This is a genomic window from Pseudomonas sp. LH1G9, assembly GCF_002949975.1.
Classification (GTDB): Bacteria; Pseudomonadota; Gammaproteobacteria; order Pseudomonadales; family Pseudomonadaceae; genus Aquipseudomonas; species Aquipseudomonas veronii.
In genome coordinates this window covers 6,058,180-6,169,383 of sequence record NZ_CP026880.1, presented here as the reverse complement: position 1 = coordinate 6,169,383, position 111,204 = coordinate 6,058,180, and the positions used below count along the sequence as shown (strand labels likewise).

Sequence of the window (111,204 nt, the reverse complement as noted above, 5' to 3'; positions counted from 1 at the left end):
TCGAAAAGTGCATCCAACGCCTGCTCCAGCCGCGTCACTGCAATCACCTGCAACCCCGGCGGCGCTTCCTTCGGCGCGTTGCCCTTGGGCACGATCGCGCGCTTGAAGCCGTGTTTGGCCGCTTCCTTCAAACGCTCCTGACCGCTGGGCACCGGGCGCACTTCGCCCGACAGGCCGACTTCGCCGAACACCAGCAGGTCGTGGGGCAGCGGCCGGTTGCGCAGGCTGGACATCACCGCCGCCATCAACGCCAGGTCGGACGCGGTCTCCAGCACCTTGACCCCGCCCACCACGTTAAGGAACACGTCCTGGTCATGGGTCGGGATGCCGCCGTGCCGGTGGAGTACCGCGAGCAGCATCGCCAGGCGGTTCTGGTCCAGGCCCAGGGTCACTCGACGCGGGTTGGCCAAATGGCTGTCGTCCACCAGCGCCTGGACTTCCACCAGCATCGGGCGGGTGCCTTCCCACGTTGCCATCACCACACTACCGGGGACTTCTTCCTGGGCACGGGTCAGAAAAATCGCCGAGGGGTTAGAGACTTCTTTCAGCCCGCGGTCGGTCATGGCGAATACGCCCAGCTCGTTCACCGCGCCGAAGCGGTTCTTCACGGCGCGCAGCAAACGCAAACGGCCATCGGACTCGCCTTCGAAATACAGCACGGTGTCGACCATGTGCTCCAACACCCGTGGCCCGGCCAGCGCGCCTTCCTTGGTCACGTGACCGACCAGGAAAATCGCCGTGCCGCTCTGCTTGGCATAGCGCACCAGCAGCGCCGCGCTCTCACGCACCTGGGACACGCCGCCCGGGGCCGATTGCAGTTGTTCGGTGAAAATCGTCTGGATCGAGTCGATCACCATGACCTTGGGCTTTTCGATCCGCGCAGTGGCGATGATGCTTTCGATGCAGGTTTCGGTCATCACCCGCAGTTGGTCCTGGGGCAAGCCCAGGCGGCGTGCGCGCATGGCCACTTGTTGCTGGGATTCTTCGCCGGTGACGTACAACGCCGGCATGCGGCTGGCGATGCTGCACAGGGTTTGCAACAGGATGGTCGACTTGCCGATACCGGGGTCGCCGCCGATCAGCACCACCGAACCGTCCACCAGGCCACCGCCCAGCACGCGGTCGAGCTCACCGGACGCGGTGGAGAAACGCGGGACTTCCTCGACGCTGACTTCGGCCAGGGTCTTGATCTGCGCCTGTTGCCCGGTCCAGCCGGCACGGCCGCTGGGGGCCGCGGCGCCGCCGCTTTCGATCATGGTTTCGGTGAGGGTGTTCCACGCCCCGCACTCGGTACACTGGCCGGCCCACTTGGGAAAGGTCGCGCCGCACTCGGTGCAGCCGTACATGCGCTTGGCCTTTGCCATTTGAGAACCTCCAACCGAAAAACCGCGATGATAGCTCAGCGCGGCGCCGGGGTCCGGATTTCACCGCCGGCCAATCGTGAAGCACTGTTGCCGATCGGGTCTTCGGCATTCAGGTCGGCGCCTTTGGCCTTCAATTCGTCGAGCAGTTCGAGACGCTTGAACAGCCCGGCGTACATGGCGGCGGTCTGCCCGGCGCCGTTGCGCTGGTCGGGGTTGCAGTCGGTGGCCAGCAGGCGCTGGGCAATCTTCAGCTCGCCCTTGAAAATCGCGCCCATCAACGCGGTGTTGCCGCGCTTGTCCTGCACACAGGCATCGGCGCCGGCGGCGAGCAGACGCTCAACGTAGGCGCTTTCGCCGTGGTAGGCGGCGAGGATCAGTGCGGTGTAGCCCTTGTCGTCCTGGGTATTGAGGGGGAAGCCGGCGTCGATGAAGGTATCGAGCATGGGCAGGTCGCCGCGACGTGCGGCATCGAAATAGTAGCCTTGCAATTGCGCCTTGAGCGCCGCTGCGTCATTGGGCGCAGGCTGCCCGGCAACCCCGCTCAGCGACCAGCAGGCCAGCAGCGCGCCGATGAAGGTACGCATTGATTCAACTCCTCTACAAAACCCTTGTAGGAGCGAGCTTGCTCGCGAAAAACGTCAACGATGACGCGTGCATCCTGGATGTACGCGTTGCCTGGCAGATCTTCGCGAGCAAGCTCGCTCCTACAGGGGGGGTGGGGTTAGTCGGTGAGTTTTTGTGCCAGCGCTTTCACGCGGGCCAGGTCACCTTTGGCGACCTTGGTCACGCCGGCGCCGTATTCCGGGTCGGCTTTATAGAGGAAGGACAGGATGATGTGCTTGCTCTCGTCGTCGGTGGTGGCCAGGGAGCCGCCGAAGTTGTCGATCAAGTCCTGACGTTCTTTCTTGCTGTAGGAGCGATACAGATCACCGGCCTGCTTGAAGTTCTGCTCACGCTGGATCTTCGCCTGCTGGGTACTGCCCGCCAGCGGCGACTGGCTGTAGCGTGCGTTTTGCGGCTCTTCCCGTGGCAGCAGGCGGCTTGGCTGGTAGTTCACGCCGGTGCTGGTCTTGCCGGAATTCATCGCGCCGTCCTGGTTGCCGTTGTTGACGGTGACCCGTGGCGCGTTGATCGGCAGTTGCAGGGCGTTGGCGCCCAGGCGGTACATCTGCGTGTCGGCATAGGAGAACACCCGGCCTTGCAGCAGGCGGTCTTCCGACGGCTCGATGCCCGGCACCAGATTGGCCGGGGCCATGGCCACTTGCTCGGTTTCCTGGAAGACATTGGCCGGGTTGCGGTTCAACACCATCTGCCCGACTTTGCGCTCGGGTATGCCGGGCCAGATCTTGGTGGCATCCAGCGGATCGAAATCGAACTTGGCCAGTTCCTCAGGTTTGAGCACCTGCACGTACAAGTCCCACTTGGGGAAGTCGCCCTTGTTGATATGGGCGACCAAGTCATTCGTCATATGGCTGTAGTCACGGCCCTGCACCTCAGTGACTTGCTTGGGATCAAGATTCTTGATGCCTTGCAGGCTCTTCCAGTGGAACTTGACGTAATGCACTTCGCCCTTGGCGTTGATCAACTTGTAGGCATGTACGCCGTTGCCGTCCATTTCGCGGTAACTGGCCGGCGTGCCGGAGTCGGAGTACAGCTCGGTCAGGGTGCGGGTGGCTTCGGGAACATGGGAGAAGAAGTCGAAACGACGCGAGTCATCATCCAGGTTAGTGCGCGGATCGGGTTTGAAGGCGTGGACCATGTCCGGGAACTTGATGGCGTCTCGGATAAAGAACGTCGGGAAGTTGTTGCCGACCAAGTCCCAGTTGCCGTCGGCGGTGTAAAACTTGGTGGCGAAGCCGCGAGGGTCGCGCAGGGTTTCCGGGGAGTGATTGCCGTGTACCACCGCCGAGAACCGCACGAATACCGGGGTTGCCTCACCGGCGGCGAAAACTTTGGCCTTGGTCAGGTCGCTGAGGTTATCGGTGACGGTAAACGTGCCGTGAGCGCCGGTGCCACGGGCATGTACCACGCGCTCGGGGATGCGTTCGCGGTCGAAGCGTTGCAGCTTCTGAATCAGTTGCACATCTTGCAGCAGCACCGGGCCGTTGGCGCCCGCGGTTTGCGAGTTCTGGTTGTCGCCGACGGCGGCACCATTGTCGCGGGTCAAGTTGGCAGCTTGCACAGACAGGGAAAGCAGGCTGACGGTTGCCAGCACCAGCGCATGTCGCGCCAGAACGGGCGCGCGGCTCATTGGGTTGTTCATCGAGGTTTCCTCTGGTTTTTTTAATGCACATTCAGTTGTGCTTGCCAGAGGCTAGTGACCCGCGAGTCAGAAGATAAATAGAAAAACCCCAACGGGTCGATTGAGAAAATAATCTGGTAACTCACTGAAATCGCGGGTATTTCGCGCGCGATTGATGGCACTTTGCAAACTATTTGCGATTTAATGTGTCGATAAAAACCGACAGTGTTAACAGTTGTGTCAGGCAAGCCCGCTACGACTGACTTACACTGACTTCCACCCTTCTCATCTGTAACAAGGAATAACCTATGGGCGTGATCAGTGAGTTCAAGGCCTTCGCGGTCAAAGGTAATGTGGTCGACATGGCCGTCGGGATTATCATCGGCGCCGCCTTCGGCAAAATTGTTTCCTCGTTTGTAGGCGACGTGGTGATGCCACCGATCGGTCTGTTGATCGGCGGTGTGGACTTCGCTGATCTGGCGGTGACGCTCAAGGCTGCGCAGGGCGATGTCCCGGCGGTCGTGCTGGCCTACGGCAAGTTCATCCAGAGCGTGATCGACTTCCTGATCGTCGCGTTTGCGATCTTCATGGGGGTGAAGGCCATCAACCGCCTGAAACGCGAAGAAGCCGTGGCCCCCAGCCTGCCGCCGACGCCGAGCAAGGAAGAAGTGTTGCTGGGTGAGATCCGCGATCTGCTCAAGGCACAGAACGACAAACCGCTATAAGCCGTATCGGTTTGAACGAAGGCGCCTCCAGGGGCGCCTTTTTTGTTACCAGTAGTTCTCCACCGCCACCTGGCCGGGGCGCCGGGACAGGCTCAATTGCATATCGCGTTGTTTGAGCAACTGACGGGTGTCGTCGATCATCTGCGGGTTGCCGCAAATCATCACGCGCGAATGCTCTGGGGTCAGCGCGACGCCGGCTGCGCGCTCCAGCTCGCCATTCGCGATCAGGGTGGTAATGCGCCCGTGCAGGGCGCCGGGGTGCTGCTCGCGGGTGACCAGCGGCAGATAGGTCAGCTTGTGGGCGTACTCGGCCAGGTACTCACGCTGCGCCAGCCCCTGGATCAGCGACTGATAGGCCAGCTCCCTGGCTTCCCGGGCGCTGTACACGAGGATGATGCGCTCGAATTTTTCCCAGACCTCGAAGTCCTGCAGGATCGACAGGAACGGCGCCACTCCGGTGCCAGTGCCCAGCAACCATAAGTCACGACCGTCGACAAACCGGTTCAGGGTCAGGAAGCCTGTGGCCTGACGCTCGACCATCAACGTATCGCCGACGCGCAGACGGCTCAGCTCGCTGGTGAACTCGCCACCAGGCACCACGATCGAGAAAAAATCCAGGTACTCATCAAACGGCGACGACACCACGGAGTACGCGCGCCATACCGTGCTGCCATCGGCCTTGGTCACCCCCAGGCGCACGAACTGGCCGGCGGTGAACCGAAAGCCCGGGTCACGGGTGGTGCGCAGGGTGAAGAGGCTGGGGGTCAGCGATTGCACGTCGAGCAGGGTCTGGCGGGTAAATTTCTCAGCACTGGCCGTCATGGGGAGCTCCGTTCTACAGGTGCCCTAGTGTCCCCCAAAGTCACGTGCGGAAACACCCGCAGTCGGTAGTGGCATTGTGAATAGAGCAAAAAAAACCACAAGTTGATGGCTATTTAATTGCACTACTAAACATTTGGCTATTAGTCCAAGACACATCACAACATCGCCCCATAGTGCGATTGTCAGTGACGCATAACAGACGCTAAAACCCACTAAAAAAGGGCAAAACTTCGCAAAAAGTTGCGGACGGAAGTTGCACACCTGCTTAAAGAGTCTTAGAACACGACGAACAAGAACGAAAACTTCCGCTACAAGTGTAGTCCGTGTCCTACACTAATTTGCGTGCAACATTGGGGGCCAGGACGTACCCAAGTCACAAAGAACTCCATGGAGAGCTTCCGATGGTCAACTGGCGCAATACACGACTCCCTAAACTGGAAGGCGAGGACAAGATCACCAGTGTATTTGAAATGGTAATCAACAAAACCTACGAGCTTGGCTTCCAATTCTGTTCCTTCACGATGAGTTCACAGCGACCCACACACCCATGCAAACCGATTTGCCTCAACAACTACCCAAATGAATGGAACTCCCTGTACGACCAGGCCCACTTTTTCGACGTAGACCCGGTTGTCACCCACTGCAAACGTTGCGTATTACCGATCGTCTGGGAGGAAAAAGTGTTCGGCGCCGCGCCGAATTTGTGGGAACTGGCCCGGTCCTCTGGCGTGCATCTGGGGTGGACCCAGGCGGTCCACGATTTCCAGGGCGTGCTCAGCATGCTGACCCTGGGACGCAGCAAGGGCGAGGTCAGCCCGGAAGAGCTGTACGAAAAGGCCGGCCAGGTATTGTGGCTCTGTCATGCGATGCATGCGGTGGTCGCACAGAAATATGCCGACAAGCCCAACGCGCCTTCGGCCTGCAAATTGACACCACGGGAGACAGAAATCCTCAAATGGTCAGCCCTGGGCAAAACGGCTGCCGATATCGCCGCCATACTGTGCCTGTCGGAACGCACCATTGGTTTTCATCTCAAAAGCATCTTCACCAAAATGGGCGTCAATAACAAAATCGCTGCGGTGCTCTGTGCCTCGAAAGCAGGCTTGTTTTAACCCGCTTTGAAACACCGCATGTAATCACTCCAAAAAAAAAGTAACATTTACGGCCAACTCTGAGTGTTGACGCAGCCCCTCGGTGCCGCCTCGTAGTTCACTCAGACGGTTCCGCCGGCCGCCACAGCGCCTGCCGAACACCCATCGATTACCCAGAGCCTCCCCCGCCATGCCCCTGCTCGAAAGCCCGTTCGCCCAGCTCGATCTGATCCGCCAACCCGAGCAGCACAATGATCCGCTGCAGGCCTTCGACGCCGCCGACGAGTATCTGCTCAGCTACCTGGCCGAACAGCAACCGAACGCCGCAACTCGCGTGCTGGTGCTTAACGATAGCTTTGGCGCATTGGCCGCCAGCCTTGAGGGCCATGTGCAGGTGACATCCAGCGGCGACTCGTTTCTCGCCGCCCAAGGCCTGGAAAAAAACCTGCTGCGCAACGGCAAGGCGTTCGATGCGGTGTCGTTCATCCCCGCCAGCCAAGTGCCTGTCGGGCCATTCGACCGGGTGCTGATCCGCGTGCCGAAAACCCTGGCGCTGCTCGAAGAACAGTTGATCCGCCTGCAGGGCCAACTGGCGCCGGGCGCTGAAGTTATCGCCGCAGCGATGGTCAAGCATCTGCCACGGGCCGCCGGTGAATTGCTGGAGCAGTACATCGGGCCGATGCACGCGTCCCTCGCGCTCAAAAAGGCGCGGCTGTTGATCGCCACCGTTGGGGAGCGCCCGGCCGCCGTCTCGCCCTACCCCACCCGTTACGCCTTGGACACTCCAGCCATCGCCCTGCTCAACCACGCCAACGTGTTCTGCCGCGAAAGCCTGGACATCGGCACCCGCGCCTTCCTGCCACACTTGCCCACGGGCCTTGGCAGTGCGCGAGTCGCCGACCTGGGTTGCGGCAATGGCGTACTGGCGATTGCCAGCGCCCTGCAGAACCCGGACGCGCATTACACCTTGGTGGACGAGTCCTACATGGCCGTGCAATCGGCCGCCGAGAACTGGCAAGCGGCCCTGGGTGATCGCGAGGTCATCGTCCGCGCCGACGATGGCCTGGCCGGGCAGGCACCGCAATCGTTGGATGTGGTGCTGTGCAATCCACCGTTCCACCAGCAACAGGTGGTCGGCGACTTCCTCGCCTGGCGCATGTTCCAGCAGGCGCGCGAAGCGTTGGTGGTCGGCGGCGCCCTTTATATAGTCGGCAACCGTCACCTGGGTTATCACAGCAAGTTGGCGCGGCTGTTCCGGGGCGTCGAGCAAGTGGCCGCCACGCCCAAATTCGTCATTCTCAAAGCGCGCAAATAAAAAAAGACCCCGCCCCTCCAAAGAGGGGCAGGGTCAAAAACCGTGCCGCAAGGCAACGGGATGGGATGTCAGTGCGTGGTCAGGCCGGCCGCGCTCATGAACAGGCGCATCAGGCTGGCCACGATGAACAGGGCCAGCACGCTGCCGCTCCAGATCATCGCCAACCAACCAAGGCGCCGCCACAGCGGTTGCTTCTCAGCCTGTTCAATCTCGTGCAACGAAGGTTTGCCGGACATGAAACGACCCTCCTAGTGATAACCGTCTTCATGGGTGACCTTGCCGCGGAACACGTAGTAGCTCCAGAAGGTGTAGCCCAGGATGAACGGGATGATGAACAACGTGCCCACCAGCATGAAGCCCTGGCTTTGCGGCGGCGCGGCAGCGTCCCAGATCGATACCGACGGCGGGATGATGTTCGGCCACAGGCTGATCCCCAGGCCGCTGTAGCCGAGGAAGATCAGCACCAGCGTCAGCAGGAACGGCGTGTAGTGCGCGTTGCGCGCCACGGCGCGGATCAGCCCGTACATGGTCACCAGCACCAGGATCGGCACCGGCAGGAACCAGAACAGGTTCGGCAGAGTGAACCAGCGCGAGGCGATTTCCGGGTGCGACAGCGGTGTCCAGATACTCACGATACCGATCACCGCCAGCACCACGAAGGCCAATGGCCGCGCCAGGTCGTGCATCTGCTCCTGCAACTTGCCTTCGGTCTTCATGATCAGCCAGGTGCAACCGAGCAACGCGTAGGCCACGATCAGCGCCACGCCGCAGAACATCGTGAACGGCGTCGCCCAATCCAGTGAGCCACCGGCAAACTGGCGATCGACCACCGGGATGCCGTCGATGAACGCACCCAACGCGACGCCCTGGAAGAACGTGGCCGCCAGCGACCCGCCGATGAACGCCTTGTCCCACAGGTGACGCTTGTGGTCCTTGGCCTTGAAGCGGAACTCAAAGGCCACGCCGCGAAAGATCAGCCCGATGAGCATCAGCATCAGCGGCAGGTACAACGCCGACAGCACCACCGAATAGGCCAGCGGGAACGCACCGAACAATGCCGCGCCGCCCAGTACCAGCCAGGTTTCGTTACCGTCCCAGACCGGGGCGACGGTGTTCATCATCACGTCACGGTCGGTCTTGCCGGGGATGAACGGAAAGAGGATGCCGATGCCCAGGTCGAAACCATCCATGACCACGTACATCATGATGCCGAAGATGATGATCACGGCCCAGATCAGCGGAAGATCAATACCCATCTCAATGCCCCTTATGCTGGAGGTCGACGTGATCGTCATCGCTGCCGTCATCGGCCGCCGACAACGGCCGCGCCGGTGTGCGTTTCTGGCCTGGGCCACCGTGGGTTGGCTCGATGCCGTCGTGGGCCACCGGGCCTTTGCGCACCAGGCGCATCATGTAGCCCAAACCGGCGCCGAACAGCGCGAAGTACACCACCACGAACAGCACCAGGGTGATGCTCATCTGCGCCAGGCTATGCCCGGAGGACGCATCCGCAGTCCGCATCAGCCCGTAGACCACCCACGGCTGGCGGCCGATCTCGGTGGTGAACCAACCGGCGAGAATCGCGATCAAGCCGGATGGGCCCATCCACAACGCCAGGTACAGGAACGGCCGGGACGTATACATCTTGCCGCCCCGACGCAGCCAAAGGCTGAACAGGCCGGTAAAGATCATCAGGAAACCCAGGCCGACCATGACCCGGAACGACCAGAACACGATGGTCGAGTTGGGGCGGTCCTCAGGCGGGAACTCCTTGAGCGCCGGTACCTGTTTGTCCAGGGAGTGGGTCAGGATCAGGCTGCCGAGGTAGGGAATTTCCACCGCGTACTTGGTTTTTTCCGCCTTCATGTCGGGCCAGCCGAACAGGATCAGCGGCGTCGGCTCGTTGCCGATGTTTTCCCAGTGGCCTTCGATCGCGGCGATTTTCGCCGGCTGGTGCTGCAGGGTGTTGAGGCCGTGGAAGTCACCGATCACTGCCTGGATCGGCGCGACGATCAGCGCCATCCACATGGCCATCGACAGCATCTTGCGGATCGCCGGGTTGTCCTTGCCGCGCAGCAAATGCCAGGCCGCCGAAGAACCGACGAAGAACGCCGTCGCCACAAACGCCGCCGTGGCCATGTGCATCAGGCGGTAGGGGAACGAGGGGTTGAAGATCACGGCCAGCCAGTCTGTGGGGATCACGCGGCCGTCGATGATTTCAAAGCCCTGGGGAGTCTGCATCCAGCTGTTGGAAGCGAGAATCCAGAAGGTCGAAATCAGCGTGCCGACGGCCACCATCACGGTCGCGAAGAAGTGCAGCTTGCGCCCCACCTTGTTCCAGCCGAACAGCATCACGCCGAGGAAACCGGCCTCGAGGAAGAAGGCCGTGAGTACTTCATACGTCAGCAGCGGCCCGGTGACGGAGCCGGCGAAGTCCGAGAAGCGGCTCCAGTTAGTGCCGAACTGGTACGCCATGACCAAGCCGGAGACCACGCCCATGCCGAAGTTGACGGCAAAGACCTTCGACCAGAAATGGTAGAGGTCACGGTAGGTATCGTTATGGGTCTTGAGCCACAAGCCTTCCAGCACCGCAAGGTAACTCGCAAGGCCGATGGTGATCGCCGGGAACAGGATGTGGAACGAGATAGTAAACGCGAACTGAATTCGGGCGAGATCTAGCGCCTCCAAACCGAACATAAGTCTTCCTCTGTCAGGTAATACCGAATGCTGGCTGGAGGCCGCATCCACTGCCCCCACGGATATGGAGTGTGGCGAATTTCAATTCGTTTCTTTTTTTACCAACCACGTAGGGAGTCAGGCCTTGCGGCCGCCAGAACAAATCCTGAAATAGCTTTGATCTGGATCAATCACAGTCAAAAGAGTAGTCCCATTTTGGTAATTGGCTTGTGTGGTCTTTTGCCGCGTGACAGCTTGCCTCAGCGCAGTTTCTGCAACTGTTTGTTACAGCTTGATGCTAATCTCGGGTTTCCCTACCGCGCTGGCCCGAACTCCCGATGCCCAATGAACCCGCGTTGCTGTTGCGTCACCACCGCCCTTTCATCGCGTTCTGGCTGGCGCGGATCTTCACCGCCAGCGGCTTCCAAATGCTCACCGTGGCCATCGGCTGGAACCTCTATCAACTGACCGGCAACGTGCTGGACCTTGGCCTGGTCGGACTGGTGGAATTCGTTCCCCGCGTGCTGTTCATGCTGCACACCGGGCATGTGGCCGACCGCTATGATCGGCGCAAGGTGGCGGCCATCTGTCAGACCGTGCAGGCGCTGATTGCCGTGTCCCTGGCCATTGGCGGCCTGACCGGCAATGTGACCCGCGAGATGATCTTTATCCTCGCCTTCCTGCTCGGCGCCGCGCGCTCCTTTGAAATGCCCACCACCCAAGCGCTGCTCCCGAGCATCGTGCCCAGCACGCTGTTCCCGCGCGCCGTGGCCTCGTCGCAATCGGCCCAGCAACTGGCAACCATCGTCGCCCCGGCCCTCGGCGGTTTGCTCTATGCGTTCGGCAGCGTGTGGGTGTATGGCCCGACCGTGGTGCTGTACCTCATTGCCTGCACGCTGACCCTCAACCTGCCCGCGCGCCAGACGCCGCTGAACAAGGCCAAGGCCACGATGGACTCGCTGCTGGCCGGGATTCGCTTTATCCGCAGCAGGCCGGACATCCTCGGAGCGATTTCCCTCGACCTGTTCGCCGTGCTGCTCGGCGGTGCCACCGCGTTGCTGCCGGTGTTCGCCAAGGACATCCTGCTGACCGGCGCCTGGGGCCTGGGCCTGCTGCGTTCGGCGCCGGCGGTGGGCGCGCTGTTGATGTCGTTGTGGCTGGCGCGCTTCTCGGTCGACCGACACGTGGGCCGTGTGATGTTTACCGCCGTCGGGGTGTTCGGGGTGGCGACCATCGCTTTCGGCCTGTCCACCTCGTTCTGGTTTTCCCTGGCGGTGCTGGTGGTGCTGGGCGCGGCCGACATGATCAGCATGGTGATCCGCGCATCCTTCGTGCAATTGGAAACCCCGGACGACATGCGCGGGCGGGTCAGTGCGGTCAACGGCCTGTTTATCGGCGCGTCGAATCAACTGGGCGAGTTCGAATCCGGGATCACCGCCCACTGGTTCGGCACCGTGCCCGCCGTGGTCATGGGCGGGATCGGCACGTTGGTGGTGACCGGGACGTGGATCAAACTGTTCCCGACCCTGGCTCACCGCGACCGCATGCATGTGCCGCTGGACGAAGCCAAGGGCTGAACCTCACCACCAGCCGCTGCGGATATCCGTGACGTTCAGGGCCATTGATCAGCGGATATTGAGCTGGGTATTCAAGGTATTTCGCGGCGCGTTGATCGACGTGTTGCTGTATTCGAACCAGCCTTGGGCTTCGACGTTCAGGTCGAACACATAGATGTAGCCCATCAACATGCCCGCGCCATTGCAGGCCTGGCTGACGTTGCCGACCTGGCACACCGCAGTGCGTTGCCCGTTGAGTACCGCGCCATTGAAGCGCCCCATCGGGTTGTTGCCCAGGCCAACCTCCATCACCGACACCTGGGTAGGCCCACGGTGCGTACACATCTGTGTGCTCTGGGAGCGCTCCGGAATCGTTTCCACACACCCGGCCGACTCGACCTTGAACACCCGCACCTCGCTCAAGGCCGGTGCAGTCGCGCCCCACGCCGGTGCCGCACCTAACCACGCGCTGATACAAGCGATCAGAGCTAGACTCCACCGGTTGGCTTTTTTCATGCTGTCGATGACCCTGAATTAAACATCGGCGCAGTATGCCTCAAGGCCATGATTCACAGCCATGCGCCACAAAGCCAAGCCCGTGCGCCACACGGCCTCGGCTGCTGGTATGATGCGCCGCTTTTTCCGATCCTCTCTGAAACCACAGGCGCTTGGCGCAATTTGTGCTTTGACTTAGAGGTCAACAAATAACGACGCAACATAGCGTCACAGGGAGCAGGCATGCTGGAAAAGCTGTTTCAACTCAAAGCACACAACACGAACGTGCGAACCGAGATCCTCGCGGGCATCACGACATTCCTGGCCATGGCCTACATTTTGTTCGTGAACCCGAGCATCCTCGGCGAAACCGGCATGGACAAGGGCGCAGTGTTCGTCGCCACCTGCCTGGCAGCAGCCATCGGTTCGACCGTGATGGGCTTGATCGCCAACTACCCGATCGCGCTGGCGCCGGGCATGGGCCTCAATGCCTTCTTTACCTACACCGTGGTCCTGCACATGGGCCATACCTGGCAAGTGGCGCTGGGGGCGGTGTTCATTTCGGCGGTGCTGTTCTTCATGCTGTCGATCTTCCGCATCCGTGAATGGATCATCAACAGCATCCCCCTGCCCCTGCGCTCGGCGATTGCTGCCGGTATCGGCCTGTTCCTGGCGCTGATCGCCCTGCACAACGCCGGGATCGTGGTGAGCAACTCGGCCACCATGGTCGGCCTGGGCGACCTGAAACAACCGGCACCGATCCTCGCCGCCCTCGGTTTCGCGCTGATCGTCGCGCTGGAAGCCCTGGCGGTACGCGGCGCGGTGCTGATCGGCATCCTGGCGGTGACCATTGTCTCCATTCTGCTCGGCGTGACCCCGTTCGGCGGCGTGACCTCGATGCCACCGTCCCTGGCCCCGACCTTCCTGCAGCTGGATATCAAGGGCGCGCTGGACATCGGCCTGGTCAGCGTGATCTTCGCGTTCCTGTTCGTCGACCTGTTCGACAACTCCGGTACCCTGATCGGCGTGGCCAAGCGCGCCGGGTTGATGGACAAGGATGGCCACATGCCAAAAATGGGCCGTGCGCTGATCGCCGACAGCACCGCCGCCATGGCCGGTTCGCTGCTGGGCACCTCGACCACCACCAGCTACATCGAATCCGCCGCGGGCGTGAGTGCCGGTGGCCGCACCGGTTTGACCGCGGTCGTGGTCGCGATCCTGTTCCTGCTGGCGCTGTTCTTCTCGCCACTGGCCTCCAGCGTACCGGCCTTCGCCACTGCACCGGCGTTGCTGTTCGTGGCCGTGCTGATGACCTCGGGCCTGGCGGAAATCGACTGGGATGACATCACTGTTGCAGCGCCGGTGGTGATCACCGCCCTGGCGATGCCCTTCACTTACTCCATCGCCAACGGCATCGCCTTCGGTTTCATCGCCTGGACCGCCATCAAGCTGCTTTCGGGCCGCTACCGTGAGCTGAACCCGGCGCTGGTGATTCTGTCGATTCTGTTTGTGATCAAGCTGGGCTGGTTCAACGCATGACTTTTGACGCCGCAAGCTACACCGTTCAACTGCAAGACAAGGTCACGCGCTTGCGTGACCTGCTGGCACCGTTCGACGCGCCACAGCCTCAGGTCTTCGACTCGCCCCTGCAGAACTTCCGCCTGCGCGCGGAGTTCCGCCTGTGGCGCGAAGCGGGGGAACGCCACTACGCAATGTTCTCCCAGGACGACAAGCGCACGCCGATCCTGATCGACGAGTTCCCCATCGCCAGCCAGCGCATCAACCAGTTGATGCCGCAGCTCAAGGCCGCCTGGCAAGCCAGCGCCGCCCTGAGCCACAAGCTGTTCCAGGTGGAGTTCCTGACCACCCTGGCCGGCGACGCGATGATCACCCTGTGCTATCACCGCCCGCTGGACGAGCACTGGCACACCGCCGCGAACCAACTGGCCGCCGACTTGAACGTGAGCATCATCGGCCGCTCCAAGGGCAAACGCGATGTGATCGGCCATGACTACGTGGTGGAAAAACTCGACGTCGGTGGCCGCACGTTCAGCTATCGCCAACCCGAAGGCGCCTTCACCCAGCCCAACGGCACGGTGAACCAGAAGATGCTCAACTGGGCATACGACGCACTCGGCGATCGCCCGGACGATCTGCTGGAGCTGTACTGCGGCAACGGCAACTTCACCCTGCCGCTGGCCACCCGCGTGCGCAACGTGCTCGCCACCGAAATCAGCAAGACCTCGGTGAACGCAGCCTTGAGCAACCTCGATGAAAACGCAGTGGATAACGTCACCCTGGTGCGCCTCTCCGCCGAAGAACTCACCGAAGCGCTGAACGACGTGCGCCCGTTCCGACGCCTGCACGGCATCGACCTGAAAAGCTACGAATTCGGCAGCGTCTTCGTCGACCCGCCGCGCGCCGGCATGGACCCGGACACCTGCGAACTGACCCGGCGCTTCGACAACATCCTCTACATCTCCTGCAACCCGGAAACCCTGGCGGCGAACATTGCGCAACTGCATGACACGCACCGGATTACCCAATGCGCGATGTTCGACCAGTTCCCATGGACGCACCATATGGAGTCCGGGGTGCTGTTGACCCGTCGATAACCTCCCTTACGGCTCCTTGCGCGGCCGACCGCCCTTCTTGCCATTGGCTCGGGCGGCGGCGGATTTGGCCGCGCTGCTTTTACGGCCGTTGTGCGACGCCACCAGGCTCACGGCCAGATCCATCAAGGGCTGGCTGGTCGCAATCAGGCCGGTGATGGAAACATGCAGGTCGCGGGCTTCACAGCACAGCGCCTTGCCGCCAAAGCCGACCTCCAATTGCTCGAAGTCCTGCGCGGAAAACCCTTCGAACTCCGGAAGACCGGCCACCGGCAACATGATGCGACTGCCATCGCTGAAGCCGATGGAGATGCAGTCATCCTCGTAACGCACCGAGCAGGCATTGGCGTACACACGCTTCAGTTTGCGCCCCCGCACTATGGCCTTATCGATATCGGCCTCAGTGATCGGTACATCGGGCAAAGTTTTGGCTTTTACGATTTTCATAGATCAATCTCCACACAATCTGGCGCCCTGACCAGATTCAAAAGGGTTCGCTGCCCCGCCACATCGTGTCGGGCGTTTGCAATCACATAGACGCCACGCCGAATGATCAACCCCGGCACCACCTCGTCGGCGTCCCAATCCCAGGAGTGGTTCTCCAGGCAAACCGTTTGCAGTTTTTCCCACCAGACCCTTCGTACACGAGCCAGGATGTGTCGCTGCATCAACGTCTGGCGAATGCCCTCCAGAATCCCGCGGGGTGGCCGCCGCCGTTCGGGGTCTACATCCCAAAGCTCCACTCGCCCATCCAGAAAGCTGAAACGAAAACGCGCATCCCATTGCTTTCCCCTGACATGCACGTGAGGCGGGCAATGCTCATCCCTGAGAAACACCGCAATCACATGTCCTTTGTAAGTGCCTACTTTCATCGTAACCCATCCGTTAGGTTATTTTCCGCTGGGTAACACTTTTCCATGCATCACCCGACAACCGGCTCCTTGATCAGGGCGTTTTTCACAGCGTAGTAACAGCGGGCAAACCGTCGAATACGGTCTTGTAACGACTCATGGCAGCACCTGGAAATGCCCGGTCTCACTGATTAACGGTTCGATAATCGAACACATCTACCGCCATCGATTGACCAAATTAACCATTCAGTACATTTTATCCGCACAACGAACAATAACTGTGGAGATCCCCTTATGCCGCCCATCGTGCTGGTGCTAAACGGCCCCAACCTCAACCTGCTCGGCACCCGTGAGCCCGCCACCTATGGCCATGAAACCCTGGCCGACATCGCCGCGCTGTGTGGCCGCAGTGCCGAGCAACTGGGGCTGACCATCGAATTTCGCCAAACCAACCACGAAGGCGAATTGCTCGACTGGATTCACGGCGCCCGCGCCCGTTGCAACGGTATCGTGATCAACCCGGCGGCCTGGACCCACACCTCGGTGGCGATTCGCGATGCGCTGCTGGCCAGTGAAGTGCCGGTGATCGAGGTGCATTTATCCAACGTGCATGCGCGCGAGGCGTTTCGTCATCACTCGTTCGTGTCGCCCATCGCCAAGGCGGTACTCGCCGGGTTTGGCAGCCACGGCTATCACCTGGCCCTGGAACATTTCAGCCGCACGGTGAAAGGATGAGCCCGATGAAACCGCGCGTCCTCGCCGGCCTGATCGGCGCCGGCATCCAGGCCTCCCGCACGCCCGCCCTGCATGAACAGGAAGGTGACGCCCAAGGCCTGCGCTACCTGTATCGCCTGATCGACCTGGAACCGCTGCAGCTGGACATCAATGCCCTGCCCGACCTGCTGCAGGCCGCCGAGCAGATGAACTTCACCGGGTTGAACATTACCTACCCGTGCAAGCAGGCGATCCTGCCTTTACTCGATGAATTGTCCGACGAGGCCCGGGGCATTGGGGCGGTCAACACCGTGGTGTTCAAAGCGGGCAAACGCATCGGCCATAACACCGACTGCCTGGGGTTCGCCGAAGGTTTCCGGCGCAACTTGCAGGATGTCGTTCGGCGACGCGTGGTCCAGATGGGCGCCGGCGGCGCAGGCGCGGCGGTGGCCCATGCGCTGCTGGCGGAAGGAGTTGAGCACTTGAGCATTTTCGACGTAGACGCCAGCCGCGCCCAGGACCTGGCGGATAACCTCGCACACTGTTTCGGCCCGGGACGGGCCCAGGTCGGCACCCATCTGGAAAACGCCATGGCCGAGGCCGACGGGTTAGTGAACACCACGCCGATGGGCATGGCCAAACTGCCCGGCACGCCCGTGCCGCCGGCCTTGCTGCACGCGCAATTGTGGGTCGCGGAAATCGTGTATTTCCCACTGGAAACCGAACTGCTGCGCAACGCCCGCGCCTTGGGTTGCCGCACTCTGGATGGCGGCAACATGGCAGTATTTCAGGCGGTGAAGGCGTTCGAATTGTTCAGTGGCGTAGTGCCGGATGCACACAGGATGTTGGCGCACTTCCAGAGCATGAAGAGCTGACGGCCGAAACCGCATCCAAATGTGGGAGGGAGTTTGCCCCTCCCGCCTTGAATCCGCGCCAACCTCAGGTTTGCAGGTAACGCAGCACCGACTCGCAAATCATCTGTCGATGCCGCTGCTTAACCGCCTCGTCCGACAATTCGATCTGAAAAATCTCACTGAACGTATGGCGGTTGGATACGCGGTAAAAACAGAATGAGTTGATCAGCAGGTGAACGTCCAGCGGCTCCAGCCCCTCGCGGAACAGCCCCATTTCGGCGCCACGGCGCAAGGTCGTGCCCAGCGCGTCCAGGATGTTGCTGTTCATCGCCTTGATTGAATCGGAGCGCTTCACGTACTCGGCATTGTGGATATTTTCGATGCAGACGATACGCACGAAATCCACGTTCCGGTCGTGGTGATCGAAGGTGAACTCCACCAGCCGACTGATCGCTTCGCGCGGCTCCAGGGCCGTGAGGTTCATGCGTGATTCGGTGTTGCGGATATCGCCGTAGAGCTTCTCCAGCACCTCGACGTACAACTGCTCCTTGCTGCCGAAGTAGTAATAGATCATGCGTTTGGAGGTGTGGATACGCTCGGCGATCGCATCCACGCGAGCGCCGGACAGGCCCTGCTGAACAAACTCGACAATGGCTTCTTGCAGTATGTTTTCGCGGGTCTTTTCCGGGTTGTTCTTGCGACTCTTGCGCGGTGCGTCTGACACTGCGGAGAGATCGGGAGTCAAGGTCATGGTGCGCTCACGGCCGTTTTTTATTGTGCAGGCCGCGATTATGGGCCGCGGCGCTCCCCGAAGGAAGCACCGGCCCTGCCGTCACAACCGTGCCTGGCGTACCGCACCACTGCGCGACTTGGCCATCGCCGCCAGACGCACCGCCACATTGGCCGCACCGTAGCCGGCGTAGCCATGCTTGCGCTGGATGATCTCGAAGAAAAACCGCCCTTCGAACGGCTCGGTGTACACATGAAACAACTCACCGCCCTGGGCGTCGCGGTCGTACAGCACGTTGTAGTACGCCAGCTCGCTGAGGAACTCGTCGTCGAAATCGAAGCGCGCCGCCAGGTCGTCGTAGTAGTTGAGCGGGATATCCAGCAGCGGTACACCCGCCTCCTTGGCCCGGCGCACTTCGGCGAAAATATCCGCGCAGTCGAAGGCAATGTGATGCACACCCGAGCCGCGATAGCTCGACAGCGCGTGGGAAATCGCGGTGTTGCGGTTTTCGGAAATATTCAGCGGCAAACGAATCGAGCTGCAACGGCTGCGCAGCGCACGGCTTTTCACCAGGCCATACGGATCAGGCAGCACCACTTCGTCATCGGCCTCGAAATCCAGCAAGCTCTTGTAGAACAGCACCCAGCTGTCGAGGCTGTCGGCAGGCAAGGCCATCGCCATGTGGTCGATGCGCAAAAGCCCACCGCTGGTGGCAGCGCCCGGTTGCAGATTGAAATCGGTGTCGTATACGCCTTCGCTTGGGTCCACCAGGTAAATCAGGCTACCGTCCGGCGCGCGCACCGCCGCCAATTCCAGTTCATTCGGCCCGACCAGGCCACGATACGGCTGGCCCTTGTAGGCCACCGCCCGTTCCAGGGCCTTGGCGCTGTCCTTGACCCGAATCGCGGTGGCGCACAGCGACGGCCCATGCGCCTCGAAAAAGTTGTGGGCGAAGGAGTAGGGCTCGCAGTTGAGGATCAAGTTGATATCGCCCTGACGCAGCAGGCTGACGCTCTTGGAGCGATGCTGGCCGGCCTTGACGAAGCCCAGGCGCTCCAGCCATTGGGTCAGCTTGGCGCCGAGGTCTTCATCCACGGCAAACTCAAGGAACTCGATGCCGTCGTATTCGCTGGCGGGCGGGGTTTCGAAGAGGATATCCAGCGGTACGGCGGGGCGTTCCTGCGCCAGGCGTTGGCGGGTTTTCTCTTCCAGGTAGAGCAACGAGCGCAGGCCGTCCGCCGCGTTGGCTCGGGTTGGCGCGGCGCGGAAGCCGTCGTTGAAGATTTCCAGGGACAGCGGCCCGGTATAGCCGCTCTTGATGATCGGCGCGAGAAAACCCGCCAGGTCGAATTCGCCTTGGCCGGGGAAGCAACGGAAGTGTCGGCTCCACTCCAGCACATCCATGGCCAGGATCGGTGCGTCGGCCATCTGCACAAAGAAGATCTTGTCGCCGGGGATCTCGGCGATGGCGCTCGGGTCGCCCTTGAGCGACAGGGTGTGGAAGCTGTCGAGCAACACCCCGAGGCTCGGGTGATCGACCTGACGCACCAGGTTCCACACCTGCTGCCAGGTGTTCACATGCCGGCCCCAGGCCAGCGCTTCATAGCCAATGCGCAAGCCACGTCGGCCGGCGTGTTCGGCGAGCAGGCTGAGGTCATCGAGTAGAATACGTTCATCGCCCACGCAATCGGCCGAGGCGTTGCTGCACACCAGCACCAGGTCGGTGCCCAGCTCGTGCATCAGGTCGAATTTACGCTCGGCGCGCTCCAGGTTGCGCGCCAGACGGTCGCGGCGGCAGCCTTCAAAGTCGCGGAACGGCTGAAACAAGGTGATGGCCAGGCCCAAGTCAGTGCATATTTGCCTGACTTCCCGCGGGCTGCCGTCGTAATACAACAGGTCGTTCTCGAAGATCTCGACCCCATCAAACCCGGCGGCGGCAATGGCTTCGAGCTTTTCCGGCAGGGTGCCGCTCAAGGAAACAGTGGCGATGGAACGTTGCATGGGGCGACTCCCGGCAATTGTTATTTACAGTAAATTATTCGCCCCCTAGCCTAATGCAGCAATTGAAATGTACGAACCAGTTAGTTTTCAGGGCGATTATCGAACACAATGGCCATTGGCGAATTGACGATTTTTTAGCCACTGCGCACCATCGATTCCGTAACAAAACCCAGAACACACCATAAAAATTTCAAAAACGGGTAAACCCTCATGCCTTCGCAAAACTCCGTCCTGGCTGCGCGCCCGGCCAATCCGCACGCCGGCATCGGCGACAAGATCCGCGGTGCAATGGCCGTCGGTAAAACTCGCTGGGGCATGCTGGCCCTAGTGTTCTTCGCGACCACACTCAACTACATCGACCGCGCCGCCCTCGGCGTGATGCAACCGATCCTGGCCAAAGAAATGAGCTGGACGGCGATGGACTACGCCAACATCAACTTCTGGTTCCAGGTCGGCTACGCGATTGGCTTTGTGCTGCAAGGCCGACTGATCGACCGCGTAGGTGTCAAGCGCGTGTTCTTCTGCGCGGTGCTGCTGTGGAGCGTGGCCACCGGCGCCCATGGCCTGGCCACCTCGGCCGTCGGCTTCATGGTCTGCCGCTTCATCCTCGGGCTGACCGAGGCCGCCAACTACCCGGCCTGCGTCAAGACCACTCGCCTGTGGTTCCCTGCCGGCGAGCGCGCAGTGGCCACCGGCATCTTCAACGCCGGTACCAACGTCGGCGCGATGATGACGCCGATGCTGCTGCCGTTGATCCTGCACGTATGGGGCTGGCAAGCGGCGTTCCTGTGCATGTCGGCACTCGGTGGGATCTGGCTGCTGTTCTGGGGCTTGAAGTACTACAACCCGGAAGAGCATCCGACGGTTAAGCAGTCCGAACTGGACTACATCCAACGGGAAGTCGAACCGGAACAGCCCCGCGTCCCCTTCAGCCGCATCCTGCGCATGCGCGGCACTTGGGCCTTCGCCATCGCCTACTCGCTGACCGCGCCGGTGTTCTGGTTCTACCTGTACTGGCTGCCGCCGTTCTTGAACCAGCAATACAACCTGGGCATCAACGTCACGCAGATGGGTATCCCGCTGATCATCATTTACCTGACCGCCGACTTCGGCAGCGTGGGCGGTGGGATTCTGTCGTCGTTCCTGATCGGCCGCGGGATGAATTCGATCAAGGCGCGGCTGCTGTCGATGCTGCTGTTCGCCTGCTGCATCATCGGGGTGATCATGGCCGCCGGCTCCAGCCAGTTGTGGGTCGCGGTGTTCGCCATCTCCCTGGCGATTGGCGCACACCAGGCCTGGACCGCCAACATCTGGAGCCTGGTGATGGACTACACGCCCAAGCACATGATGAGTACGGTATTCGGCTTCGGCGGCATGTGCGCGGCCATCGGCGGCATGTTCATGACCCAGATTGTCGGCCACATCCTGACCGTGACGAACAACAACTACACCGTGCTGTTCACCCTGATCCCGGCGATGTACTTCATCGCGCTGACCTGGATGTACTTCATGGCACCGCGCAAGATTCCCAGGGTCGACGCCTGATTCAGCGCCGCCGCTGCTGCCAGGCAGCGGCCAACCCGCTCATGCAGATCACCCCGATGCCGACCACCGTGGTCAGGTCGGGGGTATGCGCAAACACCAGCCAGCCCAACACGCCCGCAAACACGATCTGGCAATAGCCGAACGGCGCCAGCAAGGCCGGCGCCGCGAAGCGGAAGGCCTGGGTCAGCAGCAAGTGCGCGGTCATCCCGCAGGTGCCCAACGCCAGCATCAACACGCCGTGCCACAGGGTTGGCACTTGCCAGAAGAACGGCACCATCGCACTCATCACCAAGGTATTGCACAGGCCGGCGAAGAAGTTACTGGTGGTGGGCGTGTCGTATTGGCTGAGGATGCGCGTGAGCAGTTGGTAGAAGCAGAAGAACAATGCCGAGCACAGCGGCAGCAGCACCGCCGGGGTGAACAGTTCACCGCCCGGGTGGATGATCACCAGCACCCCGACAAACCCGCAGATCACCGCCAGCCATTGGCCACGCGTCACGTGTTCACCGAGCAGAGGCACCGACAGCGCCGTCACCAGGATCGGCGCAAGGAAGTTCACTGCGGTGGCTTCCGCCAGCGGGATGTAATGCAGCGCGGCGGTAAAAAACAGGCTGGTACCCAACAGGCACAGGGCCCGCACCACCTGCATCCCCGGCCGTTTGCTGCGCAGCACGCGCAAGCCCGATTGCGGCAGGAAAATCCCGGCCATCAACAAGGTATGCACCAGGTAACGCGCCCACACCACCATCACGATCGGGTAGAACCCGGCCAGGAATTTGGACAAGGCGTCGTGGCTGGAGAACAGAAAAGTCGCCACCACAATCAGCAGAATGCCTTTGAAGGGATGGTTGACGCCGGAAAGTGGGGTGCTGACAGTCATTGAATTCTCTTGCGTGGCGGGCTGAACGCGGTGGTACTCAACCCGTTAATCTAGCAGTCGGGCATGCGTCTGCCCCAAGAGCATAACCAAACACCGTGCGAACAGCGCACTAAATCACTGCAATCGAGTCCAACGCTGCACGTTCGCCCCGGCGTTGCACACTTTTTAACCAAGGCCTTGCCGCTATGAAAAAAACTGTCTTTCTTCTGTCTACCCTTGCCCTGCTCACCGCGTGCAACCAAGAGTCCAAGGCGCCCGCCAAACCCGCGCCGCCTTCCGTGCAAGCGACCCTGGTGCCGCAAACCCCACCCACCGACAGCTGGGTCGGCAAATGGATCGGCGTCGAAGGCTTGCACCTGACCATCGCCAAGGACGACAGCATCGGCCGTGGCCACTACCTTCTTACCATGCAATACGGCCTCGACGCCGACGCCGCCGGCACCTTCAAAGGCGAAGCGGCCGAAGACGGCATCGCCTTCACCCGCCCCGATGGCCCGCAACAGCTGCGCGCCGGTGACGGTGCGGCAACCGGGTTGAAATGGCTGGCGGATAAAAAGAACTGCCTGATCGTCGCCACCGGCGAAGGCTATTGCCGTTAATCACGACCATAATCAATCACGCTTAGCACACAGAGGATTGCCCCATGCTATGGAAAAAAGGCCGACGCAGCGACAACGTGGTGGATGCCCGCGATGACAGTGGCGGTGGTGGTGGCGGCATGCGTTTTGGCGGCGGCAAGGGCCTGAGCCTGACCGCGATTGTGTTGATCGTCGGCATCGGCTGGCTGACCGGCCAGGACCCGCTGCAGATCCTCGGCCAATTGACCGGCCAGTTGGAGCAGGCGCCCTCGGTGAGCACCCCGTCGCGCCAGGCGCCGCCGGCCAATGATGAGCAAACCGACTTTGTCCGTGCGGTGCTCGGCGATACCGAAGACACCTGGGCCCAGGTGTTCCAGGAAAACGGCTTGGCCTACAAGAACCCGAAACTGATTCTGTTCCGTGGCCGGGTCAATTCCGCCTGCGGTGGCGCCACGTCCGCCAGCGGCCCGTTCTATTGCCCGGCGGATCAGCAGGTGTACCTGGACCTGGATTTCTTCCGGGAAATGTCGCAACGCTTCCAGGCCGCCGGCGATTTTGCCCAGGCCTACGTGATCGCCCACGAAGTCGGGCACCACGTGCAGACCTTGCTCGGCATCTCGTCGAAGATCCAGGCTGCACGCCAGCAAGGCCGGCAGATGCAAGGCGACGGCGGCCTGCTGGTGCGTCAGGAGCTACAGGCCGACTGCTTTGCCGGCGTGTGGGCCAACCGCGCGCAAAAACGCCTGAACTGGCTGGAACCCGGCGATATCGAAGAAGCGCTGAATGCGGCCAACGCGATTGGCGATGACCGTTTGCAGCAACAGGGCCAGGGCCGTGTCGTGCCGGACTCGTTTACCCACGGCACCTCGGCGCAGCGCGTGCGTTGGTTCAAGACCGGCTTTGCCCAAGGCCAGATCACTCAATGCGACACCTTCGCGGCCAAGAGTCTTTAAATGCATACGCGATTGCGAATGCTGCTGGGTGTGCTGGTCGCCTGCAGCGCCTCCACCTGGGCCGCCGAGCAGGGGGTCAAGGCGGTCAGCCCCGAGCGCTTTCACCTGCCGGCCGGCGACCTCAGCCTCGGCTTGAGCCAGGACTGGAGTAAACCCCTGCCCAACGTCACCCGTGCGTTGATCATCGTGCATGGTCGCCTGCGCAACGCACAGACCTATCTGCAGAGCGCTGAAGACGCCGCCGAACATGCCGGGGTTGGCGGCACGACGCTGGTGGTCGCGCCGCAGTTTCTCAATGACTCGGACGTGAAACGCCATCACCTGGCCCCGCAAGTGCTGCGCTGGAACGGCAATGACTGGATGGCCGGCGAGCCCTCCACGGGCCCCGGCCAGGTCAGTTCCTACGGCGCCCTGGACCAGATTATCGAGCACCTGGGCAACCGCACCGTGTTCCCGACACTGAAAGAGATTGTGGTGGCCGGCCACTCCGGCGGCGGCCAGGTGGTGCAGCGTTTCGCGCTCACCGGCCATGCTCAACCAAGCCTGCAAAGCGCGGGCATCCGCCTGCGCTATGTGGTGGCCAACCCGTCGTCCTACGCCTACTTCAGCCCGCAGCGCCCGGTGCCGTTCAAGGTCGCCGACTGCCCTGGCTTCAATGACTGGAAGTACGGCATGCAACACCTGCCCGCCTATGCCAAGGGGCAAAGCGCCGAGCAACTGGAACAGGCCTATGTGTCGCGTGACATCACCTACCTGCTGGGCCGGCAAGACACCGACCCGAACCACCCGGCGCTGGATAAAAGCTGCGAAGCCGAGACTCAGGGCGCGTACCGCCTGATTCGCGGGCACAACTATTTCGACTACCTCAAGCAGCGCCACCCGCAACTGACCCAGAAGCTGGTGGAAGTGCCGGGGGTTGGGCATAACGGCGATGGGATCTTCACTTCGCCTGAAGGACAGAAGGCACTGTTCTCTCAGTAATACCTGCAGAAACCGGCTCAACCTGTGGGAGGGGGCTTGCCCCCGATTGCGGTGTAACAGTCAGCAAATTTTTAACTGACAGACTGCTATCGGGGGCAAGCCCCCTCCCACATTTGATCTTTATTGCCCGGGCTGGATCATCCGGCGCAATACCGCACAATCCTCGGCATGCCAGTCTGCCAACTCCGGCCACGGGTTCTCCGGCAGGTTGACCAACACCGTTCTGGTCCCCGCCGCCCGGCCGCAATCCAGGTCAAAGCGGTAATCCCCCACCATCACCATCGCACTGGGCGATACATCCCAGGCCGCCGCCAGTTTCAGCAGGCCGCCTGGGTCGGGCTTGGGCGGCGCATCATCGCGCCCCAGTACATCCTCGACGGCAAAGCAGTCCGCCAGGCCAATCGCTTCCAACGTCACATGCGCCAGCTCCCGCGCGTTGCGGGTCAGGATGCCCAGGCGACAACCCCGCCCGGCCAATTCCCGCACCAGTTCCACCGAGCCTTGCGCCGCGACCGAACCCAGCGCCAGCTCGCGCTCATGCTCCAGCAACCAGGCATGTTTGGCCGCCGCGACATCCGCCGGCAATGCTGCGAGGTGGGTGAGGATGTCATCCTCGGGCGGAATATCCAGCGCTACGCGAATGGCCGCGAAATCATGCACGGCCACCGTGAGGGTGCCGTCCATGTCGAACACCCAATGTTTAATCTGCGCCAGACTCATGCCCAGTCCTTACGGTGGCGGATCAGGCCTTCCTGAGTGACCGAGGCCACCAGTTGCCCAGCGCGGTTGTACACGCTGCCCCGCGAAAAACCACGGGAATTGCCGGCCCACGGGCTGTCCATGGCGTAGAGCAACCAGTCATCGGCGCGCAGGTCGGCGTGGAACCACAGCGCGTGGTCGAGGCTGGCGACCTGCATGTCTTTCTGCCACACGGTCTTGCCATGGGGCAGCAGCGACGTGGTCAGCAAGCCGAAGTCCGAGGCGTAGGCCAGCAGGTACTTATGCAGCGCCGGCGTGTCGGCCAGGGCGCCATCGGCGCGGAACCACACGTACTTGACCGGGTCGGACGGCTGCGGGTTGAACGGGTCTTTTTCGGTCACCGGGCGCACTTCGATCGGCTTGGGGCACAGCAACTTGTCGCGCATGTGCTCGGGGATCAGGTGGACGCGCTGCTTGGTCAGTTCCAGCTCCGACGGCAGGTTTTCCGGGCCGACCACCTCGGGCATGCTGGTCTGGTGCTCGAAGCCGGCTTCGTCGTACTGGAACGACGCGCTGCAGGTAAAAATCGGGTGGCCCTTCTGGATCGCCGTCACGCGGCGTGTGCTGAAGCTGCCGCCATCGCGCACGCGGTCCACCGAATACACCACCGGCAATGCGGCATCGCCGGGGCGCAGAAAATAACCGTGCAAAGAATGCACGTGCCGCTCGGCTTCTACGGTCTGGCTGGCAGCCGACAGCGACTGGCCGAGCACTTGCCCGCCGAACAGTTGGCGAAAACCCAGGTCCTGGCTGCGGCCGCGAAAGAGGTTTTCCTCGATCGGCTCCAGGGTCAGCAAGTCCACCAGATCTTCCAATACTTGGCTCATAGAGCAACTCCTACAATCTATGGGGCATTCCGGGCTGCTTATCCGTGCAGCGTGTCCAACCATTGGGCGCGGGTGATGCGGTACAAAACATGCGGGCGCAGCGGGTCATCGGCCGCGACCTTGGGGTGTTCAAAATCTGCCTGGGGATCGTAATGCATCCCGATGGCTTGCATGACTTTTTGTGATGGCAGATTGGTTTGGGTGGTGAAGGCGACGATTTCGTCCAACTGCAGGCGGTCGAAACCACAACGCAACGCGGTCCATGCCGCCTCGCTGGCATACCCCAGGCCCCAATGCTCACGCGCCAGGCGCCAGCCGATTTCCACCGCAGGGGTGAAGGCGGTTTCAAAGCTGACATTCTGCAACCCGGTCAGGCCGATGAACTCGCCGCTGTCCTTGCGCTGCAAGGCCCACAGGCCGAAGCCGTATTCGGCGAAATGCCCACGAATCCGGCCGATCAACGCGGCGCTTTCCAGGCGGTCCAATCGGGTCGGGAAATAACGCATCACCTGCGGGTCGGCGCACATGTGCGCAAACGCCGGCAGGTCGGCATCGCGCCATTGGCGCAGCACCAGGCGTGCGCTGTGCAATTCCAGTATCGGCTCCATGGGTCCCCCTCCCTTGCCATGTGCGTGAGTGTACCGCGCTGTTAAGATCCGTCGCAGGTTCCCGTCAGAAAATCCCATGCCTTTGCCATTGATCTACCACGATGATTACAGCCCCGAGTTCCCGGCGGACCACCGCTTCCCGATGGACAAGTTCCGCCTGTTGCGTGACCACTTGGTGTCCACCGGGCTGACCCAGGACAGCCAACTACTGCGCCCACCGCTGTGCCCGGCGGACATTCTGGCCCTGGCCCATGAACCTGGGTATATCGAACGCTACATGAGCGGTGAGTTGTCCCGCGAAGACCAACGGCGCCTCGGCCTGCCCTGGAGCGAAGCCCTGGCGCGGCGTACCGTGCGCGCGGTGGGCGGTTCGATCCTGGCGGCGGAGCAGGCGCTGGAGCACGGCCTGGCCTGCCACCTGGCGGGCGGCACCCATCACGCCCACTACGATTACCCGGCGGGCTTTTGCATCTTCAATGACCTGGCCGTGATCAGCCATTACCTGCTGGCCAGCGGCCGGGTCAACCGCGTGCTGATCTTCGACTGCGACGTCCACCAGGGCGACGGCACCGCGCGCATCCTCCACGACACGCCGGACGCGATCACCGTGTCGCTGCACTGCGAAAAGAACTTCCCGGCGCGCAAGGCCCAGAGCGACTGGGACATCCCGCTGCCCATGGGCATGGGCGACGCCGATTACCTCAAGGTGGTGGACGACGCGCTCAACTACCTGCTGCCGCTTTACCAACCGGACCTGGTGCTGTACGACGCAGGCGTCGACGTGCATAAGGACGACGCCCTCGGCTACCTCAAGCTGACGGACGAAGGCGTCGCCGCCCGCGATGAGAGCGTGATGCGCCATTGCCTGGGCCGCGACATTCCGGTGATGGGCGTGATCGGCGGCGGCTACAGCAAAGACCGTGTGGCCTTGGCCCGCCGCCACGGCATCCTGCACCACAGCGCGCAACGGGTGTGGACGTCATCAGGTTGTCATTGAAATATGGGCGTTACCCACAATGCCTGTGGAACGGCCTGTGGATAACTTGAGCGTAAACGTCTGAAAGCCAGTAACCGCATAGCCTGTAGGAAGCTGTACGTTTTTTGATCAGGAACTTGCGCCGTCCTCGGGTAGAATGCTCGGCCTATTCACGCGACCGTAGCCCTGCCCATGTCTCACACCCCTGCTCAACACGTCACCATTATCGGCGGCGGCCCTGCCGGCCTGATGGCCGCTGAAATCCTGAGCCAGGCGGGCCTGCGGGTGGACGTGTACGACGGCATGCCCTCGGTGGGGCGCAAGTTCCTGCTGGCCGGTGTGGGCGGCATGAACATCACCCATTCCGAGGCTTACCCGGCGTTCCTGTCACGCTATGCCGAACGTGCGCCGCAGATGGCGCCGTTGCTGCGTGCGTTTGGTGCGCAAGCACTGTGCGAATGGATTCATGGCCTGGGCATCGACACCTTTGTCGGCACCTCCGGCCGGGTGTTTCCCACAGACATGAAAGCCGCCCCGCTGTTGCGTGCCTGGCTCAAGCGCCTGCGCGACCACGGCGTGGTTATCCACACCCGCCATCGCTGGCTGGGCTGGAGCGCGGACGGCGGTTTACTTATCCACAGCCCGGACGGCGAAAAAACCATCCACAGCGACGCCGTGCTGCTCGCCCTTGGCGGCGGCAGTTGGTCGCGCCTGGGCTCCGACGGCACCTGGCTCAAGCGGCTGGAAGCTAAAGGCGTGCCCTGCGCGCCGTTACAGCCGAGTAATTGTGGCTTCGAGGTGTCGGCCTGGAGCGAACTGATGGTCAGCAAATTCGCTGGCGCACCGTTGAAAAACGTCGCTATCGGCCTGGGAGATGACAAGCCGCGCCTCGGCGAATGCGTGATCACCGCCAGCGGTATCGAGGGCAGCCTGATCTATGCGCTGTCGGCACCGATTCGTGAGGCGATCAATCGCAATGGCGCCGCCACGGTGCACATCGACCTGCTGCCGAGCAAGCCGCTGGACAAGGTCCAGGCCGCCTTGGCCAAGCCGCGTGGGTCGCGCTCGATGAGCAAGCATCTGCACAGTCAGTTGGGGTTGGATGGGGTCAAGGCGGCGTTGTTGCGTGAGCTGGCACCCGCCGAACATTTCAACGACCCGGCGCAATTGGCTGTGGCTATCAAGGCATTGCCCCTGAGCCTGGTGAAAACCCGGCCGATGGATGAAGCGATCAGTACGGCGGGCGGTGTGCCGTTTGAGGCGCTGGATGAGCGGTTGATGCTCAAGCAATTACCGGGGGTGTTTTGTGCGGGGGAGATGCTGGACTGGGAGGCGCCGACCGGCGGGTATTTGCTGACGGGGTGTTTTGCCAGTGGCAGAGCGGCCGGGCGGGGGATGTTGGAGTGGCTTAAGCGTTGAGATCTGCGGTGAATTCAAAGCCGTCATCGGGGGCAAGCCCCCTCCCACATTTTGAATGTATTCACAGATCAAAACTGTGGGAGGGGGCTTGCCCCCGATGACGGCCATCAGCAGCGCCGCAAAATCACTTCTTCTTACGCGGCCCAGTATTGAACACCGGCACCTTGCGCACCGGCTTGATCGACGGCTCGGCAGGCGCGACCTCGCCACTGTCCACCCACTTGCCCAGGTTGCGCTTGCCGCCACCACCGGAAGCCTTGGGCTTCTTCGGCTTTTTCGGTTTCTTCACCACTTGCCCACTGGCATCGGTGTCCGGCACGCGGTGTTCCGGTTCGAAATCCTGTTCCATATGCCGGGTCAAGGTCTGACGCGTGAGCATCTCGATGGCCGACAGCATGTTCACTTCATCGGCGCACACCAGGGAAATCGCCTCGCCGGTGTTGCCCGCGCGGCCGGTGCGGCCGATACGGTGGATGTAGTCCTCAGCCACAATCGGCAGGTCGAAGTTGACCACCAGCGGCAGGTCTTCGATATCCAGGCCACGGGCCGCCACGTCGGTGGCCACCAGGATCTGCACGTCGCTCGACTTGAAGCGGTCCAGCGCACGTTGACGGGTCGCCTGCGGCTTGTCGCCGTGGATGCCGTCAGCATTGATGCCCAGGCCCTGCAGCTTATCCACCAACGCGTCCACGCCGTTACGGGTCTTGGCGAACACCAGCACCTGCTTCCAGCGGCCCTTGCGCATCAGGTGGACAAACAGCTCCGGCTTGCGCTTCTTGTCCACCGGCACCACCCATTGCTTGACGGTATTGGCGGCGACGTTGCGCGGGCTGACTTCGATGCTCAGCGGGTCGTTGAGCATTTGCCCGGCGAGCGTGCGGATTTCATCGGAGAAGGTCGCGGAGAACAGCAGGGTCTGGCGCTTTTTCGGCAGCATGCGGTAAATATTCGCCAGCTCCTCGGAGAAGCCCAGGTCGAGCATGCGGTCGGCTTCGTCGAGCACCAGGGTTTGCAGCTGATTGAGTTTCAGCGCGTTCTGACGAAACAGGTCGATCAGGCGGCCAGGCGTGGCGACCAGCACGTCGACGCCTTTGCGCAGCTTCATCATCTGCGGGTTGATGCTCACGCCGCCGTACACCGCGTAGGTGGTGAGCGGCAGGTGCTGGGCATACTCAGCAACGCTGGCGTGAACCTGCTCGGCCAGCTCGCGGGTCGGGCACAGGATCAGCGCGCGCGCCGAGTTGGCGGCGACTTTCGGCCCTTCCATGGTCAGCAGTTGCAGGAGCGGCACGGCGAAAGCAGCGGTCTTGCCGGTGCCGGTCTGGGCAGCGGCCATCAGGTCGCGGCCGGCCAGCACCGCCGGAATGGCTTGCGCCTGCACCGGCGTCGGGGTCTGGTAGCCGAGCGTCTCAAGGGCGCGCTGCAAGGGTTCGATCAGGCCAAGTGTGGCGAAAGTCATGTGGTTACCGTAGGGGAAATTCAGCGCCTAAGCGGGTAAAAAGGCGTTATGCGCGGCAGTTTACCTTATTTTCGGCCCAGGCTTTCGCCACTGGGGCAGGCTGATCAACAGCACGGCGCTGATGATCACCAACATGGCCAGTGCCTCTTCGATGCCGATGGACTCGCCGACAAACACGATCCCCAACAACACCGCCACCGCCGGGTTCACATAGGCATAGCTGGTCGCGGCAGCCGGACGCACGTGCTTGAGCAGGTACATATACGCGTTGAAGGCGATGATCGAACCGAACACCGTCAGGTAGGCCAGGGCCAGCCAGCCCTCCAGCGGCGGCATGGCTTGCAGGTGCTCACCGGACACTGCGCTGCCGATCAACAGGGCCGCACCGGCCACCAGCATCTCCGCCGCACTGGCCATGGCGCCCTGGGGCAGCGGCAGTTGCCGGCTCCACACCGAACCGAACGCCCACGAGGCGGCGGCAAACAGCAATAAAGCCGCGCCGATCGGGCTCGATTGCAAGGTGCTGCCCATGTTGAGCATGGCAATGCCGATAATGCCCAGGATCACCCCCGCCCACTCCAGACGGGTATTACGCGCGCCCCAGAAATAACCGCACAGCAAGGTGAACAGCGGCACGGTCGCCACGGCTAGCGCAGCGACACCGGACGACACCCCCGCGTGCTCCGCCAACGTGACGCCGCCATTACCGAAAGTGAGCAGCAAAATCCCGATCATCCCGGCAGACTTCCATTGCACCCACGTCGGCGCCGGCACTCCACGCCAGCGCAAAAACGCGTACATCAGCGCCCCCGCCGTACAGAACCGAATCCCCGCCAGCAACAGCGGTGGCCAGTACTCCACACCGATCCGGATCACCAGGTAGGTAGACCCCCAAATCACATACAGCGCAAAAAAGGCGGCGATCAACGGTAAGGGAAAGCGACGTGGGCCAGGCATTGGGCAGCTCTGCGGCAGAAAAAGAGAGGCTTATTCTAAAAAAACAGGTGCATAAACATAAGTTACAAAACCTGTTTAAACCGCCCATACACTTTTCAAAGCATGGTTATGAGGGCTATAAACCATGCTTTCGAAAGCCACCTGACGCTGGAGCCTTTTCATGGACAAATACGACCGCATGCTCCTCAGCGCCCTGCTCGAAGACGGCCGCGCGTCCTACGCGCAACTCGCACGCACGGTCAACCTCTCCGCCCCCGCCGTGGCCGAGCGCGTGGCCAAGCTGGAAGCCAGCGGCGTCATCACCGGCTACCAGGCCAAGGTGGACCTGTCCAAAGTGGGTTTACCGATCCAGTGCGTGATCGAACTGCGCCTGACCAACCATGGCAGCCAGAAGGTGTACGACGCCCTGGCCGAAATCCCCGAACTGACCGAATGCCACCGGGTCACGGGCGATCCGTGCGTGATCATGCAAGCGGCGGTAGGCACCATGCCGGAGCTGGAGAGTTTGATTAATCGGATAGCGAAGTTCGGGTTCAGCAAGACCTCGATCATTTTGTCGAGCGCGATAGCGCGGCGGGTGCCGTTGGGGCAGTTGGAGGGGAATGGGAAAAGTGGTGGCTGATCCAGCGCCATCGGGGGCAAGTCGAATCGTCGCACCGCCCTTCCCACTTTGATGGATGAACACAGTCAAAATGTGGGAGGGGGCTTGCCCCCGATAGCAGTGGATCAGTCAGCTTATGTGTAGCTGACCCACCGCAATCGGGGGCAAGCCCCCTCCCACATTCGTTATGTGTGGTTCAACGAGGTTGCACACACTCCAGCGCCCGATCCACCACTCCCTTCGCCATTTCCACCAAATGCATCACCGCACGCTGCTGCGCGTTCATCGCCTCACCCGGCAAGTGCGCAGTTTTCACCGCGCAATGCAGCAAGTCCGCCGCATGGGCGAGGGCATCTTCTAGGCTCAGGTTGTCATTCAGGATGAAGGTGGGTGCATCCGGGGCGGACGCTTTGAGGTAGTAGTCGATGGCGCGGCGGTTGAGCAGGGCGTCTTCGCTCAAGAAGTCTGGTGGATCGGGGGTGACTTTGACCATGGTGTAATTCCTCTGAAGTAAGAGGCCGTCACCGTTCGCTTGCACGCGAATGAGGGTGGCAGCTGTACGCAGGTGTGCAAGACCGGGGCAAAGGAAACCCGGCAGACCCCGAAGGTCTCCAGCGCACAGCCGCCATAACAGATAAACGCCGACCACTAAAAACCAGGCGTTGAGATGTAGGGCGCTAGTGCACCTTTGCGAACCGGACTTGCACGTCCGATCATCGATGATTCGATGACGAGGCGAGACTAGCTACCTGATCCGAGGGGCGCAAGGCCGTGGAATTCTCTAGGAAACGTCCCGCAAATGAAAGGGATTGGTCTTGCTTGCCACTAAAACATCAGTTCTTTGTGGAGGCTTTTAGCGGTCTTCTGAAACGTCAGTAGGCTAAGCGCTACTGCTTCGTCGGACCTTTCTGGTTTTTCCCGCCAACCACTAATCGCCCTTTGCTGAAACTTACTATCCGCCTGTCATTTACGTACAGGGACTACGGCATGCAGGAAAGCGATCTTCATACAGCAATCATGCGAAGCAAGTTTGAGCTCGAAAGCAAGGGCATCGATTTCGGCTCAACTTCAAGCATGGCGTTTCATATGGGAAACACAATGACAAGCTGCCCGGCAGTCATGGCTTTGCCTAATTCGCCAGGCTGGACCCATGGCGCCAGTTATCAGTTACTCAAGCCCATTCATGCGGAATCCTCGGTGCCGAGCACTACTTTTGACGAACTCTGGAAGTGTACAAAGCAACACTACGGCTTGACGGCTGCAACGGTTCTCACTGGTGCGGCGGGCATACCGATAAGCAAAATTGCCGTGGGCACTTGGGTTCAAGTCGGCTCCAGCAAAACGACGAACCTGGCTAGCCTCATCGGAATGCGCTTCTTCCCTCGTACATTGATCAGGCAGCCAACCGTGGCCAGAATGGCGAAAGCAACATTTGGAACTGTCAGGGTATTTGGCATTATCGGGCGAGGCATTCCCTTCGTGGCTGCGGGGTTGGCTGTCTTTGATCTAATCAGTATTGGTAAGTGTGCCTACGAGGCAAGAAATGGAAAGTAATCTGACCCGAGCCGAGATCAGCGAAAAGGTCATTCAACTGTTCGTCGATATCATCGGCTTCATCGACCGCAGCCAGGTGACGGAACAAACGGATTTCATCCATGACTTCAAGATCATCGATGACGATTTGACTTGCTTTGTCATGCAGATCAAGTGGCAATTCAAACTGCGCGCGACGCAGGCAGATTGGGATCACATCACCACCCTTGAGCAAATTGTCGACTTGATCGTTCAGCGTTCAAATCTGCAGTGCGGCCTCTGACGCCATCGGGGGCAAGTCGAATCGTCGCACCGCCCTTCCCACTTTGATGGATGAACACAGTCAAAATGTGGGAGGGGGCTTGCCCCCGATAGCAGTGGATCAGTCAGCTTATGTGTAGCTGACCCACCGCAATCGGGGGCAAGCCCCCTCCCACATTTTGAACGGCGTTGTTCTATCAGAACCCGCGATGCTTCTTCAAATGCTCATTGATCTTCGCCGCCGGGACTTTCTGCAAGGTACACAGCAGGTCGTGGGACAGCTCGCGCAAGCCATGGGTTCGCCGCAGTTGCTCGGCCAGGTGCGCCGTCAGGTTAGCCGCCATCTCCGCATCGGCCATGGCCCGGTGAGCCTGGCCGGTGTGGGGCAGTTGGGCGTAGCTGTTGAGGGTGCCGAGTTTGTGGTTGGGTGCAGCAGGCATGAGGCGGCGGGCCAATAGCAGGGAGCAGGCGAATTTTTGCAGGCGGGTGCGGCGGATCAGGCCCAGTTCGAAGTCCCAGAACTTCTGGTCGAACGCGGCGTTGTGCGCCAGCAGCGGTGTGGTGCCGACGAACTCGTTGACTTCGTTCATCACCCGCTCGGCCGGCGGCGCGCTGCGCAGCATGGCGTTGCTGATGCCGGTGAGCTGTTCGATAAAGCCCGGCACGCGCACGCCGGCGTTCATCAGGCTCTGGTAGCGGTCCACGATCTGGCCACGTTCGAGGATGACCACCGCGATTTCCGTGGCCCGGCAGTGGCTGCTCGGGGTGATGCCGGTGGTTTCAAAGTCGATGACCGCTATACGTTCCAAACCTGTTCCAACTCCGTCTAAGCATTTATCTATTGAACCGCAGCGCTTATTTGAGCAGCAACGCGCCTTCGATCGGCACGTAGCGGCTGGCGGCGCGTATCAGTGAGTTGGCCGTCAGCCCCGGCACGCCGTAGGCCACGGCTTCGACACCATGCTTGTGGATGATGCGGTCGAGCAGCATGTCGAAATCACCGTCGCCGGAAGCCAACACCACTTCGTCGACGTTAGCGGCGGCGTCCATGATGTCGATGGTGATACCCACGTCCCAGTCGCCCTTGGCCGAGCCGTCGCTGCGCTGGATGTAGGGTTTGAGCTTCACGGTAAAGCCCAGGTTGCGCAGGATCTGCTGGAATTGCTGCTGCTTGCTGTCACCACGGTCGATGGCATAGGCATACGCCTCGACGATCTGCCCGCGCGAGCTGATGTCAGCCCACAAGGCGGCGTAGTTGAAATGGCAGCCATACGCCTGGCGCACGGTGTAGTAGAGGTTTTGTACATCGGCGAACACTGCAATTTTCTTCACCGCACTTCCCCATGACTGCCGCTTGGACCCCGGACGCGAAGGTCCGCAAAGGTTGCCAGTATGCCAGCCACGGGAAAGTTTCCGGGAAAAATCAGCCCGGGGCGGCAAAGCGCCCCGGCCTGGATACGTCAGACGAAGGAATCGTCGTCGTCGAAGGAGGACGAGTTGTCGGAATAATCACTGTCCGCGAAGCTATCGGAATTGTTGCTGCCCCAGTTGTCATTGCCAGCAAACTTCTGGTCATCGTTGCCCCAGTTGCTGTTGTCACTGGCAGGCGCGGGCACTTCACGGATGATTTCTTCCACCACTTGCGGCTGTTGCGAGTTGTGGTTGAACAGGCTGCTGATACCTTCCGCCAGCATCACACCACCGGCCACACCCGCTGCGGTTTTCAGGGCGCCACCGAGAAAGCCACTGCCGATGGGGGCGGCGGCGGGTTGTTGCGGCTGTTGGTAATTCTGCTGTGGGGCAGCGTAGTTTTGTTGCGGCGCAGGCTGTCCGAAAGACGGCCGAGCCGGTTCACGCCAACCGCCGCCGGATGAGGCCGGAGCGCTCTGTGGCGGTTGCGCGTCACGGGAACCACCGCCGAAAATGCTCGACAGAAAGCCACCGCTGCTCGGCGCCGGTTGTGCCGCCTGGGACTTGGCCCGCTGCAACTCGTCCTGCAATTGCTGGATCTGTTGCGCCTGCTGCTTGTTCTGCGCGTCGAGGTTCTTGAGCGCGTGTTCCTGCACCAGGATCGACTGGGTCATGTAGTACCCGGCCGCCGGTTGGCGCGTCATATGCTCCTTGATCCGCGCTTCGGCCTGCGCGTCGCGGGGGGCTGAGTCCGTTTCGGCCTGTTGCAGCCGTGAAAACAGTCCATCGATCAGGGTTTGCTCTTCGCTGTTCATGGCGACCTCGTTAGATTGCCGGTAGAAATCATGGTCCGGCCTGTGATCAGGCTCGGTCCTGCTAGTTATGGGGGTGTTACCAGTTGTTTCAATGGTCTTTACTCAAGGTTTACGTTTGCTTGCTCACGGCACCTATCGGTTAAAGTGTGCCCCTGCTTTTTTTCGGCCTGTGATGACTCTGATGAATCCGTTAGATGTGCTGCGCGACTCCCTCCGTTTCACCCAGCGCAACCTGGGCGCCATCGTCCAGCTGTGCCTGCCGCTGGTGATCCTCGAAGCCCTGCTGCAACAGGTGCTCGACCACACGCTCGGCCCGGATGCCTTCCCCGGCTACAGCGTGGTGGTGGGGTTGCTGGTGTATCCGCTGTACACCGGGGCGCTGATCCTGTTTCTCGACGCCCGCACCCGTGGCGAATCGCCGCGCACCAAGGATGTGTGGGCCATGGCCCTGACGCTGTGGCCGCGCTTCGCCCTGCTGACGGCGATGAGCACCCTGCTGATACTGCTCGGGCTGTCGCTGTATTTCCTGCCGGGCCTGTGGCTGATGGTGGTGCTGGCGTTCGCCGAATACCTGCTGGTGCTGCGCGGCATGCCTGCACTGGCGGCGATGAAGGAAAGTTTGCGCCTGACCCGCGGGCATTTCTGGCGAATCCTGGTGTGCCTGCTGTGCGTAATGACGCCACTGTGGCTGCTCAAAGGCGCCAGCATGGCGGCGTATCCCGAGCCCGCGCCGTTGCTGGGCGTGCTGATCGACAGCGCACACAGCTTCCTGCAGCTGTTTACCAGTGTGGTGCTGTTCCGTTTATTTATGCTGATCGGTGGCGACGCCGACGTGCGGTGATATGCTCCGTGTCACCCCTGACACGCTATAAGCCGAGCCGATGACCCGTTTATTGCGCATCACCTTGCTGGGCCTGCTGATCATCGCGGGCCTGCTGACGGCCCTGATCTACAGCCTGACCTGGCGCCCCGCCGACAAGCAAACCCTGCCCGTGAGCTGCATCGCGCCCCGTGCGCCGACCCTGTTGCCCGGGCAGGCGCTCAAGGTGATGACCTGGAACGTGCAGTACCTGGCCGGCAAGAACTACGTGTTCTGGTACGACACCGCCGACGGCAGCGGCCCGGACGACCGCCCCACCGTCGAAGACATGGCCTTCAGCCTCGACGAAGTGGCCCGGGTGATTCGCGACGAACAGCCCGACATCCTGCTGTTGCAGGAACTCGACGAAGGCGCCAAGCCGTCCCACTACCAGGATCAGGTGGCGCTGCTGCAAGAGCGGCTCGTCGATCTCTACCCCTGCAGCGCCCAGGCCTTCGACTGGAAAGCCGACTTTATCCCCAACCTGCATATTTTCGGCAGCGTCGGCCGCAAGCTGGTGACCCTGAGCCGCTACCAGATCGAACACGCCGAACGCCTGCAACTGCCCGTACCGCCCGCGGATTTCATCAGCCGTCAGTTCCAACCCAAACCGGCGTTGCTGCTGACCTATCTGCCCTTGAGCGACGGCGGCCAACTGGCGGTGCTCAACACTCGCCTGGAAGGCGACGCACCCGGGCGCAGTGCGGTGCAAGCACAAGTCCAGGCCACGGTAAAACTGCTGGATAAGTTCGAAAGCCGCGGTACGCCGTGGTTGATCGGTGGCGATTTCAATTTGCTGCCGCTGGGGCAATTCCTGCGCCTGGATGCCGGTAAACGCGGGCAGTATTCACCGGACAGCGAACTGCATCTGCTGTGGGACAAATACCCGATGATCCCGAGCAACAGCGAATCCACCGGGATTGATCGTGAGCAGTGGCTGACGCACTTTCCGAATGACCCGAGCCTGGACGGGCCGGATCGCACCGTCGATTACCTGTTTTACAGCTCGCGGATCAAGCGTGTAGAAGCCAAGGTGCGCCAGGCGGATACGTTGCGCATTTCCAACCATCTGCCGGTCATCGCCCGCTTCCTGCTGCCCGCCGCGCAATAACCGCCCCTCCCACATTTGAATCGCGGTCACGCTTACTTGCGTGGTTTGATTCGGGCGGTGGCCTCGGCCACCAACGGGTCATCCGGCCAGTAATGCTTGGGATAGCGCCCTTTCAGATCTTTCTTCACCTCGGCGTAGGTACTGCGCCAGAAGTTCGCCAGATCCTGGGTCACCTGCACCGGCCGTCGCGCCGGGGACAGCAGGTGCAACTTGACCACCTGGCGCCCGCCGGCAATGCGCGGTGTATCCGCCAGGCCGAACAATTCCTGCAGGCGCACCGCCAGAATCGGCGGATGCTCGCTGTAGTCCAAGCGCACCGACGAACCCGACGGCACTTTCAAATGGTGCGGTGCCAGTTCGTCCAGGCGTTGGGGCAACGGCCAGGGCAACAGGTTGTGCAGGTAGCTGGAAATATCCAGGTTGGCGAAATGACTGAGGCGCGAGACCTTACCCAGGTAAGGCATCAGCCAGTGCTCCAGGCTGGCGAGCAAGGCGCTGTCGCTGACGTCGGGCCATTCGCTGGTGGTGCCGGTGTCCAGCTGGCGCAGCAACATCACGCGGGCCTGCCATTGGCGCAGTTCCGGCGTCCAGGGCAACAGCTCCAGGCCTTTGCGCCGGACCAGGTTGACCAGCGCCTGGCTGCGGGCGTTTTCGTCGAGGCCGCTGAGGGGTTCGCGGCTGAGCACCAGTTCGCCGACTTTGCGCTGGCGTTCGGCGCGCAGCACGCCTTCGCGCTCGTCCCAATCCAATTGGTCGACGGTGCGTACTTGTTCGGCGAGGACCGTGTCGAACAGCGCCGGATCAAAATCCGCCGCCAGGTAGATGCGTTCTTCGCGCTGGCCCTGGCGGCTGCCCAGGTCGGCAATCACCAGCCAGGCTTGTTTCATCAGGCTATCGGCCTCGGCGAACAAGGCGGCGCGGCCATTGGCCAGGCGGTATTCGGCGCCGCCGGGGCGGCGTTGTTGGGCCACGCGGTCGGGATACGCCAACGCCAGCAGCGCGCCGAGCCAACGCGGGTGTTCGGGGTCGGCCACCGGCTTGGTCGCCTGGCCGCGCAAATAGCCGCGATATTGCCGGGCCAACTGCTTGGCGCGCTGAACACCACCCTGAGTGCCCCGCGCGCGTTCTTCACCGGACAATAACGCCAGGCGACTGTGCAGATCCGCGCCGCCCCCGCGCAGGATGTCGCGCTCGCCCAGCAGCGCGGCGACATCACACGCAGTGGCCGCCAGCCCCAGATCCTGCCCGCGCAGCAGCAGATGGGCGATGCGCGGATGGGCCGGCAGCTCGGCCATCTTCTGGCCGTGGGCGGTCAGTTTGTCGTCATTCAAGGCGCCGAGGCGTTGCAGCAGGTCCTGAGCCTGGGCATACGCGGCAGCGGGCGGCATGTCGAGCCACACCAACTGCGCGGGCGCAACGCCCCAACGCGCCAGTTGCAAGGCCAGCCCGGCGAGGTCGGCGGCGAGAATTTCCGCGCTGCCATAGGCGGCCAGGCCTTCGTGCTGGTCCTCGGACCACAAGCGATAGCACACGCCCGGTTCCAGGCGCCCGGCCCGGCCGGCACGCTGGGTGGCGCTGGCGCGGGAGATGCGCTGGGTGTCGAGGCGGGTCATGCCGCTGCCGGGGTCGAAACGCGGCACACGCGCCAACCCGGCGTCGATCACCACGCGCACGCCATCGATGGTCAGGCTGGTCTCGGCGATGTTGGTGGCCAGCACCACTTTGCGCTTGCCAGCGGGCGCCGGGTCGATGGCGGCACGCTGGGCGTTCAGGTCGAGTTCGCCATGCAGCGGGCAGAGCAGCACATCGCGGCGATCACCGAGCGCGTCCGCCAGTTGCTGGTTGACCCGGCGGATCTCCGCCTGGCCGGGCAGGAACACCAGCACGCTGCCGGTTTCGTCATGCAAAGCGTCGAGGATGGTCTGCACCAGGCGCGGCTCGATGAATTCACCGGCCTGGTACGGCCGCCCCCAGCGCATCTGCACCGGGAACATACGCCCTTCGCTGCGCAGGATCGGCGCGTTGTCCAGCAACGCGGCCAGGCGCTCGCCTTCGAGGGTGGCGGACATCAGCAGGATTTTCAGCGGCTGCTCATCGCGAAACAGGTCGCGGCCATTCAGGCTCAGGGCCAGCGCCAGGTCGGCGTCGAGGCTGCGTTCGTGGAATTCGTCGAAGATCAGCAGGCCCACGCCGTCCAGCGCCGGGTCGTCCTGCAGGCGGCGGGTGAGGATGCCTTCGGTGACCACTTCGATGCGCGTGTTGGGCCCCACTTTACTGTCGAGGCGGATGCGGTAGCCGACGGTTTCACCGACCTTTTCCCCCAGCTCGCTGGCCAGGCGCTCGGCGGCGGCGCGCGCGGCCAGGCGTCGGGGTTCGAGCATCAGGATGGTCTGCCCGGCCAGCCAAGGCTCATTCAACAAGGCCAAGGGTACGCGGGTGGTTTTACCGGCGCCGGGCGGTGCTTCCAGCACGGCTTCATGGCGATTCGCCAAGGCGTCACGTAGGGCGGGTAAAACATCATCGATCGGCAACGAATTCATACTGGCTCCAAAGCAGAGCGGCGAGTATAACGGCGAACTGTCGGATACCGGTGGTGGTCTCCCGTAGGCGCGAGCCTGCTCGCGAAAAATCACAGAGCACCACGCACATTCAGGCAGCACGCGGTATCGTTAACGTCTTTCGCGAGCAAGCTCGCTCCTACAGTGACTGACAGGAGATTTTCCATGCGTATCGCTTCCCGTGTCATCGGCGGTGTCCTCGCCGTCACTCTGCTGAGCCAACTGACGGCCTGCGGTTCGATTTTCTATCCCGATCGCCGCGGCCAGATCGACGGCAAGATCGACCCGACGATTGCCGTGCTCGATGCCGTGGGCCTGCTGTTCTACGTGATCCCTGGCCTGATCGCCTTCGGCGTCGACTTCGCCACCGGCGCGATCTACTTCGAACCGGGCAAGACCGCACAAGTCGCCCCGGAGAAACTGCAGCAAGCCATCGGTGCCGACGGCAAGGTCGACACCGCCAAGCTGCAGACCATCATCCAGCAGGAAACCGGTCGCACGCTGCCGCTGGACGACCCGCGCATGATCCAGTTCAAGGGCAGCGTGCAACAACTGGCGGCCCTCGGCTTACAACCGTCCGCCTAAGGATCTGACCCGCTTATGACCAGCAGTCCCGAACACGCCCGGCTCTTGCGCCTGGCCACGCGCGCCTCGGTGGGCGTGGCCTCTGTGCTGATTGTGACCAAGGCCATCGCCTGGTGGCTCAGCGGCTCGGTGAGCATGCTCGCCGGGTTGACCGATTCGCTACTCGATGGTGTCACCTCGCTGCTCAATCTGCTGGCGGTGCATTACGCCCTGCGCCCGGCCGATGACGATCACCGTTACGGGCATGGCAAGGCCGAGTCGCTGGCCGGGATGGCGCAGGCGCTGTTTATCGCCGGCAGTGCGGTGCTGATTGCGTTGCAGGCATTCGAACGGATCAAGCATCCCGAGCCGGTGGGCGCGCCGTGGCTGAGCATTGGCGTGATTATCTTGTCCCTGGCGCTGACCGTGGCCCTGCTGGTCCTGCAACACCACGTGGTGCGGGAAACCGGCTCAAGCGCCGTGCGCGCCGACTCGCTGCACTACCGCTCGGACCTGCTGCTCAATGGCAGTATCTTGATTGCGCTGATCCTGGCCGGTTTCGGCTTCCATCAGATCGACGCCTGGTTTGGCCTGGGCATCGCGGCCTACATTCTGTGGAGCGCGATCCAGATCGCCCGGGAAAGCTTTGCCGTGCTGATGGACGAAGAACTGCCGCCGGACGTCAGCCAACACATGCTGGAATTGGCGCGTGGTGTACCCGGCGTGCTGGGCGCACACGACTTGCGCACGCGGATTTCCGGCAACCACTGGTTTGTGCAACTGCACCTGGAATTGCCGGGGGAATTGACGTTGTCTGTCGCCCACGGCATCAGCGACCAGGCCGCCGATGCCATTCACAAAGCCTACCCGCGGGCCGAAGTGCTGGTACACGCCGACCCGTTGGATGTGGTGAGTGGCGCCCAGGCCTAGTACTGCACCTGATAGCCGCGACTGCTCAGGCAGTTGCCCTGGGCCTGGCGATAGGCTTGCACCACTGCCGGGGCCGGAGCGTAGGTGACCGCTTGCGGGTCAAAGCCACTTTGCTGCACGGCCCAGCGATAACAGTCGTAACCATCCTGCTGCACCTGCGCCGGTGACTGGCCGTTGGCGGGATAGGCCACCACGTCATAACCGTTACCCTGGGGCGCTGGCTGCGGTGCCGGTACGGCGGTCGGCGGTTCCACCACCACGTACTGCTGGGTACTGTTTTCGTAGGTGTAATAGGCACCCGCCGCGAGGAAAAACAGCGCACCGCCCACCCACACTTCGCGCGCGTAGTCCGGCAAGTAATGCACGCGGATGCCATACGGCGGCGCCACCACTACATAGCGCGGGCCTTGCGGGCGATACCAGTAGCCGCCGGAGAAGAAATAATCCTGGCCACGGTAAGGCACGCGGTAATTACGCTCGGGAAAACGATCCACCACATACCCCGGGCGATACTGCGGGCCGGGGCCCCAGCCGTTGCCGTGCCCATCGGGGCGACCTGGCCAGCGATTATCACCGGGACGCCCATTGTGGTAACCGCCATCGTTGCCTGGACGTGAACCGGGGCCGCCGGCCTCCCAATGTTGATTGCCGTCGTTGCGGCGCGGGATATCGCGGTAGTAACCCTCACGCGGTTCCTGGGTCTGGCGCACCGTATCGGGCCGCCCCTGGATCGGCAGGCTGTTCGACGGTTGTGGCTGCGGTGCCGGGCGACCCGGCTCATTGCCCTGGGGCCGGCCTTGCCCCTGACCGCCGCCGTTCGGGCCGCCGCGATCAAAATGCGGGTTCTCCGGGCGTGGCTGATTGTTCTCAGGCCGAGGCGGCGCGATCTGCGGGCGCGGCTGATTATTCTCGGGCCGCCCGCCACCTTCAGGGCCGCGTTCATGCTGCCCGCCGCCCTGCGGCCGCTCGGGTGAATTATCGCGCTCGTCCGCTGTTACCTGCGCGCTGACGCTGACCACCAACAAACCAACACCTGCCATTCGCCAGATGCGCTTCATGCTCTTCCTCACTGCGGTTTAGGGCTTATCAATGAGACTGGAAAAGCCTCGCCCGGTTCTGGAACAGGTTATCAGTCACGAGAACTATTTTCTTAAGGCAAAAAGAAAGGGGCAGCCCGTCGGCCGCCCCTTGAGAACTTCGTCCTGGCTCAACGCTTATGACGTTGGCTCACCTCACGCCGTCTTGTGGACAGTGTGCAGCCTGGAGGCCGGCTCAACCCTGCTGGGGTGGCGGCCGCAGCGGGCCTGATTGGGCGAGCTGCAGTGGACTATGTCCAGGCGGTGATTCTGTTGGTAATCATAGGCGCAGCGCCCCGGCAGATGATTGCGAAGATTGCGTCAATAAACAGTGCTTGCGCAATTTTTAACCCTTAAGGGATAATTCACCGCAATAGTTACGACAAAGGCCAGCCCCATGAGCAAACTTGACCGATACGACCTGAGTATTTTGGCGGAATTGCAGCGCGACGCGAGGATCTCCAACCAGGAGTTGGCCGAGCGTATCGGGCTGTCGCCGTCGCCCTGCTCGCGCCGGGTCAAGCAATTGGAGGACGACGGCTACATCGCCCGCCAGGTCGCGCTGCTCGACCGCAAGATGCTCGGCCTGAGCCTCACCGCCTACGTGCTGATCGGCATGGACCGCCACACCCCCGAGCGCTTCGAGAACTTCGAAGCCGCCATCCGCACCCTGCCGCAGGTGCTGGAATGCAGCCTGGTGACCGGAATGGATGCCGACTATCAGTTGAAAGTGGTGGTGCCCGACATGGATCACTACCAGAAGCTGCTGCTGGGCCACCTCACTCGGATCGAAGGCGTGACCAGCGTGCGCTCGAGCTTTGTGCTGAACCAGGTATTGAACAGCACCGAGCTGCCGCTGACCCACCTGCGTACTTGAGATCGGTGACGGTCAAAGGTGGGAGGGGGCTTGCTCCCTCCCATATTCAGCCTGTGTTTCAACCGTGAAGTCTGCCTGCGACGCACCGACGCAGGTCAATGCCCAGCCCGAGCACTGCCGTATACTTCCCGCCTGCCCTGTCGGAAGAAACCAATGAACTCGATTGACCCCGCACTATTCGAAGAATGGATGATGACCGGCCTGGTCACGATTCTGATCATTTTCATGGGCTTCATCGTCTGGGACCTGGCGAAGAAATCCAAGGCCGGGCGTTTTGGCTCGTTCATTCTGTTTTTCGTGCTGGGCCTGGGCGTGGCCGCGTTCGTCATCAAGAGCGTGGTGATCGGCCTGATCGAGTCCGGCGCCTTATAAGCGCGCCGGCACGGCCTTCCATTGGCCCTGCTCCAGGCCGTCGATGGACCAATCGCCAATCCGCACGCGCACCAGGCGCAAGGTGGGCAACCCCACCGCCGCGGTCATGCGCCGCACCTGGCGGTTTCGCCCCTCACGAATCACCAACTCCAGCCAGTGGGTCGGCACGCTTTTGCGAAAACGCACCGGCGGGTTGCGTGGCCATAACTCAGGCTCGTCCAGTTGCCGTGCTTCGGCGGGCAAGGTCATGCCGTCGTTGAGCTCCACCCCGTCGCGCAGGCGTTGCAGTTGTTCTTCGGTGGGTTCGCCTTCCACCTGCACCCAGTAGGTTTTCGCCAGCTTGTGCTTGGGGTCGGCAATCCGCGCCTGCAATTGACCGTCGTTGGTCAACAGCAGCAGGCCTTCGCTGTCACGGTCCAGGCGGCCCGCCGGGTAGATGCCGGGGATGTCGATAAAATCCTTGAGGGTCGCCCGCCCGCCTTCGTCGCTGAACTGGGTCAGCACGTCGAACGGTTTATTGAACAGGATCAGCTTCGGCTCGGCCGGTGGCGCCTTGGCGACGCGACGGGTTGCGGAATACGGGGCTTTCACGCCAGGGCGACGCGAATCGGGACGGCTGGGACGGGACATGGCGAAGGAACATCTAACGGTCAGGACCGACAATGCTAGTGGCCTGACCGCTAAATGACCATCCCAACCGCTTAGCGGAACGGCGGCTCGTCGAAGCTGCGCAGTTTGCGCGAATGCAGCGAGTTGAGCTCGGTGCGCAACAGGTCGACCGCCTCGATGCCGATCTTCAAGTGCTGGCTGACCGCCCGCTCATAGAACGCGTTGGCCGAGCCCGGCAGCTTGATCTCACTGTGCAACGGCTTGTCCGAGACACACAGCAACGTGCCGTAAGGCACGCGCAAACGGTAGCCTTGAGCGGCGATGGTGCCGCTCTCCATGTCCACCGCGACGGCGCGGGACAGGTTGATCAGCGGCCGTTCCTGGGCCCAGCGCAGTTCCCAGTTGCGGTCGTCGTAGGTCAGCACGGTGCCGGTGCGCAGGCGCTTTTTCAGCTCTTCGCCTTTTTCGCCGGTGACGTTGGCCGCCGCTTGCTGCAAGGCCATCTGCACTTCGGCCAGGGCCGGGATCGGGATGTTCGGCGGCACTACGCGGTCGAGAATGCCGTCACGGCGCATATAGGCGTGAGCCAGGACATAGTCGCCGATGGTCTGGGATTGGCGCAGGCCGCCGCAGTGGCCGATCATCAGCCAGCAATGCGGACGCAGCACGGCCAGGTGGTCAGTGATGTTCTTGGCGTTGGACGGGCCGACGCCGATGTTCACCAGCGTCACCCCGTGGCCGTCACTGGCCTGCAGGTGGTAGGCCGGCATCTGGTAACGGTGCCAGACCACGCCTGCGGCAATGGCGGACGCTTCGCCGTGGTCCATGCTCTTGTCGATGATCACGTTGCCCGGCAACACCATGCGGATAAAACGCGGGTCGCTGCGCAGTTGCTCCAGGCCATGCACGATGAACTGATCGACATAACGGTGGTAGTTGGTCAGCAGGATCCACGGCTGTACATGGCGCCAATCGCTGCCGGTGTAATGCACCAGGCGGCGCAGGGAAAAGTCCACGCGGGCCGCATCGAACAGGGCCAGGGGCAGCGGGTCGGTGTTTTCCCAGTCGTACAGGCCGTCGGCGATGCCATCGGTGGCGGCCGACAGGTCGGTGCTGGGGAACACCCGCGCCAGGGTCGCGGCGGTCACGCCGGAGCCGGCCAGTTCGTCGCCCTGCTCGACCACATACGGGTAAGGAATATTCTGCTGGCTGACGCCGACTTCCACCGTCACGGTGAAGTCGTGCATCAGCGGCACCAATTGCTCCAGCAGGTATTTACGGAATGCCGACGGATGGGTGACGGTGACGCTGTAAGTCCCCGGCAGTTGGACCTTGGCATACGCCCGGGTGGTTTGTGGGACTTCGCCATGGCATTGGTAAGTCAGGCGCAGCTCCGGGTAGCGAAACATCGCGCGTTGTTCGGCGTCGGGCTCGACGCGGTCCTTGAGGTATTGCTTGAGGGCCTGATTGAGCGCGCCGGTAGCACGCTCATGCAGAGCCGCCAGCCGGTCCACGGCTTCTTCGGCGGTTTGAACGACAACAAAAGCTTCGGTCACGGTAAGCATCCTGTGTGCTGACTTGCAGACCTTTATCTTGCCTGTATCCCTGTCAGACGCAAACTTTGAATTGGCATGCCTACTCAAGAAGAGCTCAGTCCCTGTGGGAGGCTGGCACACCGCGATCGCAGGCAAGCCAGCTCCCACATGTTGACCGCGTGTATTCAAAGGGCCTGTGGCGTGGACCGCGCGACAATCGCCTCAACATCCACACCGCGTGGCAAGGTGCCATACACGCGCCCCGACGACTGGCCCAAACGACTGGCGATAAACCCATCGCTGACCGCCGCGTTCCCGGCCTCCAGCAACAACTTGGCCTGCAACGCTACGGCAATGTCCTCGGTCAGTTGCCGCGCGCGGTACTGGATATCCTGGGTGTCCATGAACGCCGATTTCAGTTGCTCGACATGCCGCGCCAACTGCCTGTCGCCATGCCCGTCGCCCAGCTCGACGAACAGCGCTTCCAGCACGCCCGGTTCTTTGGACAAGGCGCGCAGCACGTCCAGGCACTGCACATTGCCGGAACCTTCCCACGTCGAATTCACCGGCGCCTCACGATACAAGCGCGGCAGGATACTCTCCTCCACATAACCGGCACCGCCCATGCACTCGGCGGCTTCGTTGATCATCGCCGGCGCGCGCTTGCAGATCCAATACTTACCCACCGCCGTCACCAGCCGGGAGAACTTGGCTTCCTGCTCATCGCCCAAATGATCGAGGGCGCGGCCCATGCGCAGGCTCAAGGCCAGCGAGGCCTCGCTTTCCAGCGCCAGGTCGGCCAGCACGTTTTGCATCAGCGGCTGCTCGCTGAGTACGCGACCGCCGACCGAACGATGGGCGCAATGATGGCTGGCCTGGGTCAGCGCCTGGCGCATCAAGGCGCTGGAGCCGACCATGCAATCGAAGCGGGTCATGGCGACCATCTCGATGATGGTCGGCACGCCACGGCCTTCTTCGCCGACCATCCAGGCCAGGGCGCCGCGGAACTCGACTTCGCTGGACGCGTTGGAGCAATTGCCGAGTTTGTTTTTCAGACGCTGGATATAGAACTGGTTGCGCGTGTCGTCCGGACGGTGCCGAGGCAGCAGGAAACAGGTGAGGCCCTTGTCGGTCTGGGCCAGGGTGAGGAACGCATCGCACATCGGCGCCGAGCAGAACCACTTGTGCCCCACCAGCTCATAGGCTTGACCGGGGCCGCCCGCGCCCACGGGGTAAGCACGCGTGGTGTTGGCGCGCACGTCGGTGCCGCCCTGTTTCTCGGTCATCGCCATGCCGATGGTGGCACCGGCCTTGTGGGCGATGCCGACGTTGCGCGGGTCGTAGTCGGTGCTGAGGATTTTCGGCAGCCAGGTCTGCGCCAGATCCGGTTGCAGGCGCAGGGCCGGGACGCAGGCAAAGGTCATGGTCAACGGGCAGCCTGTGCCGGCCTCGGCCTGGCTGTGCAGGTACGTCAGGGCAGCACGGGCCACATGGGCGCCGGATTGTGGATGAGCCCACGGCAGCGACGGCAGGCCATGCTCGACGGCGGTGTGCATCAGCTCATGGTAGGCCGGGTGAAACTCCACCAGGTCGACACGGTGGCCATAGCGGTCATGGCTGCTGAACTGTGGCTTGTTCTGGTTCGCCAGGAACCCGGCCGCCATCAGCGGCCCACCGGCCAACGCGCCATAGGCATCGAAGCGCGGTGCTGCCCAGCCGGCGTCGAAGCGGCGCGACCAGTCTTGCAGCGGCACATCGATGCGGTACAGGTTGATGCCGTCCAGGGAGGGCGGCTGGTTGGTGACGTCGTGGGTTTCGGCGAACTGGTGCAGGTTCATGACGGGCCTCCTGGAAAAAAGGCCACCTGGGGTTGCGGCCCGAATTTCAGTTAAGCACCGTCATCTCGCTTAAAAAAGTGGCATACGCGCCGAATGTCCGGCGCTTTCGCCCTCTGACGGACACAGCAGCCGACGTTCCAGCAGCGCTTGCAGCGCGTCGAAACGTACCGGCTTGACCAGGCGCTCGGTGATGCCGATGCCATGGCAGCGCTCGCGTTCGGACACATTCAACGTGGTGCTCAGGGCGATCACCGGTAACTCGCCGCAGCCGGGCAACGCGCGAATCTGACAGCACAACGAGAAACCGCCTTCCGGTATATCCAGCAACACTGCGTCGAAGGTTTCCCCCTGCAACGCCGCCAACGCCGCCGGCCCGCTGTCGACGGTTTTCACCCGATAACCGAGCTTGAGCAACATGCCGCGCACCACCAACTGGCCGACGCTGTTGTCGTCCACCAGCAGCACCGCACACTGCGCAGGCGTGCGTGCGTGCGCGGGGCTTGCCGGGCGTGGCTCGGGCTGCAGCGGGGTGACCGCCAGTTCCAGCTGAAAACGACTGCCCTTGCGCGGTTCGGAATGATGGGTGAGGCGCCCGCCGAGTAATTCGATCAGTTGCCGGCAGATCGCCAGACCAATCCCCAGGCCGCCGTATTCGCGGGTCGTCGAGCCATCGAGCTGGAAGAAACGCTGGTACAGGGTGGCCTCGTCGAGGAACGCAAAGCCGATGCCCGTGTCGGTGACGATAAAACTCAGGCGCACTGCACCATCGCTCAGGGGCACGCCGACCACCCGCAGACGCACGACGCCTTCGTGGGTGAACTTGAAGGCGTTGTCCAACAGGCAATCCAGGCACTGGCTGAGTTTGTCGGCATCGCCGCGCAGGCGATCGGGCAAGTCGTCGGCGACATCGATGGAAAAGGCCAGGCCTTTGCTCTGGGCGCTGGCGCTGAACTGCTGGCGCAAGGTGTCGAGCACGCCGCGCAGGCTGAACACCTTGGGCTGGGCACTCAGGCGCCCGGCCTGCAACTCGGTGAGGGTGAGGATGCCATTGACCATCCGCATCATGTCCCGCGCCGAGCCGGCGGCGGTTTGCTGGTAGTTCGCCAGGTCGTCGTCCAGAGGCACGGTCTGCATCAATTCCAGGGAGCCGATCACCCCATTCATCGGCGTGCGCAGTTCGTGGGTCAGGGTGGCGAGGAATTCGTCCTTGAGCCGGTTACTGCGGGCCAACTGCTGGTTGAGCACTTCGAGCTTCTGGCTCGCGTCGTAGAGGATCTGCGCCTGTTGCTCGCGCATGGCGTTGATGCGGTCTGCCAGGGCCAGGGACAACAGCGCCACTTCGATCGCCGAGCCGATCTGGCTGGCGTACATGGTGAGGAACACATTCGGCAGGTAACCCAGCACCATCAAGGTGTTGACCACGCCGCCCAGCAGGAACGCCGACCAGGCGATGATGAAATAACGCGCCACCCGCTGGCCGCAGTACCAGGCCTTGATGGCGGCGACGAAGATAGTCACGGTGAACACCAGCGCCAGGCCGGTGGCCAGGCGCAGCGCGAGAGCGTAGCTGGTCATCAGTGAGAGCAGCATCACCACCGCGCCACAGGCCACCAGCGCCAGCAACAGGCGATTGATCCAGCGGCTGTGCTGGGCGGTATGCAGGAAGCTGCGGGCGAACAAGCTGCCGAACAACGCCGCCGAGCCGATCATGAACGGTGTCGCGGCATTCGCCCACCAGGGGTTGTTCGGCCAGAAATACTCCACCGCCGCACCGTTCACCGACAGCTGGTACAGACCGAACGAGGCGATATAGAAGATGTAATAAAGGTAGCTGGTGTCGCGCACGCTGAGGTAGATGAACAGGTTGTACACCAGCATCCCCAGCAACACGCCATAGATCAGGCCCAATACATATAGGCGCAGCGGTTGTTGTTCCAGGTAGGCAGTGCTGGACCACAGCGTCAGCGGCGCCTGGATCGAACCTTCGCTTTGCAGGCGCAGGTAGACGGTCTTGGTTTCGCCCGGCGTGAAGTCGACCTTGAACAAGTAGTTGTTCTGGCGAATCTCGCGGCTGGAGAACGCCAAGGCATCCCCGGTGCGACCGGCCAGGCGATAGTTGCCGGTGCTGTCGGGCAAGTACAGGTCAAGGTGGTCGAGGGGCGGATAGGCCAACTCCAGCAGCCAGGTGCGCTGGGTTTCAGGCGGCTTGGGCTGGTAACGCAGGTTGACCTTGAGCCAGAACACCGAGCGCGAATAGCCGGCGTTGAGGGTGTCTTTGTCGTGGGGCTTGAACTGTGTGGCAGCGGCGGGAGCGCTCACATCGGCGATGGTCAGGGTGTTGGTCGGGTCTTCGAGCACTTGCATGGCCCGGCCCAGCGGCAGGCTTCGAGTGTCTTGGGTGAACTCAATGGCGTCGGCGAGCAGCGGTAGCCCGCACAATAATAAAATCAGCAAATAACGCATAGAGCCCCAGCGTGACCTGTCCGGTCATGTCAAAAAGCCTCCCATTCCTTTTGAGAAGACGTATACCGGCGATACAGTAAGTTGTTTCGAATCACTTTAGCATAGCCGCTAAAGGCCATTAGACACCATTGATATAATTTTTCTAAAGGCTCTAGAACAAGGCTTTCAGCGGACTTCACAACTAAAATCCGATACTAGCAAACAGCCATAATCGCCCATGGTTCCGGGCGAAATTCAGCCATCGCCAGACGGCCACGCCAAAAGCGTTTGGTGGTAAGCTCGCGCACCATGAATATCTACAGCTCTCGCCCCGTTGTCCTCTGTCTCTCCGGCCATGATCCCAGTGGTGGCGCCGGCTTGCAGGCAGATATCGAAGCCCTGCTCGCCCAGGGTTGCCATGCGGCCCCGGCCGTTACCGCGCTGACGGTGCAGAACACCGTCAACGTCAGTGATTTCCGCGTACTCGACCGCGAGTGGGTGCTGGCCCAGGCCAACGCCGTGCTCAGCGATTCGCCAGTGGCGGCGGTCAAGCTGGGCATGCTCGGCTCCACCGCGATGGTCGACACCGTGGTCGAACTGCTGCAGGCGCACCCGCACCTGCCGGTGGTGTGCGACCCCGTGCTGCGCGCCGGTGGCGGCGGCAGCCTGGGCAAGGACGAAGTCGGCTACGCCATGCGCGAGCGGCTGTTGCCGTTGTCGCTGATCGCCACGCCCAACCTGCCTGAAGCACGCATCCTTGCCGAACTGCCTGAGGGCACGGCGGACGAATGCGCGGAAAAGCTGTTGCCGTTTATCAAGCACCTGCTGATTACCGGCGGCCATGGCGATGAGCACCAAGTCCACAACCGCCTGTACAGCCGCGACGGCACGCGCCAGACCTTTACCTGCCAGCGCCTGCCCGGCAGCTATCACGGTTCGGGGTGTACGCTGGCCAGCGCGCTGGCGGGCCGGATCGCCCAGGGTGAAGGCCTGGTCAGCGCCGTGCAATCGGCCCTCAACTACACTTGGCGCACCCTGCGTGACGCCGAACAACTCGGCCAGGGCCAGTTCGTGCCTCGCCGGCTGCCGCTGGATTTCTGCTCGTAACACCAAGAGGCCTGCCCGATGAAACTACGTGGCCTTTATGCCATTACCGACAGCCAATTATTGGCCGGCAAATTCCTCGCCTACGTCGAAGCGGCGCTGGATGGCGGCGTGACCCTGTTGCAGTACCGTGACAAAAGCAGCGACGAGGCCCGGCGCCTGCGTGAAGCGGAAAAACTCCGCGAATTGTGCTCGCGCTACAAGACCCAACTGATCATCAACGATGACGCCGAACTGGCCGCGCGCCTGGGCGTCGGCGTTCACCTGGGCCAGACCGATGGCCCCCTGACCACGGCCCGTGCGTTGCTGGGCTCCAAGGCGATCATCGGCGCCACCTGCCACAGCCAGATCGAACTGGCCGAACAGGCCGCGAAAGAAGGCGCCAGCTACGTCGCCTTCGGCCGCTTCTTCAACTCCAGCACCAAGCCCGGCGCCCCCGCCGCCAGCCTCGAAATGCTGGCCCAGGCCCGCGCGCGCCTGCAGTTGCCGATCTGCGTGATCGGCGGCGTCACCCTGGAGAATGCCGAACCGCTGGTGGCCCACGGGGCCGACTTGCTCGCCGTGGTACACGGCCTGTTTGGTGCCGACAGCACCCAGGAAGTCACCCGTCGCGCCCGCGCTTTCAACGATCTTCTTAAATCTTCAGTTTAGAGAGCCCGATCATGTCCCGTTCCGAAACCCTGTTTGCCGATGCCCAGAAACACATCCCCGGCGGTGTGAACTCCCCCGTGCGTGCATTCAAGAGCGTCGGCGGCACGCCGCTGTTCTTCAAGCATGCCGAAGGCGCCTACGTCACCGACGAAGACGACAAGCGCTATGTGGACTACGTCGGTTCCTGGGGCCCGATGATCCTCGGCCACAGCCACCCGGACGTACTCGACGCCGTGCGCCAGCAGTTGCAACACGGCCTGTCCTACGGCGCCCCGACCTCGATGGAAACCGAGATGGCCGATCTGGTCTGCTCGATCGTGCCGTCGATGGAGATGGTGCGGATGGTCAGCTCCGGCACCGAAGCCACCATGAGCGCGATTCGCCTGGCCCGCGGTTTCACCGGCCGCGACAGCATCATCAAGTTCGAAGGCTGCTACCACGGTCACTCCGACAGCCTGCTGGTCAAGGCCGGGTCCGGCGCGCTGACCCAGGGCGTGCCAAGCTCGGCCGGTGTGCCGGCAGACTTCGCCAAACACACCCTGACCCTGCCGTTCAACAACATCGCCGCCGTCGAGCAGATGCTCAATGAAGTGGGCCAGGAGGTGGCGTGCATCATCGTCGAGCCGGTCGCCGGCAACATGAACTGCGTACCGCCGGCCCCGGGCTTCCTCGAAGGCCTGCGCGCACAGTGCGACAAGCATGGCGTGGTGCTGATTTTCGACGAAGTGATGACCGGCTTCCGCGTAGCCCTCGGTGGCGCCCAGGCGCATTACGGCGTAACGCCGGACCTGAGCACCTTCGGCAAGATCATCGGTGGCGGCATGCCGGTGGGCTGCTTCGGCGGCAAGCGCGAAATCATGCAATACATCGCGCCGCTGGGCCCGGTGTACCAGGCGGGCACCCTGTCCGGTAACCCGCTGGCCATGGCCGCCGGCCTGACCACCCTGCGCCTGATCAGCCGCCCGGGCTTCCATGCCGAGCTGACCGACTACACCTCCCGCCTGCTCGACGGCCTGCAACAGCGCGCCGATGCCGCCGGCATTCCGTTTGTCACCACGCAAGCAGGCGGCATGTTCGGCCTGTATTTCAGCGGCGCCGACGATATCGTCACCTTTGAGGACGTGATGGGCAGCGACGCCGGCCTGTTCAAGCGCTTCTTCCACCTGATGCTGGACGGCGGCGTGTACCTGGCACCGAGCGCCTTTGAAGCCGGCTTCACCTCGATCGCCCATGGCGACGCCGAGTTGAAACTGACCCTGGATGCTGCCGAGCGCGCCTTCGCCGCCCTGAAATAACCGGCACAGCATTCTGACGTCGCCCCCCGGCGGCGTCAGATTTGCTACTTTGCTTACAGACTTTTCCTGGTTTTCTCGAGAAATCACCTGCAATCCGGCAGATAACTTGCCCAACCGGCAGAAAAACGAGTAAAGACTTTGTAAGCAGAGGTCTGCTTATTTCATAATGCGCGCTTATTGGACCCCGAGGGTCCGCGTGCCCCGTCAGAGGTAAGTCGATTCCCATGAAACGCACCGGCCGCACCCTGGTCCTGGGCTGCCTGTTGCTCCTTCAGCCGCTGCTGGCACATGCACAAGCAGGCGGCAACTCGTTGTTAATCCCAGCGATGGGTCGTTGCACCCTCAATACCCAGCCAGACAGCCAGGCCGAAGCCCTGAGCGCGTGCCAGAAACTGGCCGACGGCGGGGATGCGCAGGCGCAATACGAGTTGGGCGAGTACTACCACGACGGCAAGAACCCCGCGCGCGACCTCAACAAAGCGTTGAACTACTTCGAAAAAGCCTCGCTGCAGGGCCACGCCCAGGCGCAATTCCAGCTGGGCACCATGTTCTTCAAAGGCGAAGGGGTGCCGGCCAATAACGTCCAGGCGTATATCGTGCTGAAAATGGCCGCGGTCAACGGCGCCGAAGACGCACTGGACACCGCCGACGAAGTTGCCGAACACATGCAGCGCGATGAACTGGAACTGGCGACCCAGGTGCTGGGCCAGATCTTCCGCAATTATCTGCAGGAACTGCAGAGTGCGGATGGGCGCTCGCCGTTCTCGCCCCTGCCCTGATCGACCGGTGACGAGGGAGCCAGCGCCCTCGCTACAAACGCCCTACTTCTCAGGCATCGGCATCGGAAACGGCATGACATTGCTCGTGCCACGCGCTTCGCTGATCTTCGGCGTGCCCAGGCGCTCGACTTCATCGATACGCACGATCGAATGCATCGGCACAAAACTGCGCACCACGCCTTCGAACTGGGCCTTGAGTTTTTCCTCGCCCGGGTCGACGACCAGCTGTGTGCGCTCGCCAAAGACGAACTCTTCCACTTCCAGGAAGCCCCACAGATCACTTTGATAGATCTGCTTGGCGTACATTTCGAACACCTGGCCCTGGTTGAGGAAAATCACCTTATAGATTGGAGCTTCACGTTTGGTCATGGTGGGCGGGGAACACATCGGGGATATAAAAGAGGGCGCGAACTATAGCATGGCACCCGATGCACAGTGCTAGGAACCGATGGACATGACCCCTATAATGCGCGGTTCTTTACCACCAGTTGACGATTCCCATGGCCAAGAAGCTCTACATTGAAACCCACGGCTGCCAGATGAACGAGTACGACAGCTCGCGCATGGTCGATCTGCTGGGTGAACATCAGGCCCTGGAAGTCACCGCCCGCGCCGAAGATGCCGACGTGATCCTGCTCAATACCTGCTCGATCCGCGAACGGGCACAGGACCGCGTGTATTCGCAGTTGGGCCGCTGGCGTGAATTGAAACTGGCCAACCCGGAGATGGTGATTGCCGTCGGCGGCTGCGTCGCCAGCCAGGAAGGCGCAGCCATCCGCGACCGCGCGCCCTACGTGGACGTGGTCTTCGGCCCGCAAACCTTGCACCGCCTGCCGGAAATGATCGACGCCGCACGCCTCACCAAGCTGCCCCAGGTCGACGTCTCGTTCCCGGAAATCGAAAAATTCGACCATCTGCCCGAGCCGCGCATCGATGGGCCGAGCGCCTACGTGTCGGTGATGGAAGGTTGCAGCAAGTACTGCACCTTCTGCGTGGTGCCCTACACCCGTGGTGAAGAAGTCAGCCGGCCGTTTGACGATGTAATGTCAGAAATCATCCACCTGGCCGAAAACGGCGTGCGTGAAGTGACCCTGCTGGGCCAGAACGTCAACGGCTATCGCGGCCAGACCCACGACGGGCGCCTGGCCGACCTCGCGGAGCTGATCCGGGTTGTCGCCGCGGTGGATGGCATCGAGCGCATTCGCTACACCACCTCGCACCCGCTGGAGTTCTCCGACAGCCTGATCCAGGCCCACGCCGAAGTGCCGGAGCTGGTCAAGCACCTGCACTTGCCGGTGCAATCGGGTTCGGACCGCATCCTGTCGGCGATGAAACGCAACCACACCGCCCTGGAATACAAATCCAAACTGCGCAAATTACGTGCGGCAGTGCCGGGCATCTGCATCAGTTCGGACTTTATCGTCGGTTTCCCCGGCGAGACCGAGAAAGACTTCCAGCAGACCATGAAGCTGATTGAAGACGTCGGTTTCGACTTTTCCTACTCGTTTGTCTACAGCCAGCGCCCCGGCACGCCTGCCGCCGACCTGCTGGACGAGACCCCGGAAGAGCTGAAAAAAGAGCGCCTGAACGCCCTGCAACATCGCCTGAACCAGCAGGGGTTCGAGATCAGTCGACAAATGGTCGGGTCCACCCAGCGCATCCTGGTCACCGACTACTCGAAAAAAGACCCGGGCGAACTGCAAGGGCGCACCGAGAACAACCGCATCGTCAACTTCCGTTGCGACAACCCGACCCTGATCGGCCAGTTCGCCGATGTCCACATCGATGCGGCGCAACCGCACTCGTTGCGCGGCTCTCTGGTGTAATAAATGTGCGAGGGGGCTTGCCCCCGATTGCGGTACATCAGCAGCACATGAGCTGCCTGACACTCCGCTATCGGGGGCAAGCCCCCTCCCACACTGGATCGGGTTGGATAAGTGCTTTCGCACACTGGCGCGTGGCGTTATCCTCTCTTTCACCTCAACAGCCAAAGGGCGGCTAAAAGCGACCTTGAACGCACCCATCGAACCCCATCGTTTTCTCCTCGAGCCGTTTGAGGCTCGCCGTTTCGCCAATCTGTGCGGACAGTTCGACGAGCACCTGCGCCTGATCGAACAACGCCTGAGCATCGAGATCCGCAACCGCGGCAATCAATTCGAGCTGATTGGTGAACCCCAGCACACCACGTCTGCAGAAAACCTGCTCCGCCGCCTCTACCGCGAAACCAAGGGTAGTGAGCTGTCGCCGGAAACGGTCCACCTGTACCTGCAGGAATCGGCCGTGGAAGACCTGGCCAACAACCCGGTGGCCGAAGCCAGCGTGGCCTTGCGCACCAAAAAGGGCATGATTCGCCCACGCGGCTTGAATCAGCAGCGCTACGTCAAAGAAATCCTCGGTAACGATATCAACTTCGGCATCGGCCCCGCCGGTACCGGCAAGACCTACCTGGCCGTGGCCTGTGCCGTCGACGCCCTGGAGCGCGAGCAAGTGCGCCGCATCCTGCTGGTGCGCCCGGCGGTCGAGGCCGGCGAAAAGCTCGGCTTCCTGCCCGGCGACCTGGCCCAGAAGATCGACCCGTACCTGCGCCCGCTCTACGACGCGCTCTACGAGATGCTCGGCTTTGAATACGTGGCCAAGCTCATCGAGCGCCAGGTGATCGAGATCGCCCCGCTCGCCTACATGCGCGGCCGGACGCTGAACAACAGCTTCATCATTCTCGACGAAAGCCAGAACACCACCGTCGAACAGATGAAAATGTTCCTCACCCGCATCGGTTTCGGCTCCACCGCCGTGATCACCGGCGACGTCACCCAGGTCGACCTGCCCAAGGGCACCAAGTCGGGCCTGGCCCAGGTGATCGAGGTGCTCAAAGACGTGCCGGGGATCAGCTTCACGCACTTCATGCCCAAGGACGTCGTCCGCCACCCGCTGGTCCAGCGCATTGTCGAAGCCTACGAGCGCTTCGAGCACCGCGACGACGCCCCGGCCAAGGACACCCGCCGCGATGCTTGAGCTTGACCTGCAACTGGCAACCGACGCGCCCGCCCCCAGTGAAGAGCAGTTCCGTCAATGGTGCGCCCTGGCCCTGCGCCAGCGCACCGCCGACTCGGAGCTGACCATCCGCCTGGTGGACGAACCCGAAGGCCGCGAACTGAATCACACCTGGCGCCAGAAGGATTACGCGACCAACGTGCTGTCCTTCCCCGCCGACGTACCCGACGAACTGCTGGATATCCCGTTGCTGGGCGACCTGGTGATCTGCGTCGAAGTCGTCGAGCGTGAGGCGCAGGAACAAGGCAAGGCCCTTGAAGCCCATTGGGCTCATCTGGTCATCCACGGCTGCTTGCATCTGTTGGGTTACGACCATATAGACGATGACGAAGCCGAAGAAATGGAAGCACTGGAACGATCGTTGCTTGCAGAATTGGGTCACCCCGATCCGTATGCAGATGACGAAAACTGATCAACACTCAACTGAAACATCAAAGGATTTAGAGTAATCGCTATGAGCGAAGACCGATCGAGCAACGGGCAAAAGTCATGGCTGGGTAAACTGACCCAGGCTTTTGCCCACGAGCCGAAAAACCGCCAGGAGCTGCTGGAGCTGCTGCGCGAGGCCCATCAGAACAAGTTGCTGGACAGCGAAGCGCTGGCCATCGTCGAAGGCGCCATCCAGGTGGCTGACCTGCAAGTCCGGGACATCATGGTCCCGCGTTCGCAGATGATCAGCATCAAGGCGCCCCAGACCCCACGGGAATTCCTCCCGGCCGTGATCGACTCGGCGCACTCGCGCTACCCGGTGATCGGCGAAAGCCATGACGACGTCATGGGTGTCCTGTTGGCCAAGGACTTGCTGCCGCTGATCCTCAAGGAGAACGGCGACAGCTTCAACATCAAGGACCTGCTGCGTCCGGCCACCTTCGTCCCCGAATCCAAGCGCCTGAATGTGCTGCTGCGCGAGTTTCGCGCCAACCACAACCACATGGCCATCGTGATTGACGAATACGGCGGCGTCGCTGGCCTGGTGACCATCGAAGACGTGCTGGAACAGATCGTCGGCGATATCGAAGACGAGCACGACGTCGAAGAAGACAGCTACATCAAGCCGCTGCCGAGCGGTGATTTTCTGATCAAGGCGTTGACGCCGATCGAGAACTTCAACGAGTTCTTCGACAGCGAATTCTCCGACGACGAGTTCGACACCGTCGGCGGCCTGGTGATGAGTGCGTTCGGGCACCTGCCCAAGCGTAACGAGACCACCGAGATCGGCGCTTATCGCTTCCGCATCCTGAATGCCGATAGCCGCCGGATTCATCTGATTCGCCTGACACCTATTGCCCGTTAAGGACTGACATGCGCCGTTTCATCGCACCCGGCTGGCCCGGCAACTTGTTGGCCGTGGTGGCTGGCGCCATCACCACCCTGGCGCTGGCGCCATTCGATCTGTGGCCGCTTGCGTTGGTCGCGGCCGGATTGTTCTATATCGGGCTGCGCGAGCTGTCCCCACGCCAGGCCCTCGGCCGTGGCTGGTGTTTCGGTTTCGGCCTGTTTGGCGCCGGCACCAGCTGGATCTACTACAGCATCCACCACTTCGGCGGCGCTTCGGTGTTGCTGGCTGGCTTGCTGATGCTGGCGTTCACCGCCGCCATTGCCTTGTTCTTCGCCCTGCCCGCCTGGTTGTGGGCGCGCTGGCTGCGGCGCAATGAAGCGCCACTGGCCGATGCCCTGACGTTTGCGGCGCTATGGGTCGGCCAGGAAGCGTTCCGGGGCTGGTTCCTGACCGGTTTTCCCTGGTTGTACTCCGGTTACAGCCAACTTGACGGCCCCCTCACCGGCCTCGCGCCGCTGGGTGGGATGTGGCTGATTTCCTTCGCCCTGGCCCTGACCGCCGCCCTGCTGTGCAACCTGCCGCGCCTGCTGGCGACCCAGCGCAACGCCTTCATTGGCGCTGGCCTGTTACTGCTGGTGGCGCCCTGGGCCATCGGCCTGGCCCTCAAGCATCACGCCTGGACTTCACCGTCCGGCGACCCGCTGAGCGTGGCGGCGATCCAGGGTAACGTCGAACAAAGCATGAAGTGGGACCCCGAGCAGCTCAATGCACAACTGGCGCTGTACCGCGACATGAGCTTCAGCTCCAAGCGGGTCGACCTGCTGATATGGCCGGAAACGGCCGTGCCGGTGCTCAAGGAGTCCGTCGAGGGCTACCTCGGGATGATGGGCAAGTTCGCCGCCGAACGGCACACCGCGCTGATTACCGGCGTGCCGATTCGCCAGGAAGTGCATCACCAGAAGCGCTACTACAACGGCATCACCGTCGTGGGCGAAGGTGACGGCACCTACCTCAAGCAGAAGCTGGTGCCCTTCGGCGAGTACGTGCCGCTGCAGGACATGCTGCGCGGCTTGATTGCCTTCTTCGACCTGCCCATGTCGGACTTCGCCCGCGGCCCGTCCGACCAGGCGATGCTACAGGCCAAGGGCTATCAGATTGCGCCGTTCATTTGCTATGAAGTGGTCTACCCGGAATTCGCCGCCAGCCTCTCGGCCCAGAGCGACTTGCTGCTGACCATCAGCAACGACACCTGGTTCGGCACCTCCATCGGCCCCTTGCAGCACCTGCAAATGGCGCAGATGCGTGCGCTGGAAGCCGGCCGCTGGATGATCCGCGCCACCAACAACGGCGTGACCGGGCTGATCAACCCGTATGGGCAGATCACCGCGCAGATCCCGCAGTTCGAGCGCGGCATCCTCTATGGCGAAGTGGTGCCGATGCACAACCTCACGCCGTACCTGCAATGGCGTTCGTGGCCGCTGATCGTGGTGTGCCTGGTGTTGTTTGGCTGGGCGCTGCTGGCCGGCCGAATGTCCAAAACCGTCTAACAGAATCAAACCGAACCCAATGTGGGAGGGGGCTTGCCCCCGATAGCAGTGTGTCAGTCAGTAGATTTGATACTGATACACCGCAATCGGGGGCAAGCCCCCTCCCACATTTTGATTTGCGGTGCTATCGGTAGAACAACCGATACCCCACCTGCCCCACCGCCTCATTGAGCAACTGCCCGCTCTGCCACACCGACTTGAACTCCGGCATCCAACCACCCAGCGGCCGCGCGTTATCCTCGCCGAGGAAGCCGACCGGCGCCGGCACCACGCTGAAACCGGCTTTTTCAAAGCTCCAGACCGCACGCGGCATATGCCAGGCCTGGGTCACCACCACGACGCGCTTGATCCCTTCGGGCAACAGAATCTCGGCACTCATCTGCGCATTTTCCCAGGTGGTGCGGCTGCGCTCTTCCTTCCAGCGCACCGCCACATCGAAGTCGTCCCGCATCGATACCGCCATCAACTCAGCTTCGCTGGGCGGTGTGCCGTAGTGCAAACCGCCGCTGGTCAGCACCGGCAGCCCGGAGGCCTTGGCCAATCGCGCGGCGTAGCGCTGACGCTCCAGCCCGATGCCGGTTGGCTGGTCCGAACCCCAGGCCGGGTCGCCACGCTCGCGCCCCGAACCCAGCACCACAATGGCATCGGCGTGCCGGGCCAGGCTCGACCAGTCCTCCCGGGCCAACGGCGGCGCCGTCTCCAGGGCGCGCGCGCCCCACTCCACCATGATCGGCAGGCTCATCAGCCACATCCCGCCCAGGCCGAGGGCAAAGCAGCAGCCGGCCAGGCGCGGGCGGCTGCGGCGAAACCACCAGGCAAGGGCCAGCAACAGCAAGAGAATGCCGGGCGGCAACAGCAGTTGTTTGATGAAATAACGAATAGGCATCGAGCATCTCCATAGATGCCCGAAGCCTAAGGTGTAACGGGGTTTAGCGACAATCTTTACAAGAACGAAGCAGAGTCAGCGATGATCAGGAAACTAAGGGGCATGTATTACTTGAACCGCACGGACCGATGTTTTTCCGGACCGCGAGCGGCTGACACATCCTTGAGCCACACCACCTTGGCCGACCGCACGGGCTCGTTGGGCGGCGTGCTCGCCACGCCGGTAAAAGCCGAACGTTCGTTCCTTGCCAGGTAAGCCTTGATCAGTTCCAGCTCCGCGTGGCTCAAGCCTCGCAGTTCCAACTCGACGGGCTGCTCATCACGCAATCGACCCGCCGTACTTGCTGCATCCAATGCACGACCCAAACGGTCGATGAGTCCTTGGTACACATCCGGTTTAGATAACATTCGCTGCGATTCCACCATCCCCTCACCTCATTGAAGATAAGACTCACTCCCCAATAAACAGCGTAGCCCCCATGGCTGCGCCTGCCCGGCGCCGCGACAGACGGCCTCGACCGCGCAATCAGGGTTTCCCTCGATAGAGTGGGGTCATGTATGCTACGGCGCTTCCTGTAACTCCACTTCCCGCAGGGTTTGGGCACGGACGCGGCGCTTTATGGTGTCGGCCAGCTCGGACAATGCACCGAAGAGGATTAGGCCACCCCTATTCAGTTCAAAAGTAGCCATGCACGAACAATATCAGCCCCGTGAAATAGAAAATGCCGCCCAAACCTTCTGGGATGAGCAAAAGTCCTTTGAAGTCAGTGAACAGCCGGGCAAGGAGACGTTCTATTGCCTATCGATGTTCCCTTACCCCAGCGGCAAGCTACACATGGGGCACGTGCGTAACTACACCATCGGCGACGTGATTTCCCGTTACCAGCGCATGCAAGGCAAGAATGTCCTGCAACCCATGGGTTGGGACGCCTTCGGCATGCCGGCGGAAAACGCCGCGATGAAGAACAACGTAGCGCCCGCCAAGTGGACCTACGAAAACATCGCCTACATGAAGACCCAGCTGCGCAGCCTGGGCCTGGCGGTGGACTGGTCCCGCGAAGTGACCACCTGCAAGCCGGACTACTATCGCTGGGAACAATGGCTGTTCACCCGCCTGTTCGAAAAAGGCGTGATCTACCGCAAGAACGGTACCGTGAACTGGGACCCGGTCGACCAGACCGTGCTCGCCAACGAGCAAGTGATCGACGGGCGCGGCTGGCGTTCCGGCGCGCTGATCGAAAAGCGCGAAATCCCGATGTACTACTTCAAGATCACCGCCTACGCGGATGAACTCTTGTCGAGCCTCGACGACCTGCCGGGCTGGCCTGAACAGGTCAAGACCATGCAACGCAACTGGATCGGCAAGTCCAAGGGCATGGAAGTGCAGTTCCCGTACAACGTCGATTCGATCGGCGAAGCGGGTACCCTCAAAGTCTTCACCACCCGTCCGGACACCCTGATGGGCGCGACTTACGTCGCCGTGGCCGCGGAACACCCGCTGGCCAGCCAGGCCGCACAGAACAACCCTGAGCTGCAGGCGTTCATCGCCGAATGCAAAGGCGGCAGCGTGGCGGAAGCCGACGTCGCCACCCAGGAGAAAAAAGGCCTGCCGACCGGGCTGTTCGTCGAGCACCCGCTGACCGGCGAAAAATTGCCGGTATGGGTCGCCAACTACGTGCTGATGCACTACGGCGATGGCGCAGTAATGGCTGTGCCGGCCCACGACGAACGCGATTTCGAATTCGCCACCCAGTACAACCTGCCGATCAAATCCGTGGTACGCACCAGCTCGGGCGACACCAACCCGGCCCCGTGGCAAGACGCCTACGGCGAGCACGGTGAACTGATCAACTCCGGCGAGTTCGACGGCCTGGACTTCGCCGGCGCCTTCGACGCCATCGAAGTCGCGCTGATCAAGAAAAACCTCGGTGCCTCGCGCACCCAGTTCCGCCTGCGCGACTGGGGCATCAGCCGCCAGCGTTACTGGGGCTGCCCGATCCCGATCATCCACTGCGAAACCTGCGGTGACGTGCCGGTGCCGGAAGACCAGTTGCCGGTGGTCCTGCCGGAAGACGTGGTGCCGGACGGCGCCGGTTCGCCTTTGGCGCGCATGCCTGAGTTCTACGAGTGCAGCTGCCCGAAATGCGGCCAGCCAGCCAAGCGCGAAACCGACACCATGGACACTTTCGTCGAGTCCTCGTGGTACTACGCCCGTTATGCCTCGCCGCACTACGAGGGTGGCCTGGTCGAGAAATCGGCGGCCGACCACTGGTTGCCGGTGGATCAGTACATCGGCGGTATCGAACACGCCATTCTTCACCTGCTGTACGCGCGCTTCTTCCACAAGCTGATGCGCGACGAAGGCCTGGTCAGCTCCAACGAGCCGTTCAAGAACCTGCTGACCCAGGGCATGGTGATCGCCGAGACGTATTACCGTCGCGAAGCCAATGGCAGCTACACCTGGTTCAACCCGGCGGATGTCGAGCTCGAGCGCGACAGCAAAGCCAAGGTCATCAGCGCCAAGCTGATCGCCGACGGCCTGCCGGTGGAAATCGGTGGCACCGAGAAGATGGCCAAGTCGAAGAACAACGGCGTCGACCCACAGTCGATGATCGACCAGTTCGGCGCCGACACCTGCCGCCTGTTCATGATGTTCGCCTCGCCGCCGGACATGAGCGCCGAATGGTCCGACTCCGGCGTCGAAGGTTCGCACCGTTTCCTCAAGCGCGTCTGGCGCCTGGCCCATGCCCATGTCAGCCAGGGCCTGCCGGGCAAGCTGGATGTGGCCGCCTTGAGCGACGAGCAGAAAGCCATTCGCCGCAGCACCCACCTGGCCATCAAGCAAGCCAGCCAGGATGTGGGCCAGAACCACAAGTTCAACACCGCCATCGCCCAGGTGATGACGCTGATGAACGTGCTGGAAAAAGCCCCGCAAGCCACCGAACAGGAGCGTGCGCTGGTTCACGAAGGCCTCGAGACGGTCACCCTGCTGCTGGCCCCGATCACGCCGCACATCAGCCACGAACTGTGGCACCGCCTGGGCCACAGCGAAGCCGTCATTGACGCCCGCTGGCCGGTGCAGGATGACAGCGCGCTGGTTCAGGACACGCTGCAACTGGTAATTCAGGTCAACGGCAAACTGCGTGGCCAGATCGACATGCCGGCCAGCGCCAGCCGCGAAGACGTCGAAGCGGCCGCGCGCTGCAACGAGAACGTACTGCGCTTTACCGAAGGCCTGACGATCCGCAAAGTGATCGTCGTGCCGGGTAAACTGGTCAATATCGTCGCCAGCTAAATCGGATCGGGCGCAGGGCTTGAGCGCTGCGCCGAACTAAACCTTCAGGGCCTCGATAAGGCCCGCATGGTTTCAAGGGGAGCAATAAAATGATCAAACGCAATTTGCTGGTGATGGGCCTTGCTGTGCTGCTGAGCGCTTGCGGCTTCCAGCTGCGCGGTACCGGCACCAATGAACTGACCATCAAGGAATTGGACGTCAGCGCCCGCAACGCCTACGGCGAAACCGTTGTGCAACTGCGCGACACCCTGAAAAACAGTGGCGTACACGTCTACACCGGCGCGACCTACAAGCTGTTCCTGGCCGACGAGAAAGAAACCCAGCGTAACCTCAGCTACGCCAGCGCCGGCCGTGCGTCCGATATCGAGTTGATCACTTCGTTGACGTTTGAAATGCAGGGCCGCGACCATCTGCCGTTGATGGGTGACAAGATCGAAGTGCAAAAGGTCGTGAGCCACGATGGCAACAACCTGGTGGGCTCGGACTCGGAAATGACCCAGGTGCGCAAAGAAATGCGTCGCGAGCTGGTCCAACGCGTGATGCTGCGCCTGCAACAGCTGACGCCGGAAAAACTGGAACTGCTGCAACAGACCGCCGACAACAAGGCCAAGGCTGACGCCGACGCCCTGAAAGCCGCGCAAGAGTACGAAAACAACACGCCGAAACAATCGCCTGTTGAAGTCCCTGTAGACTAAGCCAGACGGGGCGCCCCAGGCGCCCCGTTCATCGCGCCTATGAAACTCGCCCCCGCCCAACTCGCCAAACACCTGCAAGGTGCTCTCGCGCCTGTCTATATCGTCAGCGGCGATGACCCGTTGCTGTGCCAGGAAGCGGCAGACGCCATTCGCACCGCCGCGCGCCAGCAAGGCTTCGACGAACGCCAGGTGTTCAGCGCCGACGCCAGTTTCGACTGGGGCACGCTGCTGCAAGCCGGCGCGAGCATGTCGCTGTTTGCCGAAAAACGCCTGCTGGAACTGCGCCTGCCGTCGGGCAAGCCCGGCGACAAGGGCGCGGCGGCCTTCATCGAGTACTGTTCGCGGCCTGCCGAAGACACGGTGTTGCTGATCAGCCTGCCCAAGCTCGACGGCAGCGCGCAGAAAACCAAGTGGGGCAAAGCGCTGGTGGAAGGGGCACAGACCCAGTTCATCCAGATCTGGCCGGTGGACAGCAATCAGTTGCCGCAGTGGATTCGTCAGCGCCTGTCCCAATCGGGGCTGTCGGCCACGCAGGACGCCGTGGAACTGATCGCCGCCCGGGTCGAAGGCAACCTGCTTGCCGCCGCCCAAGAGATCGAAAAGCTCAAGCTGATGGCCGAAGACGGGCAGATCACCGTCGAAACCGTGCAAGGCGCGGTGGCTGACAGCGCGCGCTTTGACGTGTTCGGGCTGGTGGACGCCATCCTCAACGGCGAGCCTGCGCACGCCCTGCGCATGCTCGAAGGGTTGCGCGGTGAAGGCGTGGAACCGCCGGTGATTCTCTGGGCGCTGGCTCGCGAGTTGCGGGTACTGGCCAATATTGCGCTGCAATACAGCCAGGGCACGCCGTTGGACAAATGCTTCAGCCAAGCCAGACCGCCGGTCTGGGACAAGCGCAAACCGCTGATGAGCAAAGCCCTGCAGCGGCACTCGGCGCAACGCTGGGCGCAACTGTTGCTCGAAGCCCAGCGCATCGATGCGCAAATCAAGGGCCAGGCAGCGGGTTCGCCGTGGATGAGCCTGAGCCGTTTGTCACTGCTGATGTCTGGCCAGCGCCTGACATTACCTGCCGAATAACCCCCCCTCTTAAAAACACCGCAAAACCAATGCGGGATGGGGCAAGCCCCCTCCCACATGTTGGCTGCATTTGTATTTCAAAAAACTTGTCGGGCTTTACAGCGGCCAGACTTCGGCAGATGATTTGCACCGCTGCATCCCACCTGAAGAGAGTAACGACCATGAGCAAAAAGCCATCTAAGCATGGCCCCAACAAGGCCAAATCCATCATCGCCCAGCCACTGTTCCGCAGCCGTCAGGAACGCGCCGGCAAGGGCAAAGGCAGCTACCGCCGCGAAGCCTTCCAGTCTAATAGCTGGGAGGCTTCTTACTTTCTGGCCGCCTGAAGGCAAGCGCCCCTCCGGCATGATAAGGTCAGCACTTGATTTGTAATCCCTGGACCTGTGCATGCCCTCTAGTCTTTCCCGTCGTTGGCACCTTCGCCAATTGATCGCTGCCTCCAGCCTCATTCTGCTTGTCGCCTGCGCGGAAAAACCTACCGCCGCAGATGCTCAACCCTTGCCGACACTGTCGACCGCACCGGTCGTAGCGCCCGCTGTCGTGGCCCCGCTGGCTGTGGATAACCTGGACATCCAGCCCACCCAGACCTTTGCCGAATGGCAGGCCGGTTTCCGTGCGCAAGCCTTGAAGGCCGGCATTACCCCGGCCGTGTTTGATATCGCCTTCGCCAACGTCACCCCGGACATGGCGGTGATCCGCGCCGACCGCAGCCAACCGGAATTTTCCCGCCCGGTGTGGGAATACCTCGACGGCGCCCTGTCGCCAGTACGCGTGCGTAATGGCCGGGCACTATTGGTCAAGCACGCCGACATCCTGCAAAGCATCGAGCAACGTTATGGCGTCGACCGCCAGGCGCTGGTCTCGGTGTGGGGCATGGAAAGTAACTTCGGTCAGTTCCAGGGCAATAACTCGGTGATCCGTTCCCTCGCGACCCTGGCCTACGAAGGCCGGCGCCCGGCCTTTGCCCAGGCGCAATTGCTCGCGGCGCTGCAGATCATCCAGCACGGCGATATCCAGGCCGACCAGATGCGCGGTTCGTGGGCCGGCGCCATGGGCCAGACCCAGTTCATCCCGACCACCTACAACACCCACGCCGTGGACTTCGACGGCGACGGTCGCCGCGACATCTGGAACAGCCCGGCCGACGCCCTGGCCTCCACCGCGCATTACCTGCAAAGCTCCGGCTGGCAGAAAGGCCAGCCGTGGGGTTTCGAAGTCAAACAACTGCCGGCCAACTTCGATTACACCCTGGCCGACGGTGGCGTGCGCAAGACCGTCGCCGACTGGCTGAAGCTGGGCATCCAGCTGCCACCGGGAGCGAGCATGCCGCCTAACGTCGACCAGCTCTCCGCCGCCCTGCTGCTGCCAGCGGGTTACCGTGGCCCGGCGTTCCTGGTGCTGGATAACTTCCGCGCAATCCTCAAGTACAACAACTCGTCGTCCTACGCACTGGCCGTGGGCCTGCTGTCGGAACGGTTCGGCGGAAGTGGCGTGATTCGTGGCGATTGGCCGAAAGATGAACTACCGCTGAGTCGTTCCCAGCGCATCGACCTGCAGACCGTACTCAGCAGCAATGGCTATGACGCGGGCAACCCGGACGGGATTATCGGCGCCAACACGCGTAAGGCGATCCGTGCGGCGCAACAGTCACTGGGCTGGCCGGCGGATGGTTATCCGACGGTGAAGTTGCTGGAGTCGTTGCAGAACCGTTAGATCGGCTTATGGCGACTACCGCTATCGGGGGCAAGCCCCCTCCCACATTTTGACCGCGTACATCCTTTGAAATGCAGTCAAATGTGGGAGGGAGCTTGCTCCCGATAGCGGTTTAGCAGACGACAGATTCAGCGGTTGAACACCACATCCTGCTCCAACACCACCCGCTGCTCCCCCGCATCCAACCGCACCCGCGCGCCCATCGGCAGCGTCAGGTTCGGATCGCAATGCCCACTGCGCCAGCCAGACAGCACCGGAATGCACAGCGGTTCGAAGGTCTGCTTCAGCAGCCGCTCCAGCCCGGTGCTATCCACCCCCGCCACGTCCCCCACCAACACACCCGCTACCTGGGCCAGCTTGCCGGTCAGGCGCAGATGCGTCAGCAAGCGGTCGATGCGGTAGATCGGCTCGTTGACGTCTTCGATAAACAGGATGATGCCCTCGGCATCGATTTCGTAGGACGTCCCCATCATGGCCGCGATCATCGACAGGTTGCCGCCGAGCAAGCGCCCACAGGCGATACCGGGCTCGATCGTGGTCAATGGGTAGGCCACCGGGTGCGCCAGCACGCTGCCTGCACCCACCTGGCCACGCAGCATGTTGAACAACGACGACTCGGTGGGTGGCTGCTTGTCGCCGAGCAGGTCGGCATTCAGCATCGGGCCGTGGAAGGTCACAAAACCGGCATAGCGGTTGATTGCCAGGTGCAACGCAGTGATATCACTGTAACCCACGAAAGGCTTGGGGTTGGCGCGCAGCAGGTCGAAGTCCAGGCGGTCCAGCAGGCGGGGCGTGCCGTAGCCGCCGCGCAGGCAGAAGATCGCATCGATATCAGGGTTGGCGAAGGCGGCGTGCAGATCGCGCAAGCGCACGTCATCGCTGCCGGCCAGGTAGCCGTCGCGTTCATATACTCCGGGGAAGATGCGTAGCTCATAGCCACGGGCGCGCATCCATTGCCCGGCTTTTTCCACGTCCAGCGCGGCAGGGCCTGCGGGAGCGATCAGGCCGACGGTGGCTTCAGAACGCAATGCAGGTACGGCGGCGGCTAGTCGACTGGTCATCCCTGATTCTCCCTATATGACGCGGAACGAAATGTGGGAGGGGGCTTGCCCCCGATAGCGCTGAATCAGCCAGTACCTGTAGCGACTGACACACTGCCATCGGGGACAAGCCCCCTCCCACATTGGATCTGCGGTGTTGCGCAGATCTGTATTACGAAATCAGGCTAGCCTTGACCAGCTTGGCCTGCTCATCGGCGTGGTACGAGGAACGTACCAGCGGGCCCGACGCGACGTTCTTGAAGCCCATCTTGTAACCTTCCTCGGCGAACCAGGCGAAGGTGTCCGGGTGAACGAAACGCTGTACCGGCAAGTGGCTGCGCGATGGTTGCAGGTATTGGCCGAGGGTCAGCATGTCGATGTCGTGTTCGCGCATGCGCTGCATGACTTCGATCACTTCCTCGTCGGTTTCGCCCAGGCCGAGCATCAGGCCGGATTTGGTCGGGATGTGCGGCATCATCTGCTTGAATTTCTGCAGCAGGGTCAGCGACCACTGGTAGTCCGAACCTGGACGCGCCGCCTTGTACAGGCGTGGCACGGTTTCCAGGTTGTGGTTGAACACATCCGGCGGCTCGGCGGCAGTGATTTCCAGCGCGACGTCCATGCGGCCACGGTAGTCCGGCACCAGGGTTTCGAGCATCACGTCCGGCGACAGCTTGCGGATTTCGCGGATGCAGTCGGCAAAGTGCTGGGCACCGCCGTCACGCAGGTCGTCACGGTCGACGGAGGTGATCACCACGTACTTGAGTTTCAGGTCGGCGATGGCGATGGCCAGGCTTTCCGGCTCGTTGACGTCCAGCGGCTTGGGCCGGCCGTGGCCGACGTCGCAGAACGGGCAACGACGGGTGCAGATGTCACCCATGATCATGAACGTGGCAGTACCGCCGGAGAAGCATTCGCCCAGGTTCGGGCAGGACGCTTCTTCGCACACGCTGTGCAGCTTGTGCTTGCGCAGCAACGCCTTGATACGGTCGACTTCCGGCGAGACCGGGATACGCACGCGAATCCAGTCAGGTTTTTTCGGCAGTTCGGTGGTCGGGATGATCTTGACCGGGATGCGTGCAACCTTCTCGGCGCCGCGCAGCTTGACGCCGGCTTCCACCTTGGCACGCGGGGCCTGGGCCGGACGTTCGGTGACGTCCAGCGTCGGGATCATGGTTTGCACTGCATCAGTAGTCATAATCAGTCGATTCCGCCCGTAAGGGTCGTCTGCTCAGCATAGTCGAGGTGTTTGACGAGCTGCGCACGCAGCCGGGTACTTACCTCGGCAAATTTAATCGGTGTGGCGTGGTCGCTCAACTGGGTCATCGCCAACCCGGCATAACCGCACGGGTTGATGCGCCGGAACGGCGCCAGGTCCATGTCCACGTTCAACGCCAGGCCATGAAACGAACAACCGTGGCGAATGCGCAGCCCCAGGGAAGCGATTTTCGCACCATCCACATACACACCGGGTGCATCGGGCTTGGCCACGGCGCTCACGCCGTAACTGGCCAACAGCTCGATCAGGCAAGCCTCCATACGGTTCACCAGGTCGCGCACGCCAAACCCCAGCTTGCGCACATCCAGCAGCAGATACGCCACCAGTTGACCGGGCCCATGGTAAGTCACTTGACCCCCTCGGTCGACCTGCACCACCGGAATATCACCCGGAAGTAGCAGATGCTCGGCCTTGCCGGCCTGGCCCTGGGTGAACACCGGCGGGTGTTCCACCAGCCAGATCTCATCGGGTGCCGAGGTGCCGCGCTCGTTGGTGAAGCGCTGCATCGCGTGCCAGACGGGCTCGTAGTCCATCCGGCCGAGCTCGCGAAAGCCCAGGACCTGTGGCATCACAGCACCATATGTACGAAGCCAGTGGCCCGCAGTTCGCTGTTGATGTCGTAAAGCTGGTCTTGACCGGTCGCAACGATGTGCAACTGGATCGTGGTGTACTTACCGTTGGTGCTCGAACGTTCATCCACACGGTTGTCGTTGATCGTCGCGTGTTTACGCACGATGTCGAGAATCTTGTCCTTGTTGCCCACACCGGTATCGCTGATCACCTTGACGGGATAATCCGTCACCGGGAATTCGATCTTTGGCGCCTTTACTTCTTTATCGGTCATGGCGTAACGGCCTCGTAAGCGTAAGCCGTGGCGACGGGCAAAGCCCCGCGTCGGATCAACACGGGGCTTTGCAGGTGCACACTTATCAGTTGAACAAGCTGTAGAAGAACAGGCGGATGCTATCCCACACGCGGCGGAAGATACCACCCTCGTCGACGGCGTCCAGGGCGATCAGGTCGGCACTGTGTACCACTTTATCGTCCAGCTTCACTTCGACCTTGCCGATCACGTCGCCCTTGGCGATTGGCGCAACCAGGTGCGGGTTCATGGTCATGCTGGCCGCGAGCTTTTTCAGCTGGCCTTTAGGCATGGTCAGGGTCAGGTCTTCAGCCAGGCCGGCCTTGACTTGCGAGGTCGTGCCTTTCCATACCGGCGCGGTCGCCAGTTCAGCACCCTTCTGATAGAAGGTCTGGGTTTCGAAGAAGCGGAAACCGTAGGTCAGCAGTTTTTGCGTCTCGGCCGCACGGGCCTGCTCGCTGTTGGTGCCGAAGACCACGGCGATCAGGCGCTGGCCATCACGCACGGCGGACGACACCATGCAGTAGCCGGCTTCTTCGGTGTGGCCGGTTTTCAGACCGTCGACGGTCTTGTCGCGCCACAGCAACAGGTTGCGGTTAGGCTGCTTGATGTTGTTCCAGAAGAATTCCTTCTGGGAGTAGATCGCGTAGTGGACCGGGTCGACACGAATGATCGCGCGCGCCAGGATCGCCATGTCGTGAGCCGACGAGTAGTGCTCTGGGTTCGGCAGACCGGTCGGGTTCATGAAGTGGCTGTTGGTCATGCCCAGGTCGGCCACGGTTTTGTTCATCATGTCGGCGAACGCGTCTTCGCTGCCGGCGATGTGCTCGGCCAGGGCGACGCTGGCGTCGTTACCCGACTGGATGATGATGCCGTGCAGCAGGTCGCTGACCGTCACCTGCGAGCCGACCTTGATGAACATCCGCGAACCACCGGTGCGCCAGGCGTTTTCGCTGACGGTCACCGGGTCGTTTTCGCCGATCTGGCCGCGACGGATTTCCAGGGTCGCGATATAGGCTGTCATCAGCTTGGTCAAGCTGGCAGGCGGCAGGCGCTGGTCACCGTTGTTTTCCACCAGCACGTTGCCACTGGCGGCATCCATGAGGACCCAGGCCTTGGCGGCCAGTTGCGGTGAAGCCGGCACCATTTCAACCGCCCAGGCGGCCGGGGTGATGATCAGCGAGATAAGCAGGCACGTGCGTTTGGCTAAGGTGATGATGTTCATCCGTCTCTCGAAATTACGTATGGAAACTTGCCCTCGCGGGCAAAACTTATTCAGACAGCCCGTTACCAGTCTGTCGCGTGTTCGGTTGCCTGCTCACCCCTTGCCCCTGGGTTTTATTGTTCAACGAGCCAACAACCAGGGCCCAGGCCCGCGCACGGACCTGAACCATCAATCCTTTACGGTTTATTCGGCGCTGACCACGCTGGGTTGCCCCAGGTTGGCCAGGCGCACGCTGTTCTGCACTTGCGCGACCTCGCTCGGCGAACCGATCGGGCCCATACGCACACGGTGCAGGGTCTGTTGATTACGCACGATGGAACTGATGAAGACCGGCGCATTGACCATACTGCTCAGCTTGGACCTTAACAGCTCTGCCGCATCCGGGTTGGCGAAAGCGCCCACCTGCAGGTATTGCCCACCGGCAGCCGAAGCACCCGGTGCGGCGCGAGGCACCACGACCGTGTCGGGCGCGTGCTGTTGCGCGGGTGGCGTCCACTGCTCGATCTTGCCGGTCGAGGCTGTGACTTGCGGTTGCGCGGCCTGCGGCTCGTTGAGCATCAACGGTGCCGGTTTGCCACGCTGGGCCCAGTATTGCGCGGGGTCGATCCCTTCGACCTTGACCCGCGCGGTGCCGGTTTCGGCATAACCGAGTTTCTTCGCGGCGGCGTAGGACAAGTCGATGATCCGGTCCGAATAGAACGGCCCGCGATCGTTGACCCGCAGGATCACCGTGCGGTTGTTGTCCAGGTTGGTCACGCGCACATAGCTGGGCAGCGGCAGGGTCTTGTGGGCCGCGCTCATGCCATACAGGTCGTAGACCTCGCCATTGGCGGTGTTCTGGCCATGGAACTTGGTCCCGTACCACGACGCCGTGCCCGACTGCACATAGGTCTTGGAGTCCTGCAGCGGGAAGTAGCTCTTGCCCAGCACGGTATAGGGGTTGGCCTTGTACGGACCGGTGTGCAGGGTCGGCGTGGCATCCGGGATTTTCGACACGTCGACGTCCCACCACGGCGCACCGTCTTTATGCGCGCGGTTGATGTCCAGGCCCGGCTGGGAACGAATAGCGGTGCCGCCGGACTTTTGCGTCGGCGCGCGGCTGGTGGAGCAACTGACAACCAGCAAGGACAACGCGGCAAACGCCACCAGCTTGAGCGGTTTTTTCAACGGCGATGCCCGCATTACTTGTTGCCCCGTGCTTGGACCAGCATGTCAGACAGTTGATGCACAGCCATGGCGTACATCACACTGCGGTTATAACGCGTGATTGCGTAGAAATTCTTCAGGCCCATCCAGTATTCAGGGCCGTTTTCGCCTTCCAGGCGGAAAGCCGTGACCGGCATATCATCGCGCAGCGCATCATGACTTGACCAGCCCAGCGCCCGCAACTCCCCGACCGTCTTGGCCGGCTCGATGCCCTGGGTCAGGCCGTCATCGGCGCGCTCGCCGCTCACGTCGGCACGGCTGACGACCGGTTCGCCGCTCACCCAGCCATGGCGCTTGAAGTAGCTGGCCACGCTGCCGATGGCATCGTCCGGGTTGCTCCAGATATTGATATGGCCGTCGCCGTCAAAATCCACCGCGTAGGCGCGAAAACTGCTCGGCATGAACTGCGGCAAGCCCATCGCACCGGCGTAGGAGCCTTTGAGGGTCAGCGGGTCGACCTGCTCTTCGCGGGCCAGCAGCAGGAATTCACGCAGTTCCTTACGGAAGAATTCAGCGCGGGGCGGGTAATCGAAGCTCAAGGTCGACAAGGCATCGATCACCCGGTAACCGCCAGTGTTGCGCCCGTAGAAGGTTTCAATGCCAATGATCGCGACAATCACCTGGGCAGGCACGCCGTATTCCTGCTCGGCGCGAGCCAGCGCGGCTTCGTGCTGGCGCCAGAAGTCCACGCCCCGGGCCACGCGGGCATCGGTCAGGAACATCGGGCGATAGTCCTTCCACTGCTTCACGCGCTCGGCCGGGCGGGAGATGGCATCCAGGATCGCCTGCTTGCGCTGGGCCTCGCGGAACACGCCCATCAGCTGTTCACCGGCGAAGCCATAGTCACGGGTCATCTCACCGACGAATTCGGCGACCTGAGGTGAGCCATCGTAGTCACCGGCCTGCGCTTCGTGCATGGCGCCCAGCAGCCCGATCAGGCTCATCCAGGACGCATGCCGAGTCGCCCAGCCGCGCAATACTTGCATTGACATCTTCACCTTATTCAAACCTGTGCGATCCATTTGCGATGCGTGTGAATCGACATCAAAACCCCAAACGCTGACAGCAATGTCACCAGCGAAGTTCCGCCGTAGCTAATGAACGGCAACGGCACCCCAACCACCGGCAAGAGGCCACTGACCATACCGATGTTGACGAAAACGTAAACAAAAAAAGTCATGGTCAACGAGCCCGCCAGCAATTTGCCGAACAACGTCTGCGCCTGCGCGGTGATCACCAGGCCACGCCCAATCAACAGTAAATAGATCAGCAGCAACGCGCAAATGCCCACCAGGCCGAACTCTTCGCCCATCACCGCAATAATGAAGTCGGTGTGGCTCTCGGGCAAAAAGTCCAGGTGCGACTGGGTGCCCATCAGCCAGCCCTTGCCAAAGACACCGCCGGAACCGATGGCCGCCTTCGACTGGATGATGTTCCAGCCGGTGCCCAGCGGGTCGCTCTCCGGGTCGAGGAACGTGAGAATCCGCTGCTTCTGGTAGTCATGCATAAAGAAGAACCACATGGCCACCGCCACCGGCACGGCAGCGGCGAGCACGCTGAGAATCCAGCGCCAGCGCAAGCCACCCATGAACAGCACGAACGCACCGCCCGCCAGGATCAGCAGCGATGTACCGAGATCCGGCTGGCGCACGATGAGGATGAACGGCACGCCGATCAGGATCAGGCTGATCCCCACATGCTTGAGTTGCGGCGGCAAGGTGCGCTTGGACAGGTACCAGGCGATGGTCGCCGGCATCAGGATCTTCATGAATTCCGACGGCTGGAAGCGAATCACCCCCGGAATGTTGATCCAGCGGGTCGCGCCCATGGCGTTGTGGCCCATCACGTCCACCACCACCAGCAACAACACTCCAGCGACGTACCCCAGCGGCACCCAACGCGCCATGAAACGCGGCTCCAGCTGGGCAATTACCACCATCGACAACAAGCCCAGGCCGAACGACGACGCTTGCTTGATCAGCAGGTCCCAGTTCTTGCCGCTGGCCGAATACAGCACGAACAGACTGCCGGCCGCCAGGGTCAGCAGCAGGATCAACAACGGGCCATCAATGTGCATGCGCTGCAGCAACGTCGCGCGGCGACGCATCACATCCTCACTGGAGAGGATGCGGTCAAAATTACTCTTCACTGGCCGTAACCTCGGTGCTTGAAGGGGGGCCGCCATATTCGGGCTTGAGCTTGCCGTCGTCGGTCAACAGCCAGGCATCCATCACTTGACGGACCACCGGCGCGGCGACGCCCGAACCGGACTCGCCGTTCTCGACCATCACGGCGACCACGATCTTCGGGTCGTCCGCCGGAGCGAAGCCGACAAACAGGGCGTGGTCGCGGTGGCGCTCCTGGACTTTGGAACGGTCATATTTTTCGCCTTGCTTGATCGCAACCACCTGGGCCGTACCGCTCTTGCCGGCAATGCGATATTGCGCGCCGATCGCCGCCTTGCGCGCCGTGCCCCGGGCGCCGTGCATCACCTGCTGCATGCCGTGGTTGACCTTGGTCCAGTCCGACGGGTCACGCAGCACAATGTCCGGGATCGGGTTTTCATCCACCGGCTTTTCGCCTTCGATGGTGCGGGCCAGGTGCGGACGGTTCCAGACGCCTTTGTTGGCCACCAACGCCGTGGCCTGGGCCAGTTGCAGCGGTGTCGCCTGCATGTAGCCCTGGCCGATGCCAAGAATCAGAGTCTCGCCGGGGAACCACGCCTGGCGGCGGGTGGCACGCTTCCATTCGCGCGACGGCATCAGGCCTGGGGATTCTTCGAACATGTCCAGGGAGACTTTCTGACCCAACCCGAACTTGCCCATGTAGGCCGACAGGCGATCGATCCCCAGCTTGTGGGCCAGGTCGTAAAAATAGGTGTCGTTGGACCGCATGATCGCGGTGTCCAGGTCGACATAGCCGTCACCGGTGCGGTTCCAGTTACGGTATTTGTGATCGTAATTAGGCAGCATGTAGTAGCCGGGGTCGAACACGCGACTCGACGCCGTGACCACGCCCGCATCCAGGCCGGCAATCGCTACCGCCGGCTTGATCGTCGAACCCGGCGGATACAGGCCGCGCAACACCCGGTTGAACAGCGGCCGGTCGATGGAATCGCGCAGCTCGGCGTAGGCCTTGAAGCTGATCCCGGTCACGAACAGGTTGGGGTCGAAACTGGGTTGGCTGACCATGGCCAGGACTTCGCCGGTACTCGGGTCCAGCGCCACCACCGCGCCACGGCGCCCGCCCAGGGCCATCTCGGCCGCTTCCTGCAACTTGATGTCCAGGCTCAGCACAATGTCCTTGCCCGGCACCGGATCGGTACGCTTGAGCACCCGCAACACACGGCCGCGGGCGTTGGTCTCGACCTCTTCGTAACCCACCTGGCCGTGCAGCTCGGGCTCGTAGAAACGCTCGATGCCGGTCTTGCCGATATGGTGGGTGCCGCTGTAATTGACCGGATCGAGGCTTTTCAGCTCTTTCTCGTTGATCCGCCCCATATAACCGACGGAGTGCGCGAAGTGCGGCCCTTGCGGGTAATGCCGCACCAACTGCGCCACCACTTCCACGCCCGGCAGGCGGAACTGGTTCACCGCGATCCGGGCGATCTGCTCTTCGGTCAGCTCGAACAGGATCGGCACCGGCTCGAACGGCCGACGCCCCTGTTTCATGCGCTTTTCGAAGATCGCCCGGTCTTCCGGGGTCAGTTGCAGCACGTCGACGATCACATCGAGAACCTGCTGCCAGTCGCCGGAGCGTTCGCGGGTCATGCTCAGGCTGAAGCTGGGCCGGTTATCCGCGACCACCACGCCGTTGCGGTCGAAAATCAGGCCACGGGTCGGCGGAATCGGCTGCACATGCACCCGGTTGTTTTCCGACAGAGTGGAGTGATAGTCGTACTGGATCACCTGCAGGAAATACAGGCGCGCGATCAACACCCCGATCAACGTCACTACCATGATCGCGCCAAAAACCACGCGCGAGCGCACCAGACGTGCGTCTTTCTCGTGGTCCTTGATGCGGATCGGCTGAGTCATCGGGAGGGGCGCAGACTATTTGTGGTAAGGGTGCCCGGACAGAACTGTCCAGGCGCGATACAGCTGTTCACCGATCAGAATCCTTACCAACGGGTGCGGCAACGTCAGCGCCGACAGCGACCAGCGTTGGTCCGCCCGCGCGCAGACTTCCGGCGCCAGCCCCTCGGGGCCGCCGACCATGAAGTTGACGGTGCGCGAGTCCAGGCGCCAGCGATCCAGTTCCACCGCCAATTGCTCGGTGCTCCAGGGCTTGCCGTGGACTTCGAGGGTGACGATGCGCTCGTTGGGACCGACCTTGGCCAGCATGGCTTCGCCTTCCTGACGGATAAAGCGCGCCACGTCGGCGTTCTTGCCCCGGGTATTGAGCGGAATTTCCACCAGCTCAAGCGACAGCTCGGCGGGCAGACGCTTGGCATATTCATGCCAGCCTTCTTCCACCCACTTGGGCATGCGTGAACCGACAGCGATCAGACGCAGGCGCACAGCCGTTCCTTATTCCTGGTCTTTGTTGAGCTTGTCGAAGTGCGCGTGGCCCACTTCCGGACTGTGGTGCTTGCCATCAGCGGCACGGCTCTGTTCGGCGCCTTTCCACAGACGCTCCAGGTCGTAGAACTGACGGGCGTTGGAGGTCATCATGTGAACGATCACGTCGTCCATGTCCAGCAGCACCCAGTCGCTGTCGCCCTTGCCTTCTTCACCCAGCGGCTTAACGCCCTGGGCTTTGACGGCTTCGCGCACTTTGTCGAGCATCGCGCCGATCTGGCGGTTGGAGGTACCGGTGGCGATGATCATGAAGTCGGTGATGCTCTGCTTGTCGCGCACGTCCAGCACCTGGATGTCCTGGGCCTTGACGTCTTCCAGGGCCGCCACGGCGACTTTCACCAGCTCTTCGCCAGCCAGTTCCGGGCCAACGTGGGCTTCAACCGGCAGTGGCGCGCTTTTGAAGGTGCCTTTGCGCTTAACTTTGCTTACGTCTTTGTTCGTCATATAAAACTCGTTTTGCTCGTATGTTCGGGCGCTCGCTGCACGACTGTTCGTGCGTTCAAGCGCGCCTTTTCAGTTCGACGCACGGTAAAGCCCGTGCGCATCGATGTAGGCCAGGACCGCGTCAGGCACCAGGAAACGTACCGACTTCCCGCTGGCCAGCAGTTGACGGATCTGGGTGGCGGACACCGCAAGCGGGGTCTGCCAGACGAATGCAATATTCCCGTTCGGCCCGGTCAGGGCCAAGGGGTCACTTACCGACCGCGCGGCCAGCAGGTTGCGCAAGGCATCCGGCGGTTCGCTGTCGGCATCCGGGCGTTGCAAAACCAGGATGTGGCAATGCTGGAGGAGTTCCTCCCAGCGATGCCAAGAGGGCAGGCCGCAAAATGCGTCCCAGCCCAAAAGCAGAAACAACTGGTCGTCCGCGGCCAACTCGGCACGCATCAGTTCCAGGGTGTCGACAGTGTAGGACGGTTTATCGCGCTTGAGCTCGCGGTCGTCCACCACCAGCGGCGGTATGCCAGCTACGGCAAGGCGCACCATTTCCAGGCGCTGCTGCGCTGACACCTGCGGCGTATCGCGGTGCGGCGGCCGGGCATTGGGGGTCAGGCGCAATTCATCCAGCGCGAGGGCATCCGCGACTTCCAGGGCACTGCGCAAATGGCCGATATGCACGGGGTCAAAGGTGCCGCCGAGCAACCCGATGCGTTTACCCATCAAGCGCGCACATGCCCGTCGCCGAACACTACGTACTTCTCGCTGGTCAGGCCTTCCAGGCCAACCGGGCCGCGTGCGTGGAGCTTGTCGGTGGAGATACCGATCTCCGCGCCCAGGCCATACTCGAAGCCGTCGGCAAAACGCGTCGAGGCGTTGACCATCACCGAAGCGGAGTCCACTTCGGTGAGGAAACGCCGGGCATCGCTGAAATGCTCGGTAACAATGGCATCGGTGTGCTTGGAACCATATTTGTTGATGTGCTCGATGGCCTGGTCCAGGTCGTCGACGATGCGGATCGACAGGATCGGCGCCGTGTACTCGGTGTACCAGTCTTGCTCGGTGGCTTCGATCACGTCCGCGCCGAGCAGCGCACGGGTGCGCTCGCAACCGCGCAGCTCAACGCCCTTGTCGCGGTAGATGGCAGCCAGCGGCGGCAGCACGCGATCGGCAATGCCGGCGTGCACCAGCAGGGTTTCCATGGTGTTGCACGGCGCGTAACGGTGGGTCTTGGCGTTGTCGGCGATGCGGATCGCCTTGTCGATGTCAGCGGCGATGTCGATGTAAACGTGGCAGACGCCGTCCAGGTGCTTGATCACTGGCACTTTGGCATCACGGCTGACGCGTTCGATCAGGCTCTTGCCACCGCGTGGCACGATCACGTCGACGAATTCCGGCATGGTGATCAGCGCGCCGACGGCGGCGCGGTCGGTGGTTTCCACCACTTGCACCACTTCGGCCGGCAATTCGGCCACGGCCAGGCCCTGCTGGATGCAGGCGGCAATCGCACGGTTGGAGTGGATCGCCTCGGAACCGCCGCGCAGGATGGTGGCGTTGCCAGACTTGAGGCACAGGCTCGCAGCGTCGATGGTCACGTTCGGGCGCGACTCATAGATGATGCCGATCACGCCCAGGGGCACGCGCATCTTGCCGACCTGGATGCCGGACGGCAGGTAACGCATATCGCGGATTTCACCGATGGGGTCAGGCAGCTTGGCCACCTGACGCAGGCCTTCGATCATGTCGTCGATACGCGCCGGGGTCAGCGCCAGGCGGTCGAGCAACGCCGGTTCCAGGCCATTGGCGCGGCCGTTGGCCAGGTCCAGTTCGTTGGCGGCGGTCAACTCGGAGCGCGAAGCATCCAGAGCATCGGCGGCGGCCAGCAAGGCACGGTTTTTCTGCGCGGTGCTCGCACGGGCGATCAACCGCGAGGCCTGACGGGCAGCGCGACCCAGGCGGGTCATGTAGTCAAGAACGGACTCAGTCATGGTCAGGGAGTCTTGGCAAAGAGGAAAGCGGCAGATTATAGCTGTGACGCCGCCCGACTGACAGCGGTGAGGGGCGGATGGTCGAAATGAACTGTAAAAACCTGGGGTTCAGCCGTAATTAAGGTAGGAGTTGTTATTATTCCGTCACATTTAGCCGTATTAACCCTGAAGGCCATGTCGAGTTTCACCCCCCAACTCCCTGCCAGCGCCCTGCCCGACCGCTTCTTCGACCGCGATGCACAACTGCTTGCGCGGGAATTGCTCGGCAAAATCATCCGTCATCGGGTCGGCGATCTCTGGCTTTCGGCGCGGATTATTGAAACCGAAGCGTATTACGTGGCCGAAAAAGGCAGCCATGCCTCACTGGGCTACACAGAAAAGCGTAAGGCTTTGTTTCTGGATGGCGGTCATATCTATATGTACTACGCCCGTGGCGGCGATTCGCTGAACTTCAGCGCCCAGGGCCCGGGCAATGCAGTATTGATCAAATCCGCCTATCCCTGGGTCGATGAGACCTCCGGCCCGGCCAGTTTGGCGCAGATGCTGCTGAACAACCCGGACGCCAATGGCAGGCCGCGCGCCTCGCAGAAGCTCTGCGCCGGCCAGACCTTATTGTGCAAGGCGCTGGGCCTGAAAGTGCCGATGTGGGATGCCAAGCGCTTCGACCAGGAGCGGCTCTATGTAGAAGACGTCGGCCAGGTGCCGATGCACATTATCCAGACCACCCGCCTGGGCATTCCCGGCGGCCGGGACGAACACTTGATGTACCGCTTCGTCGATGCAGGCTATGCGCCTTATTGCACGCGGAACCCGCTGCGCCGGGGCCAGGTCGAAGGCCGCGACTATTTTTTGATTTGAAACGGTGACGAGGGAGTGAAGAAATATGGGCCAATGGCTCGATAGCATCACCGGCTGGCTGACCCTGAACCCCCAATGGCTGGCGGCGGCGGTGTTTATCGTGGCGTGCGTGGAATGCCTGGCCATTGCCGGTTTGATCGTGCCCGGCACCGTGCTGCTGTTCGCCATTGCCGTGCTGGCCGGCAACGGTGCGCTGTCGCTGAGTGAAACCCTGCTGCTGGGTTTTCTCGGCGGCCTGGTGGGCGATGGGGTGTCCTACTTCCTGGGACGCCATTTCCACCAGAACATCCGGCGCCTGCCCGGCCTGCGGCATCACCCTGAATGGATGAACGGCGCCGAGACCTACTTCCACAAGTACGGCATCGCCAGCCTGCTGGTCGGACGTTTCATCGGCCCGTTGCGCCCCATGCTGCCGATGGTGGCTGGCATGTGCGACATGCCGTTCCCACGCTTTGCCCTGGTCAGCATTCTCGCGGCGGCCGGTTGGACAGTCGCGTACCTGCTGCCGGGCTGGGCGACCGGCGCGGCTTTCCGCCTGCCATTGCCGGCGGGGTTCTGGCCCGAGGCGGGAATTGTCGCGGCATGCCTGGCGGTGTTGCTGGGGCTGAGCTTGAACAGCAGCCTGCGCGGCCATCGCCGCGCCACAGGATGGATAGGTTGCGCCAGCCTGACCTTGTTGATTGCCCTGTTTATCGGCTACCCGCACCTCAACGACTTCGACCAGGGGCTGAGCGCCCTGGTGCAGGAGCATCGCAGCGCCTGGCTGGACGAGACCATGGTGAGGCTCACCCAACTGGGCGAGTTCAAGAATATGTTTGTCGCCAGCGCCCTGTTCACCGGCCTGTTGTTACTCGCACGCCAATGGCGCCACGCGCTGTTTGTCGGCATCACGCTGGGCATGGCCGCAGTGATCAATACCGCCACCAAGCTGTTCTTCGCCCGCGGTCGCCCGGAAATCCTCACCGACCCACTGAGCAGCTTCAGCATGCCCAGCGGCCACTCCTCCGGCGCATTCGCGTTTTTCCTGGCGTTAGCCGTATTGGCCGGGCGCGGGCAGCCCACGCGCCTGCGCCTGACCTGGCTGCTGCTAGGCTGCATCCCCGCGGCATTCATCGCGTTGTCGCGGGTTTACTTGGGCGTCCACTGGCCCACCGACATCCTCGCCGGAATGTTGCTGGCGATGAGCGTGTGTACATTGAGCCTGGGCGCAATCCAATACCGCAGCCCGCTGCCGCCGATGTCGCAGAAAGCCTGGTGGCTGGTATTGCCTGCCCTGGTGGCGGTGCTCGGCTTCATCGCCTTCAGCGACACCTCGCAGGCCCTGTTCAAGTATGCCTACTGACCCTTGGCCGGGCCGATCCAATCGATTGGCGCGGTTCGGCGCTCAACGCAACGTTCGCGCCGCTCCAGCAGCATTTCATCGGCAATTTCTGCGGCACGCTCGGCGATGTATTCCGGGCCGCGCTGTGCATCCTGCGCTAGCAGTTGTGAGGTAATGCTGACAAAAAAAGCGTCCCAGGCCGCCTGCTCCGATTGCGCTAGCCGAATCATGTTCATCCCCTGATCAGTGGTTGTGTGATCGGAAACTATTTCAGCCCGTGCGATGGGAGCAACGCAGAAACGTCTGAAAGCAGCACCAGACAATTCTGAAAATCAGGTGAACAGCTCACCTTGCAGTTCATCCAGCAGCCTCTGGATCGCATCCAGCCGTTGTTGCGGATCGTCGAGCTGCAGCAGGTCGATCTTGTCGGCCTCGGTGAACGGCAGCAAATACGCCAATTGATTGCCCAGGGCCTGCTGACCGTCGGCATCGGCGCCCATGTCCAGCGAGGCCACCATCGGGTGTTCGGCCAGGGCCTGGAGCAAGGCCTGCAGGTCGGCGTCCGCCTCTTCCAGCGCGTGGTCCGGCCGCTCTTCCAGCCATTGCACCTCGGCCACCAGCAACTGGTCCTTCTGCACCTCGGCATCTCGGACACGGAAGCGCCGCCCGCCCTCGACGCGAATGCCCAGCAGGCCGTTATCCTGCTGTTTGAAGTCGCGAATCAGCGCTTCACAGCCGATCAGCGCGTAGCCATCCGGGGCCGCGCCCACCTCTTTGCCGTCGAAGATGCACACCACGCCGAAACTTTCGCCCTTTTTCATGCAGCGGCTGATCATGTCCAGGTAGCGCGCCTCGAACAATTGCAGGTCGAGGGTGCAGCCAGGGAACAGCACGGTGTTGAGCGGGAACAGCGCCAGACTCATAAAGGTTTCCTTAACCCTGGTTCAAACAATCACCGACACGGCCAGCGGCAGGAACACCGCCGTCGCCACGCCCATCAGACTCATGGCCAGCGCCGCAAAGGCGCCGCACTCTTCGCTTTCCTGCAGGGCCACCGACGTGCCGACAGCGTGAGCGGTCATGCCCAGCGCCATACCGCGCGCCTCGGGGCTGTGGACGCCCAGGCGCGACAAGTACGCCGGGCCGATCATCGCCCCGATCACGCCGGTGATCAGCACGAACACCGCGGCCAACGCGGCCACGCCGCCGATCTGCTCGGCCACCAGCATGGCAATCGGCGAGGTCACCGACTTGGGTGCCATGGTCATCAACATCCTGTGTTCGGCACCGAACCACCAGCCCAGCAACACACACAGGCCGGTGGCCAACACACCACCTATCACCAGCGTAGTAAAAATCGGCCAGAACAATTGACGAATCCGGCGCAGGTTCAAATAGAGCGGCACCGCCAGGGCCACAGTCGCCGGGCCCAGCAGGATGCTCATGATCTCGGTGCTCTTGCGGTACTCGGCGTAGCTCAGGCCACAGGTGAGCAGCACGCCGATCACCAGCAGCATGGACACCAGCACCGGCTGCAGGAAGATCCAGCGGGTTTTCTCGAAGCCCGCGAGCACCAGTTGATAGGCGCCGAGGGTGATGCCGATGCCGAACAGCGGATGATGAATCACCGCCGCCCATGCGCCTTGCCAGTCGAAGGTCATGATTGCTCCTCCTGCTGCGCCTGGCGCTTGACCAGTTTTTGCATCAGCACGCCAACGAACCCCATGGCGATCACCAGCGACAACACCAAGGCACCGACGATGGCCCAAAAGTCTGCGGCGATGTCCTTGGCATACACCATCACCCCGACCGCCGGCGGCACCAGCAGCAAGGGCAAGTAACGCAGCAGGCTGCTGGCCGCCAGGCTCAGCGGCTCGCCGACTTCGCCGCGCCACACCAGGTAACCCAGCATCAGCAGCAGACCGATGATCGGCCCCGGTAACACCGGCAGCAGCAAATGGTTGATCGCCGTGCCGATCAATTGAAACAGCACCAGCCATGTCAGACCGCGTAATAGCATCCGTCCTTCCCCCCTCAAGACCGACCCGCATTATAAGCATGCCCGCGCTATGCTCCGGCATTCGTCATATGCATGGTGGGTTGACCGGGCTGGTTGCCCATGATGATCTAACATGGTTCTCGCACATCAATAAAAACCGATGAACCAAGGAGAGACGCAATGCCCTATGTACCCGTAGCGCAGCTCAAAGATTATGTCGGCAAGGAACTGGGACGTTCCGACTGGCTCACCATCGACCAGGCCCGCATCAACCTGTTCGCAGAAGCCACTGGCGACCATCAGTTCATCCACGTCGACCCGGTCAAGGCCGCGCAAACCCCGTTCGGCAGCACCATCGCCCACGGTTTCCTGTCGCTGTCGCTGATGCCCAAGTTGATGGAAGACATCCTGATCATGCCCGAAGGCCTGAAAATGGCGGTCAACTACGGCTTGGACAGCGTGCGCTTTATCCAGCCGGTGAAGGTCAATTCCAAGGTCCGCCTGAACGTGACCCTCACCGACGTCACCGAGAAAAAACCCGGCCAATGGCTGTTCAAGGCCACCGCCACCCTGGAAATCGAAGGCCAGGAGAAACCCGCTTACATTGCCGAGTCGCTGTCGCTCTGCTTCGTGTAACCGCCTCCTTCCTCCCTGTAGGAGCTGGCTTGCCAGCGAAAAGCCCCCAGACGCCACATTCCCCCTGAATGCCCGCGTTTTCGTTGACCACCTTCGCCGGCAAGCCGGCTCCTACAGGTCATCATTCCCCAACAGACCACTAGGTATGGCTCCTTCGCTGCGGCATACTCGGCGCTCAATTATCCGGATCCCGCTATGCGCCCACTCGCTCCCTTTGCCCTTGTCCTGTTGCTCACCGCTTGCGGAGACGGCGAATCGCTGTTGCCGCCCGATGCGCGCCTGCCCGACGGCGGCCGTTACCGGGGTGATGTGGTCAATGGCTTGCTGCAAGGCCAGGGCCGCGTGGACTACCCCAACGGCAGTTGGTACGCCGGCCAGTTCGACAAAGGCCAGTGGCACGGCCAGGGCGAATGGCATGGCAGCAACGGCGAAGTCTATAAAGGCCAGTTCCAGCAAGGCCTGTTTGACGGCCAGGGCAGCCTGACCACTGCGGGCAGCCACTACGTCGGTGGCTTCAAGCAAGGCCGGCGCAACGGCGAAGGCACCCTCAAAGAGGGGCAAATGACCTATCGCGGCGAATTCAAGGACGACCAGTATTCCGGCCTCGGGCGCCTGGAACTGGCTGACGGCAGCCAATACCAGGGCCAGTTCGCCCACGGCAAGCCCAACGGCGAAGGCCAGCGCAACGACGACAGCGGCAACCAGTTCAGCGGCCACTTCGTCGATGGCCAGTTGGAAGGCAACGGCACCTTCAACAGCGCTGACGGCGACATCTACGTCGGCCAGTTCAAACAGAACCAATTGAACGGCAAGGGTCGCTACGAAAACGCCGACGGCGACGTGTGGATCGGCCAGTTCAAGGAAGGCGCCCTCAGCGGCAAGGGCGAGTTGATCGGCGTCGATGGCAGCCACTACATTGGCCAGTTCAGCGATTGGCGCTTCAGCGGCGAAGGCCGCCTGAACCTCACCGACGGCAGCTTCTATATCGGCGGTTTCGACAGCGACAACTACCAGGGCCACGGCACCCTGGTGCTCGCCGACGGCACCGTGCAGGCCGGCACCTGGGTCAACGGCATGCGCGTGCGCGACGCCGACGGCAAGCTGTTGCCCGACCCGTTGGAAATCGGCGTGCTGGCCCAGGGCCGCCTGCTCGATGCTGCCCTCGCCGCCGTGCCTCCTTCGACCCCCGCCGTGGAACTGTACACCCTGGTACTCGCGGGCGACGGCAAACAGAGCGTGTTCCTGCGCGAAGCCGATTACGTCAGCAACATGCTCGCCAGCCGCTTCGGTGCGCGCGGGCAGATTCGCCTGGTCAACCACCGCGACCATATCGCCGACCGCCCCCTGGCTACCCGCGAAAGCCTGCGCCGTGCCGTGCAGACCCTGGCCGAACGCAGTGGGCCGGAGGACCTGGTGTTTATCTACCTGACCAGCCACGGCACCCACGAAAGCGAACTGGTGCTCGACCAGCCGCGCATGGAGCTGGCCGACCTGCCGGCCGATGAGCTCGCCGCAGTGCTCACGCCGTTGAAGAACCGCGACAAGGTCGTGGTGATTTCCGCGTGCTACTCCGGCGGTTTCATTCCCGCGCTGAAAGACGAGCACACCTTGATCATGACCGCTTCCCGCGCCGACCGCGTGTCGTTTGGCTGTTCCGAGGAAGCCGACTTCACCTACTTCGGCGATGCCCTTTTCGCCCAAGCCTTCAACCAGACCGACGACTTGCAACAAGCTTTCAAGCTGGCGCAACTGCACGTGACCGAACGCGAACAGGCGGACAACTTCGAAGCCTCCGAACCGCAGATCTGGGCCCCCAAAGGCGTGATCGCCCATTGGCAACTATTACGCAAGCAGCAAGCACGAAAGGCGCTCGAAAGCGTCTCAATGAATAGCAAGGAAGCTAAAGGCAACTAAGCTGTAACGTGTAACAAAGGGGGAAACACCATGTACCTGACGCCTCAGCATATTTTGCTCGCAGGAGCCTCTGGCCTGACCGGCGAACACCTGCTCGATCGCCTGCTCAACGAACCCACCGTGACCCGTGTGCTGGCGCCCAGCCGCAAGCCATTGGCCGAACATCCACGCCTGGAAAACCCAGTGGGCGACCCGGCGGTGGTCCTGCCGCAACTGCGTGGCCAGGTCGATATCGCCTTCTGCTGCCTGGGCACCACGATCAAGCAAGCCGGCTCCGAGGACGCCTTTCGCGCGATCGACCTGGACCTGGTCGTGGCCTTTGCCAAGCGCGCGCGGGAAATGGGCGCGCGGCACCTGATCGTCATCAGCGCGATTGGCGCCGACCCGAAATCCTCGATCTTCTACAACCGGATCAAAGGGCAAATGGAAGACGCCTTGAAAGCCCAGGGTTGGCCGCAACTGACCATCGTGCGGCCTTCGCTGTTGCTGGGGGAGCGCCTCGAACCGCGCCTGGCCGAGCAATTGGCCGGGCCGTTGTCACGGCTGATTCCAGGCAAGTACCACGGCATCGAAGTGTGCGAACTGGCACGCGCCATGTGGCGCCTGGCGCTGGAAGAGCAAGATGGTGTGCGTGTGGTCGAATCGGATGAGTTGCGCAAGCTGGGTAAATAAACCCGCCAACCGAGCTGCCAGCTCAACATGTGGGTTCAGATGGGGCCTGAGCGCGGAGTCACAGTCCTCCCGTGGCGTTGAACCCTACCCCCAACACCGTCAACACCGACAGCGGCAACAGCAGGGTATCGAGCAACGCGCTGGCTGGCAGGTCGACGCCGGGATAGCTCGGCGCCTCGGCACCAAAACGGTCCATCGCGCAACAGCCGCCGTTCATCGCATACAGGTCCAGCCGCGTACCGGCGTACACAACCGGCGCGCCAGGCTTCGCCGCATCCAGCGTGCGTGCGGTGGCGCAGCCCGCCAGTTGCAACGCCAGTAATACCAACAGCGCCTTATTCATCGCTGCTCAAATGGTGCTCACCCCAACGCGGGAGCATGTCCTGGGGAATGTTCAGCAGGTTGAGAATCCGCGCCACCACAAAATCCACCAGGTCATCGATGGTCTGCGGCTGGTGATAGAAACCAGGCGACGCCGGCAAGATGGTCACGCCCATGTTCGACAACTTGAGCATGTGCTCCAGGTGAATGCTCGAATACGGCGCCTCACGCGGCACCAAAATCAGCTGGCGCCGCTCTTTCAACGTCACATCGGCGGCCCGTTCGATCAAATTGTTGCAGGCGCCCGTGGCAATCGCCGACAACGTACCGGTGGAACACGGCACCACCACCATCGCCGCCGGCGCGCCGGAGCCGGAGGCCACCGGCGACATCCAATCCTCTTTACCGTAGACCTTGATCTGCCCCGCCGCCGCACCGGTGTACTCGGTGAGGAACGCCTGCATCATCTGCACCTTGGGCGGCAGCGCGACATCGGTCTCGGCGGCCATCACCAGTTGCGCGGCCTTGGAGATCAGGAAATGAACTTCACGCTCCTCGCGCACCAGGCAGTCGAGCAGGCGCAAGCCATAGGGCGCGCCGGATGCGCCGGTCATCGCCAGCGTCACGCGCTCGGGCCCGCTCATTTCAGGGCCTCGGCCAATTTGCCGTGCAGGCCGCCGAAGCCGCCGTTGCTCATGACCACCACGTGGGTGCCGGGCGTGGCCTGTTGCTTGACGTGTTCAATGATGCCTTCGATCGAATCGCAGACCGTCGACGGCACGTGACACAGCGCCGCAATGGCGGGCAGGTCCCAGCCGAGGTTGGCCGGTGCGTACCAGACCACTTGGTCCGCATCATTGACGCTCTCCGGCAAACCATCGCGGTGCGCGCCGAGCTTCATGGAGTTGGAGCGCGGTTCGATAATCGCAATGATCGGCGCATCACCGACCCGCTTGCGCAGGCCATCAAGGGTTGTGGCAATCGCCGTTGGGTGGTGGGCAAAGTCGTCGTAGATGGTAATCCCATTCACATCGGCAACCTTTTCCATGCGCCGTTTCACACTTTTGAACGCACTCAAGGCTGCGATGCCCATGGAAGGCACCACGCCAACATGCCGTGCCGCCGCCAAGGTGACCAGGGCGTTGGCAACGTTGTGCTGGCCGGTCATGTCCCAGTCGACCACACCCTGGGCCTCGCCTTCGAACAGCACTTCAAATGTCGAACCGTCTTCACTGAGCAACCTGACCTGCCACTGCCCGCCCGCGCCGGTGGTTTGCACCGGCGTCCAGCAGCCCATGTCGATGACGCGCTGCAAGGCCGGCTCGGTGGTCGGGTGGATCACCAGGCCCTCACTCGGGATGGTGCGTACCAAATGGTGGAACTGCCGCTCGATGGCCGCCAGATCGGGGAAGATATCCGCGTGATCGAACTCCAGGTTATTCAGGATCGCCGTGCGCGGGCGGTAGTGGACAAACTTGGAGCGTTTGTCGAAGAACGCGCTGTCGTATTCATCGGCTTCGATCACGAAGAACGGCGTATCGCCCAGGCGCGCCGACACCGAGAAGTTCTGCGGTACGCCGCCGATCAGGAAACCCGGGCTCATGCCTGCGTGCTCCAGCACCCAGGCCAGCATGCTGCTGGTGGTGGTCTTGCCGTGCGTACCAGCGACCGCCAGCACCCAGCGCCCTTGCAGCACATGGTCGGCCAGCCATTGGGGGCCGGACACATACGGCAAACCTTTGTTCAGTACGTACTCGACCGCAGGGTTGCCCCGAGACATGGCGTTGCCGATCACCACCAGGTCGGGGACCGGATCAAATTGGGATGGATCATAGCCCTGGGTCAACTCGATGCCCTGGGCTTGCAGTTGCGTACTCATGGGCGGATAGACGTTGGCATCGGAACCCGTCACATGGTGGCCCAACTCCTTGGCCAGAACCGCCATCGAGCCCATGAAAGTACCGCAAATACCGAGAATATGAATGTGCATGGTCGACCTCGTAAAACATCGAGGCAGGTTAGCGCAGGGAGGGGGAAATCGCACTCTTTTAGCGGTACACGCCAGCTCAATCGTCTGAATTCGGCCGGCAGTGCGGTCGTTGAGCCCGGTGCCGTCACCCGCCGTGACTGCACCGGACTCAGCGTATACGAGGGGTCACTATGGGGTGTCAATTAACGGCCTCCCCTGCATAACCCGCATCAGACAAACTGCATCGAGGATAGCGGCCCCTTCGGCTCCAACACCGTATTGATACGGGAGATCTGGTTTAAAACAGCCTGATTGCGTCGATCCAATGTTTCAAGGCGGCGCACAGGGTCTTTCTCGGTGGCGGCGGTATCACTTTTAAAGGGCCTGAATATAAAATCATTTTCCTTAGAGATTAATTCCAAGTTCGACTCGACGGTGTTGTATTGCTTTTCCAACATATCAAGTCGGGCAGTTGTCTCGGTTGGCCAATCGGGGCTTTTATCCAAGGCTTGACCCTCGCTCCCTTCGGTATAGGCCTGGATCGTATTACTGACCAAGAGCAGTTTTAATTCTGCATTGTCCAAGTGCAACGCCAGGTCTTGCGGCGATGAAGGACTCGGCGCCGATCCCGCCACACCGTTCTGTTGACTCGGCGCGGGCTGGTGCGCGGGAGGAAGTAAGGGGGTATTGGCGCTGAACGCCCCCTTGATCTGCTCGCCACTCCATACGGAGCCTGCGTAAGTACCAATACTCAATGGCGTACTGACCAAGCCGTTGACTGCGGCATTCACGAAAGCGTCCCGTGTCACGGTTTTCAGATCTGGCCCGGTCTTGAACACGCCTGCCTTGACCAGGCGATCGGCAGTGACGAGGTTTTGCGCCACCTCGCCAAACGTCTTGGGAACGGGGTGAGACCTGGAAGGAAGGGTAGTGCTCCCGAACCGGTTGTTACTAATCAGATCTCGAAAGGGCTTATTAGGTGCGGGAGCGGAAGGTGGGTTTGAGAAAGACGATCCCTTAACCGGAGTATATTTACCGGGCGTCCCAGACGGCACGCGGGAAGTGCTATGCGTCGGCCTGCGGAAAAAACGTCCGAAATCAATTCCCCTTTTGCTACGAACCTGCGTGTCCGAGTTCAAACGTTCGGCATCATAAGTAAGCTCGGAGCGATCATTTTTCCAAGTAGCCGAAGCGGCGTTGCGCGGGTTACCGGTCGATCCAGTATTATTGGCAGTTTGAGTAACATCAGCTGAAACGTCACTGGACGGCACTGTAGTGTAAGTTGGAACACCTGTAACATTCATAATCATCACCTTAGTCAGTCAATAAAAACTTGCATTCACTGGGTGACAAAAATATCTATCTCAGTTCCACCGAAACAACATTACATGCATTTACTTCCGCGCCAGCCAGGACACACTTTCTCAACAATTAACCCACAAAAGCAAAAACAGTAAATCCCCCTACAACCAACAATTAAAAACCGCTCCCACACACTCGACAACAACTTACGAATTACAACGCCGAACGCAGTTCAATGCCATGTTTGCGTAACTTTCGATATAACGTGTTGCGGCTCACCCCCAACCGTTCAGCCACAAGGGTCATATGCCAGCGCTGCTGCGTCAGGACCTTCAACAATGCCAGGCGCTCGGCATCCTCAAGCAGCGACAGCGGGGGGACATCCGCAGCAGGCATAGCCAAGGACGCCGGGCGGATCATCGGCGGCAAATCATCGACACCGATCAACGCGCCGTCACACAGTGCAACCAGGGTGCGCAACACCGTGCGCAACTGCCGCACATTGCCCGGCCAGGCGAACGCCAGCAATGCCTGACGCGCGCCGGCATCGAGCGTTATCGTCTGCTCCCCGGCTTCCTGGGCCAGCAGAAAATCCAGCAATTGCGGCTTATCACTGCGCTCGCGCAACGGCGGCAAGCCGATTTCGAGGCCATTGAGTCGGTAGTACAAATCTTCACGAAAGCTGCCGGCCTGCACACGTTGCAACAAATCACGGTGGGTGGCGCTGATGACTCTCACGTTTACCGCCTGGGGCTCGCCGCCGATGGGCACCACTAGGCGATCCTCCAGCACCCTCAAGAGCCGGGTTTGCAAAGCCAGGGGCATGTCGCCGATTTCATCCAGGAACAACGTGCCCCCATCTGCCTGTTGCAGCTTGCCGCGCATGCCTTCCTTGCGGGCACCGGTGAAACTGCCGCCGCGATAGCCGAACAGTTCGCTTTCGATCAGGCTTTCCGGGATGGCGGCGCAGTTGAGCGCAACGAAAGCCTTGTCCGCACGCTGGCTGGCCTGGTGTACGGCCTTGGCGAAGGCCTCTTTGCCGGAACCGGTTTCACCGTTGACCAGCAGCGGCACATCACGTTCGAACACGCGCAACGCCTTGCGAAAATCGCTTTGCAACGCGGAATCGCCCAGGCAGATACCGAGCAGACGCTCGGGCTTGGCGGCAACCACCGGCTGCGGCGGTACGGGCACCGGCACACTGCGCGGCTGGCCGCGCAACGCGGCAAACAGATGTCGACCGTCCCGCGTCCGCAGCGGCCAACTCGCTGTGGCATTGGCGCTGGCGCGGCCCAGCAGTTGATCCAGGGTGCATTCGAAAAGCGCTTCCACAGGCTGCCCCAGCAAGCCACCACGCATCTGCCCCAACAGGTTCAGGGCACTTTGGTTGACTGCGCAAATGCGCCCTTCACCGTCGAACGCCAGCAGCCCTTCACTGAACAAGCCCACGGACTCCGCCTGCAAGTGAAAACGCAGCAGCCAGTGGTGTTCAAAGTGACGCAGGAAGTAACAACTCTCGATCATCTTCGCCGACAGGTTGACCAGCGCCATGGTGTGGAACTGGCTCTGACGCGACACCGCTTCCCGCGCCGACGACACGTCCAGCACCGCCAGCAACTCACCATGGGGATCGAACACCGGGCTCGCCGAACAGGTCAGCCCGGTGTGGCGCCCGCGAAAATGCTCATCGCGGTGAATGGTCAACGACTGGCGCTCCACCAGGCAGGTGCCGATGCCATTGGTGCCTTCGCAGGCCTCGCTCCAGTCGGCGCCGAGCCACAACCCGGCGCGCTCGAAAATCTTGCGCTCGGACGGCGCGGTGACGCAGTTGAGGATCACCCCGCGCGCGTCGGTGAGCAACACGGCGTGACCGGCGCCCGAAAGTTGCTGATGCAGGCTGTTCATCTCGCCGCCAGCGATGTGCAGCACCTGCTGCAGGCGCTCGCGGCTTTTCAGCAGACGGCCATGTTCGAGCACGGTGGGGGCGATGCTCAGCGCAGGGTCGAGGTGATAATCCTCCAGGCAACGCAGCCAGGAGCGGGCGATGGACGGGTCGCTGCCAGGGCCCTGGGAAAGGTCTTGCCCACGGGTCACGGTCAAGACTTGCTGGGCATGGCGACTGAAATGATCGTGATGCATGTTCTTATTATTCTCCCTGCGTGAGAACGTCCAGCATCCCCCAGCCACCCGGCCATTGCAATCCCGCGCCGACCCACCGGTCACAGGTTGTACCGTGCATGGCACAAACTGTCACACAGACTGTACCAAGGCTGGCACAGCCGCACTTTTTGGCTCTCGCCAACCCCCTGATTTAACTGGCTTGCAAGGCAGTGGCCCGACCTTTGCTCTACGCTTTATCAAGCGCTTGCCGCGCTGCACTCCAATAAACATAAAAAGCCAGGAGATACCCACCATGCGTTACGCACACCCCGGTACTGAAGGCGCCATCGTTTCGTTCAAGGCCAAGTACGGCAACTACATCGGCGGCGAATTCGTGGCGCCGATCGATGGCAACTACTTCACCAACACTTCCCCGGTCAACGGCAAGCCCATCGCCGAATTCCCGCGTTCCACCGCCAAAGACATCGACAAGGCGCTGGACGCCGCGCATGCCGCCGCCGACGCCTGGGGCAAAACCTCTGCCCAGGACCGCTCGCTGGTGCTGCTGAAGATCGCCGACCGCATCGAACAGAACCTCGAACTGCTGGCCATCACCGAAACCTGGGACAACGGCAAGGCCGTGCGTGAAACCCTCAACGCCGACATCCCGCTGGCCGCCGACCACTTCCGCTACTTCGCCGGTTGCATCCGTGCTCAGGAAGGCAGCAGCGCCGAAATCAACGAACACACCGCCGCCTATCACTTCCATGAGCCCCTGGGCGTGGTCGGCCAGATCATCCCGTGGAACTTCCCGCTGCTGATGGCCGCCTGGAAACTCGCCCCGGCCCTGGCCGCCGGCAACTGCGTGGTGCTCAAGCCGGCCGAGCAAACTCCGCTGGGCATCAACGTGCTGATGGAAGTCATCGGCGACCTGCTGCCGCCGGGCGTGCTGAACGTGGTACACGGTTTCGGCAAAGAAGCTGGCGAAGCCCTGGCCACCAGCAAGCGCATCGCCAAGATCGCCTTCACCGGCTCTACCCCGGTGGGCGCGCACATCATGCATTGCGCGGCCGAGAACATCATTCCGTCCACCGTTGAACTGGGTGGCAAGTCGCCGAACATCTTCTTCGCCGACATCATGAAAGCCGAACCGCAATTCATCGAGAAAGCCGCCGAAGGCTTGGTGCTGGCGTTCTTCAACCAGGGCGAAGTGTGTACCTGCCCATCCCGCGCGCTGGTGGAAGAGTCGATCTACGACGACTTCATGAAAGTGGTGATGAAGAAGGTCGCATCGATCAAGCGTGGCGACCCGCTGGACACCGACACCATGGTCGGCGCCCAGGCGTCCGAGCAGCAGTTCGACAAGATCCTGTCGTACCTGGAAATCGCCAAGGGCGAAGGCGCCGAGTTGCTGGCCGGCGGCAAGGTCGAGAAGCTGACAGGTGATCTGGCCACCGGCTATTACATCCAGCCGACCCTGCTCAAGGGCACCAACAAGATGCGGGTGTTCCAGGAAGAAATTTTCGGCCCGGTGGTGAGCATCACCACCTTCAAGGATGAAGCCGAAGCCCTGGCGATCGCCAACGACACCGAGTTCGGCCTCGGCGCCGGCCTGTGGACCCGCGACATCAACCGCGCCTACCGCATGGGCCGGGCGATCAAGGCGGGCCGCGTGTGGACCAACTGCTACCACCTGTACCCGGCGCATGCCGCGTTTGGCGGTTACAAGAAGTCCGGCGTCGGTCGTGAAACCCACAAGATGATGTTGGATCACTACCAGCAGACCAAGAACCTGCTGGTGAGCTACGACATCAATCCATTGGGCTTCTTCTAACCCAACACCGCCGGGGCGATAACCGCCCCCCGTAGGAGCGAGCTTGCTCGCGAAGAACCTCAACGATTACGCGGATAGCCTGGCTCTGCGCAGTGCTCTGAAGTTTTTCGCGAGCAAGCTCGCTCCTACATTACCCGGCGACAACTTGTCGGGACCAAAACAATAAGAATGAAAGGTACTTTCCCATGCCTAGCGAACCCACTGGATCCTCCGTCGACTTCGAAAAAGTCGATTCCCAATACTTCCAACAACGCGAACTGAAAAAAGGCGCCGCCGGCTGGGTGCTGCTGGTCGGCCTTGGCGTTGCCTACGTGATCTCCGGCGACTACGCCGGCTGGAACTTCGGCCTGGCCCAGGGTGGCTGGGGCGGCATGTTCCTCGCCACATTGCTGATGGCCACCATGTACCTGTGCATGTGCTTTTCCCTGGCCGAACTGTCTTCCATGATCCCTACTGCCGGCGGTGGCTACGGTTTTGCCCGCAGCGCCTTTGGCCCTTGGGGCGGGTTCCTGACGGGCACCGCGATCCTGATCGAATACGCCATCGCCCCCGCCGCCATCGCGGTGTTCATCGGCGCCTATTGCGAGTCGTTGTTCGGCATCGGCGGCTGGATGATTTACCTGGCGTTCTACATCATCTTCATCGGCATCCATATCTTTGGCGTGGGTGAAGCCTTGAAGCTGATGTTTGTCATCACCGCCGTCGCCGCCATTGCACTGGGCGTGTTCCTGGTCTCGATGGTGCCGCACTTCAACGTCGCCAACCTGCTCGACATCCCGGTGACCGACGCCAAGGGCGCCAGCACCTTCCTGCCATTCGGCTACGTCGGCGTGTGGGCGGCGATTCCCTATGCGATCTGGTTCTTCCTGGCGGTCGAAGGCGTACCGTTGGCCGCCGAAGAAACCAAGAACCCGAAGCGCGACCTGCCTCGCGGCCTGATCGGCGCCATTGTGGTGCTGACCAGTTTTGCCCTGCTGATCCTGGTGATTGCACCGGGCGGCGCCGGCACCTACGCGCTGATCAAGTCCGGCAACCCGCTGGTTGAAGCGTTGGCGCTGTCGTATGGCGGCTCGACCTGGATGGGCAGCTTCGTCAACCTGGTCGGCCTGGCGGGCTTGATCGCCAGCTTTTTCTCGATTATCTACGCCTATTCGCGGCAGATCTTCGCATTGTCCCGCGCCGGCTACCTGCCGCGCAAACTGTCCCAGACCAACAAAAGCAAGGCGCCGGTCCTGGCGCTGGTGATCCCCGGCATTATCGGTTTCGGCCTGTCGCTGACCGGCCAGGGCGACCTGCTAATTCTGGTGGCGGTGTTTGGCGCGACCATTTCCTACGTGCTGATGATGGCCGCGCACATCACGCTGCGCATCCGTCGCCCCAAAATGGATCGCCCGTACCGCACGCCGGGCGGCATCTTTACCTCCGGCGTGGCCCTGGTACTGGCCTGCGTGGCCGTGGTGGCGGGCTTTCTGGTCGACCCGCGAGTGGTGATTGGCGCTGCAATCATCTATGGAGTATTAATTGCTTACTTTGCTTTCTACAGCCGGCATCACTTGGTAGCAGGCACGCCGGAAGAAGAGTTCGCGGCGATCCAGGCCGCAGAGGCCGCCTTGCACTGACTGCCGTAAACCTCGACGCGGGCGCCTTACCCATATTTGCCCGCGTCATCAAGGAGACACTGTATGGCAAGTTTTTCCCACGCGGTGGGTGCATCGACCTACCGCTTCGACAGCCTCAAGGACGTGATGGCCAAGGCCAGCCCCGCCCGTTCAGGCGACTTCCTCGCTGGCGTCGCCGCACAGAACGATGGCGAGCGGGTGGCGGCGCAAATGGCCTTGGCGAATATCCCGCTGAAGCACTTCCTGCAAGAGGCGCTGATTCCCTATGAAAGCGACGAAGTCACCCGACTGATCATCGACACCCACGATAAACAGGCGTTTACCGCCGTCAGCCACCTGACCGTCGGCGGCCTGCGCGACTGGCTGCTCAGTGACGCAGCCGATGAACAATCCCTACGCGCCTTGGCGCCAGGGCTGACACCAGAAATGGCCGCCGCCGTGTCGAAGATCATGCGCGTGCAAGACCTGGTGCTGGTCGCGCAGAAGATCCGCGTGGTCACCCGGTTTCGCGGCACCATGGGCCTGCGCGGCCGCTTGTCGACCCGCCTGCAACCCAACCACCCCACCGACGAACCGGCGGGCATCGCGGCGAGCATTCTCGACGGCCTGTTGTACGGCAACGGCGACGCCATGATCGGCATCAACCCGGCCACCGACAGCATCGCCTCGATCTGCGCCATGCTGGAGATGCTCGACGCGATCATCCAGCGTTACGAAATCCCCACCCAGGCCTGCGTGCTGACCCACGTCACCACCTCCATCGAAGCCATCAACCGTGGCGTGCCGCTGGATCTGGTGTTCCAGTCGATCGCCGGCACCGAGGCGGCCAACGCCAGTTTCGGCATCAGCCTGAGCGTGCTGCAGGAAGGCTACGAAGCAGGCCTGAGCCTGAACCGTGGCACCCTCGGGCAAAACCTGATGTATTTCGAAACCGGCCAGGGCAGCGCCTTGTCGGCCAACGCGCACTTCGGCGTCGACCAGCAAACCTGTGAAACCCGCGCCTACGCCGTGGCCCGGCACTTCAAGCCGTTTCTGGTGAACACCGTGGTCGGTTTTATCGGCCCCGAGTACCTGTACAACGGCAAACAGATCATCCGCGCCGGCCTCGAAGACCACTTCTGCGGCAAGCTGCTGGGGGTGCCGATGGGTTGCGACATCTGCTACACCAACCACGCCGAAGCCGACCAGGACGACATGGACACCCTGCTGACCCTGCTGGGCGTGGCCGGGATCAACTTCATCATGGGCATTCCCGGTTCCGACGACATCATGCTCAACTACCAGACCACCTCGTTCCACGACGCCCTGTACGCCCGCCAGACATTGGGTTTAAAGCCGGCGCCGGAGTTTGAACAGTGGCTGGCGAACATGGGCATTTTCACGCAAGCCGACGGCAAAGTGCGCTTCGGCAACAGCCTGCCACCGGCGTTTCGCCACGCCTTGGCGCAATTGGGATGAAGGAGCCGCCCGTGCAACCAGACTTACCCGAAAACCCGTGGCTGGAACTGCGTCGCCTGACCCCGGCGCGCATCGCCCTGGGCCGTACTGGCACCAGCATCCCCACCAGCGCACAGTTGGACTTCCAATTTGCCCACGCCCAGGCGCGGGACGCGGTCCACCTGCCCTTCGACCACGTCGGCCTCAGCACTCAGCTCGCCGAACGCGGGCGTGACAGCCTGTTGCTGCACAGCGCCGCCGTCGACCGCCACAGCTACCTGCAACGCCCGGACCTGGGGCGGCGTCTGAGCGATGAGTCGGCCCAGGCGCTGCGCGACCATGCGGCGGCCAACCCGGGCGGCATCGACCTGGCCGTGGTGGTGGCCGATGGTCTGTCGGCGCTGGCGGTACATAAACACACGTTGCCGTTTCTCACGCGCATGGAGGAACAGACCCACGCCGAAGGCTGGTCCTTGTCACCGGTGATCCTGGTGGAACAGGGCCGCGTCGCGGTGGCCGATGAGATTGGCCAGCTACTCGGCGCCAAGATGGTGGTGATCCTCATCGGTGAACGACCGGGGCTCAGTTCGCCGGACAGCCTGGGCCTGTATTTCACCTACAACCCCAAGGTTGGCCTCACCGATGCGTACCGCAACTGCATCTCCAACGTGCGCCTGGAGGGTTTGAGTTATGGCATGGCAGCCCACCGCCTGCTGTACTTGATGCGCGAGGCCTGCCGCCGGCAGTTGTCGGGGGTCAACCTCAAGGATGAGGCGCAGGTTCAGACCATCGAGTCAGATGACCCGGACTTGGTGAAAGGCAATTTCCTGCTCAGCCCGCCCACCGACTGATCCCCGCACGATTGCGCTTTTTCGCGTCTTTAGGCAGCATCGAGTCACGGCCGCTCGCGTGGTCATATACCATCTGGAAGTTGAGGCCTGGCATGCGGATCACTCAAGCGACCCTGGAACACCTGGACCTGTTGACCCCGTTATTCGTCAAATACCGCGAGTTCTACGGGGCGCTGCCGTTCCCGGACTCTTCGCGGGCCTTCCTGGAAAAACGCCTGCGCCGCAAGGAATCGGTGATCTACCTGGCCCTGGCCGATGACGACGACAAGCGCTTGCTCGGGTTCTGTCAGCTGTACCCGAGCTTTTCTTCCTTGTCGCTCAAACGGGTGTGGATCCTCAACGACATCTACGTCGCCGAAGACGCGCGCCGGCAATTGGTAGCCGACAACCTGATGCGCGCGGCGAAGAAGATGGCCAAGGAAACCCATGCGGTGCGGCTGCGGGTGTCGACCAGCAGCAACAATAACGTGGCGCAGAAGACGTATGAGTCGATGGGTTTTCGCGAAGACAGCGAGTTCAAGAACTACGTGTTGCCGATCAGCGAAGACTGACCCCATCCCCAAGCCCCCCAAAGTCCCTGTGGGAGGAGCTTGCTCCCGATAGCCGTGGACCAGTCAGACTATTTATAACTGGCACGACCCGATCGGGGGCAAGCCCCCTCCCACATTTGGTTCTGTGGTGCTCTGGGAGCCGAGTGCCATGACATCACCCGCTACAAAACCCACACACTCTTTTCACTTCTCAATCCGTATAATGCCGACCTTTCAGGATTGTAAGAAGCGCGACAAATACTTGTAGCCTTATTACCCGAGCCTCCGCACAGGCCTGCTGAGTCGGGCCATTCACACAGGTGCCATCCATGGATTTCAACCCGCTTGACCTTATCCTGCATCTCGACGTCTACCTCGACCTGCTGGTAAAAAATTACGGTCTGTGGATCTACGCCATTCTGTTCCTTGTAATCTTTTGCGAAACCGGCCTGGTGGTCATGCCGTTCCTGCCGGGTGATTCATTACTGTTCATTGCCGGCGCGGTGGCGGCGGGTGGCGGCATGGACCCGGTCTTGCTCGCCGGTCTATTGATGTTGGCGGCGATCCTCGGCGACAGCACCAACTACGTGATCGGGCGAACAGCCGGCGAACGCTTGTTCAGCAACCCGAACTCGAAAATCTTCCGCCGCGACTACCTGCAAAAAACCCACGATTTCTACGACAAGCACGGCGGCAAAACCGTGACCCTGGCGCGCTTCCTGCCGATCCTGCGCACCTTTGCGCCGTTCGTTGCCGGTATCGCGAAAATGCCCTACCCGCGCTTCTTCGGCTTCAGCGTGCTGGGCACCGTCTTCTGGGTCGGCGGCCTGGTAACCCTGGGCTACTTCTTCGGCAACGTGCCGTTCATCAAGAAAAACCTCTCGCTGCTGGTGGTGTTCATCATCCTGCTGTCGCTGGTGCCGATGATCATCAGCGTGTTCCGCAGCCGCTTTGGTCGCACGTCCACCGAAGCCAAGTCGCAGTAACCTGCGATGTGGTCCCTCAGCGCCTGGCGTCGCCGGCGCCTGTTGGCCAGGCCCCCGATTGCCGATGACACCTGGCAGCGGGTGCGCGAGCACCTGACCTTCCTCGACGGCATCAGCGCCGAGCAAGACCAGTGGCTGCGCGAAGCCTGCGTGGTGTTTCTCGCCGAAAAACACCTCACCGCCCTGCCCGGCGTCGAGCTGCACCAGGAACAACGCCTGCTGCTCGCCGCCCAGGCGCAACTGCCACTGATGAACCTCGGCGATCTCGACTGGTATCAGGGCTTCCACGAGATCGTGCTGTACCCCGACGACTTCCTCAGCCCGCAACGTCATCGCGATGCCAGTGGCGTCGAGCACGAGTGGGACGGCGAGCACAGCGGCGAAGCCTGGCAACAAGGCCCGGTGATCCTCGCCTGGCCCGGCGTGCTGGCCAGCGGCAACTGGGAAGGCTACAACCTGGTGATCCACGAACTGGCGCACAAGCTCGACATGCTCAACGGCGACGCCAACGGCCTGCCGCCCCTGCACCACGACATGCGCGTGCAAGACTGGGCCCGCGTGATGCAAGGCGCCTACGATGAGCTTAACCGCCAGTTGGACGCCAACCCCGACGCCGAAACCGCCATCGACCCCTACGCCGCCGAAAACCCGGCGGAATTTTTCGCGGTCACCAGCGAATATTTTTTCAGCGCGCCAGATTTATTGGTGGAAAGTTATCCACAGGTGTACGCCCAACTCAGTCATTTTTACCGCCAGGACCCTCTGGCCCGCCTCGCGCAGCTGCAAGCGCACGACCCGCGTTATCAGCCACAAGGCGAATGACTGTACGACGTCTGGTGCATGGCATCGGCGTCAGAATATGCCTATAATCGCCGCCACTTTTAGGCCAATCCGGCCATGTACATGGCCAACTACGGGGGCAACGCCCAATGAGCTACAGCAAGATTCCGGCTGGCAAAGACCTGCCGAACGACATCTACGTCGCCATCGAGATTCCGGCCAACCACGCGCCGATCAAATACGAAATCGACAAAGACAGCGACTGCCTGTTCGTTGACCGGTTCATGGCCACCCCGATGTTCTACCCGGCCAACTACGGTTTCATCCCCAACACCCTGGCTGACGACGGCGACCCCCTCGACGTGCTGGTCGTAACCCCTTACCCGGTTACCCCAGGCTCGGTTATCCGCGCGCGTCCAGTCGGCATCCTGAACATGACCGACGACGGCGGCGGCGATGCCAAAGTCATCGCAGTGCCCCACGACAAGCTGTCCCAGCTGTACGTGGACGTGAAGGAATACACCGATCTGCCGCCACTGCTGCTGGAACAGATCAAGCACTTCTTCGAGAACTACAAAGACCTCGAAAAAGGCAAATGGGTGAAGATCGACGGTTGGGGCAACGCAGATGCCGCCCGCGCCGAGATCATGAAGTCGGTCGCCGCCTACAAAGGCTGATACCGGCTCCTCATTGCTGCGGCAATCAAAAAGCCCCGATCATTCGGGGCTTTTTTTGTGGAAAAAATTAAACACCAAGTTCAATTATTAACACTCTATGTTGAACTAAGCAGCACCAACGAAAGATCAGGCTACAACTAAGTAAAAACCTACACCGGCAATTGAACGCATAGTTTATTTGATCTATTTTCCCGGCCAGTAAACTCAGCGTTTATGAATACATCAGGTGATCGCTTAAAAGCGCTATTACGGGAAGTTCATCTTTCCGCTTCCGACTTCGCCAAGAACCGCGGCGTCACGCCTCAGCACGTGAACAACTGGTTCAAACGCGGTGTTCCCATGGGCCGACTCAACGAAATCGCAGAACTGCTGTGCGTCTCCAGCCGCTGGCTGCACGCCGGTGTAGGCCCTAAACACCCACCGGCCAACTTCCTGTTGGACGCTCAAGATGCAAGGAAAGCATTGCCCACCCGCGAAGAAAGCGGCAAATACCTCACAGGCCCCCCCGTTCCCCGGAAACAATCGATGTGGAGATCGCCCTCCATCCGTCCTTCACCTCAACCGAACGTATCCGCCTCTCCCGTCACACCCTCGACACCTTAAACGTAAACCCCGACCGCGCCCTCGGCGCCTACATGGTCGATAACAGCATGGTCGACATCATCCAACAAGGCGCCACCCTCGCCATCGACCGCGGCCGCACCCAAATCGTCGACGGCGAAATCTACGCCGTCGAACACGACGACATGCTGCGCATCAAATACCTCTACAACCGCCCCGGCGGCGGCCTGCGCATGCGCAGCCACAACGCCGGCGAACACCCCGACGAATACCTGACCTTCGATCAACGCTTCGAACAGAACTTCCAGATTGTCGGCTGGGTGTTCTGGTGGTCCACCCTCAACAACCGCCGCCCACCCGTGCCGCTGGATGAACACCTGCTGGGCTGGGAAGGCTCTAAATCGGATACGGAGGTGGGCAACTGAGGTGAATATGGGTATCATGCGCCGCACATTTGGCAGGGGCTGGTTTTAGGCCATTCACCCTGCCAGGCGATGCGGAAAAACTCCCGCGGATGCCCTGACTATTCAGCCAGACGCGATGTTGGCTGAGCGATTTGAAGGCTGGTGAGGTTTGTCAAAAACAAGCTGAGGCGGTCCCCGAGAAGCCGGCCACAAGCCGGCTTTTTAATTGACACCGAAATAATCCTATCTCTCCCGAGAATCCTGCCTAGCGATCATCGACGTTTCAGACACTCCCCCTGTCCGATGGTGCTCGATACGATTTCACCACTACAGTATCGTTTGTCTAAAGGAAGGGCGTTGACCGAGAGTAGACTCGTCTTCAGCCATCAATCAACCTCTCCTTCCCTGCCAATAGCGCCATGAAGGCTTCGCAAGCCTTACTTACGTAGCAGTTCGTGCCGGAAGCGTGCTTCTAGGGACGGAATCTCCAACAGCACATCTTCGTCTTCCCAGACATCGTAAGATCGGACTTCCAGGATCTCGTCCTCAAATTCCAGATCTTCATGATCTTCATCGGCAATTCCCTCATAGAGCGCCGAGGTGTAACCCTTGATCCACAGTTTGCGCTTGTCAGCGCTGACGACATAACCAGAGGTGTACTCCCCACCAGGCAGCCGGTCGGGCATTGCGCTGCCTTTACGCCCCAACGCGGTGATTGCAATTACCAGATGCGCCAGTTCATCAATGTCTGGGCAGACCGTTTCATGGAAGGAAGGCCAGAAGGATTTGTCTGCATCGGAGGCTCGCCAGCCCTTGCAGTCATTGACTTCGGATAAATCCTCATATGGGTGCGAGTGGAAGGTTCCAATTAGTTCCAGTTGCGGCCAGTACTCGGCAAAAAAATCTCGCTTCATCTTGATGGACTCAAGATCGGGCTTGACCCATTCGGCATGTCGTAACGCAGAGGTTTCCACGGTCGCAACCGCAGCTACCAGTCGAGCAGGTACATTCTCTCGCACCGGTAATGCGTAACCCCACAGCAGGCCAAAGGTTTCCAGTTTCTTGTTTACTCGACCTCGTTCATGAGCTTTGTGGGAGACCTCATACGCTTCAATGGCTGAGGTAAGGAGCTGAGGCAGTACGTGGTCCTCAATAATGACTTGCGTGCGCATGAGAGTCCTTGTTTTACGCTGGAGAAAGAGGCACTGGAAAATGTGACAGGTGCCTAATCAGAGCTATCGACCGGAGCTTGGCTTTCTTGAAGTTCTAATGCCGCGCCCCCACCAGATAGACAGGCGCTGTTTGTGTCATATTCGATAATTACTTGACCACCAGAAAGTGATGAAAAAATCAAAGCACCTAGGTGCCGACCTTCCCTACTGACATACGAGACCAGACGACATACTTTCAAAGGGAAGGGGCTTCTCGATAATTTTTCCGTCGGCCACTCAACGCAAAAGCGGGAAAAACAAAGAACAAAATAATCAAAAAAAGCCGGGCTTTTGCTGAAAAAAAACCAAGTGAGAATTGTAAAAAGTGGAGGAGTAAATGGGGATCTTAGCGTTTTTAAAAACATCTAAATCATTGCTTTTTTCAAAAACATAGATCGATAAATAGCTAACCACAGACTGGTTTTTTAATGCCTGCCGTCAGCAAAATCCAAATACCCATCGTTTACCAAACCCTCCGCCAATAGCGGGCCGCATATCGCCCTGCCCGCCTCTCAAGTCGCGTTACCTAGGCTTCAAACACTCCACCGCCCGATCCGCCACCAGCTTCGCCATCTCCACCAAATGCATCACCGCCCTCTGCGGCGCAGCCAGCGGCTCCCCGAGTTCCTGCGATGTGGCCACCGCACATTGCAGCAACTCAGCCACGCGCACCCAGGCATCCTCGAAGCTCAGTTCTTCATTGACAGTAAAGGGGTTGGCCGCAGGCGATGACGGTGAATCCGAAACAACGTTATCCATAGCAAAACTCCAATCGATAATTTGGAGCTGCCACTTTCCGCGACTAAACGAAAGGCGGCAGCTGTACGCAGGTTAGTCGACCGGTCGATTGGAACCCGGCGCACCCGAAGGTGCCCTGCGTACAGCCACCATAAGAGGCAGGCGAAGGGGGGCCTGACTCATGAGTTGCTCATACGCCAATCGAATTCGGGCGACTAAACCCGATCACTGAATTTGCAGTGACGGACCGCAGCCTAGTCACGGAATTTCGCTGGCGCAAGCGGCTGGGATTCTCTAGGAAACGTCCTGCAAATGAAAGGGATCGAGACTGCTGGCCGTTCAAATCCATTGTCCTTTCCAAGTTGACAGTAAGACGCCTCCCAGCCGATTTATCCCCCACGTCCCACCCATTAATCTGTGCCCATGTTGAACGCAACGCCCAACCCACTTAAACAAAAAAGGATTCAACCATGAGCACGCCAACCTACAACCGCTTGAACAAAGACGACGCCGTAGTCCTGCTGGTCGACCACCAGACCGGTCTGATCTCCCTGGTGCAGGACTTCTCGCCCAACGAGTTCAAGAACAACGTGCTGGCCCTGGCGGACCTGGCCAAGTTCTTCAACCTGCCGACGATCCTCACCACCAGCTTCGAGCAAGGCCCTAACGGCCCGCTGGTGCCGGAGTTGAAGGAGATGTTCCCGGACGCGCCGTACATCGCTCGCCCTGGCCAGATCAATGCGTGGGACAACGAAGATTTCGTCAAGGCGATCAAGGCCACCGGGCGTAAGCAGATCATCATTGCCGGTGTGGTGACGGACGTGTGCGTGGCGTTCCCGACGTTATCGGCGCTGGCGGAGGGGTTTGATGTATTTGTGGTGACAGATGCGTCGGGCACCTTCAATACCACGGTGCAACAGGCGGCGTGGAGCCGGATGACGCAGGCCGGTGCGCAGATGATGAACTGGTTTTCGGTGGCGTGTGAGCTGCATCGCGACTGGCGCAACGATATCGAAGGCCTGGGTAATCTGTTGTCCCAGCGTATTCCGAACTATCGCAACTTGATGAATGGTTATGCGGCGCTGACGGCGCAGCAGGCTCAGTAAGGCCGCCTGTCAGGACAAGCCTGACCAGCACCGCTGGCCAGGCTCATGTCGTCAAATCACCCGATACTCCCCTTCAATCACCTCACTTGAACCAAACGCTTGGCTCAGGTGCGTTTCCACCTCTGTCAGTTGCGCTTGACGTTTGCGCAAATGCTCAAGGTTGCCTTCTTGTTCCACTAGAATCTTCTCGAACCCCTTGATCTGCGGTGCAAAGATTTCCATCACCTTGTCGTGGTCTTTGAGCAGTTTCATGGGTTCAGCGAAGTGGCTCTTGACCACTTCGGCAAGGTCATTCTGCAGTTGTTTGAGTTCGGTTTCCGCGCGCTGCTGCTGGGCAACGCTGATGACGTCGGTCAGTACCTGGATGCCCGCGCCGATGGGCCCCGCCCAGCGGCTGATGTTGGCGGCCAGTTTGGTGGCTTCCCAGGGTTTGAACTTGTAGACATATCCGGTGAGGTTCTTGAGGGTTTCACGGGCAAGGAACACGCCGTTCTTAATGCTTTCGACCGGGATCTTCGAGACAGCACTCAACGCCCTGCTAGAGGCAGATAAGGCCGATGCAGTGATGCTGTCGGCAAAGTCCGACGAGCAGTCCAACTGATGTTCGATGCTGGCACTGATGCCATTCATGATGGTCGAGGACTGGTTGAATGCAGTGCTGAACAGGAGGTCGATGCGGAATCGCAACTTCTCTCCGATGTCGTTCTTGGTGAAGCCGATTTCCGCTTCAAGAAAGGCATGAACCTGATCACGCGGCAAGGTGCGAATGCTGTTGAGCAGGTCTTTTTCCAGGTTACTGAGCTCCTGGTAAAGATTACCGACGGTGGCCAGGACCTTGCGTTTGCCTTCGTCAATATCTTCCTGAATACGTGCCGAGTCACGACGCTGGTTGGCAGCAAGAAGTTCGAACCTGATCAGTTCATCCTTGGCGACACTGATTTTTTTGCCCAGCACATCACGGACCACATCGATTCCGGTTTTCTTGATCAGGGTTTCACGCCCGCTGCCGTCAAGAACGTGTTGGGTCACTCGTTTAAGCTCGTTGATCCGCGAACGCTGGTCATACAGATCCTTTTGTTCCAGCCAAAACTCCAGACCACGACTGTTGGGGTTTGACGCGACGCAGACCACGTTGACAGCTTTGCGCTCGGCGGGTGTCAGGTCAACAAAACGCTGTAGTTTGTCGAGTAGGTTGGTCTTCTTGATGGTGCTTTGCTGCTGAAACTCTTCAGCGTCGCGCAGGTCGGCCACTTCATCCATCTTATTAATGATGAAGATCGTCGAGCTCAATTTATTGAGGTCACGCAATACCCAGCGGACGATGTCCTGGTGGCTTTCCTTGAGTGGGTTCGTCGCATCGACCACGTAGAAAATCAGATGTGCTTCGGAAATGTAGTTCTTGGTGATATCGCCGTACTGGATCAGAGCACCGTTTTCCGCGGTTTTTTCCTTGTCACCAAAAAGACCGGGGGTATCGACGATTTCGCAGCGGTCTTGCAGGTTTTCGGGCCGGTAGATCGCGAGCGCGTCCGAAGACTCGTTTGTGTCGATCTTCATGTCCTTCATCACCTGGCCCAACCAGCCGGCAACTACACTGGTCTTGCCATCGGAGAACGCGCCCAGCAGGGCGATGCGCAGCGTATCGGCCTGGACATCACCAATGGCTTTTTTGATCTTGTCGATATCCTGGGCCACGTCCAACCCCAGTTTCTCCAGCTCACCTACCAGGTTCTGGAGGTTGTCGAGCGAGTGAATCACCTCGGTCTTGCTGGCGTTGAACTGCTTAAATTGTTCCATGGGGCTTAGCTTCCACTTGATTTTTCAACGCCTGGATAGAGGCAATTTTTTCGTCGAACAAGGCACCGACGTCAGCCATTTTGCGGCGCTCATCATCCAGCGGGCTCAGGGTTGAGCCTTCAATCTGGGTCTTGATTTGCTCCAGCATGGCCTGGGTATCCCGTTCGAACGTCTTTTCGCTCGCAACGCGTTCTTTCTTGATGGCTTCGGTGATATTGGCTTGTGCTTCGGCGATCTTCTTGTTGCGTCCGCCGAAGAGGTAACTCAACCCTGCGGCAAGGATTCCGACGACACCGCCGATCACGGCGCCAATGATGTTACCCACCCCAGGGAAGAAGAACGTACCGATCGTGAAACCACTCGCGGCATACCCTCCGATACTCAGTAGGAAACCGCCGAAGTCGGAAAAGTTGAAGTCGATTGCATCCATCGCGCTGGATAGCGAAATTGAACTACTGGCCGCGGTGTTCAAGCGTTGTTGAAAACTAACCCGCTCCGCGTTCTCTTGCAGACGCTTGAGTGCCCGCTCAATATTTTGTGACAGTTGCTGCAGAACCTCTTCCTGGCTCTCTTCCAGACGTTTGGCAAGCTGTTCTTGGCCCGCACTGACGTGTACCTGGATCACCCGCTCTACTTCATCCTTATCACTGAAGTGCTCTTCGACCGCTGCACGTGCGGCACTACTCAGGTCATTGAAAAAAATACCGAGGGCATTGCTGCGGCGTTTGGTGAAGCTGGTTTTCAGCTCTTCAAAACTGAGCCGAATGGATTTCTGACACTCTAGGATTTCCGCACTGATCTTGTCGGAAAATGCCTGGTGCTCATCCCGTTGTTTCTTCAGATCATTCACGGTGTCTTGCAGCAAACGCAGCACTTTGCGCTTGTTGCTTTCAACGATATCAACCTCAAAGTTGGCGCACGCCTGGCCGATGACTTCGTGCAACTGGTCCAGCTGGCTGAAACTGCGCATAGCTTGGCGGCTGGAGAAGTCCTGCTGATAGGCTCGTTGCGACTTCAGCAGGTCAGTACGGCTGGGGTGGATACTGGTCAGGCCGCGCTCATCAAATGCTACGCCGGTCAGGCCGAGCAACCCTTGCAGACTCTGGCAACCACTGACCAATTCGGCGCCGAGAATGTCTTCGAGCACCTCGCGGGTCTGCTGGCGGGTTGCGAGTGCGTCCTTGTGGGTACGCTCCAGCGACTCGCGATCGGTGTCGAACTCATAGGAGTCCGCCTTGCCGCGCAGGTTGCAGATGGCGTAAACCTTGGCGTCACGGTTGAGGTAGTGTTTGATCTTTTGGGCCGTCTCGGCCTCCGGTTTCTTGTTGGTACCGTTGACGTAAAACACCAGGTGGGCCTTGGCGATAGCCGCCTGGACCATCTTTTCATACTTGCTTTCGTTACCCTCGATACCGGGAACGTCGATCAGGTGGAAGCTCTTGCCCTGATGGTTGAACTCGTAGATCACATTATCCTGGGTGAAATCCGCACGACCAGTCCCGACGATTTCACCGTCGATCTGTTCGGCACAGCGCTGCAGGCGCTCCAGTTCTTTCTGCTGTTTCAGCAGGGTCGGCAGCCTGTCGCTGACCAACTCGCTCAAGGAATGTTGTTCGCGCATGGTGGTGTCCGGGAGTCGACGAATGAGAAATAAGTGCCGGGCAAAAAGACGCCGACCTTAAAGCAATTGGGCGTAACCCAAGACTCCCGCGATGACACCGAACGCCAAACCCACGGCCAGACCGATCACCAGTTTCACTGTTGCACGCCGCTCTGAAGCAATGCGCGCAACCTCAGCCTGGCGCTGACTTTCGAGCAATTGCGATTGGCTGGCTTGCAACTGAGCACTTTGCTCCGTCAGTTGCTGCTGACTGCGCTGGCAGTCGCTGCGTGCGCCTTGTAACTGCTGACCAACCTGTTGCAGTTCACCCCGGACCTGGCCCAGCATGCTCTGGCTTTCACTCAGGCGCGTTTCGGTGCCTTGCAGCGCTTGGCGCGTGTTATCCAAATCGCTCTGGGCATGATTAAGCCGCTCTTTGCAGAAGGTGTAATCCTGCTGGGTATGCTCGAGTTGCTGGCGGGTGCTTAACAGGTCGCGCTGGGTCTGGTTGACCAGGGCGCCAATGTCGTCCCCCAGCGCGGCAACGTCTTCGCAGAAGCTGACATAACGCGTACTGAGTTCGTCAATAAGCGCGTCGCTTTTCTCCGAGAACA

110 protein-coding genes and 1 pseudogene (2 of these 111 cut by a window edge) are annotated in these 111,204 nt (G+C 61.4%); 53 read left to right on the top strand and 58 right to left on the bottom strand.

Features of this window, described 5'->3' with window-relative positions:
- The 3 genes from radA to katB all read right to left on the bottom strand — a co-directional run.
- Positions 1 to 1,364 carry the 5' portion of a DNA repair protein RadA gene (gene radA, locus C5F70_RS28665; protein WP_017848272.1) on the bottom strand. 4 nt of this gene lie to the left of the window's left edge, so the window shows 1,364 of its 1,368 coding nt (coding positions 1–1,364); it begins with the start codon at positions 1,362 to 1,364; its stop codon lies beyond the left edge, outside the window.
- Between the two features lie 35 nt (positions 1,365 to 1,399).
- The gene (locus tag C5F70_RS28660) at positions 1,400 to 1,948 is read right to left on the bottom strand and encodes an ankyrin repeat domain-containing protein (RefSeq protein ID WP_104904399.1); all 549 of its coding nucleotides are present in this window, start codon (positions 1,946 to 1,948) and stop codon (positions 1,400 to 1,402) included.
- A gap of 137 nt (positions 1,949 to 2,085) precedes the next feature.
- Positions 2,086 to 3,627: a catalase KatB gene (katB, locus tag C5F70_RS28655; protein ID WP_104904398.1), complete on the bottom strand. Its 1,542-nt coding sequence runs from the start codon at positions 3,625 to 3,627 to the stop codon at positions 2,086 to 2,088.
- 287 nt (positions 3,628 to 3,914) lie between these two features.
- Between katB and mscL the strand changes: the two genes are divergently transcribed.
- On the top strand, positions 3,915 to 4,331 hold the full coding sequence (gene mscL, locus C5F70_RS28650) for a large-conductance mechanosensitive channel protein MscL (protein WP_104904397.1): 417 nt from the start codon (positions 3,915 to 3,917) through the stop codon (positions 4,329 to 4,331).
- A 45-nt stretch (positions 4,332 to 4,376) separates the two neighbouring features.
- Here the strand turns inward: mscL and C5F70_RS28645 are convergent, their stop codons facing one another.
- Positions 4,377 to 5,153, bottom strand: a complete 777-nt coding sequence (locus tag C5F70_RS28645; RefSeq protein ID WP_046381980.1) for a ferredoxin--NADP reductase — start codon at positions 5,151 to 5,153, stop codon at positions 4,377 to 4,379.
- A 401-nt stretch (positions 5,154 to 5,554) separates the two neighbouring features.
- Here C5F70_RS28645 and C5F70_RS28640 point away from each other — a divergent pair, with 401 nt between their 5' ends.
- Positions 5,555 to 6,265, top strand: coding sequence for a LuxR family transcriptional regulator (locus C5F70_RS28640; protein WP_104904396.1), 711 nt, complete (start codon positions 5,555 to 5,557; stop codon positions 6,263 to 6,265).
- 169 nt (positions 6,266 to 6,434) lie between these two features.
- On the top strand, positions 6,435 to 7,559 hold the full coding sequence (locus C5F70_RS28635; protein ID WP_046482168.1) for a class I SAM-dependent methyltransferase: 1,125 nt from the start codon (positions 6,435 to 6,437) through the stop codon (positions 7,557 to 7,559).
- A 68-nt stretch (positions 7,560 to 7,627) separates the two neighbouring features.
- Here the strand turns inward: C5F70_RS28635 and C5F70_RS28630 are convergent, their stop codons facing one another.
- From C5F70_RS28630 to C5F70_RS28620, 3 genes are read right to left on the bottom strand one after another with little or no spacing between them, the layout of a single operon-like run.
- Positions 7,628 to 7,795, bottom strand: a complete 168-nt coding sequence (locus C5F70_RS28630) for a DUF2474 domain-containing protein (protein ID WP_017848279.1) — start codon at positions 7,793 to 7,795, stop codon at positions 7,628 to 7,630.
- A 12-nt stretch (positions 7,796 to 7,807) separates the two neighbouring features.
- On the bottom strand, positions 7,808 to 8,815 hold the full coding sequence (gene cydB, locus C5F70_RS28625; protein ID WP_046381977.1) for a cytochrome d ubiquinol oxidase subunit II: 1,008 nt from the start codon (positions 8,813 to 8,815) through the stop codon (positions 7,808 to 7,810).
- 1 nt (position 8,816) lies between these two features.
- A complete protein-coding gene (locus C5F70_RS28620) occupies positions 8,817 to 10,256 on the bottom strand; it encodes a cytochrome ubiquinol oxidase subunit I (RefSeq protein WP_017848281.1) in 1,440 nt (479 codons plus the stop codon).
- Between the two features lie 317 nt (positions 10,257 to 10,573).
- On the opposite strand from C5F70_RS28620, the gene C5F70_RS28615 reads away from it, so the two are divergent.
- A complete protein-coding gene (locus C5F70_RS28615) occupies positions 10,574 to 11,812 on the top strand; it encodes an MFS transporter (protein WP_017848282.1) in 1,239 nt (412 codons plus the stop codon).
- A 48-nt stretch (positions 11,813 to 11,860) separates the two neighbouring features.
- Here the strand turns inward: C5F70_RS28615 and C5F70_RS28610 are convergent, their stop codons facing one another.
- Entirely contained in the window at positions 11,861 to 12,307 is a 447-nt protein-coding gene (locus C5F70_RS28610; protein WP_104904395.1) for a DUF4879 domain-containing protein, read from the bottom strand.
- A gap of 222 nt (positions 12,308 to 12,529) precedes the next feature.
- Here C5F70_RS28610 and C5F70_RS28605 point away from each other — a divergent pair, with 222 nt between their 5' ends.
- Together C5F70_RS28605 and trmA are read left to right on the top strand one after the other, a co-directional pair.
- Positions 12,530 to 13,825, top strand: a complete 1,296-nt coding sequence (locus tag C5F70_RS28605) for an NCS2 family permease (protein ID WP_017848284.1) — start codon at positions 12,530 to 12,532, stop codon at positions 13,823 to 13,825.
- On the top strand, positions 13,822 to 14,901 hold the full coding sequence (gene trmA / locus C5F70_RS28600) for a tRNA (uridine(54)-C5)-methyltransferase TrmA (RefSeq protein WP_046381974.1): 1,080 nt from the start codon (positions 13,822 to 13,824) through the stop codon (positions 14,899 to 14,901). Before C5F70_RS28605 ends, trmA begins: the two co-directional genes overlap by 4 nt.
- A gap of 6 nt (positions 14,902 to 14,907) precedes the next feature.
- On the opposite strand, the gene C5F70_RS28595 is transcribed toward trmA, so the two are convergent.
- Together C5F70_RS28595 and C5F70_RS28590 are read right to left on the bottom strand one after the other, a co-directional pair.
- A complete protein-coding gene (locus C5F70_RS28595) occupies positions 14,908 to 15,345 on the bottom strand; it encodes a DUF2442 domain-containing protein (protein WP_046381973.1) in 438 nt (145 codons plus the stop codon).
- Complete coding sequence (locus C5F70_RS28590) at positions 15,342 to 15,770, bottom strand: DUF4160 domain-containing protein (RefSeq protein ID WP_104904394.1); 429 nt, start codon at positions 15,768 to 15,770, stop codon at positions 15,342 to 15,344. The genes C5F70_RS28595 and C5F70_RS28590 overlap by 4 nt, the downstream gene beginning before the upstream one ends.
- A 273-nt stretch (positions 15,771 to 16,043) precedes the next feature.
- Between C5F70_RS28590 and aroQ the strand changes: the two genes are divergently transcribed.
- Both aroQ and C5F70_RS28580 read left to right on the top strand, forming a co-directional pair.
- Positions 16,044 to 16,484 (top strand): type II 3-dehydroquinate dehydratase, encoded by a 441-nt coding sequence (aroQ, locus tag C5F70_RS28585; protein ID WP_104904393.1) that lies wholly within the window; start codon positions 16,044 to 16,046, stop codon positions 16,482 to 16,484.
- 5 nt (positions 16,485 to 16,489) lie between these two features.
- The gene (locus C5F70_RS28580; RefSeq protein ID WP_046482177.1) at positions 16,490 to 17,338 is read left to right on the top strand and encodes a shikimate dehydrogenase; all 849 of its coding nucleotides are present in this window, start codon (positions 16,490 to 16,492) and stop codon (positions 17,336 to 17,338) included.
- Between the two features lie 64 nt (positions 17,339 to 17,402).
- Here C5F70_RS28580 and C5F70_RS28575 read toward each other — a convergent pair whose 3' ends face one another.
- Positions 17,403 to 18,068: a TetR/AcrR family transcriptional regulator gene (locus tag C5F70_RS28575; RefSeq protein WP_017848290.1), complete on the bottom strand. Its 666-nt coding sequence runs from the start codon at positions 18,066 to 18,068 to the stop codon at positions 17,403 to 17,405.
- 81 nt (positions 18,069 to 18,149) lie between these two features.
- Positions 18,150 to 20,048, bottom strand: coding sequence for a 3-dehydroshikimate dehydratase QuiC (gene quiC / locus C5F70_RS28570; RefSeq protein WP_017848291.1), 1,899 nt, complete (start codon positions 20,046 to 20,048; stop codon positions 18,150 to 18,152).
- 210 nt (positions 20,049 to 20,258) lie between these two features.
- Here quiC and C5F70_RS28565 point away from each other — a divergent pair, with 210 nt between their 5' ends.
- On the top strand, positions 20,259 to 21,593 hold the full coding sequence (locus C5F70_RS28565) for an MFS transporter (protein ID WP_046482183.1): 1,335 nt from the start codon (positions 20,259 to 20,261) through the stop codon (positions 21,591 to 21,593).
- Between the two features lies 1 nt (position 21,594).
- Here C5F70_RS28565 and C5F70_RS28560 read toward each other — a convergent pair whose 3' ends face one another.
- Positions 21,595 to 22,473 (bottom strand): DMT family transporter, encoded by an 879-nt coding sequence (locus C5F70_RS28560; protein ID WP_017848293.1) that lies wholly within the window; start codon positions 22,471 to 22,473, stop codon positions 21,595 to 21,597.
- A gap of 185 nt (positions 22,474 to 22,658) precedes the next feature.
- On the opposite strand from C5F70_RS28560, the gene C5F70_RS28555 reads away from it, so the two are divergent.
- Genes C5F70_RS28555 through C5F70_RS28545 form a run of 3 tightly spaced genes read left to right on the top strand, consistent with a single transcriptional unit; the run spans position 22,659 to position 24,985 of the window.
- Positions 22,659 to 23,072: a lipoprotein gene (locus C5F70_RS28555; protein WP_046482185.1), complete on the top strand. Its 414-nt coding sequence runs from the start codon at positions 22,659 to 22,661 to the stop codon at positions 23,070 to 23,072.
- A gap of 44 nt (positions 23,073 to 23,116) precedes the next feature.
- A complete protein-coding gene (locus C5F70_RS28550) occupies positions 23,117 to 24,004 on the top strand; it encodes a neutral zinc metallopeptidase (RefSeq protein WP_017848295.1) in 888 nt (295 codons plus the stop codon).
- Positions 24,005 to 24,985: a hypothetical protein gene (locus C5F70_RS28545; protein ID WP_104904392.1), complete on the top strand. Its 981-nt coding sequence runs from the start codon at positions 24,005 to 24,007 to the stop codon at positions 24,983 to 24,985.
- 120 nt (positions 24,986 to 25,105) lie between these two features.
- Here the strand turns inward: C5F70_RS28545 and C5F70_RS28540 are convergent, their stop codons facing one another.
- The 3 genes from C5F70_RS28540 to C5F70_RS28530 are packed head-to-tail and all read right to left on the bottom strand — an operon-like array spanning position 25,106 to position 27,179.
- The gene (locus C5F70_RS28540) at positions 25,106 to 25,705 is read right to left on the bottom strand and encodes an HAD family hydrolase (protein WP_104904391.1); all 600 of its coding nucleotides are present in this window, start codon (positions 25,703 to 25,705) and stop codon (positions 25,106 to 25,108) included.
- Entirely contained in the window at positions 25,702 to 26,571 is an 870-nt protein-coding gene (tesB, locus tag C5F70_RS28535) for an acyl-CoA thioesterase II (RefSeq protein ID WP_017848298.1), read from the bottom strand. The genes C5F70_RS28540 and tesB overlap by 4 nt, the downstream gene beginning before the upstream one ends.
- Before the next feature lie 38 nt (positions 26,572 to 26,609).
- On the bottom strand, positions 26,610 to 27,179 hold the full coding sequence (locus C5F70_RS28530) for a GNAT family N-acetyltransferase (RefSeq protein ID WP_046482192.1): 570 nt from the start codon (positions 27,177 to 27,179) through the stop codon (positions 26,610 to 26,612).
- Between the two features lie 76 nt (positions 27,180 to 27,255).
- Between C5F70_RS28530 and C5F70_RS28525 the strand changes: the two genes are divergently transcribed.
- Positions 27,256 to 28,176, top strand: a complete 921-nt coding sequence (locus C5F70_RS28525; RefSeq protein WP_046482194.1) for a histone deacetylase — start codon at positions 27,256 to 27,258, stop codon at positions 28,174 to 28,176.
- A gap of 171 nt (positions 28,177 to 28,347) precedes the next feature.
- Positions 28,348 to 29,574, top strand: a complete 1,227-nt coding sequence (locus tag C5F70_RS28520) for a TIGR03862 family flavoprotein (protein ID WP_104904390.1) — start codon at positions 28,348 to 28,350, stop codon at positions 29,572 to 29,574.
- A gap of 124 nt (positions 29,575 to 29,698) precedes the next feature.
- Here C5F70_RS28520 and C5F70_RS28515 read toward each other — a convergent pair whose 3' ends face one another.
- Both C5F70_RS28515 and yedA read right to left on the bottom strand, forming a co-directional pair.
- Positions 29,699 to 31,033: a DEAD/DEAH box helicase gene (locus C5F70_RS28515; protein WP_017848302.1), complete on the bottom strand. Its 1,335-nt coding sequence runs from the start codon at positions 31,031 to 31,033 to the stop codon at positions 29,699 to 29,701.
- A 60-nt stretch (positions 31,034 to 31,093) separates the two neighbouring features.
- Positions 31,094 to 31,990 carry a drug/metabolite exporter YedA gene (gene yedA, locus C5F70_RS28510; protein WP_017848303.1) on the bottom strand — a complete coding sequence of 299 codons (897 nt, stop codon included), beginning with the start codon at positions 31,988 to 31,990 and terminating at the stop codon, positions 31,094 to 31,096.
- Positions 31,991 to 32,150: 160 nt separating this feature from the next.
- Here yedA and C5F70_RS28505 point away from each other — a divergent pair, with 160 nt between their 5' ends.
- The gene (locus tag C5F70_RS28505) at positions 32,151 to 32,612 is read left to right on the top strand and encodes an Lrp/AsnC family transcriptional regulator (RefSeq protein WP_017848304.1); all 462 of its coding nucleotides are present in this window, start codon (positions 32,151 to 32,153) and stop codon (positions 32,610 to 32,612) included.
- Positions 32,613 to 32,787: 175 nt separating this feature from the next.
- On the opposite strand, the gene C5F70_RS28500 is transcribed toward C5F70_RS28505, so the two are convergent.
- Complete coding sequence (locus C5F70_RS28500) at positions 32,788 to 33,084, bottom strand: DUF6124 family protein (RefSeq protein ID WP_017848305.1); 297 nt, start codon at positions 33,082 to 33,084, stop codon at positions 32,788 to 32,790.
- A gap of 494 nt (positions 33,085 to 33,578) precedes the next feature.
- On the opposite strand from C5F70_RS28500, the gene C5F70_RS28495 reads away from it, so the two are divergent.
- Positions 33,579 to 34,145 carry a hypothetical protein gene (locus tag C5F70_RS28495; RefSeq protein WP_046381958.1) on the top strand — a complete coding sequence of 189 codons (567 nt, stop codon included), beginning with the start codon at positions 33,579 to 33,581 and terminating at the stop codon, positions 34,143 to 34,145.
- Positions 34,135 to 34,407 (top strand): acyl carrier protein, encoded by a 273-nt coding sequence (locus C5F70_RS28490; protein ID WP_017848306.1) that lies wholly within the window; start codon positions 34,135 to 34,137, stop codon positions 34,405 to 34,407. Before C5F70_RS28495 ends, C5F70_RS28490 begins: the two co-directional genes overlap by 11 nt.
- A gap of 175 nt (positions 34,408 to 34,582) precedes the next feature.
- On the opposite strand, the gene C5F70_RS28485 is transcribed toward C5F70_RS28490, so the two are convergent.
- From C5F70_RS28485 to C5F70_RS28475, 3 genes are all read right to left on the bottom strand, one after another.
- The gene (locus tag C5F70_RS28485; protein ID WP_017848307.1) at positions 34,583 to 35,194 is read right to left on the bottom strand and encodes a PolC-type DNA polymerase III; all 612 of its coding nucleotides are present in this window, start codon (positions 35,192 to 35,194) and stop codon (positions 34,583 to 34,585) included.
- A 46-nt stretch (positions 35,195 to 35,240) separates the two neighbouring features.
- On the bottom strand, positions 35,241 to 35,717 hold the full coding sequence (locus C5F70_RS28480) for an NYN domain-containing protein (RefSeq protein ID WP_017848308.1): 477 nt from the start codon (positions 35,715 to 35,717) through the stop codon (positions 35,241 to 35,243).
- A 128-nt stretch (positions 35,718 to 35,845) separates the two neighbouring features.
- Positions 35,846 to 36,610: a DUF2076 domain-containing protein gene (locus C5F70_RS28475; RefSeq protein ID WP_017848309.1), complete on the bottom strand. Its 765-nt coding sequence runs from the start codon at positions 36,608 to 36,610 to the stop codon at positions 35,846 to 35,848.
- Positions 36,611 to 36,791: 181 nt separating this feature from the next.
- On the opposite strand from C5F70_RS28475, the gene C5F70_RS28470 reads away from it, so the two are divergent.
- Positions 36,792 to 37,451, top strand: coding sequence for a YciC family protein (locus C5F70_RS28470; RefSeq protein WP_046381956.1), 660 nt, complete (start codon positions 36,792 to 36,794; stop codon positions 37,449 to 37,451).
- A 40-nt stretch (positions 37,452 to 37,491) separates the two neighbouring features.
- The gene (locus tag C5F70_RS28465; RefSeq protein WP_104904389.1) at positions 37,492 to 38,580 is read left to right on the top strand and encodes an endonuclease/exonuclease/phosphatase family protein; all 1,089 of its coding nucleotides are present in this window, start codon (positions 37,492 to 37,494) and stop codon (positions 38,578 to 38,580) included.
- A 32-nt stretch (positions 38,581 to 38,612) separates the two neighbouring features.
- Here C5F70_RS28465 and hrpB read toward each other — a convergent pair whose 3' ends face one another.
- On the bottom strand, positions 38,613 to 41,120 hold the full coding sequence (hrpB, locus tag C5F70_RS28460) for an ATP-dependent helicase HrpB (RefSeq protein ID WP_104904388.1): 2,508 nt from the start codon (positions 41,118 to 41,120) through the stop codon (positions 38,613 to 38,615).
- A 183-nt stretch (positions 41,121 to 41,303) separates the two neighbouring features.
- On the opposite strand from hrpB, the gene C5F70_RS28455 reads away from it, so the two are divergent.
- Together C5F70_RS28455 and C5F70_RS28450 are read left to right on the top strand one after the other, a co-directional pair.
- Complete coding sequence (locus C5F70_RS28455; protein ID WP_017848313.1) at positions 41,304 to 41,723, top strand: hypothetical protein; 420 nt, start codon at positions 41,304 to 41,306, stop codon at positions 41,721 to 41,723.
- A gap of 15 nt (positions 41,724 to 41,738) precedes the next feature.
- Positions 41,739 to 42,632 carry a cation diffusion facilitator family transporter gene (locus C5F70_RS28450; RefSeq protein WP_017848314.1) on the top strand — a complete coding sequence of 298 codons (894 nt, stop codon included), beginning with the start codon at positions 41,739 to 41,741 and terminating at the stop codon, positions 42,630 to 42,632.
- On the opposite strand, the gene C5F70_RS28445 is transcribed toward C5F70_RS28450, so the two are convergent.
- A complete protein-coding gene (locus C5F70_RS28445; protein ID WP_104904387.1) occupies positions 42,629 to 43,690 on the bottom strand; it encodes a DUF6515 family protein in 1,062 nt (353 codons plus the stop codon). The two genes, C5F70_RS28450 and C5F70_RS28445, sit on opposite strands and share 4 nt — an antisense overlap.
- Before the next feature lie 415 nt (positions 43,691 to 44,105).
- Between C5F70_RS28445 and C5F70_RS28440 the strand changes: the two genes are divergently transcribed.
- Positions 44,106 to 44,585, top strand: a complete 480-nt coding sequence (locus C5F70_RS28440) for an Lrp/AsnC family transcriptional regulator (RefSeq protein WP_003194418.1) — start codon at positions 44,106 to 44,108, stop codon at positions 44,583 to 44,585.
- 162 nt (positions 44,586 to 44,747) lie between these two features.
- Entirely contained in the window at positions 44,748 to 44,957 is a 210-nt protein-coding gene (locus C5F70_RS28435) for a DUF2788 domain-containing protein (protein WP_026140189.1), read from the top strand.
- On the opposite strand, the gene C5F70_RS28430 is transcribed toward C5F70_RS28435, so the two are convergent.
- The 4 genes from C5F70_RS28430 to C5F70_RS28415 all read right to left on the bottom strand — a co-directional run bounded on the left by C5F70_RS28430 (position 44,952) and on the right by C5F70_RS28415 (position 51,402).
- Positions 44,952 to 45,587 carry a pseudouridine synthase gene (locus C5F70_RS28430; RefSeq protein WP_104904386.1) on the bottom strand — a complete coding sequence of 212 codons (636 nt, stop codon included), beginning with the start codon at positions 45,585 to 45,587 and terminating at the stop codon, positions 44,952 to 44,954. The two genes, C5F70_RS28435 and C5F70_RS28430, sit on opposite strands and share 6 nt — an antisense overlap.
- Before the next feature lie 71 nt (positions 45,588 to 45,658).
- Complete coding sequence (amn, locus tag C5F70_RS28425) at positions 45,659 to 47,131, bottom strand: AMP nucleosidase (RefSeq protein ID WP_162231494.1); 1,473 nt, start codon at positions 47,129 to 47,131, stop codon at positions 45,659 to 45,661.
- Between the two features lie 155 nt (positions 47,132 to 47,286).
- The gene (locus C5F70_RS28420; protein WP_104904385.1) at positions 47,287 to 48,939 is read right to left on the bottom strand and encodes an acyl-CoA dehydrogenase family protein; all 1,653 of its coding nucleotides are present in this window, start codon (positions 48,937 to 48,939) and stop codon (positions 47,287 to 47,289) included.
- 69 nt (positions 48,940 to 49,008) lie between these two features.
- On the bottom strand, positions 49,009 to 51,402 hold the full coding sequence (locus tag C5F70_RS28415; protein WP_104904384.1) for a hybrid sensor histidine kinase/response regulator: 2,394 nt from the start codon (positions 51,400 to 51,402) through the stop codon (positions 49,009 to 49,011).
- A gap of 288 nt (positions 51,403 to 51,690) precedes the next feature.
- Here C5F70_RS28415 and C5F70_RS28410 point away from each other — a divergent pair, with 288 nt between their 5' ends.
- From C5F70_RS28410 to C5F70_RS28395, 4 genes are all read left to right on the top strand, one after another.
- The gene (locus C5F70_RS28410) at positions 51,691 to 52,488 is read left to right on the top strand and encodes a hydroxymethylpyrimidine/phosphomethylpyrimidine kinase (RefSeq protein WP_026140190.1); all 798 of its coding nucleotides are present in this window, start codon (positions 51,691 to 51,693) and stop codon (positions 52,486 to 52,488) included.
- A gap of 18 nt (positions 52,489 to 52,506) precedes the next feature.
- A complete protein-coding gene (thiE, locus tag C5F70_RS28405) occupies positions 52,507 to 53,136 on the top strand; it encodes a thiamine phosphate synthase (protein ID WP_017848322.1) in 630 nt (209 codons plus the stop codon).
- Positions 53,137 to 53,147: 11 nt separating this feature from the next.
- Positions 53,148 to 54,431, top strand: coding sequence for a glutamate-1-semialdehyde 2,1-aminomutase (hemL, locus tag C5F70_RS28400; protein ID WP_046381936.1), 1,284 nt, complete (start codon positions 53,148 to 53,150; stop codon positions 54,429 to 54,431).
- A 224-nt stretch (positions 54,432 to 54,655) separates the two neighbouring features.
- Complete coding sequence (locus C5F70_RS28395; protein WP_104904383.1) at positions 54,656 to 55,210, top strand: tetratricopeptide repeat protein; 555 nt, start codon at positions 54,656 to 54,658, stop codon at positions 55,208 to 55,210.
- 42 nt (positions 55,211 to 55,252) lie between these two features.
- Here C5F70_RS28395 and C5F70_RS28390 read toward each other — a convergent pair whose 3' ends face one another.
- Entirely contained in the window at positions 55,253 to 55,579 is a 327-nt protein-coding gene (locus tag C5F70_RS28390; RefSeq protein ID WP_003194436.1) for a DUF1820 family protein, read from the bottom strand.
- A 131-nt stretch (positions 55,580 to 55,710) separates the two neighbouring features.
- Between C5F70_RS28390 and miaB the strand changes: the two genes are divergently transcribed.
- The 5 genes from miaB to lnt all read left to right on the top strand — a co-directional run bounded on the left by miaB (position 55,711) and on the right by lnt (position 61,087).
- Positions 55,711 to 57,036, top strand: coding sequence for a tRNA (N6-isopentenyl adenosine(37)-C2)-methylthiotransferase MiaB (gene miaB, locus C5F70_RS28385; RefSeq protein WP_017848325.1), 1,326 nt, complete (start codon positions 55,711 to 55,713; stop codon positions 57,034 to 57,036).
- 184 nt (positions 57,037 to 57,220) lie between these two features.
- Positions 57,221 to 58,222, top strand: a complete 1,002-nt coding sequence (locus tag C5F70_RS28380) for a PhoH family protein (protein ID WP_017848326.1) — start codon at positions 57,221 to 57,223, stop codon at positions 58,220 to 58,222.
- Positions 58,215 to 58,673, top strand: a complete 459-nt coding sequence (gene ybeY / locus C5F70_RS28375) for an rRNA maturation RNase YbeY (protein WP_017848327.1) — start codon at positions 58,215 to 58,217, stop codon at positions 58,671 to 58,673. The genes C5F70_RS28380 and ybeY overlap by 8 nt, the downstream gene beginning before the upstream one ends.
- 42 nt (positions 58,674 to 58,715) lie before the next feature.
- Positions 58,716 to 59,555 carry an HlyC/CorC family transporter gene (locus C5F70_RS28370; protein WP_017848328.1) on the top strand — a complete coding sequence of 280 codons (840 nt, stop codon included), beginning with the start codon at positions 58,716 to 58,718 and terminating at the stop codon, positions 59,553 to 59,555.
- 8 nt (positions 59,556 to 59,563) lie between these two features.
- Entirely contained in the window at positions 59,564 to 61,087 is a 1,524-nt protein-coding gene (gene lnt, locus C5F70_RS28365) for an apolipoprotein N-acyltransferase (protein ID WP_017848329.1), read from the top strand.
- A gap of 124 nt (positions 61,088 to 61,211) precedes the next feature.
- Here the strand turns inward: lnt and C5F70_RS28360 are convergent, their stop codons facing one another.
- On the bottom strand, positions 61,212 to 61,973 hold the full coding sequence (locus C5F70_RS28360) for a YdcF family protein (protein WP_104904382.1): 762 nt from the start codon (positions 61,971 to 61,973) through the stop codon (positions 61,212 to 61,214).
- 107 nt (positions 61,974 to 62,080) lie between these two features.
- A complete protein-coding gene (locus C5F70_RS28355; protein WP_046381934.1) occupies positions 62,081 to 62,398 on the bottom strand; it encodes a hypothetical protein in 318 nt (105 codons plus the stop codon).
- A 262-nt stretch (positions 62,399 to 62,660) separates the two neighbouring features.
- On the opposite strand from C5F70_RS28355, the gene leuS reads away from it, so the two are divergent.
- The 5 genes from leuS (at position 62,661) to C5F70_RS28330 (ending at position 68,752) form a co-directional block, all read left to right on the top strand.
- On the top strand, positions 62,661 to 65,267 hold the full coding sequence (gene leuS, locus C5F70_RS28350) for a leucine--tRNA ligase (RefSeq protein ID WP_046381933.1): 2,607 nt from the start codon (positions 62,661 to 62,663) through the stop codon (positions 65,265 to 65,267).
- An 89-nt stretch (positions 65,268 to 65,356) separates the two neighbouring features.
- Positions 65,357 to 65,962, top strand: a complete 606-nt coding sequence (lptE, locus tag C5F70_RS28345; protein ID WP_017848334.1) for an LPS assembly lipoprotein LptE — start codon at positions 65,357 to 65,359, stop codon at positions 65,960 to 65,962.
- A gap of 39 nt (positions 65,963 to 66,001) precedes the next feature.
- The gene (gene holA, locus C5F70_RS28340; RefSeq protein WP_046381932.1) at positions 66,002 to 67,039 is read left to right on the top strand and encodes a DNA polymerase III subunit delta; all 1,038 of its coding nucleotides are present in this window, start codon (positions 66,002 to 66,004) and stop codon (positions 67,037 to 67,039) included.
- Positions 67,040 to 67,200: 161 nt separating this feature from the next.
- Positions 67,201 to 67,365, top strand: coding sequence for an alternative ribosome rescue factor ArfA (gene arfA, locus C5F70_RS28335; protein WP_003176285.1), 165 nt, complete (start codon positions 67,201 to 67,203; stop codon positions 67,363 to 67,365).
- A gap of 61 nt (positions 67,366 to 67,426) precedes the next feature.
- Positions 67,427 to 68,752: a lytic murein transglycosylase gene (locus C5F70_RS28330; RefSeq protein ID WP_104904381.1), complete on the top strand. Its 1,326-nt coding sequence runs from the start codon at positions 67,427 to 67,429 to the stop codon at positions 68,750 to 68,752.
- Positions 68,753 to 68,880: 128 nt separating this feature from the next.
- On the opposite strand, the gene C5F70_RS28325 is transcribed toward C5F70_RS28330, so the two are convergent.
- The 13 genes from C5F70_RS28325 to C5F70_RS28265 form a co-directional block, all read right to left on the bottom strand.
- Complete coding sequence (locus C5F70_RS28325; RefSeq protein ID WP_104904380.1) at positions 68,881 to 69,813, bottom strand: LD-carboxypeptidase; 933 nt, start codon at positions 69,811 to 69,813, stop codon at positions 68,881 to 68,883.
- Between the two features lie 151 nt (positions 69,814 to 69,964).
- Positions 69,965 to 70,966 carry a lipoyl synthase gene (gene lipA, locus C5F70_RS28320; RefSeq protein ID WP_162231495.1) on the bottom strand — a complete coding sequence of 334 codons (1,002 nt, stop codon included), beginning with the start codon at positions 70,964 to 70,966 and terminating at the stop codon, positions 69,965 to 69,967.
- 26 nt (positions 70,967 to 70,992) lie between these two features.
- On the bottom strand, positions 70,993 to 71,640 hold the full coding sequence (gene lipB / locus C5F70_RS28315) for a lipoyl(octanoyl) transferase LipB (protein ID WP_017848339.1): 648 nt from the start codon (positions 71,638 to 71,640) through the stop codon (positions 70,993 to 70,995).
- A complete protein-coding gene (locus C5F70_RS28310) occupies positions 71,640 to 71,915 on the bottom strand; it encodes a DUF493 domain-containing protein (RefSeq protein WP_017848340.1) in 276 nt (91 codons plus the stop codon). Before C5F70_RS28310 ends, lipB begins: the two co-directional genes overlap by 1 nt.
- Positions 71,916 to 72,000: 85 nt before the next feature.
- Complete coding sequence (locus tag C5F70_RS28305) at positions 72,001 to 73,158, bottom strand: D-alanyl-D-alanine carboxypeptidase family protein (RefSeq protein WP_017848341.1); 1,158 nt, start codon at positions 73,156 to 73,158, stop codon at positions 72,001 to 72,003.
- A gap of 183 nt (positions 73,159 to 73,341) precedes the next feature.
- Positions 73,342 to 74,340 (bottom strand): septal ring lytic transglycosylase RlpA family protein, encoded by a 999-nt coding sequence (locus C5F70_RS28300; protein WP_017848342.1) that lies wholly within the window; start codon positions 74,338 to 74,340, stop codon positions 73,342 to 73,344.
- The gene (mltB, locus tag C5F70_RS28295) at positions 74,340 to 75,350 is read right to left on the bottom strand and encodes a lytic murein transglycosylase B (RefSeq protein WP_104904379.1); all 1,011 of its coding nucleotides are present in this window, start codon (positions 75,348 to 75,350) and stop codon (positions 74,340 to 74,342) included. Before mltB ends, C5F70_RS28300 begins: the two co-directional genes overlap by 1 nt.
- A 17-nt stretch (positions 75,351 to 75,367) precedes the next feature.
- The gene (gene rodA / locus C5F70_RS28290; protein WP_046482428.1) at positions 75,368 to 76,471 is read right to left on the bottom strand and encodes a rod shape-determining protein RodA; all 1,104 of its coding nucleotides are present in this window, start codon (positions 76,469 to 76,471) and stop codon (positions 75,368 to 75,370) included.
- Between the two features lie 31 nt (positions 76,472 to 76,502).
- Positions 76,503 to 78,401, bottom strand: a complete 1,899-nt coding sequence (mrdA, locus tag C5F70_RS28285; protein WP_017848345.1) for a penicillin-binding protein 2 — start codon at positions 78,399 to 78,401, stop codon at positions 76,503 to 76,505.
- Between the two features lie 15 nt (positions 78,402 to 78,416).
- Positions 78,417 to 78,884: a 23S rRNA (pseudouridine(1915)-N(3))-methyltransferase RlmH gene (gene rlmH / locus C5F70_RS28280; RefSeq protein ID WP_003176297.1), complete on the bottom strand. Its 468-nt coding sequence runs from the start codon at positions 78,882 to 78,884 to the stop codon at positions 78,417 to 78,419.
- 9 nt (positions 78,885 to 78,893) lie between these two features.
- A complete protein-coding gene (gene rsfS / locus C5F70_RS28275; RefSeq protein WP_003176298.1) occupies positions 78,894 to 79,388 on the bottom strand; it encodes a ribosome silencing factor in 495 nt (164 codons plus the stop codon).
- A 69-nt stretch (positions 79,389 to 79,457) separates the two neighbouring features.
- Positions 79,458 to 80,102: a nicotinate-nucleotide adenylyltransferase gene (nadD, locus tag C5F70_RS28270; RefSeq protein ID WP_017848346.1), complete on the bottom strand. Its 645-nt coding sequence runs from the start codon at positions 80,100 to 80,102 to the stop codon at positions 79,458 to 79,460.
- Positions 80,102 to 81,367 carry a glutamate-5-semialdehyde dehydrogenase gene (locus C5F70_RS28265; RefSeq protein WP_046381926.1) on the bottom strand — a complete coding sequence of 422 codons (1,266 nt, stop codon included), beginning with the start codon at positions 81,365 to 81,367 and terminating at the stop codon, positions 80,102 to 80,104. The genes nadD and C5F70_RS28265 overlap by 1 nt, the downstream gene beginning before the upstream one ends.
- A gap of 174 nt (positions 81,368 to 81,541) precedes the next feature.
- Here C5F70_RS28265 and C5F70_RS28260 point away from each other — a divergent pair, with 174 nt between their 5' ends.
- Positions 81,542 to 82,225: a DNA-3-methyladenine glycosylase gene (locus C5F70_RS28260; protein ID WP_104904378.1), complete on the top strand. Its 684-nt coding sequence runs from the start codon at positions 81,542 to 81,544 to the stop codon at positions 82,223 to 82,225.
- Between the two features lie 25 nt (positions 82,226 to 82,250).
- On the top strand, positions 82,251 to 83,567 hold the full coding sequence (locus C5F70_RS28255) for a bifunctional DedA family/phosphatase PAP2 family protein (RefSeq protein ID WP_104904377.1): 1,317 nt from the start codon (positions 82,251 to 82,253) through the stop codon (positions 83,565 to 83,567).
- Here C5F70_RS28255 and C5F70_RS28250 read toward each other — a convergent pair.
- The 4 genes from C5F70_RS28250 to C5F70_RS28235 form a co-directional block, all read right to left on the bottom strand.
- Positions 83,561 to 83,776, bottom strand: coding sequence for a hypothetical protein (locus tag C5F70_RS28250; protein WP_026140195.1), 216 nt, complete (start codon positions 83,774 to 83,776; stop codon positions 83,561 to 83,563). The two genes, C5F70_RS28255 and C5F70_RS28250, sit on opposite strands and share 7 nt — an antisense overlap.
- A 102-nt stretch (positions 83,777 to 83,878) precedes the next feature.
- The gene (locus C5F70_RS28245; RefSeq protein ID WP_017848351.1) at positions 83,879 to 84,469 is read right to left on the bottom strand and encodes an LON peptidase substrate-binding domain-containing protein; all 591 of its coding nucleotides are present in this window, start codon (positions 84,467 to 84,469) and stop codon (positions 83,879 to 83,881) included.
- Between the two features lie 21 nt (positions 84,470 to 84,490).
- The gene (locus C5F70_RS28240; protein WP_017848352.1) at positions 84,491 to 85,207 is read right to left on the bottom strand and encodes an LrgB family protein; all 717 of its coding nucleotides are present in this window, start codon (positions 85,205 to 85,207) and stop codon (positions 84,491 to 84,493) included.
- A complete protein-coding gene (locus C5F70_RS28235; protein WP_017848353.1) occupies positions 85,204 to 85,566 on the bottom strand; it encodes a CidA/LrgA family protein in 363 nt (120 codons plus the stop codon). The genes C5F70_RS28240 and C5F70_RS28235 overlap by 4 nt, the downstream gene beginning before the upstream one ends.
- A 159-nt stretch (positions 85,567 to 85,725) precedes the next feature.
- Between C5F70_RS28235 and C5F70_RS28230 the strand changes: the two genes are divergently transcribed.
- The 3 genes from C5F70_RS28230 to C5F70_RS28215 all read left to right on the top strand — a co-directional run bounded on the left by C5F70_RS28230 (position 85,726) and on the right by C5F70_RS28215 (position 88,767).
- Complete coding sequence (locus C5F70_RS28230; protein WP_017848354.1) at positions 85,726 to 86,181, top strand: MaoC family dehydratase; 456 nt, start codon at positions 85,726 to 85,728, stop codon at positions 86,179 to 86,181.
- A gap of 195 nt (positions 86,182 to 86,376) precedes the next feature.
- A complete protein-coding gene (locus C5F70_RS28220; protein ID WP_017848355.1) occupies positions 86,377 to 88,095 on the top strand; it encodes a C13 family peptidase in 1,719 nt (572 codons plus the stop codon).
- Between the two features lie 30 nt (positions 88,096 to 88,125).
- Positions 88,126 to 88,767: an oxidoreductase gene (locus C5F70_RS28215; RefSeq protein ID WP_017848356.1), complete on the top strand. Its 642-nt coding sequence runs from the start codon at positions 88,126 to 88,128 to the stop codon at positions 88,765 to 88,767.
- A 58-nt stretch (positions 88,768 to 88,825) separates the two neighbouring features.
- Here C5F70_RS28215 and C5F70_RS28210 read toward each other — a convergent pair whose 3' ends face one another.
- The 5 genes from C5F70_RS28210 to C5F70_RS28190 all read right to left on the bottom strand — a co-directional run bounded on the left by C5F70_RS28210 (position 88,826) and on the right by C5F70_RS28190 (position 94,498).
- Positions 88,826 to 89,110 (bottom strand): YceK/YidQ family lipoprotein, encoded by a 285-nt coding sequence (locus C5F70_RS28210; RefSeq protein ID WP_017848357.1) that lies wholly within the window; start codon positions 89,108 to 89,110, stop codon positions 88,826 to 88,828.
- Positions 89,103 to 89,732 carry a flavin prenyltransferase UbiX gene (gene ubiX, locus C5F70_RS28205; RefSeq protein ID WP_104904376.1) on the bottom strand — a complete coding sequence of 210 codons (630 nt, stop codon included), beginning with the start codon at positions 89,730 to 89,732 and terminating at the stop codon, positions 89,103 to 89,105. The genes C5F70_RS28210 and ubiX overlap by 8 nt, the downstream gene beginning before the upstream one ends.
- Positions 89,729 to 91,078, bottom strand: a complete 1,350-nt coding sequence (gene mpl / locus C5F70_RS28200) for a UDP-N-acetylmuramate:L-alanyl-gamma-D-glutamyl-meso-diaminopimelate ligase (RefSeq protein WP_017848358.1) — start codon at positions 91,076 to 91,078, stop codon at positions 89,729 to 89,731. The genes ubiX and mpl overlap by 4 nt, the downstream gene beginning before the upstream one ends.
- Before the next feature lie 209 nt (positions 91,079 to 91,287).
- Positions 91,288 to 92,361 (bottom strand): hypothetical protein, encoded by a 1,074-nt coding sequence (locus C5F70_RS30715; RefSeq protein ID WP_126588956.1) that lies wholly within the window; start codon positions 92,359 to 92,361, stop codon positions 91,288 to 91,290.
- 211 nt (positions 92,362 to 92,572) lie between these two features.
- Positions 92,573 to 94,498, bottom strand: a complete 1,926-nt coding sequence (locus tag C5F70_RS28190; RefSeq protein ID WP_104904375.1) for a sigma-54-dependent Fis family transcriptional regulator — start codon at positions 94,496 to 94,498, stop codon at positions 92,573 to 92,575.
- A gap of 274 nt (positions 94,499 to 94,772) precedes the next feature.
- On the opposite strand from C5F70_RS28190, the gene C5F70_RS28185 reads away from it, so the two are divergent.
- From C5F70_RS28185 to C5F70_RS28145, 9 genes and pseudogenes are all read left to right on the top strand, one after another.
- The gene (locus C5F70_RS28185) at positions 94,773 to 96,293 is read left to right on the top strand and encodes an aldehyde dehydrogenase family protein (RefSeq protein WP_017848361.1); all 1,521 of its coding nucleotides are present in this window, start codon (positions 94,773 to 94,775) and stop codon (positions 96,291 to 96,293) included.
- Between the two features lie 185 nt (positions 96,294 to 96,478).
- Positions 96,479 to 97,912 (top strand): ethanolamine permease, encoded by a 1,434-nt coding sequence (gene eat, locus C5F70_RS28180; protein WP_017848362.1) that lies wholly within the window; start codon positions 96,479 to 96,481, stop codon positions 97,910 to 97,912.
- A gap of 63 nt (positions 97,913 to 97,975) precedes the next feature.
- Entirely contained in the window at positions 97,976 to 99,370 is a 1,395-nt protein-coding gene (locus tag C5F70_RS28175) for an ethanolamine ammonia-lyase subunit EutB (protein WP_017848363.1), read from the top strand.
- Positions 99,367 to 100,200: an ethanolamine ammonia-lyase subunit EutC gene (eutC, locus tag C5F70_RS28170; protein ID WP_017848364.1), complete on the top strand. Its 834-nt coding sequence runs from the start codon at positions 99,367 to 99,369 to the stop codon at positions 100,198 to 100,200. The genes C5F70_RS28175 and eutC overlap by 4 nt, the downstream gene beginning before the upstream one ends.
- Positions 100,201 to 100,292: 92 nt before the next feature.
- A complete protein-coding gene (locus C5F70_RS28165; RefSeq protein ID WP_017848365.1) occupies positions 100,293 to 100,751 on the top strand; it encodes an N-acetyltransferase in 459 nt (152 codons plus the stop codon).
- A 308-nt stretch (positions 100,752 to 101,059) separates the two neighbouring features.
- Complete coding sequence (locus C5F70_RS28160) at positions 101,060 to 101,716, top strand: DedA family protein (RefSeq protein WP_017848366.1); 657 nt, start codon at positions 101,060 to 101,062, stop codon at positions 101,714 to 101,716.
- A gap of 6 nt (positions 101,717 to 101,722) precedes the next feature.
- Entirely contained in the window at positions 101,723 to 102,538 is an 816-nt protein-coding gene (locus C5F70_RS28155) for a zinc-dependent peptidase (RefSeq protein ID WP_104904374.1), read from the top strand.
- 107 nt (positions 102,539 to 102,645) lie between these two features.
- Positions 102,646 to 103,173 (top strand): inorganic diphosphatase, encoded by a 528-nt coding sequence (gene ppa / locus C5F70_RS28150; protein WP_003176323.1) that lies wholly within the window; start codon positions 102,646 to 102,648, stop codon positions 103,171 to 103,173.
- 213 nt (positions 103,174 to 103,386) lie between these two features.
- A pseudogene (locus tag C5F70_RS28145) lies at positions 103,387 to 104,159 on the top strand (helix-turn-helix transcriptional regulator).
- A gap of 416 nt (positions 104,160 to 104,575) precedes the next feature.
- On the opposite strand, the gene C5F70_RS28135 reads toward C5F70_RS28145, so the two are convergent.
- Positions 104,576 to 105,310, bottom strand: a complete 735-nt coding sequence (locus tag C5F70_RS28135; RefSeq protein ID WP_104904373.1) for a hypothetical protein — start codon at positions 105,308 to 105,310, stop codon at positions 104,576 to 104,578.
- A gap of 561 nt (positions 105,311 to 105,871) precedes the next feature.
- The gene (locus C5F70_RS28130) at positions 105,872 to 106,108 is read right to left on the bottom strand and encodes a DUF6124 family protein (protein ID WP_046482509.1); all 237 of its coding nucleotides are present in this window, start codon (positions 106,106 to 106,108) and stop codon (positions 105,872 to 105,874) included.
- 449 nt (positions 106,109 to 106,557) lie between these two features.
- Between C5F70_RS28130 and ycaC the strand changes: the two genes are divergently transcribed.
- Positions 106,558 to 107,193 carry an isochorismate family cysteine hydrolase YcaC gene (ycaC, locus tag C5F70_RS28125; protein WP_046482510.1) on the top strand — a complete coding sequence of 212 codons (636 nt, stop codon included), beginning with the start codon at positions 106,558 to 106,560 and terminating at the stop codon, positions 107,191 to 107,193.
- 51 nt (positions 107,194 to 107,244) lie between these two features.
- Here the strand turns inward: ycaC and C5F70_RS28120 are convergent, their stop codons facing one another.
- Positions 107,245 to 108,990, bottom strand: a complete 1,746-nt coding sequence (locus C5F70_RS28120; RefSeq protein ID WP_046482512.1) for a LeoA/HP0731 family dynamin-like GTPase — start codon at positions 108,988 to 108,990, stop codon at positions 107,245 to 107,247.
- Complete coding sequence (locus tag C5F70_RS28115) at positions 108,977 to 110,458, bottom strand: GlsB/YeaQ/YmgE family stress response membrane protein (protein ID WP_158683895.1); 1,482 nt, start codon at positions 110,456 to 110,458, stop codon at positions 108,977 to 108,979. The genes C5F70_RS28120 and C5F70_RS28115 overlap by 14 nt, the downstream gene beginning before the upstream one ends.
- Here C5F70_RS28115 and C5F70_RS30710 point away from each other — a divergent pair.
- On the top strand, positions 110,438 to 110,644 hold the full coding sequence (locus tag C5F70_RS30710) for a hypothetical protein (protein ID WP_158683894.1): 207 nt from the start codon (positions 110,438 to 110,440) through the stop codon (positions 110,642 to 110,644). The genes C5F70_RS28115 and C5F70_RS30710 overlap by 21 nt on opposite strands.
- A gap of 24 nt (positions 110,645 to 110,668) precedes the next feature.
- Here C5F70_RS30710 and C5F70_RS28110 read toward each other — a convergent pair whose 3' ends face one another.
- Positions 110,669 to 111,204: the 3' portion of a DUF745 domain-containing protein gene (locus C5F70_RS28110; protein ID WP_046482516.1), read on the bottom strand. The gene runs 340 nt beyond the window's last position; the window shows 536 of its 876 coding nt (coding positions 341–876); the start codon falls outside the window, past its right edge; the stop codon is at positions 110,669 to 110,671.

What these genes read in the sequence shown, in the direction of transcription:
- C5F70_RS28660 (WP_104904399.1), bottom strand. Translation starts at nt 1,948, where the DNA reads ATGCGTACCTTCATCGGCGCGCTGCTGGCCTGCTGGTCGCTGAGCGGG.
- katB (WP_104904398.1), bottom strand. Translation starts at nt 3,627, where the DNA reads ATGAACAACCCAATGAGCCGCGCGCCCGTTCTGGCGCGACATGCGCTG.
- mscL (WP_104904397.1), top strand. Translation starts at nt 3,915, where the DNA reads ATGGGCGTGATCAGTGAGTTCAAGGCCTTCGCGGTCAAAGGTAATGTG.
- C5F70_RS28645 (WP_046381980.1), bottom strand. Translation starts at nt 5,153, where the DNA reads ATGACGGCCAGTGCTGAGAAATTTACCCGCCAGACCCTGCTCGACGTG.
- C5F70_RS28640 (WP_104904396.1), top strand. Translation starts at nt 5,555, where the DNA reads ATGGTCAACTGGCGCAATACACGACTCCCTAAACTGGAAGGCGAGGAC.
- C5F70_RS28635 (WP_046482168.1), top strand. Translation starts at nt 6,435, where the DNA reads ATGCCCCTGCTCGAAAGCCCGTTCGCCCAGCTCGATCTGATCCGCCAA.
- C5F70_RS28630 (WP_017848279.1), bottom strand. Translation starts at nt 7,795, where the DNA reads ATGTCCGGCAAACCTTCGTTGCACGAGATTGAACAGGCTGAGAAGCAA.
- cydB (WP_046381977.1), bottom strand. Translation starts at nt 8,815, where the DNA reads ATGGGTATTGATCTTCCGCTGATCTGGGCCGTGATCATCATCTTCGGC.
- C5F70_RS28620 (WP_017848281.1), bottom strand. Translation starts at nt 10,256, where the DNA reads ATGTTCGGTTTGGAGGCGCTAGATCTCGCCCGAATTCAGTTCGCGTTT.
- C5F70_RS28615 (WP_017848282.1), top strand. Translation starts at nt 10,574, where the DNA reads ATGCCCAATGAACCCGCGTTGCTGTTGCGTCACCACCGCCCTTTCATC.
- C5F70_RS28610 (WP_104904395.1), bottom strand. Translation starts at nt 12,307, where the DNA reads ATGAAAAAAGCCAACCGGTGGAGTCTAGCTCTGATCGCTTGTATCAGC.
- C5F70_RS28605 (WP_017848284.1), top strand. Translation starts at nt 12,530, where the DNA reads ATGCTGGAAAAGCTGTTTCAACTCAAAGCACACAACACGAACGTGCGA.
- trmA (WP_046381974.1), top strand. Translation starts at nt 13,822, where the DNA reads ATGACTTTTGACGCCGCAAGCTACACCGTTCAACTGCAAGACAAGGTC.
- C5F70_RS28595 (WP_046381973.1), bottom strand. Translation starts at nt 15,345, where the DNA reads ATGAAAATCGTAAAAGCCAAAACTTTGCCCGATGTACCGATCACTGAG.
- C5F70_RS28590 (WP_104904394.1), bottom strand. Translation starts at nt 15,770, where the DNA reads ATGAAAGTAGGCACTTACAAAGGACATGTGATTGCGGTGTTTCTCAGG.
- aroQ (WP_104904393.1), top strand. Translation starts at nt 16,044, where the DNA reads ATGCCGCCCATCGTGCTGGTGCTAAACGGCCCCAACCTCAACCTGCTC.
- C5F70_RS28580 (WP_046482177.1), top strand. Translation starts at nt 16,490, where the DNA reads ATGAAACCGCGCGTCCTCGCCGGCCTGATCGGCGCCGGCATCCAGGCC.
- C5F70_RS28575 (WP_017848290.1), bottom strand. Translation starts at nt 18,068, where the DNA reads ATGACCTTGACTCCCGATCTCTCCGCAGTGTCAGACGCACCGCGCAAG.
- quiC (WP_017848291.1), bottom strand. Translation starts at nt 20,048, where the DNA reads ATGCAACGTTCCATCGCCACTGTTTCCTTGAGCGGCACCCTGCCGGAA.
- C5F70_RS28565 (WP_046482183.1), top strand. Translation starts at nt 20,259, where the DNA reads ATGCCTTCGCAAAACTCCGTCCTGGCTGCGCGCCCGGCCAATCCGCAC.
- C5F70_RS28560 (WP_017848293.1), bottom strand. Translation starts at nt 22,473, where the DNA reads ATGACTGTCAGCACCCCACTTTCCGGCGTCAACCATCCCTTCAAAGGC.
- C5F70_RS28555 (WP_046482185.1), top strand. Translation starts at nt 22,659, where the DNA reads ATGAAAAAAACTGTCTTTCTTCTGTCTACCCTTGCCCTGCTCACCGCG.
- C5F70_RS28550 (WP_017848295.1), top strand. Translation starts at nt 23,117, where the DNA reads ATGCTATGGAAAAAAGGCCGACGCAGCGACAACGTGGTGGATGCCCGC.
- C5F70_RS28545 (WP_104904392.1), top strand. Translation starts at nt 24,005, where the DNA reads ATGCATACGCGATTGCGAATGCTGCTGGGTGTGCTGGTCGCCTGCAGC.
- C5F70_RS28540 (WP_104904391.1), bottom strand. Translation starts at nt 25,705, where the DNA reads ATGAGTCTGGCGCAGATTAAACATTGGGTGTTCGACATGGACGGCACC.
- tesB (WP_017848298.1), bottom strand. Translation starts at nt 26,571, where the DNA reads ATGAGCCAAGTATTGGAAGATCTGGTGGACTTGCTGACCCTGGAGCCG.
- C5F70_RS28530 (WP_046482192.1), bottom strand. Translation starts at nt 27,179, where the DNA reads ATGGAGCCGATACTGGAATTGCACAGCGCACGCCTGGTGCTGCGCCAA.
- C5F70_RS28525 (WP_046482194.1), top strand. Translation starts at nt 27,256, where the DNA reads ATGCCTTTGCCATTGATCTACCACGATGATTACAGCCCCGAGTTCCCG.
- C5F70_RS28520 (WP_104904390.1), top strand. Translation starts at nt 28,348, where the DNA reads ATGTCTCACACCCCTGCTCAACACGTCACCATTATCGGCGGCGGCCCT.
- C5F70_RS28515 (WP_017848302.1), bottom strand. Translation starts at nt 31,033, where the DNA reads ATGACTTTCGCCACACTTGGCCTGATCGAACCCTTGCAGCGCGCCCTT.
- yedA (WP_017848303.1), bottom strand. Translation starts at nt 31,990, where the DNA reads ATGCCTGGCCCACGTCGCTTTCCCTTACCGTTGATCGCCGCCTTTTTT.
- C5F70_RS28505 (WP_017848304.1), top strand. Translation starts at nt 32,151, where the DNA reads ATGGACAAATACGACCGCATGCTCCTCAGCGCCCTGCTCGAAGACGGC.
- C5F70_RS28500 (WP_017848305.1), bottom strand. Translation starts at nt 33,084, where the DNA reads ATGGTCAAAGTCACCCCCGATCCACCAGACTTCTTGAGCGAAGACGCC.
- C5F70_RS28495 (WP_046381958.1), top strand. Translation starts at nt 33,579, where the DNA reads ATGCAGGAAAGCGATCTTCATACAGCAATCATGCGAAGCAAGTTTGAG.
- C5F70_RS28490 (WP_017848306.1), top strand. Translation starts at nt 34,135, where the DNA reads ATGGAAAGTAATCTGACCCGAGCCGAGATCAGCGAAAAGGTCATTCAA.
- C5F70_RS28475 (WP_017848309.1), bottom strand. Translation starts at nt 36,610, where the DNA reads ATGAACAGCGAAGAGCAAACCCTGATCGATGGACTGTTTTCACGGCTG.
- C5F70_RS28470 (WP_046381956.1), top strand. Translation starts at nt 36,792, where the DNA reads ATGAATCCGTTAGATGTGCTGCGCGACTCCCTCCGTTTCACCCAGCGC.
- C5F70_RS28465 (WP_104904389.1), top strand. Translation starts at nt 37,492, where the DNA reads ATGACCCGTTTATTGCGCATCACCTTGCTGGGCCTGCTGATCATCGCG.
- hrpB (WP_104904388.1), bottom strand. Translation starts at nt 41,120, where the DNA reads ATGAATTCGTTGCCGATCGATGATGTTTTACCCGCCCTACGTGACGCC.
- C5F70_RS28455 (WP_017848313.1), top strand. Translation starts at nt 41,304, where the DNA reads ATGCGTATCGCTTCCCGTGTCATCGGCGGTGTCCTCGCCGTCACTCTG.
- C5F70_RS28450 (WP_017848314.1), top strand. Translation starts at nt 41,739, where the DNA reads ATGACCAGCAGTCCCGAACACGCCCGGCTCTTGCGCCTGGCCACGCGC.
- C5F70_RS28445 (WP_104904387.1), bottom strand. Translation starts at nt 43,690, where the DNA reads ATGAAGCGCATCTGGCGAATGGCAGGTGTTGGTTTGTTGGTGGTCAGC.
- C5F70_RS28440 (WP_003194418.1), top strand. Translation starts at nt 44,106, where the DNA reads ATGAGCAAACTTGACCGATACGACCTGAGTATTTTGGCGGAATTGCAG.
- C5F70_RS28430 (WP_104904386.1), bottom strand. Translation starts at nt 45,587, where the DNA reads ATGTCCCGTCCCAGCCGTCCCGATTCGCGTCGCCCTGGCGTGAAAGCC.
- amn (WP_162231494.1), bottom strand. Translation starts at nt 47,131, where the DNA reads ATGCTTACCGTGACCGAAGCTTTTGTTGTCGTTCAAACCGCCGAAGAA.
- C5F70_RS28420 (WP_104904385.1), bottom strand. Translation starts at nt 48,939, where the DNA reads ATGAACCTGCACCAGTTCGCCGAAACCCACGACGTCACCAACCAGCCG.
- C5F70_RS28415 (WP_104904384.1), bottom strand. Translation starts at nt 51,402, where the DNA reads ATGCGTTATTTGCTGATTTTATTATTGTGCGGGCTACCGCTGCTCGCC.
- C5F70_RS28410 (WP_026140190.1), top strand. Translation starts at nt 51,691, where the DNA reads ATGAATATCTACAGCTCTCGCCCCGTTGTCCTCTGTCTCTCCGGCCAT.
- thiE (WP_017848322.1), top strand. Translation starts at nt 52,507, where the DNA reads ATGAAACTACGTGGCCTTTATGCCATTACCGACAGCCAATTATTGGCC.
- hemL (WP_046381936.1), top strand. Translation starts at nt 53,148, where the DNA reads ATGTCCCGTTCCGAAACCCTGTTTGCCGATGCCCAGAAACACATCCCC.
- C5F70_RS28395 (WP_104904383.1), top strand. Translation starts at nt 54,656, where the DNA reads ATGAAACGCACCGGCCGCACCCTGGTCCTGGGCTGCCTGTTGCTCCTT.
- C5F70_RS28390 (WP_003194436.1), bottom strand. Translation starts at nt 55,579, where the DNA reads ATGACCAAACGTGAAGCTCCAATCTATAAGGTGATTTTCCTCAACCAG.
- miaB (WP_017848325.1), top strand. Translation starts at nt 55,711, where the DNA reads ATGGCCAAGAAGCTCTACATTGAAACCCACGGCTGCCAGATGAACGAG.
- ybeY (WP_017848327.1), top strand. Translation starts at nt 58,215, where the DNA reads ATGCTTGAGCTTGACCTGCAACTGGCAACCGACGCGCCCGCCCCCAGT.
- C5F70_RS28370 (WP_017848328.1), top strand. Translation starts at nt 58,716, where the DNA reads ATGAGCGAAGACCGATCGAGCAACGGGCAAAAGTCATGGCTGGGTAAA.
- lnt (WP_017848329.1), top strand. Translation starts at nt 59,564, where the DNA reads ATGCGCCGTTTCATCGCACCCGGCTGGCCCGGCAACTTGTTGGCCGTG.
- C5F70_RS28360 (WP_104904382.1), bottom strand. Translation starts at nt 61,973, where the DNA reads ATGCCTATTCGTTATTTCATCAAACAACTGCTGTTGCCGCCCGGCATT.
- C5F70_RS28355 (WP_046381934.1), bottom strand. Translation starts at nt 62,398, where the DNA reads ATGGTGGAATCGCAGCGAATGTTATCTAAACCGGATGTGTACCAAGGA.
- leuS (WP_046381933.1), top strand. Translation starts at nt 62,661, where the DNA reads ATGCACGAACAATATCAGCCCCGTGAAATAGAAAATGCCGCCCAAACC.
- lptE (WP_017848334.1), top strand. Translation starts at nt 65,357, where the DNA reads ATGATCAAACGCAATTTGCTGGTGATGGGCCTTGCTGTGCTGCTGAGC.
- holA (WP_046381932.1), top strand. Translation starts at nt 66,002, where the DNA reads ATGAAACTCGCCCCCGCCCAACTCGCCAAACACCTGCAAGGTGCTCTC.
- arfA (WP_003176285.1), top strand. Translation starts at nt 67,201, where the DNA reads ATGAGCAAAAAGCCATCTAAGCATGGCCCCAACAAGGCCAAATCCATC.
- C5F70_RS28330 (WP_104904381.1), top strand. Translation starts at nt 67,427, where the DNA reads ATGCCCTCTAGTCTTTCCCGTCGTTGGCACCTTCGCCAATTGATCGCT.
- C5F70_RS28325 (WP_104904380.1), bottom strand. Translation starts at nt 69,813, where the DNA reads ATGACCAGTCGACTAGCCGCCGCCGTACCTGCATTGCGTTCTGAAGCC.
- lipA (WP_162231495.1), bottom strand. Translation starts at nt 70,966, where the DNA reads ATGATCCCGACGCTGGACGTCACCGAACGTCCGGCCCAGGCCCCGCGT.
- lipB (WP_017848339.1), bottom strand. Translation starts at nt 71,640, where the DNA reads ATGCCACAGGTCCTGGGCTTTCGCGAGCTCGGCCGGATGGACTACGAG.
- C5F70_RS28310 (WP_017848340.1), bottom strand. Translation starts at nt 71,915, where the DNA reads ATGACCGATAAAGAAGTAAAGGCGCCAAAGATCGAATTCCCGGTGACG.
- C5F70_RS28305 (WP_017848341.1), bottom strand. Translation starts at nt 73,158, where the DNA reads ATGAACATCATCACCTTAGCCAAACGCACGTGCCTGCTTATCTCGCTG.
- C5F70_RS28300 (WP_017848342.1), bottom strand. Translation starts at nt 74,340, where the DNA reads ATGCGGGCATCGCCGTTGAAAAAACCGCTCAAGCTGGTGGCGTTTGCC.
- mltB (WP_104904379.1), bottom strand. Translation starts at nt 75,350, where the DNA reads ATGCAAGTATTGCGCGGCTGGGCGACTCGGCATGCGTCCTGGATGAGC.
- rodA (WP_046482428.1), bottom strand. Translation starts at nt 76,471, where the DNA reads ATGCGTCGCCGCGCGACGTTGCTGCAGCGCATGCACATTGATGGCCCG.
- mrdA (WP_017848345.1), bottom strand. Translation starts at nt 78,401, where the DNA reads ATGACTCAGCCGATCCGCATCAAGGACCACGAGAAAGACGCACGTCTG.
- rsfS (WP_003176298.1), bottom strand. Translation starts at nt 79,388, where the DNA reads ATGACGAACAAAGACGTAAGCAAAGTTAAGCGCAAAGGCACCTTCAAA.
- nadD (WP_017848346.1), bottom strand. Translation starts at nt 80,102, where the DNA reads ATGGGTAAACGCATCGGGTTGCTCGGCGGCACCTTTGACCCCGTGCAT.
- C5F70_RS28265 (WP_046381926.1), bottom strand. Translation starts at nt 81,367, where the DNA reads ATGACTGAGTCCGTTCTTGACTACATGACCCGCCTGGGTCGCGCTGCC.
- C5F70_RS28260 (WP_104904378.1), top strand. Translation starts at nt 81,542, where the DNA reads ATGTCGAGTTTCACCCCCCAACTCCCTGCCAGCGCCCTGCCCGACCGC.
- C5F70_RS28255 (WP_104904377.1), top strand. Translation starts at nt 82,251, where the DNA reads ATGGGCCAATGGCTCGATAGCATCACCGGCTGGCTGACCCTGAACCCC.
- C5F70_RS28250 (WP_026140195.1), bottom strand. Translation starts at nt 83,776, where the DNA reads ATGATTCGGCTAGCGCAATCGGAGCAGGCGGCCTGGGACGCTTTTTTT.
- C5F70_RS28245 (WP_017848351.1), bottom strand. Translation starts at nt 84,469, where the DNA reads ATGAGTCTGGCGCTGTTCCCGCTCAACACCGTGCTGTTCCCTGGCTGC.
- C5F70_RS28240 (WP_017848352.1), bottom strand. Translation starts at nt 85,207, where the DNA reads ATGACCTTCGACTGGCAAGGCGCATGGGCGGCGGTGATTCATCATCCG.
- C5F70_RS28235 (WP_017848353.1), bottom strand. Translation starts at nt 85,566, where the DNA reads ATGCTATTACGCGGTCTGACATGGCTGGTGCTGTTTCAATTGATCGGC.
- C5F70_RS28230 (WP_017848354.1), top strand. Translation starts at nt 85,726, where the DNA reads ATGCCCTATGTACCCGTAGCGCAGCTCAAAGATTATGTCGGCAAGGAA.
- C5F70_RS28220 (WP_017848355.1), top strand. Translation starts at nt 86,377, where the DNA reads ATGCGCCCACTCGCTCCCTTTGCCCTTGTCCTGTTGCTCACCGCTTGC.
- C5F70_RS28215 (WP_017848356.1), top strand. Translation starts at nt 88,126, where the DNA reads ATGTACCTGACGCCTCAGCATATTTTGCTCGCAGGAGCCTCTGGCCTG.
- C5F70_RS28210 (WP_017848357.1), bottom strand. Translation starts at nt 89,110, where the DNA reads ATGAATAAGGCGCTGTTGGTATTACTGGCGTTGCAACTGGCGGGCTGC.
- ubiX (WP_104904376.1), bottom strand. Translation starts at nt 89,732, where the DNA reads ATGAGCGGGCCCGAGCGCGTGACGCTGGCGATGACCGGCGCATCCGGC.
- mpl (WP_017848358.1), bottom strand. Translation starts at nt 91,078, where the DNA reads ATGCACATTCATATTCTCGGTATTTGCGGTACTTTCATGGGCTCGATG.
- C5F70_RS30715 (WP_126588956.1), bottom strand. Translation starts at nt 92,361, where the DNA reads ATGAATGTTACAGGTGTTCCAACTTACACTACAGTGCCGTCCAGTGAC.
- C5F70_RS28190 (WP_104904375.1), bottom strand. Translation starts at nt 94,498, where the DNA reads ATGCATCACGATCATTTCAGTCGCCATGCCCAGCAAGTCTTGACCGTG.
- C5F70_RS28185 (WP_017848361.1), top strand. Translation starts at nt 94,773, where the DNA reads ATGCGTTACGCACACCCCGGTACTGAAGGCGCCATCGTTTCGTTCAAG.
- eat (WP_017848362.1), top strand. Translation starts at nt 96,479, where the DNA reads ATGCCTAGCGAACCCACTGGATCCTCCGTCGACTTCGAAAAAGTCGAT.
- C5F70_RS28175 (WP_017848363.1), top strand. Translation starts at nt 97,976, where the DNA reads ATGGCAAGTTTTTCCCACGCGGTGGGTGCATCGACCTACCGCTTCGAC.
- eutC (WP_017848364.1), top strand. Translation starts at nt 99,367, where the DNA reads ATGAAGGAGCCGCCCGTGCAACCAGACTTACCCGAAAACCCGTGGCTG.
- C5F70_RS28165 (WP_017848365.1), top strand. Translation starts at nt 100,293, where the DNA reads ATGCGGATCACTCAAGCGACCCTGGAACACCTGGACCTGTTGACCCCG.
- C5F70_RS28160 (WP_017848366.1), top strand. Translation starts at nt 101,060, where the DNA reads ATGGATTTCAACCCGCTTGACCTTATCCTGCATCTCGACGTCTACCTC.
- C5F70_RS28155 (WP_104904374.1), top strand. Translation starts at nt 101,723, where the DNA reads ATGTGGTCCCTCAGCGCCTGGCGTCGCCGGCGCCTGTTGGCCAGGCCC.
- ppa (WP_003176323.1), top strand. Translation starts at nt 102,646, where the DNA reads ATGAGCTACAGCAAGATTCCGGCTGGCAAAGACCTGCCGAACGACATC.
- C5F70_RS28135 (WP_104904373.1), bottom strand. Translation starts at nt 105,310, where the DNA reads ATGCGCACGCAAGTCATTATTGAGGACCACGTACTGCCTCAGCTCCTT.
- C5F70_RS28130 (WP_046482509.1), bottom strand. Translation starts at nt 106,108, where the DNA reads ATGGATAACGTTGTTTCGGATTCACCGTCATCGCCTGCGGCCAACCCC.
- ycaC (WP_046482510.1), top strand. Translation starts at nt 106,558, where the DNA reads ATGAGCACGCCAACCTACAACCGCTTGAACAAAGACGACGCCGTAGTC.
- C5F70_RS28120 (WP_046482512.1), bottom strand. Translation starts at nt 108,990, where the DNA reads ATGGAACAATTTAAGCAGTTCAACGCCAGCAAGACCGAGGTGATTCAC.
- C5F70_RS30710 (WP_158683894.1), top strand. Translation starts at nt 110,438, where the DNA reads ATGGTTGAACTCGTAGATCACATTATCCTGGGTGAAATCCGCACGACC.